The 112751-nt window shown below is 52.7% G+C and carries 115 protein-coding genes, 29 pseudogenes and 1 other annotated feature (1 of these 145 running past the window's edge); of the genes and pseudogenes, 30 read left to right on the top strand and 114 right to left on the bottom strand.

Annotation, left to right across the window (positions count from 1 at the left end; genetic code table 11):
* On the top strand, positions 1-978 hold the full coding sequence (locus tag SK33_RS25400) for a RepB family plasmid replication initiator protein (RefSeq protein ID WP_000361612.1): 978 nt from the start codon (positions 1-3) through the stop codon (positions 976-978).
* Between the two features lie 284 nt (positions 979-1262).
* Here SK33_RS25400 and SK33_RS25405 read toward each other — a convergent pair whose 3' ends face one another.
* The 4 genes and pseudogenes from SK33_RS25405 to SK33_RS25415 all read right to left on the bottom strand — a co-directional run bounded on the left by SK33_RS25405 (position 1263) and on the right by SK33_RS25415 (position 2917).
* Positions 1263-2003, bottom strand: coding sequence for a tyrosine-type recombinase/integrase (locus SK33_RS25405; RefSeq protein WP_001066953.1), 741 nt, complete (start codon positions 2001-2003; stop codon positions 1263-1265).
* Positions 2004-2123: 120 nt separating this feature from the next.
* Entirely contained in the window at positions 2124-2306 is a 183-nt protein-coding gene (locus SK33_RS25410) for a hypothetical protein (RefSeq protein ID WP_042344623.1), read from the bottom strand.
* Positions 2307-2372: 66 nt separating this feature from the next.
* Positions 2373-2662, bottom strand: a pseudogene (locus tag SK33_RS26560) (type II toxin-antitoxin system RelE/ParE family toxin).
* A pseudogene (locus tag SK33_RS25415) lies at positions 2649-2917 on the bottom strand (type II toxin-antitoxin system ParD family antitoxin). The pseudogenes SK33_RS26560 and SK33_RS25415 overlap by 14 nt, the downstream one beginning before the upstream one ends.
* Before the next feature lie 531 nt (positions 2918-3448).
* Between SK33_RS25415 and SK33_RS25420 the strand changes: the two are divergent.
* Positions 3449-4618 (top strand): hypothetical protein, encoded by a 1170-nt coding sequence (locus SK33_RS25420; RefSeq protein ID WP_001072355.1) that lies wholly within the window; start codon positions 3449-3451, stop codon positions 4616-4618.
* A 32-nt stretch (positions 4619-4650) separates the two neighbouring features.
* Positions 4651-4779, top strand: a pseudogene (locus SK33_RS25425) (IS481 family transposase); the annotation flags it as partial.
* 34 nt (positions 4780-4813) lie between these two features.
* On the opposite strand, the gene SK33_RS25430 reads toward SK33_RS25425, so the two are convergent.
* The 3 genes from SK33_RS25430 to SK33_RS25440 form a co-directional block, all read right to left on the bottom strand.
* A complete protein-coding gene (locus tag SK33_RS25430; RefSeq protein ID WP_001105060.1) occupies positions 4814-5107 on the bottom strand; it encodes a hypothetical protein in 294 nt (97 codons plus the stop codon).
* Positions 5108-5212: 105 nt separating this feature from the next.
* A complete protein-coding gene (locus tag SK33_RS25435; RefSeq protein WP_000421272.1) occupies positions 5213-5488 on the bottom strand; it encodes a type II toxin-antitoxin system RelE/ParE family toxin in 276 nt (91 codons plus the stop codon).
* Entirely contained in the window at positions 5488-5772 is a 285-nt protein-coding gene (locus tag SK33_RS25440) for a CopG family ribbon-helix-helix protein (protein WP_001387467.1), read from the bottom strand. The genes SK33_RS25435 and SK33_RS25440 overlap by 1 nt, the downstream gene beginning before the upstream one ends.
* Before the next feature lie 604 nt (positions 5773-6376).
* On the opposite strand from SK33_RS25440, the gene SK33_RS25445 reads away from it, so the two are divergent.
* Entirely contained in the window at positions 6377-7129 is a 753-nt protein-coding gene (locus SK33_RS25445) for an IclR family transcriptional regulator (protein ID WP_000562172.1), read from the top strand.
* A 45-nt stretch (positions 7130-7174) separates the two neighbouring features.
* On the opposite strand, the gene kdgT is transcribed toward SK33_RS25445, so the two are convergent.
* From kdgT to SK33_RS26825, 4 genes and pseudogenes are all read right to left on the bottom strand, one after another.
* Positions 7175-8140 carry a 2-keto-3-deoxygluconate transporter gene (kdgT, locus tag SK33_RS25450; RefSeq protein ID WP_001022265.1) on the bottom strand — a complete coding sequence of 322 codons (966 nt, stop codon included), beginning with the start codon at positions 8138-8140 and terminating at the stop codon, positions 7175-7177.
* A 32-nt stretch (positions 8141-8172) separates the two neighbouring features.
* The gene (locus SK33_RS25455; protein WP_000710783.1) at positions 8173-8553 is read right to left on the bottom strand and encodes a Rid family detoxifying hydrolase; all 381 of its coding nucleotides are present in this window, start codon (positions 8551-8553) and stop codon (positions 8173-8175) included.
* 24 nt (positions 8554-8577) lie between these two features.
* Positions 8578-9468, bottom strand: coding sequence for a dihydrodipicolinate synthase family protein (locus SK33_RS25460; RefSeq protein WP_001077068.1), 891 nt, complete (start codon positions 9466-9468; stop codon positions 8578-8580).
* Between the two features lie 256 nt (positions 9469-9724).
* Positions 9725-9834: pseudogene (locus tag SK33_RS26825) on the bottom strand (hypothetical protein); the annotation flags it as partial.
* On the opposite strand from SK33_RS26825, the pseudogene SK33_RS25470 reads away from it, so the two are divergent.
* The 6 genes and pseudogenes from SK33_RS25470 to SK33_RS25495 all read left to right on the top strand — a co-directional run.
* Positions 9830-10309 (top strand): annotated as a pseudogene (locus SK33_RS25470) (zinc-binding dehydrogenase); the annotation flags it as partial. The pseudogenes SK33_RS26825 and SK33_RS25470 sit on opposite strands and share 5 nt — an antisense overlap.
* Before the next feature lie 130 nt (positions 10310-10439).
* Positions 10440-11318, top strand: a complete 879-nt coding sequence (locus tag SK33_RS25475) for a carbohydrate ABC transporter permease (protein WP_000338039.1) — start codon at positions 10440-10442, stop codon at positions 11316-11318.
* Positions 11308-12195, top strand: a complete 888-nt coding sequence (locus SK33_RS25480) for a carbohydrate ABC transporter permease (protein WP_001271561.1) — start codon at positions 11308-11310, stop codon at positions 12193-12195. Before SK33_RS25475 ends, SK33_RS25480 begins: the two co-directional genes overlap by 11 nt.
* A 10-nt stretch (positions 12196-12205) precedes the next feature.
* Positions 12206-13030 (top strand): phosphodiesterase, encoded by an 825-nt coding sequence (locus SK33_RS25485; RefSeq protein WP_000922702.1) that lies wholly within the window; start codon positions 12206-12208, stop codon positions 13028-13030.
* A 5-nt stretch (positions 13031-13035) separates the two neighbouring features.
* The gene (locus SK33_RS25490) at positions 13036-14109 is read left to right on the top strand and encodes an ABC transporter ATP-binding protein (protein WP_000950177.1); all 1074 of its coding nucleotides are present in this window, start codon (positions 13036-13038) and stop codon (positions 14107-14109) included.
* Positions 14102-15412 carry an ABC transporter substrate-binding protein gene (locus tag SK33_RS25495; protein ID WP_000476108.1) on the top strand — a complete coding sequence of 437 codons (1311 nt, stop codon included), beginning with the start codon at positions 14102-14104 and terminating at the stop codon, positions 15410-15412. Before SK33_RS25490 ends, SK33_RS25495 begins: the two co-directional genes overlap by 8 nt.
* 58 nt (positions 15413-15470) lie before the next feature.
* Here the strand turns inward: SK33_RS25495 and SK33_RS25500 are convergent.
* The 5 genes and pseudogenes from SK33_RS25500 to SK33_RS25520 form a co-directional block, all read right to left on the bottom strand.
* Positions 15471-15779 (bottom strand): annotated as a pseudogene (locus SK33_RS25500) (IS4 family transposase); the annotation flags it as partial.
* A gap of 76 nt (positions 15780-15855) precedes the next feature.
* Positions 15856-16089, bottom strand: a pseudogene (locus SK33_RS25505) (Tn3 family transposase); the annotation flags it as partial.
* Positions 16090-16110: 21 nt separating this feature from the next.
* Positions 16111-16591: pseudogene (locus tag SK33_RS25510) on the bottom strand (IS3 family transposase); the annotation flags it as partial.
* 83 nt (positions 16592-16674) lie between these two features.
* The gene (gene ltrA / locus SK33_RS25515; protein WP_001189123.1) at positions 16675-18183 is read right to left on the bottom strand and encodes a group II intron reverse transcriptase/maturase; all 1509 of its coding nucleotides are present in this window, start codon (positions 18181-18183) and stop codon (positions 16675-16677) included.
* A 672-nt stretch (positions 18184-18855) separates the two neighbouring features.
* Positions 18856-19577, bottom strand: a pseudogene (locus tag SK33_RS25520) (IS3 family transposase); the annotation flags it as partial.
* Positions 19198-19314, bottom strand: a sequence feature (AL1L pseudoknot). It overlaps the preceding pseudogene by 117 nt.
* Before the next feature lie 24 nt (positions 19578-19601).
* Between SK33_RS25520 and SK33_RS25525 the strand changes: the two are divergent.
* The gene (locus tag SK33_RS25525) at positions 19602-20306 is read left to right on the top strand and encodes an IS6-like element IS26 family transposase (RefSeq protein WP_001067834.1); all 705 of its coding nucleotides are present in this window, start codon (positions 19602-19604) and stop codon (positions 20304-20306) included.
* A gap of 48 nt (positions 20307-20354) precedes the next feature.
* On the opposite strand, the pseudogene SK33_RS25530 reads toward SK33_RS25525, so the two are convergent.
* From SK33_RS25530 to SK33_RS25590, 13 genes and pseudogenes are all read right to left on the bottom strand, one after another.
* Positions 20355-20894: pseudogene (locus SK33_RS25530) on the bottom strand (histidine-type phosphatase); the annotation flags it as partial.
* A 121-nt stretch (positions 20895-21015) separates the two neighbouring features.
* Positions 21016-21501, bottom strand: a complete 486-nt coding sequence (locus SK33_RS25535) for a hypothetical protein (protein ID WP_000874189.1) — start codon at positions 21499-21501, stop codon at positions 21016-21018.
* A 24-nt stretch (positions 21502-21525) separates the two neighbouring features.
* Positions 21526-22011, bottom strand: a complete 486-nt coding sequence (locus SK33_RS25540) for a TlpA family protein disulfide reductase (protein WP_001267177.1) — start codon at positions 22009-22011, stop codon at positions 21526-21528.
* Positions 21998-22693 (bottom strand): ABC transporter ATP-binding protein, encoded by a 696-nt coding sequence (locus SK33_RS25545; protein WP_000117262.1) that lies wholly within the window; start codon positions 22691-22693, stop codon positions 21998-22000. The genes SK33_RS25540 and SK33_RS25545 overlap by 14 nt, the downstream gene beginning before the upstream one ends.
* Before the next feature lie 4 nt (positions 22694-22697).
* Entirely contained in the window at positions 22698-23828 is a 1131-nt protein-coding gene (locus tag SK33_RS25550; RefSeq protein ID WP_000729220.1) for an ABC transporter permease, read from the bottom strand.
* Positions 23818-25101, bottom strand: coding sequence for an ABC transporter permease (locus SK33_RS25555; RefSeq protein WP_000964653.1), 1284 nt, complete (start codon positions 25099-25101; stop codon positions 23818-23820). Before SK33_RS25555 ends, SK33_RS25550 begins: the two co-directional genes overlap by 11 nt.
* 2 nt (positions 25102-25103) lie before the next feature.
* On the bottom strand, positions 25104-26483 hold the full coding sequence (locus SK33_RS25560; RefSeq protein WP_000119836.1) for a Fe-S-containing protein: 1380 nt from the start codon (positions 26481-26483) through the stop codon (positions 25104-25106).
* Positions 26484-26586: 103 nt separating this feature from the next.
* Positions 26587-27114: an iron transporter gene (locus SK33_RS25565; RefSeq protein WP_000178050.1), complete on the bottom strand. Its 528-nt coding sequence runs from the start codon at positions 27112-27114 to the stop codon at positions 26587-26589.
* A 40-nt stretch (positions 27115-27154) separates the two neighbouring features.
* On the bottom strand, positions 27155-29041 hold the full coding sequence (locus SK33_RS25570) for an FTR1 family iron permease (RefSeq protein ID WP_000118029.1): 1887 nt from the start codon (positions 29039-29041) through the stop codon (positions 27155-27157).
* A 346-nt stretch (positions 29042-29387) separates the two neighbouring features.
* Positions 29388-30149, bottom strand: a complete 762-nt coding sequence (locus SK33_RS25575; RefSeq protein ID WP_001225378.1) for a Na(+)-translocating NADH-quinone reductase subunit C — start codon at positions 30147-30149, stop codon at positions 29388-29390.
* A 236-nt stretch (positions 30150-30385) separates the two neighbouring features.
* On the bottom strand, positions 30386-30892 hold the full coding sequence (locus tag SK33_RS25580) for a protein disulfide oxidoreductase (RefSeq protein WP_000949452.1): 507 nt from the start codon (positions 30890-30892) through the stop codon (positions 30386-30388).
* Positions 30882-31052, bottom strand: a pseudogene (locus SK33_RS25585) (DsbA family protein); the annotation flags it as partial. The pseudogene SK33_RS25585 and the gene SK33_RS25580, both read right to left, overlap by 11 nt.
* A gap of 137 nt (positions 31053-31189) precedes the next feature.
* Positions 31190-31291 (bottom strand): annotated as a pseudogene (locus SK33_RS25590) (IS6 family transposase); the annotation flags it as partial.
* A 211-nt stretch (positions 31292-31502) separates the two neighbouring features.
* Between SK33_RS25590 and SK33_RS25595 the strand changes: the two are divergent.
* A protein-coding gene (locus SK33_RS25595) for an IS1 family transposase (RefSeq protein WP_151884388.1) occupies positions 31503-32200 on the top strand; the annotation gives its coding sequence in 2 pieces (ribosomal slippage) (positions 31503-31752 and positions 31752-32200; 699 coding nt in all).
* A 14-nt stretch (positions 32201-32214) separates the two neighbouring features.
* A pseudogene (locus tag SK33_RS25600) lies at positions 32215-33378 on the top strand (IS4-like element ISVsa5 family transposase); the annotation flags it as partial.
* A 30-nt stretch (positions 33379-33408) separates the two neighbouring features.
* Here the strand turns inward: SK33_RS25600 and SK33_RS25605 are convergent.
* Positions 33409-33804: pseudogene (locus tag SK33_RS25605) on the bottom strand (helix-turn-helix domain-containing protein); the annotation flags it as partial.
* 87 nt (positions 33805-33891) lie between these two features.
* On the opposite strand from SK33_RS25605, the gene tetC reads away from it, so the two are divergent.
* Positions 33892-34485, top strand: a complete 594-nt coding sequence (gene tetC, locus SK33_RS25610; RefSeq protein WP_000428546.1) for a tetracyline resistance-associated transcriptional repressor TetC — start codon at positions 33892-33894, stop codon at positions 34483-34485.
* A gap of 112 nt (positions 34486-34597) precedes the next feature.
* On the opposite strand, the gene tet(B) is transcribed toward tetC, so the two are convergent.
* A complete protein-coding gene (gene tet(B), locus SK33_RS25615; protein WP_001089068.1) occupies positions 34598-35803 on the bottom strand; it encodes a tetracycline efflux MFS transporter Tet(B) in 1206 nt (401 codons plus the stop codon).
* Between the two features lie 81 nt (positions 35804-35884).
* Here tet(B) and tetR(B) point away from each other — a divergent pair, with 81 nt between their 5' ends.
* The gene (tetR(B), locus tag SK33_RS25620) at positions 35885-36508 is read left to right on the top strand and encodes a tetracycline resistance transcriptional repressor TetR(B) (protein WP_000088605.1); all 624 of its coding nucleotides are present in this window, start codon (positions 35885-35887) and stop codon (positions 36506-36508) included.
* On the opposite strand, the gene SK33_RS25625 is transcribed toward tetR(B), so the two are convergent.
* The 4 genes and pseudogenes from SK33_RS25625 to SK33_RS25640 form a co-directional block, all read right to left on the bottom strand.
* The gene (locus SK33_RS25625; protein ID WP_001284954.1) at positions 36486-37172 is read right to left on the bottom strand and encodes an ArsR/SmtB family transcription factor; all 687 of its coding nucleotides are present in this window, start codon (positions 37170-37172) and stop codon (positions 36486-36488) included. The two genes, tetR(B) and SK33_RS25625, sit on opposite strands and share 23 nt — an antisense overlap.
* A 7-nt stretch (positions 37173-37179) precedes the next feature.
* A complete protein-coding gene (locus SK33_RS25630) occupies positions 37180-37566 on the bottom strand; it encodes a hypothetical protein (RefSeq protein WP_000460651.1) in 387 nt (128 codons plus the stop codon).
* Positions 37559-37804: pseudogene (locus tag SK33_RS25635) on the bottom strand (antibiotic biosynthesis monooxygenase family protein); the annotation flags it as partial. The gene SK33_RS25630 and the pseudogene SK33_RS25635, both read right to left, overlap by 8 nt.
* A gap of 14 nt (positions 37805-37818) precedes the next feature.
* Positions 37819-38516, bottom strand: a protein-coding gene (locus tag SK33_RS25640) for an IS1-like element IS1B family transposase (RefSeq protein ID WP_223293341.1) whose coding sequence is annotated in 2 segments (ribosomal slippage) — positions 37819-38267 and positions 38267-38516 — 699 coding nt in all. Because the reading frame shifts where the segments join, the coding sequence is not laid out codon by codon here.
* A 141-nt stretch (positions 38517-38657) separates the two neighbouring features.
* Between SK33_RS25640 and SK33_RS25645 the strand changes: the two genes are divergently transcribed.
* The gene (locus SK33_RS25645) at positions 38658-38864 is read left to right on the top strand and encodes a hypothetical protein (protein WP_001749967.1); all 207 of its coding nucleotides are present in this window, start codon (positions 38658-38660) and stop codon (positions 38862-38864) included.
* A 10-nt stretch (positions 38865-38874) separates the two neighbouring features.
* Here SK33_RS25645 and SK33_RS25650 read toward each other — a convergent pair.
* A pseudogene (locus SK33_RS25650) lies at positions 38875-39147 on the bottom strand (IS1 family transposase); the annotation flags it as partial.
* 98 nt (positions 39148-39245) lie between these two features.
* On the opposite strand from SK33_RS25650, the gene SK33_RS25655 reads away from it, so the two are divergent.
* Positions 39246-40679, top strand: coding sequence for a DNA cytosine methyltransferase (locus SK33_RS25655; protein WP_001288432.1), 1434 nt, complete (start codon positions 39246-39248; stop codon positions 40677-40679).
* Between the two features lie 33 nt (positions 40680-40712).
* Here the strand turns inward: SK33_RS25655 and SK33_RS25660 are convergent, their stop codons facing one another.
* On the bottom strand, positions 40713-41921 hold the full coding sequence (locus SK33_RS25660; RefSeq protein ID WP_001749969.1) for a type II site-specific deoxyribonuclease: 1209 nt from the start codon (positions 41919-41921) through the stop codon (positions 40713-40715).
* A gap of 61 nt (positions 41922-41982) precedes the next feature.
* Between SK33_RS25660 and SK33_RS25665 the strand changes: the two are divergent.
* Positions 41983-42048: pseudogene (locus SK33_RS25665) on the top strand (EAL domain-containing protein); the annotation flags it as partial.
* A 139-nt stretch (positions 42049-42187) separates the two neighbouring features.
* Here the strand turns inward: SK33_RS25665 and SK33_RS25670 are convergent.
* The 4 genes and pseudogenes from SK33_RS25670 to dfrA14 form a co-directional block, all read right to left on the bottom strand.
* The gene (locus tag SK33_RS25670) at positions 42188-42952 is read right to left on the bottom strand and encodes an IS6-like element IS6100 family transposase (protein WP_001389365.1); all 765 of its coding nucleotides are present in this window, start codon (positions 42950-42952) and stop codon (positions 42188-42190) included.
* Positions 42953-43069: 117 nt separating this feature from the next.
* Positions 43070-43144: pseudogene (locus SK33_RS26565) on the bottom strand (EAL domain-containing protein); the annotation flags it as partial.
* Positions 43145-43247: 103 nt separating this feature from the next.
* Positions 43248-43361, bottom strand: a pseudogene (gene mobC, locus SK33_RS26570) (plasmid mobilization relaxosome protein MobC); the annotation flags it as partial.
* Positions 43362-43581: 220 nt separating this feature from the next.
* Positions 43582-44055: a trimethoprim-resistant dihydrofolate reductase DfrA14 gene (gene dfrA14, locus SK33_RS25680; RefSeq protein ID WP_004201280.1), complete on the bottom strand. Its 474-nt coding sequence runs from the start codon at positions 44053-44055 to the stop codon at positions 43582-43584.
* A gap of 155 nt (positions 44056-44210) precedes the next feature.
* On the opposite strand from dfrA14, the pseudogene intI1 reads away from it, so the two are divergent.
* Positions 44211-44876 (top strand): annotated as a pseudogene (gene intI1 / locus SK33_RS25685) (class 1 integron integrase IntI1); the annotation flags it as partial.
* Positions 44877-44938: 62 nt separating this feature from the next.
* On the top strand, positions 44939-45703 hold the full coding sequence (locus SK33_RS25690; protein WP_001389365.1) for an IS6-like element IS6100 family transposase: 765 nt from the start codon (positions 44939-44941) through the stop codon (positions 45701-45703).
* Between the two features lie 492 nt (positions 45704-46195).
* Here SK33_RS25690 and mphR(A) read toward each other — a convergent pair whose 3' ends face one another.
* The 4 genes from mphR(A) to SK33_RS25710 form a co-directional block, all read right to left on the bottom strand.
* A complete protein-coding gene (mphR(A), locus tag SK33_RS25695) occupies positions 46196-46780 on the bottom strand; it encodes a macrolide-binding transcriptional repressor MphR(A) (RefSeq protein ID WP_001137892.1) in 585 nt (194 codons plus the stop codon).
* Positions 46780-48018: a macrolide resistance MFS transporter Mrx(A) gene (gene mrx(A) / locus SK33_RS25700; RefSeq protein ID WP_000004159.1), complete on the bottom strand. Its 1239-nt coding sequence runs from the start codon at positions 48016-48018 to the stop codon at positions 46780-46782. Before mrx(A) ends, mphR(A) begins: the two co-directional genes overlap by 1 nt.
* Positions 48015-48920, bottom strand: a complete 906-nt coding sequence (locus SK33_RS25705) for an Mph(A) family macrolide 2'-phosphotransferase (RefSeq protein WP_000219391.1) — start codon at positions 48918-48920, stop codon at positions 48015-48017. The genes mrx(A) and SK33_RS25705 overlap by 4 nt, the downstream gene beginning before the upstream one ends.
* A 121-nt stretch (positions 48921-49041) precedes the next feature.
* Positions 49042-49746, bottom strand: a complete 705-nt coding sequence (locus tag SK33_RS25710; RefSeq protein WP_001067834.1) for an IS6-like element IS26 family transposase — start codon at positions 49744-49746, stop codon at positions 49042-49044.
* Here SK33_RS25710 and SK33_RS25715 point away from each other — a divergent pair.
* Complete coding sequence (locus SK33_RS25715; RefSeq protein WP_072256398.1) at positions 49723-50883, top strand: methyl-accepting chemotaxis protein; 1161 nt, start codon at positions 49723-49725, stop codon at positions 50881-50883. The two genes, SK33_RS25710 and SK33_RS25715, sit on opposite strands and share 24 nt — an antisense overlap.
* A gap of 166 nt (positions 50884-51049) precedes the next feature.
* Here SK33_RS25715 and SK33_RS26830 read toward each other — a convergent pair.
* Together SK33_RS26830 and SK33_RS25720 are read right to left on the bottom strand one after the other, a co-directional pair.
* Positions 51050-51130, bottom strand: a pseudogene (locus SK33_RS26830) (transcriptional regulator); the annotation flags it as partial.
* Between the two features lie 45 nt (positions 51131-51175).
* Positions 51176-51637, bottom strand: a complete 462-nt coding sequence (locus SK33_RS25720) for a thermonuclease family protein (RefSeq protein ID WP_000978817.1) — start codon at positions 51635-51637, stop codon at positions 51176-51178.
* A gap of 370 nt (positions 51638-52007) precedes the next feature.
* Between SK33_RS25720 and SK33_RS25725 the strand changes: the two genes are divergently transcribed.
* The 3 genes and pseudogenes from SK33_RS25725 to SK33_RS25735 all read left to right on the top strand — a co-directional run bounded on the left by SK33_RS25725 (position 52008) and on the right by SK33_RS25735 (position 55613).
* Complete coding sequence (locus SK33_RS25725; protein ID WP_001067855.1) at positions 52008-52712, top strand: IS6-like element IS26 family transposase; 705 nt, start codon at positions 52008-52010, stop codon at positions 52710-52712.
* A gap of 51 nt (positions 52713-52763) precedes the next feature.
* Positions 52764-54530, top strand: a pseudogene (locus SK33_RS25730) (Tn3 family transposase); the annotation flags it as partial.
* Between the two features lie 78 nt (positions 54531-54608).
* Entirely contained in the window at positions 54609-55613 is a 1005-nt protein-coding gene (locus tag SK33_RS25735) for an IS110-like element IS5075 family transposase (RefSeq protein ID WP_000427619.1), read from the top strand.
* A 253-nt stretch (positions 55614-55866) separates the two neighbouring features.
* Here SK33_RS25735 and SK33_RS26575 read toward each other — a convergent pair.
* A pseudogene (locus SK33_RS26575) lies at positions 55867-55971 on the bottom strand (Arm DNA-binding domain-containing protein); the annotation flags it as partial.
* Positions 55972-56300: 329 nt separating this feature from the next.
* On the opposite strand from SK33_RS26575, the gene sul2 reads away from it, so the two are divergent.
* The 3 genes from sul2 to SK33_RS25755 are packed head-to-tail and all read left to right on the top strand — an operon-like array spanning position 56301 to position 58816.
* Positions 56301-57116, top strand: a complete 816-nt coding sequence (gene sul2 / locus SK33_RS25745) for a sulfonamide-resistant dihydropteroate synthase Sul2 (protein ID WP_001043260.1) — start codon at positions 56301-56303, stop codon at positions 57114-57116.
* Between the two features lie 60 nt (positions 57117-57176).
* Positions 57177-57980: an aminoglycoside O-phosphotransferase APH(3'')-Ib gene (gene aph(3'')-Ib / locus SK33_RS25750; RefSeq protein WP_001082319.1), complete on the top strand. Its 804-nt coding sequence runs from the start codon at positions 57177-57179 to the stop codon at positions 57978-57980.
* A complete protein-coding gene (locus SK33_RS25755; RefSeq protein WP_000480968.1) occupies positions 57980-58816 on the top strand; it encodes an aminoglycoside O-phosphotransferase APH(6)-Id in 837 nt (278 codons plus the stop codon). Before aph(3'')-Ib ends, SK33_RS25755 begins: the two co-directional genes overlap by 1 nt.
* Positions 58817-58922: 106 nt before the next feature.
* On the opposite strand, the pseudogene SK33_RS25760 reads toward SK33_RS25755, so the two are convergent.
* From SK33_RS25760 to SK33_RS25810, 11 genes and pseudogenes are all read right to left on the bottom strand, one after another.
* Positions 58923-59327 (bottom strand): annotated as a pseudogene (locus SK33_RS25760) (IS91 family transposase); the annotation flags it as partial.
* Positions 59328-59536: 209 nt separating this feature from the next.
* On the bottom strand, positions 59537-60397 hold the full coding sequence (locus SK33_RS25765) for a broad-spectrum class A beta-lactamase TEM-1 (protein ID WP_000027057.1): 861 nt from the start codon (positions 60395-60397) through the stop codon (positions 59537-59539).
* Positions 60398-60523: 126 nt separating this feature from the next.
* Positions 60524-61228: an IS6-like element IS26 family transposase gene (locus SK33_RS25770; RefSeq protein ID WP_001067855.1), complete on the bottom strand. Its 705-nt coding sequence runs from the start codon at positions 61226-61228 to the stop codon at positions 60524-60526.
* A gap of 64 nt (positions 61229-61292) precedes the next feature.
* A pseudogene (locus SK33_RS25775) lies at positions 61293-62543 on the bottom strand (transposase); the annotation flags it as partial.
* Positions 62544-62617: 74 nt separating this feature from the next.
* Positions 62618-63286 carry an EAL domain-containing protein gene (locus SK33_RS25780; protein WP_001300294.1) on the bottom strand — a complete coding sequence of 223 codons (669 nt, stop codon included), beginning with the start codon at positions 63284-63286 and terminating at the stop codon, positions 62618-62620.
* Between the two features lie 35 nt (positions 63287-63321).
* On the bottom strand, positions 63322-63558 hold the full coding sequence (gene merE, locus SK33_RS25785) for a broad-spectrum mercury transporter MerE (RefSeq protein ID WP_000993386.1): 237 nt from the start codon (positions 63556-63558) through the stop codon (positions 63322-63324).
* Positions 63555-63917 (bottom strand): mercury resistance co-regulator MerD, encoded by a 363-nt coding sequence (merD, locus tag SK33_RS25790; protein WP_001277456.1) that lies wholly within the window; start codon positions 63915-63917, stop codon positions 63555-63557. Before merD ends, merE begins: the two co-directional genes overlap by 4 nt.
* 17 nt (positions 63918-63934) lie before the next feature.
* Entirely contained in the window at positions 63935-65629 is a 1695-nt protein-coding gene (gene merA, locus SK33_RS25795) for a mercury(II) reductase (protein ID WP_032193845.1), read from the bottom strand.
* A 51-nt stretch (positions 65630-65680) separates the two neighbouring features.
* Positions 65681-66103 (bottom strand): organomercurial transporter MerC, encoded by a 423-nt coding sequence (gene merC / locus SK33_RS25800; protein ID WP_001340589.1) that lies wholly within the window; start codon positions 66101-66103, stop codon positions 65681-65683.
* Positions 66104-66138: 35 nt separating this feature from the next.
* Positions 66139-66414, bottom strand: coding sequence for a mercury resistance system periplasmic binding protein MerP (merP, locus tag SK33_RS25805; RefSeq protein WP_000732292.1), 276 nt, complete (start codon positions 66412-66414; stop codon positions 66139-66141).
* 13 nt (positions 66415-66427) lie between these two features.
* A complete protein-coding gene (locus SK33_RS25810; RefSeq protein ID WP_001294663.1) occupies positions 66428-66778 on the bottom strand; it encodes a mercuric transport protein MerT in 351 nt (116 codons plus the stop codon).
* Between the two features lie 71 nt (positions 66779-66849).
* Here SK33_RS25810 and merR point away from each other — a divergent pair, with 71 nt between their 5' ends.
* Positions 66850-67284, top strand: a complete 435-nt coding sequence (merR, locus tag SK33_RS25815) for an Hg(II)-responsive transcriptional regulator (RefSeq protein WP_000429836.1) — start codon at positions 66850-66852, stop codon at positions 67282-67284.
* A 106-nt stretch (positions 67285-67390) separates the two neighbouring features.
* On the opposite strand, the gene SK33_RS25820 is transcribed toward merR, so the two are convergent.
* The 48 genes and pseudogenes from SK33_RS25820 to traM all read right to left on the bottom strand — a co-directional run bounded on the left by SK33_RS25820 (position 67391) and on the right by traM (position 108458).
* Positions 67391-68088 (bottom strand): IS1-like element IS1B family transposase gene (locus SK33_RS25820; protein ID WP_095033700.1). Its coding sequence is split into 2 segments (ribosomal slippage): positions 67391-67839 and positions 67839-68088, totalling 699 coding nucleotides; the frame shifts between segments, so codons are not numbered across the junction.
* Between the two features lie 55 nt (positions 68089-68143).
* Positions 68144-68284: pseudogene (locus SK33_RS25825) on the bottom strand (GmrSD restriction endonuclease domain-containing protein); the annotation flags it as partial.
* 284 nt (positions 68285-68568) lie between these two features.
* The gene (pemK-mt, locus tag SK33_RS25830) at positions 68569-68901 is read right to left on the bottom strand and encodes a type II toxin-antitoxin system toxin endoribonuclease PemK-mt (protein WP_000439434.1); all 333 of its coding nucleotides are present in this window, start codon (positions 68899-68901) and stop codon (positions 68569-68571) included.
* Position 68902: 1 nt separating this feature from the next.
* Positions 68903-69160, bottom strand: a complete 258-nt coding sequence (gene pemI, locus SK33_RS25835) for a type II toxin-antitoxin system antitoxin PemI (protein WP_000557619.1) — start codon at positions 69158-69160, stop codon at positions 68903-68905.
* A gap of 92 nt (positions 69161-69252) precedes the next feature.
* A complete protein-coding gene (locus SK33_RS25840; protein ID WP_000616807.1) occupies positions 69253-69906 on the bottom strand; it encodes a CPBP family intramembrane glutamic endopeptidase in 654 nt (217 codons plus the stop codon).
* A 939-nt stretch (positions 69907-70845) separates the two neighbouring features.
* Complete coding sequence (gene repA, locus SK33_RS25845) at positions 70846-71703, bottom strand: incFII family plasmid replication initiator RepA (protein WP_000130640.1); 858 nt, start codon at positions 71701-71703, stop codon at positions 70846-70848.
* Positions 71696-71770 (bottom strand): RepA leader peptide Tap, encoded by a 75-nt coding sequence (gene tap, locus SK33_RS25850; RefSeq protein WP_031943482.1) that lies wholly within the window; start codon positions 71768-71770, stop codon positions 71696-71698. The genes repA and tap overlap by 8 nt, the downstream gene beginning before the upstream one ends.
* Positions 71771-72006: 236 nt before the next feature.
* Positions 72007-72261, bottom strand: a complete 255-nt coding sequence (locus SK33_RS25860) for a replication regulatory protein RepA (protein WP_000083850.1) — start codon at positions 72259-72261, stop codon at positions 72007-72009.
* 296 nt (positions 72262-72557) lie between these two features.
* Positions 72558-72749 carry a Hok/Gef family protein gene (locus tag SK33_RS25865; RefSeq protein ID WP_001348769.1) on the bottom strand — a complete coding sequence of 64 codons (192 nt, stop codon included), beginning with the start codon at positions 72747-72749 and terminating at the stop codon, positions 72558-72560.
* 14 nt (positions 72750-72763) lie between these two features.
* Positions 72764-73050: pseudogene (locus SK33_RS25870) on the bottom strand (DUF2726 domain-containing protein); the annotation flags it as partial.
* A gap of 512 nt (positions 73051-73562) precedes the next feature.
* Positions 73563-73775: a hypothetical protein gene (locus SK33_RS25875; RefSeq protein ID WP_013023861.1), complete on the bottom strand. Its 213-nt coding sequence runs from the start codon at positions 73773-73775 to the stop codon at positions 73563-73565.
* A gap of 130 nt (positions 73776-73905) precedes the next feature.
* Complete coding sequence (locus tag SK33_RS25880; RefSeq protein WP_000139341.1) at positions 73906-74466, bottom strand: fertility inhibition protein FinO; 561 nt, start codon at positions 74464-74466, stop codon at positions 73906-73908.
* A gap of 54 nt (positions 74467-74520) precedes the next feature.
* Positions 74521-75267: a conjugal transfer pilus acetylase TraX gene (gene traX, locus SK33_RS25885; RefSeq protein ID WP_000205718.1), complete on the bottom strand. Its 747-nt coding sequence runs from the start codon at positions 75265-75267 to the stop codon at positions 74521-74523.
* 19 nt (positions 75268-75286) lie between these two features.
* Entirely contained in the window at positions 75287-80557 is a 5271-nt protein-coding gene (traI, locus tag SK33_RS25890) for a conjugative transfer relaxase/helicase TraI (RefSeq protein ID WP_001617867.1), read from the bottom strand.
* Positions 80557-82764, bottom strand: a complete 2208-nt coding sequence (gene traD / locus SK33_RS25895; RefSeq protein WP_021547900.1) for a type IV conjugative transfer system coupling protein TraD — start codon at positions 82762-82764, stop codon at positions 80557-80559. The genes traI and traD overlap by 1 nt, the downstream gene beginning before the upstream one ends.
* Entirely contained in the window at positions 82761-83540 is a 780-nt protein-coding gene (locus SK33_RS25900) for a hypothetical protein (protein ID WP_000199914.1), read from the bottom strand. Before SK33_RS25900 ends, traD begins: the two co-directional genes overlap by 4 nt.
* Before the next feature lie 202 nt (positions 83541-83742).
* The gene (gene traT / locus SK33_RS25905) at positions 83743-84474 is read right to left on the bottom strand and encodes a conjugal transfer complement resistance protein TraT (protein ID WP_000850429.1); all 732 of its coding nucleotides are present in this window, start codon (positions 84472-84474) and stop codon (positions 83743-83745) included.
* Between the two features lie 31 nt (positions 84475-84505).
* Positions 84506-85003, bottom strand: coding sequence for an entry exclusion protein (locus SK33_RS25910; protein ID WP_000605862.1), 498 nt, complete (start codon positions 85001-85003; stop codon positions 84506-84508).
* A gap of 18 nt (positions 85004-85021) precedes the next feature.
* Positions 85022-87841, bottom strand: coding sequence for a conjugal transfer mating-pair stabilization protein TraG (gene traG / locus SK33_RS25915; protein ID WP_001007062.1), 2820 nt, complete (start codon positions 87839-87841; stop codon positions 85022-85024).
* Positions 87838-89211, bottom strand: coding sequence for a conjugal transfer pilus assembly protein TraH (gene traH, locus SK33_RS25920; protein ID WP_000944328.1), 1374 nt, complete (start codon positions 89209-89211; stop codon positions 87838-87840). Before traH ends, traG begins: the two co-directional genes overlap by 4 nt.
* Positions 89198-89590: an F-type conjugal transfer protein TrbF gene (trbF, locus tag SK33_RS25925; protein WP_000659962.1), complete on the bottom strand. Its 393-nt coding sequence runs from the start codon at positions 89588-89590 to the stop codon at positions 89198-89200. Before trbF ends, traH begins: the two co-directional genes overlap by 14 nt.
* Positions 89571-89918, bottom strand: a complete 348-nt coding sequence (gene trbJ / locus SK33_RS25930; protein ID WP_071571857.1) for a P-type conjugative transfer protein TrbJ — start codon at positions 89916-89918, stop codon at positions 89571-89573. Before trbJ ends, trbF begins: the two co-directional genes overlap by 20 nt.
* On the bottom strand, positions 89848-90393 hold the full coding sequence (gene trbB, locus SK33_RS25935; RefSeq protein ID WP_000059829.1) for a type-F conjugative transfer system pilin assembly thiol-disulfide isomerase TrbB: 546 nt from the start codon (positions 90391-90393) through the stop codon (positions 89848-89850). The genes trbJ and trbB overlap by 71 nt, the downstream gene beginning before the upstream one ends.
* Complete coding sequence (traQ, locus tag SK33_RS25940; RefSeq protein WP_001617873.1) at positions 90380-90664, bottom strand: type-F conjugative transfer system pilin chaperone TraQ; 285 nt, start codon at positions 90662-90664, stop codon at positions 90380-90382. The genes trbB and traQ overlap by 14 nt, the downstream gene beginning before the upstream one ends.
* A 126-nt stretch (positions 90665-90790) precedes the next feature.
* Positions 90791-91111 carry a conjugal transfer protein TrbA gene (gene trbA, locus SK33_RS25945; protein WP_001348757.1) on the bottom strand — a complete coding sequence of 107 codons (321 nt, stop codon included), beginning with the start codon at positions 91109-91111 and terminating at the stop codon, positions 90791-90793.
* Between the two features lie 47 nt (positions 91112-91158).
* A protein-coding gene (locus SK33_RS25950; protein WP_223216367.1) for an IS1 family transposase occupies positions 91159-91856 on the bottom strand; the annotation gives its coding sequence in 2 pieces (ribosomal slippage) (positions 91159-91607 and positions 91607-91856; 699 coding nt in all).
* Positions 91857-92010: 154 nt separating this feature from the next.
* Positions 92011-92991 (bottom strand): IS5-like element ISKpn26 family transposase, encoded by a 981-nt coding sequence (locus tag SK33_RS25955; RefSeq protein WP_000019450.1) that lies wholly within the window; start codon positions 92989-92991, stop codon positions 92011-92013.
* A 129-nt stretch (positions 92992-93120) separates the two neighbouring features.
* Positions 93121-93864: a type-F conjugative transfer system pilin assembly protein TraF gene (traF, locus tag SK33_RS25960; protein WP_001030401.1), complete on the bottom strand. Its 744-nt coding sequence runs from the start codon at positions 93862-93864 to the stop codon at positions 93121-93123.
* Complete coding sequence (locus tag SK33_RS25965) at positions 93857-94114, bottom strand: conjugal transfer protein TrbE (RefSeq protein WP_000864347.1); 258 nt, start codon at positions 94112-94114, stop codon at positions 93857-93859. The genes traF and SK33_RS25965 overlap by 8 nt, the downstream gene beginning before the upstream one ends.
* A 26-nt stretch (positions 94115-94140) precedes the next feature.
* Entirely contained in the window at positions 94141-95991 is a 1851-nt protein-coding gene (gene traN / locus SK33_RS25970) for a type-F conjugative transfer system mating-pair stabilization protein TraN (RefSeq protein ID WP_000821866.1), read from the bottom strand.
* A complete protein-coding gene (gene trbC, locus SK33_RS25975; RefSeq protein WP_001080259.1) occupies positions 95988-96626 on the bottom strand; it encodes a type-F conjugative transfer system pilin assembly protein TrbC in 639 nt (212 codons plus the stop codon). The genes traN and trbC overlap by 4 nt, the downstream gene beginning before the upstream one ends.
* An 8-nt stretch (positions 96627-96634) precedes the next feature.
* The gene (locus tag SK33_RS25980) at positions 96635-96940 is read right to left on the bottom strand and encodes a hypothetical protein (RefSeq protein WP_000224413.1); all 306 of its coding nucleotides are present in this window, start codon (positions 96938-96940) and stop codon (positions 96635-96637) included.
* Between the two features lie 29 nt (positions 96941-96969).
* Entirely contained in the window at positions 96970-97962 is a 993-nt protein-coding gene (gene traU / locus SK33_RS25985) for a conjugal transfer pilus assembly protein TraU (RefSeq protein ID WP_000830190.1), read from the bottom strand.
* A complete protein-coding gene (traW, locus tag SK33_RS25990; protein ID WP_001203727.1) occupies positions 97959-98591 on the bottom strand; it encodes a type-F conjugative transfer system protein TraW in 633 nt (210 codons plus the stop codon). Before traW ends, traU begins: the two co-directional genes overlap by 4 nt.
* Complete coding sequence (gene trbI / locus SK33_RS25995; protein WP_000214084.1) at positions 98588-98974, bottom strand: type-F conjugative transfer system protein TrbI; 387 nt, start codon at positions 98972-98974, stop codon at positions 98588-98590. Before trbI ends, traW begins: the two co-directional genes overlap by 4 nt.
* The gene (gene traC / locus SK33_RS26000; RefSeq protein WP_001064258.1) at positions 98971-101598 is read right to left on the bottom strand and encodes a type IV secretion system protein TraC; all 2628 of its coding nucleotides are present in this window, start codon (positions 101596-101598) and stop codon (positions 98971-98973) included. The genes trbI and traC overlap by 4 nt, the downstream gene beginning before the upstream one ends.
* Before the next feature lie 159 nt (positions 101599-101757).
* A complete protein-coding gene (gene traR, locus SK33_RS26005; RefSeq protein ID WP_001278694.1) occupies positions 101758-101979 on the bottom strand; it encodes a conjugal transfer protein TraR in 222 nt (73 codons plus the stop codon).
* 134 nt (positions 101980-102113) lie between these two features.
* Complete coding sequence (traV, locus tag SK33_RS26010) at positions 102114-102629, bottom strand: type IV conjugative transfer system lipoprotein TraV (protein WP_000809886.1); 516 nt, start codon at positions 102627-102629, stop codon at positions 102114-102116.
* Positions 102629-102940 carry a conjugal transfer protein TrbD gene (locus tag SK33_RS26015; RefSeq protein WP_001057272.1) on the bottom strand — a complete coding sequence of 104 codons (312 nt, stop codon included), beginning with the start codon at positions 102938-102940 and terminating at the stop codon, positions 102629-102631. Before SK33_RS26015 ends, traV begins: the two co-directional genes overlap by 1 nt.
* Positions 102927-103493, bottom strand: coding sequence for a conjugal transfer pilus-stabilizing protein TraP (traP, locus tag SK33_RS26020; RefSeq protein ID WP_001617877.1), 567 nt, complete (start codon positions 103491-103493; stop codon positions 102927-102929). Before traP ends, SK33_RS26015 begins: the two co-directional genes overlap by 14 nt.
* Entirely contained in the window at positions 103483-104934 is a 1452-nt protein-coding gene (traB, locus tag SK33_RS26025) for an F-type conjugal transfer pilus assembly protein TraB (RefSeq protein ID WP_000146687.1), read from the bottom strand. The genes traP and traB overlap by 11 nt, the downstream gene beginning before the upstream one ends.
* The gene (traK, locus tag SK33_RS26030; RefSeq protein ID WP_001230808.1) at positions 104934-105662 is read right to left on the bottom strand and encodes a type-F conjugative transfer system secretin TraK; all 729 of its coding nucleotides are present in this window, start codon (positions 105660-105662) and stop codon (positions 104934-104936) included. The genes traB and traK overlap by 1 nt, the downstream gene beginning before the upstream one ends.
* The gene (gene traE, locus SK33_RS26035; RefSeq protein ID WP_000399791.1) at positions 105649-106215 is read right to left on the bottom strand and encodes a type IV conjugative transfer system protein TraE; all 567 of its coding nucleotides are present in this window, start codon (positions 106213-106215) and stop codon (positions 105649-105651) included. Before traE ends, traK begins: the two co-directional genes overlap by 14 nt.
* Before the next feature lie 21 nt (positions 106216-106236).
* Positions 106237-106548 (bottom strand): type IV conjugative transfer system protein TraL, encoded by a 312-nt coding sequence (gene traL / locus SK33_RS26040; protein WP_000012107.1) that lies wholly within the window; start codon positions 106546-106548, stop codon positions 106237-106239.
* A 4-nt stretch (positions 106549-106552) separates the two neighbouring features.
* Positions 106553-106915 (bottom strand): type IV conjugative transfer system pilin TraA, encoded by a 363-nt coding sequence (traA, locus tag SK33_RS26045; RefSeq protein WP_000338606.1) that lies wholly within the window; start codon positions 106913-106915, stop codon positions 106553-106555.
* 33 nt (positions 106916-106948) lie between these two features.
* On the bottom strand, positions 106949-107176 hold the full coding sequence (gene traY, locus SK33_RS26050) for a conjugal transfer relaxosome protein TraY (RefSeq protein ID WP_001254388.1): 228 nt from the start codon (positions 107174-107176) through the stop codon (positions 106949-106951).
* Positions 107177-107263: 87 nt separating this feature from the next.
* Complete coding sequence (locus tag SK33_RS26055) at positions 107264-107941, bottom strand: PAS domain-containing protein (protein WP_001348626.1); 678 nt, start codon at positions 107939-107941, stop codon at positions 107264-107266.
* Between the two features lie 133 nt (positions 107942-108074).
* Complete coding sequence (traM, locus tag SK33_RS26060; RefSeq protein WP_001151566.1) at positions 108075-108458, bottom strand: conjugal transfer relaxosome DNA-binding protein TraM; 384 nt, start codon at positions 108456-108458, stop codon at positions 108075-108077.
* A gap of 330 nt (positions 108459-108788) precedes the next feature.
* Here traM and SK33_RS26065 point away from each other — a divergent pair, with 330 nt between their 5' ends.
* Positions 108789-109391 carry a transglycosylase SLT domain-containing protein gene (locus tag SK33_RS26065; RefSeq protein WP_000243712.1) on the top strand — a complete coding sequence of 201 codons (603 nt, stop codon included), beginning with the start codon at positions 108789-108791 and terminating at the stop codon, positions 109389-109391.
* A 296-nt stretch (positions 109392-109687) separates the two neighbouring features.
* Here the strand turns inward: SK33_RS26065 and SK33_RS26070 are convergent, their stop codons facing one another.
* From SK33_RS26070 to SK33_RS26080, 3 genes are all read right to left on the bottom strand, one after another.
* Positions 109688-110509 (bottom strand): DUF932 domain-containing protein, encoded by an 822-nt coding sequence (locus SK33_RS26070; RefSeq protein WP_001234469.1) that lies wholly within the window; start codon positions 110507-110509, stop codon positions 109688-109690.
* A gap of 118 nt (positions 110510-110627) precedes the next feature.
* Positions 110628-110915, bottom strand: a complete 288-nt coding sequence (locus tag SK33_RS26075) for a hypothetical protein (RefSeq protein ID WP_000107535.1) — start codon at positions 110913-110915, stop codon at positions 110628-110630.
* A gap of 24 nt (positions 110916-110939) precedes the next feature.
* Entirely contained in the window at positions 110940-111146 is a 207-nt protein-coding gene (locus tag SK33_RS26080) for a hypothetical protein (protein ID WP_000275859.1), read from the bottom strand.
* A 69-nt stretch (positions 111147-111215) separates the two neighbouring features.
* Between SK33_RS26080 and SK33_RS26580 the strand changes: the two are divergent.
* Positions 111216-111389, top strand: a pseudogene (locus SK33_RS26580) (hypothetical protein); the annotation flags it as partial.
* On the opposite strand, the gene SK33_RS26585 reads toward SK33_RS26580, so the two are convergent.
* From SK33_RS26585 to SK33_RS26090, 4 genes and pseudogenes are all read right to left on the bottom strand, one after another.
* Positions 111387-111617: a hypothetical protein gene (locus tag SK33_RS26585; protein ID WP_001426396.1), complete on the bottom strand. Its 231-nt coding sequence runs from the start codon at positions 111615-111617 to the stop codon at positions 111387-111389. The pseudogene SK33_RS26580 and the gene SK33_RS26585 overlap by 3 nt on opposite strands.
* A 219-nt stretch (positions 111618-111836) precedes the next feature.
* Positions 111837-111962 (bottom strand): type I toxin-antitoxin system Hok family toxin, encoded by a 126-nt coding sequence (locus SK33_RS26085; protein WP_001372321.1) that lies wholly within the window; start codon positions 111960-111962, stop codon positions 111837-111839.
* Positions 111904-112053: pseudogene (mok, locus tag SK33_RS26590) on the bottom strand (plasmid maintenance protein Mok); the annotation flags it as partial. The gene SK33_RS26085 and the pseudogene mok, both read right to left, overlap by 59 nt.
* Positions 112054-112274: 221 nt before the next feature.
* Positions 112275-112751, bottom strand: partial view of a plasmid SOS inhibition protein A gene (locus SK33_RS26090; protein WP_001276232.1) — the 3' portion only. Its footprint extends 243 nt past the window's final position; 477 of the gene's 720 nt are visible here — the last part of the coding sequence; its start codon lies off the right edge, out of view; it ends in the stop codon at positions 112275-112277.

Here is a 112751-nt window from a genome sequence, read left to right on the forward strand (position 1 = left end):
GTGGATAAGTCGTCCGGTGAGCTGGTGACACTGACACCAAACAATAACAACACCGTACAACCTGTGGCGCTGATGCGTCTGGGCGTCTTTGTACCGACCCTTAAGTCACTGAAGAACAGTAAAAAAAATACACTGTCACGCACCGATGCCACGGAAGAACTGACGCGTCTTTCTCTGGCCCGTGCTGAGGGATTCGATAAGGTTGAGATCACCGGCCCCCGGCTGGATATGGATAACGATTTCAAGACCTGGGTGGGGATCATTCATTCCTTTGCCCGCCATAACGTGATTGGTGACAAAGTTGAACTGCCTTTTGTTGAGTTTGCAAAACTGTGTGGTATACCTTCAAGCCAGTCATCCCGCAGGCTGCGTGAGCGCATCAGCCCTTCCCTGAAGCGCATTGCCGGTACCGTGATCTCGTTTTCCCGTACCGATGAGAAGCACACCCGGGAATACATCACCCATCTGGTACAGTCAGCCTACTACGATACTGAACGGGATATTGTTCAGTTACAGGCTGATCCCCGCCTGTTTGAACTGTACCAGTTTGACAGAAAGGTCCTTCTTCAGCTTAAGGCGATTAATGCCCTGAAGCGACGGGAGTCCGCCCAGGCACTCTACACCTTTATAGAGAGCCTGCCCCGGGATCCGGCACCGATATCGCTGGCGCGGCTGCGTGCACGCCTCAATCTGAAGTCTCCTGTATTTTCCCAGAACCAGACGGTCAGACGGGCAATGGAGCAGCTGCGCGAGATTGGATATCTTGATTACACGGAGATCCAGCGGGGGCGGACAAAACTCTTCTGCATTCACTACCGGCGTCCCCGGTTAAAAGCACCGAATGATGAGAGTAAGGAAAATCCGTTGCCACCTTCACCTGCGGAAAAAGTCAGTCCGGAGATGGCGGAGAAACTTGCCCTGCTTGAAAAACTGGGCATCACGCTGGATGACCTGGAAAAACTCTTCAAATCCCGCTGAACATAAACTGTAGTCAGTGAAGAGCGCTCCTTTACTGACTACAGCTTATATTAACCGGTGCAGTGAGTGGTCTGCTCACTGCAGTTTATATTCTGTTTCCTGCAGTGCTGCCTGTGGCTGAGCTGCCATCTGCCTGTCCCTTACGTAAGTGATCCCGTAACCTGCTGCTGAGGCATTGCTCCCTTCATAAAACATGACTTACTCACTACAGCTTATATACATGCTCCAGCTTATGTTATGTCTGTTCTGCTGACCACAGCTTATATAAGGAAGCGCGTATGCCGTCACCTCAGGGGAGGCAGTGTACGCAGGATCTCCGCAGCATCCCGCCCGTCACCTGTGAAAGGCACTGCCAGCGTGGCAGCCATATCCAGTGCAAACACTCTGGTATAAACCTCCATCGAACGTGGATCCCTGTGACCAGCCAGTGCCTGGATGACTTTCCGGGGCTGGCGGTGATAGAGCATGTGCATGATATAGCTGTGCCGGAAGGTGTGTGGTGTGACCGGAATCGAAAAGTGTACCCCGTCTGCTTCGGCCCGTCTGACAGCCTGCTTCAGCCAGTTGCGCATGGTTTCGTCGGTCACAGCCCATAATGGTTCACGACGACGGGGCCGGGTGGTGATCATCCAGCTTTCCATCTGCCTGACATAGCTTATATCTGTCAGCGGAACCAGGCGGACTTCATCTTTTGGCGGGCGTCCGCGTCGCGCACGCACTTTTTCGGACAGGATCCGCACAAACGGTCTTACTCCATTCAGGTCAAATGATTCCGGCGTCAGCATCCGGGCTTCGCCAATACGCATTCCGGTATTCCAGAGGGTGGCGAACAGCATATGGTGACGCTGATCCGGCATATAGAAGAGAAGGGCACTCACTTCCGGGGCCAGCAGGTAGGCCGGTGTGGCCCCCGTGGAAGTGGCCATTCTTCTCAGGGAGAGCGCTGTTGCAAAATCCACCCCCGGCGCAATGGGTAACAGGGAGACGCGTTCTGGTGAATTCTGCAGGGGAATGACATTGTTCATGAGTTATTTTTCACGTAGCACACGCACTGTTTATGGATACAGGTATTCTGACCTGAACGCCCGGATCCTTCCACGACAATAAATCGCAGCGCGCGGATCCTTTTGTTTGCTTATCACGCATTATTGCGGGTAAAACCAAATACGTAAAGGTATGTTTTGCAGCAGGGATCCCGTATTAAGCCAGTCGTGGCGCGGGCTGAGGGCTGGTTTGCCGTTTTTGGGAGAAATGGGGTAATGCCAGGGCAAAGATGATCGCAAGGAAAGGAGAAAAATACACAGAGAGGGGAGTTGCGCTACGTGAATTCTGGCTAGGTACACCCCTGTAACCCTGCCAGTTTTCACGCAACGCAATGTGGTGGCTGATTACTGTCAGTTGAAATGACGGCTGGCATCCTGATGCTGACTTAATATACGAATAATAACAATTTCAGTATCAGTCTGCAGAAAATAAACCATATGCCGTTCAACGGGTAGTGCGAATGTGTATTCCCCAGTTCAGGAGGGGGAGTACCGATATTATGATTACTCATAACCTGAAAAATGTCGGATATCTGATTAATATATTTATCAGCCTACTCTTCACCGAAATGGTGGTACCCGTAATGCTAGATATCCTCCAGATCCTGACTGGCTTTAGGTGTGAGTTTAACGGTTTTCACCGGAAGCCCTCGCGCCAGCTTTCACTTTTTTCAGAAACGCATTTTTTTCCCACGACACAGGTTCACCGCTGCTCAAGCCTTCTGCCAGTAAATCCCGCAGGACACCTGGAGACGTGACTCTGCCTGTTTCTCTCGAAGGAGACGAAGTGACTCGCGGATTACCTCACTCTGTGTACGATAATCACCTGATTCTATGAGAGATTCTATGTACTCCCAGAGTTCATCTCCGAGAGCAACTGTCATTGTTCTGGCCATATCAAGCCTCGTGATTGTAAGTTTAAATTTTACATGCAGTTTATTCGATACTCAAAGGTGCTTCCAGTACAGAACATTTGGGAGAATTGGGGTAATGCCTGGAACAGACAGATACGGAGAAAAACCCTGCAGATAACCTTATACGACAACTGAAGGTGTCTGATGCCATATTCTTAGCTACTTCTCTGTCTTCAGGCGGCTTAGTCACAACATAAGACCGATGCATAATAAGCATATTTTTTCATGTTATGGTCTTGTTCATGCATGAACTATTATCTATTCAGTCACTTTTAAAGTTTTATATCATACTGCATATGATATATATCATCTCCTATATTCAGACTAAAAATATTATGACGATGGTCAAATGAATTTAGTGAAAACGCTACCTAAAACAATATGCTTATGATATAACTTATCAAGAATATGCGACAATCTTCTTGAAAGGTTACGGAGAAGAGTCAGATAATGAAGTGTTATAACTCATTCAGCTTTTTTATGTTCTCTTTATAGTAAAACCAGGAGATTAAGATGAATCAGAAGTGGAAGACGTTAATTATTTCATTATTAACACCATCAAGTATTATATCAGGGATTGCGTTGATAGTTCTCTGGGGATATTTCAGTCGCCTGGGCCGACTAGATATTTTCTTTGATGTAATGAATATTAAAAGCATCTTGGTATTGGTTTGTTGTGCAACTATACTATCATTGGCTATGATAGTATTTATCTTTTTTATAACCTCTTTTTTTATACCCGTAGTTATTCCTCAGGATATAAATAATCTTCCTGCTTACAATAAGATTCAGGGTAATTTTTTATCTGTGATGATGTTATCTGGCATGTTCCCCATGGCCTTTATATATGTGTTATACTGTGCATTTGATTTTGATCAGAATGTTAAAGATAACTCTGGCTGGTTATCTATTGCAAGTATGGGTGTACTGATAGCTGTTATTTTAGCCATAGTAAATAAGAGGTATCTTGAATATGACTTATCGTTTAAAAACAATAGAATGAAACTGTTGAGACGTGTTCAGATCTATCTTGTCATTCCGTTGTCTATTGCTTTACTGGTGCATCTTCAGTTAATTCCTCTGGAGATAGTTTTTAGTAATATTGCAACTTCAGATAAGAGTGTTAATTTCAAAGTGATAGCTGAACTGGCTTTCATGTCATATTTTATCTTTCTTCTGACAATGCTTCCTGGAGTCATTTATCTGAAAATGAATCCACAGCATAAATTTTCAAAAAGAATTAGCTATTCATTTATCGCATCCTTGATGTTATTATTAATAATATCGACTCAAATAACCGTGTTACCAGTGATTTTTACCCATTCCGTTATTAAGCTATCAGGTATAAGTGACTTCAAAATACATAGCTACATTATTAAAACAAGTGAATATCCTGAAGAGTTTTTTTCCAATGCAGCATGGGATAAAAAAAATATAAAACCGGGGGATTATTACTCTGTGCAGGCTGTTTCTATGTTTACGACAAACCAGTTTATTCTCCTTTGTCCTAAGGATATTATAAAGTTTTATCGGGAAAGCTGGAAGTTCGAGTTGCTTAATGTAGACTTCGATATAAATACCAGGAAGAAACTCCAGGAAGAAGCTGCATATTGCGTACCAATTTCTGCAATATCTGTAAAACGATGGGATATGCCTCTTCAGGGCTCGAAACCCTCAAGTTAGAAGGCAACTAGGGCGACTGTATTCTGTGACGAAATGAATGGCTGGCTCACTATAATAATGAGCGAACCCATCAGGGAAAAATGTGCAATGGGCGGACGCCAATGGAAACGTTACTCGATGGAAAACGCATCTGGGCCGAGAAAAATTTAAGCCAGATGTAATCTGACAGATACCTGTATAAATAACCGATAACTGTCAGATCAGGTCTGAGCTAATACATTTCAATAAAGGTACTTGCTCGCGCTCTGTCATTTTCTGAAACTCTTCATGCTGCATTTCGATTTTCCTTCTAAGATCATAACTCGCATACCTGTTCTTTTTATGTATATCTATATCTATTTTTGTGACGAGTTCAAACCACAATGTTCGCGCTCCCCATGCAGCGTTATGAAACATTTCCGCAACGGCTATAGAGTCTGTATTAACTGCTTCAGTCATGTAGTCGCTAATACGTTCAGCGGTAATTTTCGTTATTTCATCGTAATTCATTTTATCTCCTACAAGATTATTTAATGGAATGCAAAATATCTGGTCTGATAATAATGTTCCAGAATTAATATCTGCAGGCTATGTTAAGTTGTCCCCACACACAATCTACCTGTTTTCTCGTGTGTGCCACAGACGCAATACATAAATAGTCTGGCCATTAATTTCGTAACGGATTTCGTACTCGCCAGCAAAAATCCGTCTGACCTCCCTGGGTTCAAACTGAAACAACTGTTCTCCCATACGTGGATGAGTTAACAGAATGACCGGTGCCTGTGTCAGGGACTGTACCGTTCTGGCGGCAGCAGGTTTACTGGCCAGCACCAGAAAATCAAATAACCGCGACAAATCAGAAAGCGCCTTACTGGTCCACTTCAGTTCCATCAGCGTGGCACCGGTAACGGATTGTCAGTACTGAGGCTGTCCGACCAGGCCTGTACAGCCTGATGGTCGATAACCTGTCCGGATGTCACATCGTCCAGGGCTTCCAGCGTCAGGCGATTACGCTCCTCCTCCTGGGCAAGCCATGCAGAAAGCGCCTGTTTGATAACCCAGCCCCGGGAACGTTCCAGTCTGGCGGCCATCTGGTCGACTTTATCAGCCATAGGTAATGGCACATGCGCGGTAATTACTTTTGTTGCTTGTGCGGCATTGTTTTTCATTTGCATATCCGATTAGTTGTTAATCATATTTAATCATAGTGATTACTTTCAGACGGAACAAGGCAAATAATGCGCGTCAGCGCATGTAAGGCGGCATACGGAGGTTACATGTAGCACAGGTGTAAAACCGCCGAAGCCCGGCGTAAGCCGGTACTGATTGATAGATTTCACCTTACCCTTTTCCATCCTGCTAAGCCACACCCGCTTTCAGCTATGAGAGAGCCTTTGTGCGCAGTCGGGGCGTATCTCCGCGTTAGCGGGCCGTGAGGGACGCTTACGAGCGTGGATGAGAGACGTACAGTGGTTTCTTCTAGCTTTTATTTCCTCTCAGGTCCCGAATTGTCAACTTCTGAATCGTGGGGGCCCCTTTGGGGTGACGATTCAGTGGTTGACAACTGCACATAAAACACCCTGTGTGTGGGGTGATGGTTCACGTAGTGGTCCATCGCCCTGCCAGGGGTCAGTCGCCACTACACCATCACTTGAGAAAGAGAAGGGACTTGCTGTTATGTCAGTGAAACTTTGGTAAATTATCGTATCCTGTGGCAGGATGATGGTTTGTTACAGCATTGCAATTCATTAAAAAGGGGGCTTACGAAGAACAGTGGATATGATCGCAACTAAAACGCCTGCCATTGATAAAGCTGCCCGAATATTTCATTTTATTGCCGGGAAAGGCTCTGCCACCTACAGTGAAATTCACCAGAATGTCGGATTGCCTCAAAGCACCACCTCGGCCCTGCTTGCCAGCCTGACCACGCATGCCTTTCTGAGACAAAAAAATGGCCGGTATTATCTGGGGCTAATCTTTTACGAGCTTGGTAATAAAGCCATTCAGGATTTTGATTTTCGTGAACTGGCTGAAGAGTCACTCGTTTTTCTCCGTGACCAGACCCGTCTTGCCTGCCATCTGGGCGTTCTGGATGGTTCCACCGGCATCTATCTGGCGAAAAAAGAAAGCCAGAATGCGATTATCGTTCGCAGCTGGACGGGAAAACGACTTTCCCTGCACAGTTCCTCCCTTGGGAAAGTGTTGTTGGCCTGGCTTCCGGAAGACCACATTGATGCTCTTTTACCCACAGAACACCTTCCTGCGTTTACTGCCCGGACAATTACAACACGTAAAGCGTTGAAAGCTGAGCTGGAGGTGGTCCGCCTGCAGGGATGGGCGTTTGATAATCAGGAAGATGTCGACGATGTCACCTGTATTGCCGCGCCGGTATTTAACAGTGATCAGGCCGTTGTTGCCGCAATAAGTATTTCCGGGGTTCGTTTTCAGATGCCTGAGGAAAAAATACCTGAGTATGCGAACGCGGTGATGAAAGCCGCTGGCATGATGTCTGAAAAGTTATGCGGTATATGACTGGTCCGCTCACAGGTCATGATAACCCGTGAGCGGCGTTCGGCCTTACGTTGCTCTGACGCGGGAGGCTCCGTGTTTTGCCCACAACGCAGTGATCACCGGCACGACAATGGCGGTGATCACCACACAGGATGCCACCAGAGTGGTGGCTGCCGGTGCGGCCTCAGCGAAGTCCGGCGCGATCTCGGCTACCAGCAACGGAGTGGCCACGGCAGCGCCAGCAGTACTCGATGCGGCAATTCCAGCCGTGCCACGGCCCTTACCCAGCATGATATCCATGATTATCAGTGGTACGCCTGTGATAACAATGACTGCCAGAGCCATAAGAATACCCAGCAGTCCGGTGTCGATGATGACGCCAAGATTAATGGTATTCCCCAACGCAAATGCAAAGAATGGGATCAGACTTTTGGTGGCCCTGGAAAACAATTCCCGAAGTTCGGGATCAAGATTACCCAGCAAAAACCCCACCAGAAAGGGGATCAGGACGCCGGCGAGGTGTTCAGGTTCGAACGTTGCCTGCCCGGCGGACCCCAGAATAATCATCGTCATCAGGGGGCCGGACTCAAGCGAGATAAGTACAGAAGCACCGGCTTCTTCTTTTGTGCCGTACTCCTGCATCAGGGAAGCATAAAGCCCGGCATTGGTCATATCCATCGCCGCAACAATCGCCAGAACAGATAAACCGGCAAAGAAACCTGTTTTTACCATTCCCCCTTCCGGTAGGAGCTGGGCAAAAACAAAGGCACAGACCCAGGCAGTGGCGATTTTTGTGGCTACCAGTGTGCCAGACTTTTTGAGAACGGTCCCGGTTGCACTGATTTTAATGGAGGCGCCCATACAGAACAGCCAGACAGCGAGGATGGGGACCACGCCGGTGATCATGCCATTAGTAAATGAACCAAAGTATTTGCCGGTACCTGGCCAGAAGGTATGCAGTACCGCCCCCAGAAACAGGGGGGCCAGCATCATTCCTCCCGGAATTTTTTCAACTGTTTTTTTGATATTCATTATCGTCCCTTTTTAATGTCAGATACGGCCAGTCAGAGCACCATGATGGCTTCAATTTCAATAACAGCCCCCTGCGGCAGGGCGGCGATACCCAACGTAGCCCTGGCGGGGTACGGTGGCGAAAAGTATTCCGACATAATGGCGTTAAATCGCGGGAACATGTTCACGTCGGTCAGATAGGCATTCAGCTTCACAATATCCCTATCACTCCCTCCTGCGGCCTCTGCCACCGACAGCAAATTTTTAAACGCCTGACGGGCCTGTTCATCGAAATCTGTTGAGACCACTTGCATGGTATGCGGGTCAAAACCGACCTGACCGGCGAGATAAATGGTTTCCCCGGCTTTCACCGCCTGAGATAATGCCCCACCGGGGGCAGGAGCCCCGGTGGTATAAATGATGTCTTTTTTCATGATGTGCCTCCTGTCCTTTTGCGGTTACAGACCGAACAATTTGTCTAGGCAGTCTGCCTGGTCGGCTGTTAACTGGCCGTTATGATTCCGTGAGACCGGCGTCATGTAGCCATACTTTCTGGAAATGGCGGTTTTGATCGTACTGACAAAATCATCACCAATGGCATATATCCCGGAAAGTCGCCCAATTTCTTTGTGTAATCCGGCGACTTCATTGAGGTCGCCGGCCCGATAGGCCCGCATAATTTGGGCAAAAAGCTCCGGCACCACATTATTCAGTCCGGAAAGAACTCCGGCGCCTCCGTTCATCAGATTGGGTACAAAGTACTCATCAAAACCGGCGAATACGGCAAAATCTTTTCTCAGCGGTGTGACCGCGTTGACGATGGCCCGGGTGTGAGACGCACAGTCCACAGTATCTTTGATGCCAATAAACCGCGGGCAGCTTTCCGCCAGCATTCTGACAAGGTGAGCATCCACATCACATCCGGTTCTGGCCGGGAAGTTATAGATAAACCAGTCACCGGCAAGTTTACGGTCAAGACTGCGGAAATAGCTAAGTAACTGACGGGATGTCTGGGCGTAGTAATACTGTGGCAGTACCATTACTGCGTCATAGCCACTGTCATAGGCGGCATCAGCCAGATAAAGCATGTCCTCTTCAACGGTAGATGAAATATGGGCAATCAAAGGGAGGTCACTCATTTTCCGGGCTTCCAGGATGAGCATTGCCCGTTCGCGGACGCTCATTGTGGCAAATTCCCCGATGGTACCTGATAGCAGAATGCCGTTGATGCCGGAATCAGAAAGGCGTGCCATATGTTTTTCCAGCCCCGTGAGGTCTATCTGACCGCTGTCATCCAGAGGAATGACGGAAGGGCAGACTGCCCCTGAAAACTTCATTGTCTGATTCATATTATTTGTTCCTTTTGCGTGGTATCAGCGTCATGCCTGCTGATACCCGCCCCGGCCTTTACGGAAGAAGGATGGATATCAGTAGCCCAAACACCAATATAGTGATTTAGTAATCACTATATTGGTGTTTGGGCTGACTGGGAAATCATCTTTATAAGAACTGTGCGTGAGTTCAAGAATTCATTCGTGTCGTTCCGGTGAACTCATATTGACAGGTCAATTGGCAACTGCGTCAGGTTACCAAGGGAAGCGGTTGAGCGTCTTTATAGCGACGATCGGCACGCAAGGTCATCATAAATGCCAGGGCGGATGCTCTGCCGGATGGCGTTAGCAGGACATTTTTTTCAGCCAAGCGCGCTGCGGCGGCTTCGCCAATAAGCTGCGTGCCGACTGGCAGTGGGTGATCGGCATCGGCGGCCTCGGCCATATCGCCATTAAGCTGCTGCGGGCGATGGGCGCCGATCGCGTAGTCAATAGCCGCGATCCTGAAGCCTTAAAAGTGCTGGCCGGGCAGTTTGACCTGAGCATCAACACCGTGGCGGTGGATCTTGACTGGCAGCCGTACTTCGAAGCCCTGTCCTAGGGCGGCAACTTCCACACCGTCGACGCGGTGATGAAGCCGTTCCCGGTACCGGCCTTTACCCTTATCGGCGACGACTGCAGCATCTCCGGCTCGGCGATCGGTAACCCATCCGAACTGCGCACGCTGAGGAAGTTCGCCGGACGCAGCAAAGTGGCTCCGACCACCGAGCTGTTCCCTATGTCGCAAATTAACGAAGCGTTGAAACACGTTCGCGAAGGCAAAGCCCGCTACCGCGCGGTGCTGAAAGCCGACTTATGATGGTTCTCCTCCACCGGGCGGCCCGCTCGCCCGGCGTTTTCCCCGTTGCTTCATCAAACCATCGTTTCCCCGTCATACCTCTGTAATCATAGCTTCCCACAATTAGGGCTTCGATAAATGGCTGAACGAGATGTGCGTAACCATGAGAAAGACCTGGCTTCCCTGGCTGATCCTGTCGCCTTCCCTGCTGTTTTTACTGCTGTTTACCTGGTTTCCGCTGGGGCGTTCGGTGTATGACAGCCTGTTTGATACCCGCATGGCCAACGCGCAATACGTCGGGCTGGATAACTTTGCCCGCCTGTTTGCCGATAACGTCTTCTGGCAGTCGCTGGGCAATAACCTACTCTATATCCTGCTGACGGTGATGCCCGGGGTGACGCTCGCCCTGCTGCTGGCGGTCGCCCTGAGCGAGAACCATCGCGTCAACCGTTGGCTGCGCACCGCCTTCTTCTTCCCGATGATTATCCCGATGGTCAGCGCCGCTGCACTGTGGCTGTTTATCTTTATGCCCGGCCTCGGCCTGCTCGACCACTATCTGGCAAAGCTGTTCGGGCCGATGAACAACAACTGGCTGGGGCGCAGCAACAGCGCGCTGCTGGCCCTGGCGCTGATCGGCGTGTGGAAGTTCGCCGGCTACTACATGCTGTTTTTCCTCGCCGGGTTGCAGAGCATTCCGGCCTCGACGCGGGAAGCGGCGCTGATGGAGGGGGCTACCCGCACGCAGGTCTTTTTTAAGGTCACGCTACCGCTGCTGCGCCCGACGCTGAGCTTTGTGATCACCACCGCGCTGATCTACTCCATCACCCAGATTGACCACGTGGCGGTGATGACTCGCGGCGGGCCGGATAACGCCACCACCGTGCTGCTCTATTACATCCAGAATCTCACCTGGGATACCCACGACCTTGGTAAAGCCTCCGCAGCCACCTTCCTGACCCTGGCCGGACTGTTCGCCTTCTCGCTGATTAACCTGAAACTGCTGGAGAAAGGAGCCCACTATGAGCGCTGACATCTCGCCGCTGCTGGTCCACACACCCGCCGCTGCGCGTCCGCTGTGGCTGCGCCTGCGTCGCTCGTCGCCCTTTACGCTCACAGTATTAATGTGCTGCCTGGCGCTGCTGTGGGTCAGCCCGTTTATCTGGATGCTGACCACCTCATTCAGCGCAACTACCTTCGGCGACGATATGGCCTCGCTGCTGCCGCGCCTGCCGCTGACTCTCGATAACTTCCGCGACGCCTGGAACAGCGCCGACTGGCTGAGCCTGTACGCCAACACAATTATCTTCACCTTCGGCACCTTCTTCGTGCAGCTGTTGACCATCACCACCGCCGGCTACGTCTTTGCCTGTCACGAGTTTCGCGGCAAGCAGACGCTGTTTCTCCTGTTCCTGGTGCAGCTGATGATCATGCCGGTAGTGATGATGGTGCCGAACATGCTGACCCTGAAAACCTTCGGTCTGCTCAACACCCTCATCGGGGTGATGATGCCCTACTTCACCTCGGCGTTCGGCGTATTCCTAATGCGTAAGGCGTTCCTCGCCATTCCGAAAGAGCTGGAGGAGGCGGCGCTGATGGAGGGCTGCAGCTGGTGGCAGGTGCTGTTCCGCGTGCTGCTGCCGATGTCCTGGCCGTCGGTGCTGGCCTTCGCTACCGTCAGCATTACCTACCACTGGAACGAGTACCTGTGGCCGCTGATGATGCTCAACGATCCCGATAAGCAGGTGCTGACCGTCGGGCTGGTCTCTTTCGCCATGGGCGCCGAATCCGGTGGCCAGTGGGGCACCATCGGCGCCGGGACGCTGATGGTCTGCCTGCCGCTGATGCTGGCGTTTATCCTTTTTCAGAAACAGTTCCTGCGGAGCTTCGGCTTCTCCGGGATCAAATAAGGAGTGATTCATGCTGTTAGCACACATTTCCGATACCCATTTTCGCAGCCGCGGCGAGAAGCTGTATGGCTTTATCGACGTCAATGCCGCCAACGCCGACGTGGTCTCCCAGCTTAACGCACTGCGCGAGCGCCCGGACGCGGTGGTGGTGAGCGGGGATATCGTCAACTGCGGCCGCCCGGAGGAGTATCAGGTGGCCCGCCAGATCCTCGGCAGCCTGAACTATCCGCTGTATCTGATCCCCGGCAACCACGACGACAAAGCCCATTTTCTCGAACATCTTCACCCGCTGTGCCCGCAGCTGGGCAACGATCCGCAAAATATGCGCTATGTGGTGGATGACTTCGCCACCCGCCTGCTGTTTATCGACTCCAGTCATGCCGGCACGTCAAAAGGCTGGCTGACCGACGAGACCATCGGCTGGCTGGAAGCCCAGCTGTTCGAGGGCGGCGACAAACCGGCAACGATCTTTATGCACCACCCGCCGCTGCCGCTGGGCAATGCGCAGATGGATCCTATTGCCTGCGAAAATGGCCACCGTCTGCTGGAGTTGGTGGAGCGTTTTCCGTCGCTGACGCGCATCTTCTGCGGCCATAACCACAGCCTGACCATAACCCAGTATCTCCAGGCGCTGATCTCCACCATTCCTGGCACCGTCCATCAGGTGCCGTACTGCCACGAAGATACCCGGTCCTATTACGATCTCTCCCCGGCCTCGTGCCTGATGCACCGTCAGGTCGGCGAGCAGTGGGTGAGCTACCAGCACTCGCTGGCCCACCACGCCGGACCGTGGCTGTACGACGAAAACATCAGTTGCCCAACGGAAGAGCGCTAACTGCCATGCTCAGTCTGCAAAACATCAGTAAACGTTTCGACGGCAAACCGGCGCTCAGCGCCCTGTCGCTGGATATCCACGAAGGCGAATTCGTGGTGCTGGTCGGCCCGTCGGGCTGCGGGAAAAGCACCCTGCTACGCCTGCTCGCCGGGCTGGAACCGGTCAGCGAAGGCCAAATCTGGCTGCATGATGAGAACATCACCGCCACCACGCCGCGCGATCGCAACTTCGCGATGATCTTCCAGAACTATGCCCTGTTTCCGCATCTGTCGGTGCGCGACAACATCACCTTCGGCATGAAGGTGCGCAAGGAAGAGAAAAGCAGCTGGCAGCCGCGAGTGGATAAAGTGGCGCAGATGCTGCAGCTGGAGGCGCTGCTCGACTGCAAACCGGCGAAGCTCTCCGGCGGCCAGCGCCAGCGGGTGGCGATGGCCCGGGCGATTGTGCGTAATCCGCGGCTGTTCCTGATGGACGAGCCGCTCTGCAACCTCGACGCCCGCCTGCGCAGCGAAGTGCGCGACAGCATTATGGCCCTCCATCAGCAGCTGAAAACCAGCACCATCTATGTGACCCACGATCAGACCGAGGCGATGTCGATGGCCGACCGCATCGTGGTGATGAACGGCGGCCACGTGCAGCAGGTCGGGCACCCGGAGTATCTGTACGCCAACCCGGCCAACCTGTTCGTCGCTGGGTTTATCGGTTCGCCGGCGATGAACCTCCTGTCGCTGCCCTGCGCCAACGGTGAAGTACTGTTGGGAGAACAGCGCCATCCGCTGCCGCCGCGCCACCGGGATCAGACCCGCGTCTGGCTGGGCGTTCGCCCGGAACATATTACCGACCACGTGGAGGAGGACCATCTGCGCCTGCCGGCCACCGTTCTGCAACGAGAACTGATGGGAGCCGATTATCTGCTCCACGTCAGCACCCCGATCGGCACCCTGCGCTTTAGCCGCCGCAACCGCGGCAAGGTGCCGGAGAAAGACGAGTCGCTACCGATCGGCTTCTCGCCTGCCGATGTGCATCTTTTTCATGCTGAGACCCAGCATAATTTACAGATGGAGACAGATCATGTTTAAACCCCTCACCGCCCTGACGGTTGGGCTCAGCCTTGCCCTGAGCGGCGCGGCGCTGGCGAAAGAGAAAATAGACTTTATGTTCCCGGCGCCGGTGGACGGCAAGCTGACCATGGAGATGACCCGCGTCATTAAGCAATTCAACGACTCGCAGCAGGATGTCGAAGTGCGCGGAATCTTCACCGGCAACTACGACACCACCAAGATCAAAGCCGAATCGGCGCAGAAGGCCGGCCAGCCACCGGCGCTGGTGATCATGTCCGCCAACTTCACCACCGATCTGGCGCTGAAGGATGAGATCCTGCCGATGGATGAGCTGTTTAAATATGGCGATCAAAAGGCCGGCAATTTTCTGCAAACGGAATTCTGGCCCGCGATGCATAAGAACGCCCAGGTGATGGGCACCACCTATGCGATCCCGTTCCATAACTCGACGCCGCTCCTCTACTACAACAAGACGATGTTCGATCGGGCCGGGATCCAACAGCCGCCGCAGACCTGGGCCGAGTTGCTGGCCGATGCCAAAAAGCTGACCGACGAGAGCACAGGCCAGTGGGGGATCATGCTGCCGTCGACCAACGACGACTTCGGCGGCTGGATCTTCTCGGCGCTGGTGCGCGCCAACGGCGGAAAATACTTTAACGAAGACTATCCGGGCGAGGTCTATTACAACTCGCCGACCACAATCGGCGCCCTGCGCTTCTGGCAGGATCTGATCTACAAAGACAAGGTGATGCCGTCCGGGGTGCTGAACTCGAAACAGATCAGCGCCGCGTTCTTCTCCGGCAAGCTCGGGATGGCGATGCTCAGCACCGGCGCGCTGGGCTTTATGCGTGAGAACAGCAAAGACTTTGAGCTTGGGGTAGCTATGCTGCCAGCCAAAGAGCAGCGCGCAGTGCCGATCGGCGGCGCCAGCCTCGTAAGTTTTAAAGGCATCAGCGAGGCGCAGAAGAAAGCAGCGTATCGGTTCCTGACCTATCTGGTGAGCCCCGAGGTGAACGGCGCATGGAGCCGCTTCACCGGCTACTTCTCGCCGCGCAAGGCGTCATACGATACGCCAGAGATGAAGGCCTATCTGCAGCAGGATCCGCGGGCGGCGATTGCGCTTGAGCAACTGAAGTACGCCCATCCATGGTACTCCACCTGGGAGACCGTCGCCGTGCGTAAGGCGATGGAGAACCAGCTGGCGGCGGTGGTCAACGATGCCAAAGTAAGGCCGGAAGCCGCGGTACAGGCGGCGCAGAAGGAAGCTGACGCGCTAATGAAACCCTATGTGGATAAGACCGCGTTGTCGGAAGTGAAGTGACGCGTTACCCGTCATCGTCACCCTCATCCTGGCCCTCTCCCTGAGGGCTGTCTCTTGATCAGATCTCCTGATCAAGAGACTTCATCACCAGGTAACCCTCAACCATATCCTGAAGTCTGAACCAGCCATCCCACATAACTACCCAACCGGGGCGGCCTGTGCGTTTGCTGTCATACCATCGCCCCAGTTTCGCCAGTTTCAGACAGGCCCATTTCAGTGTCGGCGTCTGTGACGGAAGCGGTTTTCCTTCCAGCTTAACCCACAGCAATTTCCACTCTGTCGGCGCCAGTATTTTCTCACAGCTGTCATTTTGTGTTTCTTCACTGATACCTCCCTGCCGCAGGCCCAGCACCCGTACCGCTATAAAGGGGTTTGGGGAGCAATGGAACAGTAACGCCGTTAAGAGGTTAATTAAAATAGCCAATTATCTATTAATCAATAAATCATACATCTTCATTGAACGCCCTCAGCTCACCCTTACTGACTGATTCCGGCACTATAAATGAATAGCGCCCTTGCATATTAATATGCCCGCACTGTAATGGTGACAGTTTCTCAACGTCTGAATCCAGGACCGGGTACTCCTCACGCCTGAGATGCTGAATTGCTGCATCCATGTAAATAGTGTTCCACAGAACAATAATATTGAGCGCCAGTGAACCGCCCCGGTTTTCCTGGAGAGTGTTTTATCTGTGAACTCAGGTTGCCAGCTCATCATTTCCGATGGAAGCATAATACGCTTTTTCTGCTTCTGCCGGAGGAGTATGCCTCAGCCTTCCCAGCAATCGTCGATTGTTATACCAGTCCACCCACGTGAGTGTGGCCAGTTCCACTTCTGCACGTTTTTTCCAGCTCTTACGGTGTATTACCTCCGCTTTGTAAAGACCATTAATGCTCTCCGCCATCGCGTTGTCATACGAGTCGCCTGTACTCCCTGTTGATGCCAGCAGTTTTGCTTCTTTTAGTCGCTCCGTATAGGCCAGTGACACATACTGAGAGCCTTTATCGCTGTGATGGATGGTGCCGGACGGACGACGGGCCCACAACGCCTGCTCCAGTGCATCCAGCACGAATGTCGTTTCCATGGACGATGATACCCACCATCCCACGATATATCCGGCAAATACATCAATGATGAACGCCACTATAGACGAAGCCCTGCCATGTGCTGAGTAGAGTAAGAGGCAGGGCGTAGTCGGACTATTTCCCTGCCTCTCCTCCCCGAACCGGACGTGCACCTTTCAGCGCATCCGGCTCTCCATTTAAATGCTGGCGAACGCCATTGCCACTTCTGTAAAGCGCGATGTATACGTGTTTCTGGTCTCCGTCCTCAGATAGGGATTACCTTCGGGTAGCCGCCAGCGGAACAGCTTCTTGCCTTGCCCCACCAACCGGTACAGTATTTCGCCGCTGAGCTTGCCGTGATTGGTTTTACCAAATAAAACCCACGTTTTGCTCTGACCCGGTTTCGGTGATTTACACCACCACCTCATCAGGGAAGCGATACCTGTACGGTATTTGCGGGCCAGCCAGTGAGCCAGCTTCCAGAACACGACACGGTCGATATAACTGAAGACTTTGGCCTTAAAATCAACGAACTGATAGAACATGGCCCAGCCTTTCAGTTTTCGGTTGAGTTGTTCAGCCATATCGACTTTGCTTTCACTGTAGTTGCCTGATAACAGTGCTGTCAGCGATGCGGCGAAGTTTCTGGCTTTCTCCTGCGGGATCGTTGAGACCACTCGCATCTCGCCATAACGACTGCGTTTGCGAATGATCCTGTGCCCCAGAAAGATAAAGCCGTCATTAACATGGGTGATTTTAGTCTTATCCATGTTCAGCCTGAGTTTCAGACTGCCTTCGAGCACACCCCGACACTCCTCCCTGATGGCTTCCGCCTGTGCTTTGGTGCCTTTGACGATGAGGACAAAATCATCGGCATAGCGGCAGTACGCCACCGCGGGTTTCCACTGCCAGTTTTCTCTGACCGCCGTACTTCGGCCCCGTTGGATACTGTTATTCCAGTACCACCGATCTTTTCTGGCTTTCCCGCTCAGGTAGCGCTCATGCAGGTATTGATCGAACTCATTCAGCATGATGTTCGATAATAGCGGCGATATAACACCGCCCTGTGGCACACCTTCACTGGCCGCCCGAAAGAGACCGACATCGATATGTCCCGCCTTGATGGTTTTCCACAGCAGAGTCATGAAACGTGCGTCACTGATCCTGCGGCGTACAGCCTTCATCAGCAGTCGATGATGTACGGTGTCGAAGTAACTGGACAGGTCGCCTTCAATCACCCAGCGTCCCCGGGTTTCACCACAGTCTGTGAGCTGTAATTTCACCGTGCGGATCGCGTGGTGGACACTGCGCTCAGGCCGGAAGCCATATGAGAGCGTATGAAAATCACTCTCCCATATCGGCTCCATCGCCATCAGCATGGCCCGCTGAACAATACGATCCCGCAACGCGGGGATACCCAGTGGTCGCAGTTTGCCGTTGCTTTTAGGGATGTAAACCCGTCTGGCGGGCAAGGGCTGGTAGTGGCCTGAGAGTAATTCATCCCTGAGGATTTGCAGCTCAACAGCCAGTCTGGCCTGTAGCATTGTTTTGTTCACGCCATCAACGCCGGGGGTATGGGCCCCCTTTGATGAAAGCGTGATCCGCGCCGCTTCAGCCAGCCATTCTGGTTGTGTTATCAGACGCAGCAGCCGTTGAATCCGTAGGGACGGATCGGTGACTGCCCATGTGGCAAGCTTGCGTTGCATTTCGCTGATTATCAAAGGTCTTCACCTCGTTAGGTCAGTTAATTCACGTCGCAAACACATTCAAACTGCTTCCCTTCGCCATGTAATGGGCTTTCCCCATCGCGGACTACTACGGAAGCTCCGCCAGCCAGCGCGTCATCGGAGCCATGCCCCCTTAACATCCGTCGCTGACCTTCCCCGGTTTACCTGCCTGGACTCAGGCATACTGAGGAGGCTGCCCGTCGCACTCTTTATCCTTGCTTGCCGCAAGTTGGCAGAAGTCAGCAACGCAAGCGTGATAGACGCTGCTGCCCCGGTGTTTCGCATACATGTCAAAACACCTTCGACCGGCAGTGCTTACGTATCACTGCCAGTTCCTCCTGCACGGCCTGTCAGATCACGTAGGCCGTGGTGACGTTTTCAACCCACAGAGGCGGATTAACGGGTTCATGTTCTTCAGCCTTTCAGTACTTAACCTTGAGGATCATCTCGGCTTAGTGATCTCGCCTCAATCCCCGTTGTCAGCGGGTTACATCACCCTGCGGGCATGCCGCAGGTCACTGCCGCTCAGGTTCTCCACCGTCACACCCGGTGGGATTGTTGGGTTTCTCATCGTGAGTTACCGGCTCAATATTCCAGACAGACTCGCGGTTCATTTAAGCATCCATGCCCGCCCTGAACTCCGGGCACACCGTAAGTAAAATCAGCCACCCACAGCTGGTCAGGACGTTCTGCCACGAACTGACGGTTTACGCGGTCACCTGCGGCAACGGTTTTCCGGCTGACGGTAGTGCGGACCTTTTTACCCCGGAGAACACCGGCAAGTCCCATAACCGCCATGAGGCGCGCCACTGTACATCTGGCCACCCTGATTCCTTCCCGTAACAACTGACGCCAGACTTTACGCACACCGTACACCTGATGATTTTCATCGTATACGCGCTGTATCTCTCTCTTCAGCCAGTCATCGCGCTGTGCATGTGCACTGCGTTTATCAGGATGATGTCGCTGTTGCTGACAGTGGTAATACGTTGACGGGGCAATATGCAGTTCACTGCATACCGGTCTGACCCCGTACTGCTCACGCAGCTTATCCAGCAGTGCCATCACTTTTTCCAGAGGCGGTCGAACTCCGCCTTCGCAAAATAAGCGGAAGCCTGGCGAAGGATATTGTTGCTGCGGCGCAGTTCACGATTTTCACGTTCCAGCTCTTTCAGACGCTGACGTTCAGCACTGGTGAGCCCTCCATCTCCGCCCCCGGTATCCCGCTCATACTGGCGAACCCAGACACGCAGAGTCTCCGGCGTACAGCCAGTCTTTGGAGCAATGGAACAAATTGCCGCCCATTGTGAGTCATATTCGCCCTGACTTTCCAGGGCACTGTTGCAAATAGTCGGTGGTGATAAACTTATCATCCCTTTTTGCTGATGGAGCTGCACATGAACCCATTCAAAGGCCGGCATTTTCAGCGTGACATCATTCTGTGGGCCGTACGCTGGTACTGCAAATACGGCATCAGTTACCGTGAGCTGCAGGAGATGCTGGCTGAACGCGGAGTGAATGTCGATCACTCCACGATTTACCGCTGGGTTCAGCGTTATGCGCCTGAAATGGAAAAACGGCTGCGCTGGTACTGGCGTAACCCTTCCGATCTTTGCCCGTGGCACATGGATGAAACCTACGTGAAGGTCAATGGCCGCTGGGCGTATCTGTACCGGGCCGTCGACAGCCGGGGCCGCACTGTCGATTTTTATATCTCCTCCCGTCGTAACAGCAAAGCTGCATACCGGTTTCTGGGTAAAATCCTCAACAACGTGAAGAAGTGGCAGATCCCGCGATTCATCAACACGGATAAAGCGCCCGCCTATGGTCGCGCGCTTGCTCTGCTCAAACGCGAAGGCCGGTGCCCGTCTGACGTTGAACACCGACAGATTAAGTACCGGAACAACGTGATTGAATGCGATCATGGCAAACTGAAACGGATAATCGGCGCCACGCTGGGATTTAAATCCATGAAGACGGCTTACGCCACCATCAAAGGTATTGAGGTGATGCGTGCACTACGCAAAGGCCAGGCCTCAGCATTTTATTATGGTGATCCCCTGGGCGAAATGCGCCTGGTAAGCAGAGTTTTTGAAATGTAAGGCCTTTGAATAAGACAAAAGGCTGCCTCATCGCTAACTTTGCAACAGTGCCTCGTCAAGCTGCATCTGGCTGCGCTCTTTTTCCATCGCCTGCACCGCTTTCTGGCTAAACGCCGCAGAGTCATCGGTGATCACCGGATTAAACGTTGGGTCCATCGTGCCCATTTTTTCCTGATGATGTACCGGAATGTCGCACCCAGGGAAAGCGCCGGTGATAAAGAATTGTGCCGTCGCAACGGTGCGTTGCAGACTGTTGGCATAGGTATATACCGTGTCCGGCGTCGGGCATTCGCCTGACGTGACCATCCCCAGCTCCGCCAGCCATTCTCGCATGTAGTGGCCCATATAAATTTCCAGCACACCGCCTTTCGTGGTGAGCTGCCCGCCGGGCACATCCCACTCCGACCACTGATTCGGCGTGGACTGCTCCAGCACGCTGCCATTATTGGCCAACGGCGCGCGCAAGTTGTGTCGGCTCATCATCAACACTTGTTGCAGTTGATAACCTTCCGGCGTTGTCTGCGCTTGCGCGGCGGACGACAATAAAACAGCCCCTGCCACAGCGGCGGCGAGTATCAATTTTTTCATCCCTACAACCTCTTGTTGTTATCAATCCTCATAGAGTGTGACAGAAATATGACATTTTTCCGGGAACGGTTTCGCAAAACGGGAGATTCCAGAAGATAACCGGCAGGTCAGCGTGTTCCGGTTACTCCGAGATAAAAACCTCATACTTAATATTGCGGGCGCAATAAAAAGTGCCGTCCGTCAGATACAGTTCACGAAATCGCGTGTTATCAGAGATGTTGTCCAGCAGGGAACGTTCCGTATCGACAAATTCTTTTTGCACGCGGTAATGAACGGCGTTCTCCGTTTCAAAAGAGACATATTCCGTGGTGGCGTAGGGCTTATTTTTTGATTTCACGTACACGATATATTGCACGGTACTGGCCGTCAGCCCCGTTTTCGCCGCGATCTCTTTGAGACTCAACGTCTCAGAGGCATAAAGCGCCTGAACCTGCGCTATGCGTCGGTGATTATACGCCGTCACCCGAAGGCTCAGTTTCAGCCGATAGGCCATATTCCGCACGGCGGTAATATTAGTGTGAAGCAGTTGCGCTATCTGCTCTGTCGTGAGGATGCCCGCGTTTTCCCGCAGAATCGCAAGGCTTTCGTCGTTCCAGATAAATGCCATTGGGTATCTCTCCGTACGCGTCGTTCATCGCGCCGCCAGGCGCGCAAACGTGGCCTCTAACTCAGGCGGCTTACGCATACCCTGGTGTAGCTCCAGAACGCGTCCTTCGGAGTCAATCAGTACGGAGGTCGGCGTGCCGATCACCTGATAACGTTCCTGGGTAATGTTGAGCTGATCGCGCACCACCGGATAGGTTATCTGATGTTTTGCCAGCAGATCGTTGATCCTGACCGTTTCAGGGTCGGTATTGACCGCCACAACCACCACTTTATCGCCCCATTTTTTGCTCAGCGCTTCCAGCGTGTCCATTTCCGCCAGGCACCCCCCGCATCCCGCAGACCAAAAATTCAGGTACACCGCCTTTCCTTGCCAGCGTTCAAGGCCTGACTCCTGGCCTTGCAGATCAAACACCGCCAGCGCCGGGGCCGGTGCCCCGACCGCCAGCTTTTCTTCTTTACACCCGCTTATCAGGATCGCCGCCGCGAGTAACAGCACATTATGCCAGCGCATGTTGATTGGCCTCCTCACCCAGATATTTACCGTGTTGCAGCCGCAGAATACGGTCGGCAAACTGCCCAAGCGCAGGGTTGTGCGTCACCATCACAATCGTGCGCCCCTGACGATGCAGATCGGTGAGCAGATCCAGCACCCGCTGCTCATTCTCTTCATCCAGGTTGCCCGTCGGTTCATCCGCGAAAATAACCGGCGGTTCGTTGACCAGCGCCCGGGCGATACACACACGCTGCTGCTCACCACCGGAAAGCTGGCTCGGCAGGTGCGTCACACGATGCCCAAGCCCTACCTGTTCCAGCACCTTCCTCGCCGCCGCTTCATCCACCACGCTGTGGTAATGCTGGGCGAGCATGATGTTTTCCAGCGCAGTTAAGAACGGGATCAAATGGAACTGCTGAAATACCAGGCCGATTTTCTCGGCGCGAAAGCGACGGCGCCCCTCTTCATCCAGCGCGGCGGCATCGGTGCCATCAAGAAACACCTGCCCTTCCGTCGCCGTATCAAGGCACGTCAGAATATTCATCAGCGTGGTTTTACCAGAACCAGAAGCGCCCATAATGGCGACAAATTCACCCTGCGCAATGCGCAGATTAATGTCATCCAGGGCGGTAACGTCACCGAACCGTTTGTATAAGTGGCGGGTTTCGATCGCCACCTGAGGGATATGCGTAACGGACATGGCGCTACTCTCCTTTCAGCACTTTAGCAGGCTCGACGCTTACCGCGCGTCGCACCGGAACAATCGCCGCCAGAATGGCGACCAGTAAAGACAACACCAGAGTAATGGGCAACACCGGCAGACGCAGTGATATGGCGGCATTAAACACCGTTAATCCCAACAGTTGCGCCAGCAAATATCCCAGCACCCAGCCGCACGCCACCGCCGCCAGCGCGATGATGCTGGTTTCCAGCAGAATTTGCCGCACGATATCGCCGTTGCTGGAACCAAGCGCTTTTTGCAGCGCAAACTCGCGCGCCCGCTCGCCGACAATCGCCATCAGCGTGGTATTCACGCACAGCGAAGAGAGCGCCAGAATCACGATCGAGACCAGTCCCATCAGACCTTTAATTTTATCCAGCACCTGCCCTTCGGAAGCAGAGACCTTACGCACCGGACGAATCTCCAGGTCAGGATACTGCGCCTGCAACCGGCTGGCATAGTTCTCCACCTGGCCGACATCGTTACTGACGCTCAGCAAGCCGTGGCTGATTTTGCCCGGCTGATGCAGCCAGGCCTGCGCCACGTCGAGGCTGACGATCAGCATGTTGTCCGTCGCATCGCCAGACTCCACAATGCCTTTAATCTGCAAATTCTTACGCTGATTGTGATCCACCAGCGTGATGCTGTCGCCCGGCTGCACGTTGAGGCGTTCCGCCAGTTTGACGCCGATCATCGCATTACGGTCGTCAAAACTGACGCCAATCCAGCTACCGGTGACCTGCCAGTACGGCACCATTTTTTGCAGCGACTCGAACCACACGCCAACCATCACCACTTTTTCCAGCTCGGTACGCGCCATGCCGTACAACCACGGACTGGCGCCATGCACCAGCCCCTGCGGCGCCTGATCGAGAATGCTCTGCAACTCCTGCTGCGGCATACTGGAACCGTGCCCCGGCCCGATGTAAAAATTCGCGCCGAAGGTGCGCAGTTCTTCGCTCATTTTGGTGTTAATGTCGAACCAGACGGCAGAAAGCGCCGTCACGATGGTCGCCCCCACCATCAGCGCGGCAAACACCACGCTGACCCGCTGAAAACGCAGACGCAGCGCCCGCCACACCAGCAGCCAGAGCATGGTACGTTTAGCGGCCATACAGCACCTCCACAGGATACAGCCGGGCAATCCGCCGGGCCGGGAACCAGGTGCCGATCAACGCAATCAGTACCGCAATCACCAGTACGCACGGCACCACAATCCAGGCAAAATTAAGCGGCGCGTCGAAGAGCATGACGCCAATCGCTTTCGCCAGCCCCCACCCGGCAATACATCCCAGCGCACCGCCAGCCAGCCCGCTGGACGCCGCTTCCAGGTAGAACAGCAGCATAATTTGCCACTGTCGCGCACCCAGCGCTTTCATCAAACCGATCTCTTTGGCGCGTTCCATAATGGTGCTGGTCATCAGCGAGGCGATCCCCATTGCGGAAGCCACCAGCGCCGCGACGGTAACGACCGCCATCAGCAACTGAATTTTATCGATCACCACCCCTTCGGACGCCGCGACCTGCCATACCGGGCGCACTTCCGCACCGGAAATCGCCTCTTCCAGCTGATGCGCGATCGACGACACATAGGCCGTGCAATACCAGAGGTCGTACTCTTCGGCATTGAGCGCGTCCAGGTTTTCCCGCGCGCGGCGGGACAGTTCGTTTTCCGGCACCGTCAGCGCCGAGACGCGAATCGCCTGCACTTTTCCGGGGAGCCCCAGCAGGTGCTGTACCGTGCTTAGCGGCATCACCAGTTGGTTATCTTCATCGCCGCCGCTGGAGAGGATACCGCTGACGGTGACCTGCACTGCTTCGCCTTCGGTACGTAATGTCAGCTTATCACCGGGTTTCCAGCCCATTTGCCGCGCCAGCGCGTGCCCGACTAAGGTCTGCGGCTCTGCGCCTGCGGGTTCCTGCGGCCAGTCGCCGGTCACCTGCCAGTATGGGCTGACCGTTTTCTGCCCCGTCTCATATCCCTCTTCATCAGGAATATCCACTGGCTGACTGAAGAAAGTGCCCAGAATCCGCACTGGTTCTCCCTCCACGCTGGCTTCGCCGCCGAGCATCGGCGCAAACCCGACAATGTTGTTTCGCCAGAAGATATCTTTGATGTTCGGCAGCTCGGCTTCATCAAGAAAATCCTGACCGGAAAGCGGATTACTGCTCTCACTAAACAGCGCGGGCAGCGCAGCCTGTCCGGCGGGTTCAATCAAAATGTTCGCACCATAAGACTTCAGCTCTCTGGACATTTTGTCGCCGATATCAATGGACACCGCCAGCAGCGCCGAGATCAGGCTGGAGGCCAGAAAAACGGTGATTATCGCCAGCACTTTGCGGCGTAAATTGCGCCCCCAGGATTGTCGTAACATCCGCCACAGCATGATTATTCCTCCCTCATGTCGGCAGGAACAAACTGCTCCGGCGTTTCACGGAAGCGTTCATAGTTAGCCTCTGACGAGAAGAACCAGGTCTTGCCGCCATAGCTGTATTTGTAATCGGCTGAGGTATTGGTCAACGTTGAACCATCGACCGGATCGGTCACTTTAATAGTCATGACCGTCGAGAAGTAGTTCACCCCTGTCGCCAGTTCTTTACCGGGGATCACCAGCTCTTTTTCATCATTGTGCCAGTTTTCAATCGGCACCGGGTTACAGCCACCGGCCTTGCCGATAGACGGAATAAAAATATGCACTCCGCAGGCGACGCAGATAACCTGATTGCCCTCCATGACATAACCCTGATCGCCGCACAGCAGGCAGGCGTCGAACACCACGCCAAAACGCAGCTTGTCGGGATAGCGGTTAATCACGAAGAAGCGCACCGCTTTGCCATCGTCCGCCACCCAGACGAAACGATGCAGTTTACCGTCACGAAGCTGTTCAACCGGCAGGCGCACCATGCCATCGCTCCCCAGCGTTACGGGCACGGCTTCAGAGAGTTGCGGCGGCTGCGAGGCCACTTTATCCCACCACAGTTGGCCTGCGATAACGACCACCGCGCAGCCGATTGTGACCAACCACAGCCGCAAAGCGTTGCGACGCTGCGCCAGCGCCAGACGGTGAGCAATCGGTTCTTCGGTTTCCCGCGTCTGTCGAAAAGCCCGCAACAGCGCCGGAAGCCAGCACAGCGCCAGGGCCAGCAGCAGCGCGGCTCCCGCCCAGTTATACAGCGCCGTGTTATTTGTGACTTTCGCCACGAAGCTCAGCAGTGATTTTCCCAGCGGAACAACCTGTAATTTCATCAGCAACAACAGCAGGTTGCCGCTCAGCGGCAGCCAGATCATCACCAGCAGAATCAGCGTTAACGGCCAGTACAGGCCGCGAATACGCCGCAGCAGCATCGCGCAGAGTACGCCCGCCAGACAGAGGATCGCAAAAGCGAGAACGACGGCCGTCAGGTTTAACAGCAGGTCAGTATTCAGCACATGCGTACTGGTCAGCCCGCCCAGATTAGGGTCCAGCGCCCAATGGCGGGCAGCGCCGAAAATCAGAATCCCCTGCCACAGATAGCGGATACGCGTTGAAGCCCACCAGAAACTGAGGACAAACAGCAGCGATACCATGACCTCCGCCCCAACCAGCAGCAGTTGTACCGGTTGGCTGCCGTGAATAAACAGTCCCGCCAGCACGCCGGCAATCAGCCCGGTCAGCAGCGTCCAGGTCAGCGGACGTAAAGAGGGAGGATCGTTTCGACTCCAGAGAACACCGGAAAGAAGCGCAATGCAGAAAAAGACCTGTAGCGTCGTGACGAAAAAGTAACTCATAACTTCGACTCTGTACGGCGGGTTGAATTAAGCGACGGGCATATGATCGGTCTGACCAACGCGCCAGAAGGGGGAATCCTCCTGGCGCGTTGGTTAGTCGGTTTTAGTTCAGACCGACATATTTAAACTCGTAGCTCACATCAAACGGTTTCCACCAGCGGCCTACGCCTGTTTCGCTGTCAGTATGGCGATGCATCCCGGCTTTTGACGGCGGTTCAATGTGGTAGGTCACTTTATAGTTGCCCACGCCCATCATTTTGATGTTCGCGCCATAGTGCGGGCCATCGCTGGCAACCATCGGCATGAAGGTGCCTTCCTGTTTTTCGCCCGTGTCGTTGTTGACCAGGGTGTAGCTGATGGTCAGGTACGGGATCCATTCCCCTGCGCCAAAGCCGTTTTTATTGCCTTCTACAGCGTGGATATCCGCTTCAAGGTGAACATCGGCTTTTGCTGCCGGTAAGCCCATGCCGCGCGGTTCCATATCAATCGGTTGCAGGTAAACGGCCGCCAGCTCCATTTCATTCATGGTGACAGGCTCGCCTGCCGGGTACTCTTTAAAAGCAAACGCGGCTGGCGCAATGAAAATGCTGGCCATCACTGCGCTGGCAATCAGGGTTTTCTTCATGGTCATCAAACGTATCCTCTCGTCTAAAACAACGGCTATACAACGATTATGGGTTATTTTTTATCGTCTCCCCGGGAACCGCGCTTTTGCGCCGCATCACCCACAGCGCCACCAGCGCCGCGAGCAGCAATACGACCTGCGGTAACAACGTTTCCACGTAGGGATAAATCCCCAGCCAGCTGATTTCAGGGAAGCCGTTAATCAACGTAGGCTGGAACAGTTTGCCTTCCACCAGTTCCAGAACGCCTTTGCCCGCAAAGACGAAGGCCATCAGATACATGAAACTGCCGGTAAACATAAAGAAGGGTTTCAGCGGCAGGCGCACCACTGAGTAACGCATCACCAGCCAGGCGAGCAGCAGCACCACGCAGCCAATCACAAAACCGGCGCCAATCGCCATATGGCCGGATACCGTGTTTGCATCGCCAATCAGAGCGTAATAGAACAGCACCGTTTCCGCCCCTTCGCGGTACACCGCCAGGAAGCTGGTCAGCCATAGTCCGACCAGGGAGCCTCGCGACAGGGAATGAGACAGTTTGCCTTCCAGCCAGGCTTTCCAGTGGCGCGCTTCCACTTTGGACAGCAGCCAGTAACTCATAAAGAACAGCATCACGACGGCAATCAGCATCGTTATGCCTTCCAGCAGTTCACGGCTGGCGCCGGAGTTAGTAAACAGCATCTGGAAGATAGCGGCGGTGATGACGCTGGCGATCAGCGCCACAATTACCGACTGACGAATAAGCGGCAGCTTATCCTGATGGTTGTTTTTCACCATGTAGGCCACGATTGCCGCAACAATCAGCAGCGCTTCCAGCCCCTCGCGCACGATGATCATCAGACTATAGAGCAGCAGACTCCACTGGGTTTCTTCGCCTTCGCCCAGCATCGTCACGGCTTTTTGCAGATCCTGCGTCAGCGCGCTGGCCTCTGCATTCAGGCGCTCAACCGGCTGACCGGCCTTCATCAGACTGACCAGGCGGGTAAAATACGCCTCCAGCGTGGTTTTAAATGCCGAATCGCGAGAGCCGATTTTGTTTTCCATGCCGCTGGCTTCGAAGCGGTCGAAGTAGGTATCCTGGATATCCAGAATCGCATTCTTCGCATCGCCGCCCTGATAGCGCGCTATCGCGTCCTGAATGCTCTGGTTAATTCCCGTCGTCACCTCAGCCCAGTCGGTGCGGTTATTTCCCTCGTCCGCCGCCGGAATGTTGTCTGCGCTTTGCGCTGCGGCAACCTGCTGATCGTCACGGGTGGTTGGCAAGCCGGGTAAGATATCCTCGATATCCTGTAGCAGCGTAGTGACCTGATAGGAGACATCGTTGAGATGGTCAGGTTGCGCGGTCAGCGCAATCAGGGATGAGAATTGTTGGTTAATGGAGGCGGCATCTTTTGCAGAACGGTTTTGTCTGAGGGACATCTCCATCTCAGAGTTTTTAAAGCCCTGATAGTGCGCCTGTTGAACGTGCTGACTGGCAACGCTGTAATTCCCGGCCTGATATTCAGTGACCGCCTGCGCCAGCAGATCGTCGATCGTCCTGAAACTCTCCTGCCAGTGAACGGCAATGTCGTCCCTGGACAGCGCGTTGTGCTGCTCTTCGGCCACCAGACGATGTCCGCCATCCAGCACCGGTTCCACTTCGCGCAGTGCGGCTTTCAGCCAGTCAATGCGCGCCTGGACGTCAGCGAGCGGTTTTTTCTCGCCAATCATTCGACGGATCTCGCCGAATGCGCTCTCCATCTCGTAACTTTTGCGCGCGGAAATGTTGATGCGGATCGGCCCTTCCAGGTTCTCGAACACCTCAAAATAGGCCATTTGTACCGTGCGGCGCGCCTCGTCGGCATGCTGTTGCTGATAAAGTTCCGCTGTTTTATCAAGACGTTGCTCGATATCTTCAATCAAAGGCGCATAATTCGTCGACGCCCAGACACTCATGCTTATAAACAAGCCAAAGAGAGTAACCAACAAAGAGTTACGGAAGTTACGCACGTGCACACCGCCAAAGAATACAAATGATAATTATTATCATATCTTTTTGTCGCGTTATACATGACCTGGATCATAAAAATGTCAGCAGACGACAAGTTATGTAAACTTATTTCATCAAATCGTGATGAACACACACATTATGCGTTGATAAAAGGGACGTTATCTCCCTGTTTTTCTCATGGAATTAACGGCAAGGCAGGCGCGGTAACAGAGGAATAAATCCCCCTGCCGACAGTGATATTATTCATTATCGGCAGGCAGAAATAAAACGCGTTATTGCGTACAGCAATATTCAAAGATTAAGGTTATTTCGATCGCTGGCAAGACGCTGTAAGAATTGACCATATCCCTGCGGCCCCATCCAGTAGTTAATACTTTTCTCAACGCCGGTTGATGTCAACGTCGCACCGGAAATACCGTCAACGGTATATTCATCGGCATGTTCAGGTTTATCCTGTACTATTTTCAATGCAGGATGTCCGCTGTTATCTAATAATCGTTTCCCTGGCCACTGTTTGCGCCAGTTGGCGTCTTCCACCCTAGCCCCCAGAAACGGCGTTTCCCGTTGCTGATAATAATACAGATTTCTCACCGTACGACCGTCCAGCCCCAGAGCAAGAAACGCATGCATCATGGATTTCGCACCCTTACCGGTAACTGGAATGATAACCTGCTGAATTTCATTATTTTTATCTTTCACAAAGAACACATCCGCCACCGTACAGCGCTGACGAACCTGCGCTGGGTCGCGTTCAGGGGCAAGTTTTTCACACTTCTGCCGCGCGGTGTCCGCGCTGCTGCCAGCCACCAGTTCGCCGGAATCTAAATTAACATGGCGTTGAATAATATAACGATGATAGAGCGTTTCGACTGATTTTTTATCCTGGGTCTCTGATTTCATCAGGCCCGCAGCGTGTAAAATTGCCGCCTGTTTTTCCTCCTCTGTCGGCTCCGTCATTTCTCCCTGGAACAGCATAAACCATGCCGCCGCCGCAACAAAAATAAGGACACAAAGCACCATCATTGATGCAACAATAATTTTACCCTTGCGCATTGAATTGTTATCCCTGTCAAAATGGAAATCGAAAAAATCGCCTGAACGTATCACAGACTTTCATTCAATTAAAACAGATATGCCATTATCAATTCAGGTTTGCAACGTCAGGCAGCGGTAAAAAATAATAACTGGCGTCGGTAAAAAAGCAGCAAAAATAACAGAAAACACGCTCTCCGCTCGTTTTACACATCCTTACAATGGGTTAAAAAATGCCGGGTTTCCCCGGCACGCTATCAAAACATGGCTGCCCGCCACAGACGTAACTTCATGCCCCAGTAGCTGGTCCAGCCGCTGGTCGTAGTTACCACCTGCCCCTTCGACACCACCACCAGCGTTGGCGTGACGCTGATTTCCCAGTTTCGTGATATCTCACCGCCGCTATCATTCACGACGGGGAACGTCACCCTTTTACGCGATAACCAGCGGGAAACCTCCCCGTCATTACCGGAACGCAGCGCGATGGTCATGACGCTCTCCCCTTCCGACTGCAAACGGGCGACATCCGGCGTGGTGAAACGGCAGATACCGCACCAGCTCGCCCAGAAGTAGAGCAGCACCGGGCGTTCTTCACTGATCGACGCCAGCGTTACGGTTTCCCCGTCCAGCGTATGCAGCGGCGTGCTGTCAAACATGGCCGGCATCTGCGGAGAACGCCAGACATCCAGCAGGATTATCACGCCAGCCAGCACAACCAGTAAGATCGCGCCTTCACGCAGCCAGCGGCGCAGTTTACTGAGCATGGGCCACCGCCAGTTTTTCTTTCACCACCGCCTCAAGGGTCTCCCACGATACCGCGCCGGGGATCATCTCGTCGCCAATGATGGTTGCCGGCGTCCCCTGAACGCCAACCAGCCGGGCGAGTTGCAGATTGGTGCTCAACGTCTCCATGCTTTTCTCATCGGGGTCAGTTTGGATATAGAGAATTATTGTACTATAAGGGCTTCCCCGGCATGTCAATGCCGGTGTTTACGGTTTCTGTCTGCACGGCACTGTTGCAAAGTTAGCGATGAGGCAGCCTTTTGTCTTATTCAAAGGCCTTACATTTCAAAAACTCTGCTTACCAGGCGCATTTCGCCCAGGGGATCACCATAATAAAATGCTGAGGCCTGGCCTTTGCGTAGTGCACGCATCACCCTGATGAATCCCCTAATGATTTTGGTAAAAATCATTAAGTTAAGGTGGATACACATCTTGTCATATGATCAAATGGTTTCGCGAAAAATCAATAATCAGACAACAAGATGTGCGAACTCGATATTTTACACGACTCTCTTTACCAATTCTGCCCCGAATTAGGTGATGCTGCCAACTTACTGATTTAGTGTATGATGGTGTTTTTGAGGTGCTCCAGTGGCTTCTGTTTCTATCAGCTGTCCCTCCTGTTCAGCTACTGACGGGGTGGTGCGTAACGGCAAAAGCACCGCCGGACATCAGCGCTATCTCTGCTCTCACTGCCGTAAAACATGGCAACTGCAGTTCACTTACACCGCTTCTCAACCCGGTACGCACCAGAAAATCATTGATATGGCCATGAATGGCGTTGGATGCCGGGCAACCGCCCGCATTATGGGCGTTGGCCTCAACACGATTTTCCGCCATTTAAAAAACTCAGGCCGCAGTCGGTAACCTCGCGCATACAGCCGGGCAGTGACGTCATCGTCTGCGCGGAAATGGACGAACAGTGGGGATACGTCGGGGCTAAATCGCGCCAGCGCTGGCTGTTTTACGCGTATGACAGGCTCCGGAAGACGGTTGTTGCGCACGTATTCGGTGAACGCACTCTGGCCACACTGGAGCGTCTTCTAAGCCTGCTGTCGGCCTTTGAGGTCGTGGTATGGATGACGGATGGCTGGCCGCTGTATGAATCCCGCCTGAAGGGAAAGCTGCACGTAATCAGCAAGCGTTACACTCAGCGAATTGAGCGGCATAACCTGAATCTGAGACAACATCTGGCAAGGCTGGGACGGAAGTCACTGTCGTTCTCAAAATCGGTGGAGCTGCATGACAAGGTCATCGGGCATTATCTGAACATAAAACACTATCAGTAAGTTGGAGTCATTACCCCGAATTACACTTAAAACGACTCAACAGCTTAACGTTGGCTTGCCACGCATTACTTGACTGTAAAACTCTCACTCTTACCGAACTTGGCCGTAACCTGCCAACCAAAGCGAGAACAAAACATAACATCAAACGAATCGACCGATTGTTAGGTAATCGTCACCTCCACAAAGAGCGACTCGCTGTATACCGTTGGCATGCTAGCTTTATCTGTTCGGGCAATACGATGCCCATTGTACTTGTTGACTGGTCTGATATTCGTGAGCAAAAACGACTTATGGTATTGCGAGCTTCAGTCGCACTACACGGTCGTTCTGTTACTCTTTATGAGAAAGCGTTCCCGCTTTCAGAGCAATGTTCAAAGAAAGCTCATGACCAATTTCTAGCCGACCTTGCGAGCATTCTACCGAGTAACACCACACCGCTCATTGTCAGTGATGCTGGCTTTAAAGTGCCATGGTATAAATCCGTTGAGAAGCTGGGTTGGTACTGGTTAAGTCGAGTAAGAGGAAAAGTACAATATGCAGACCTAGGAGCGGAAAACTGGAAACCTATCAGCAACTTACATGATATGTCATCTAGTCACTCAAAGACTTTAGGCTATAAGAGGCTGACTAAAAGCAATCCAATCTCATGCCAAATTCTATTGTATAAATCTCGCTCTAAAGGCCGAAAAAATCAGCGCTCGACACGGACTCATTGTCACCACCCGTCACCTAAAATCTACTCAGCGTCGGCAAAGGAGCCATGGGTTCTAGCAACTAACTTACCTGTTGAAATTCGAACACCCAAACAACTTGTTAATATCTATTCGAAGCGAATGCAGATTGAAGAAACCTTCCGAGACTTGAAAAGTCCTGCCTACGGACTAGGCCTACGCCATAGCCGAACGAGCAGCTCAGAGCGTTTTGATATCATGCTGCTAATCGCCCTGATGCTTCAACTAACATGTTGGCTTGCGGGCGTTCATGCTCAGAAACAAGGTTGGGACAAGCACTTCCAGGCTAACACAGTCAGAAATCGAAACGTACTCTCAACAGTTCGCTTAGGCATGGAAGTTTTGCGGCATTCTGGCTACACAATAACAAGGGAAGACTTACTCGTGGCTGCAACCCTACTAGCTCAAAATTTATTCACACATGGTTACGCTTTGGGGAAATTATGAGGGGATCTCTCAGTGCATTGCCTCCAATTCCCATAATTTATTACGCCGATAATAACTTGGTGTAACCTTAAAAATGTACTTAAATCGACGTGTAAAAGATTGTTGGGAATCAAATTGATATTTTAATGCGATCTCAAGGATAGTTTTTTTCGTCAACCTCAACTCAACAGCCGCTTTCGTCAAACGACGAGCACGAATATAGCTAGCCAGTGTGACCCCTGTTACTTTTTTGAACAGCCGCTGAAAATACCACTTGGTATAACCCGCTTTATTCGCCACATCATCAAGCAGTAAAGACTGATCTAAATTATGTTCAATCCATAATAGAACATCTTTGATAACCGTTGTATGAAACTGCTTATCATCATATCTTAATTGGATGTTATTAGCTTTATTTTGATAGCGAGAATGCTGTTCAATATACATAAAATAACCTAAATGTTCTTAAGATTGTCACGACCACATCATCATGATACCATAAACATACTGACGGTATGTTATTTTAAATCTATCATGGAAAATAAAAATCATCAACAAGAAAATTTTAAGAGTACCTATCAATCACTGGTTAACTCAGCACGAATATTGTTTGTTGAAAAAGGCTATCAAGCTGTTTCAATAGATGAGATCTCGGGAAAAGCGTTGGTGACCAAAGGTGCCTTTTATCATCACTTTAAAAATAAAAAACAATTACTCAGTGCCTGTTATAAGCAGCAATTAATTATGATTGATGCCTACATCACAACAAAAACTGATTTAACAAATGGTTGGTCTGCCTTAGAAAGTATATTTGAACATTATCTTGATTATATTATTGATAATAATAAAAACCTTATCCCTATCCAAGAAGTGATGCCTATCATTGGTTGGAATGAACTTGAAAAAATTAGCCTTGAATACATTACTGGTAAGGTAAACGCCATTGTCAGCAAATTGATCCAAGAGAACCAACTTAAAGCTTATGATGATGATGTGCTTAAAAACTTACTCAATGGCTGGTTTATGCATATCGCAATACATGCGAAAAACCTAAAAGAGCTTGCCGATAAAAAAGGCCAATTTATTGCTATTTACCGCGGCTTTTTATTGAGCTTGAAAGATAAATAAAATAGATAGGTTTTATTTGAAGCTAAATCTTCTTTATCGTAAAAAATGCCCTCTTGGGTTATCAAGAGGGTCATTATATTTCGCGGAATAACATCATTTGGTGACGAAATAACTAAGCACTTGTCTCCTGTTTACTCCCCTGAGCTTGAGGGGTTAACATGAAGGTCATCGATAGCAGGATAATAATACAGTAAAACGCTAAACCAATAATCCAAATCCAGCCATCCCAAATTGGTAGTGAATGATTATAAATAACAGCAAACAGTAATGGGCCAATAACACCGGTTGCATTGGTAAGGCTCACCAATAATCCCTGTAAAGCACCTTGCTGATGACTCTTTGTTTGGATAGACATCACTCCCTGTAATGCAGGTAAAGCGATCCCACCACCAGCCAATAAAATTAAAACAGGGAAAACTAACCAACCTTCAGATATAAACGCTAAAAAGGCAAATGCACTACTATCTGCAATAAATCCGAGCAGTACTGCCGTTTTTTCGCCCCATTTAGTGGCTATTCTTCCTGCCACAAAGGCTTGGAATACTGAGTGTAAAAGACCAAGACCCGCTAATGAAAAGCCAACCATCATGCTATTCCATCCAAAACGATTTTCGGTAAATAGCACCCACACCGTTGCGGGAATTTGGCCTATCAATTGCGCTGAAAAATAAATAATCAACAAAATGGGCATCGTTTTAAATAAAGTGATGTATACCGAATTCGATTGCGTCTCAACCCCTACTTCGGTATCTGTATTATCACGTGTATTTTTGGTTTCACGGAACCAAAACATAACCACAAGGAAAGCGACAATATTTAGCAACGCAGCGATAAAAAAGGGACTATGCGGTGAAATCTCTCCTGCAAAACCACCAATAATAGGCCCCGCTATTAAACCAAGCCCAAAACTTGCCCCTAACCAACCGAACCACTTCACGCGTTGAGAAGCTGAGGTGGTATCGGCAATGACCGATGCCGCGACAGCCCCAGTAGCTCCTGTGATCCCTGAAAGCAAACGGCCTAAATACAGCATCCAAAGCGCACTTGAAAAAGCCAGCAATAAGTAATCCAGCGATGCGCCTATTAATGACAACAACAGCACTGGGCGCCGACCAAATCGGTCAGACATTTTTCCAAGCCAAGGAGCAAAGATAACCTGCATTAACGCATAAAGTGCAAGCAATACGCCAAAGTGGTTAGCGATATCTTCCGAAGCAATAAATTCACGTAATAACGTTGGCAAGACTGGCATGATAAGGCCAATCCCCATGGCATCGAGTAACGTAATTACCAATGCGATCTTTGTCGAACTATTCATTTCACTTTTCTCTATCACTGATAGGGAGTGGTAAAATAACTCTATCAATGATAGAGTGTCAACAAAAATTAGGAATTAATGATGTCTAGATTAGATAAAAGTAAAGTGATTAACAGCGCATTAGAGCTGCTTAATGAGGTCGGAATCGAAGGTTTAACAACCCGTAAACTCGCCCAGAAGCTAGGTGTAGAGCAGCCTACATTGTATTGGCATGTAAAAAATAAGCGGGCTTTGCTCGACGCCTTAGCCATTGAGATGTTAGATAGGCACCATACTCACTTTTGCCCTTTAGAAGGGGAAAGCTGGCAAGATTTTTTACGTAATAACGCTAAAAGTTTTAGATGTGCTTTACTAAGTCATCGCGATGGAGCAAAAGTACATTTAGGTACACGGCCTACAGAAAAACAGTATGAAACTCTCGAAAATCAATTAGCCTTTTTATGCCAACAAGGTTTTTCACTAGAGAATGCATTATATGCACTCAGCGCTGTGGGGCATTTTACTTTAGGTTGCGTATTGGAAGATCAAGAGCATCAAGTCGCTAAAGAAGAAAGGGAAACACCTACTACTGATAGTATGCCGCCATTATTACGACAAGCTATCGAATTATTTGATCACCAAGGTGCAGAGCCAGCCTTCTTATTCGGCCTTGAATTGATCATATGCGGATTAGAAAAACAACTTAAATGTGAAAGTGGGTCTTAAAAGCAGCATAACCTTTTTCCGTGATGGTAACTTCACGGTAACCAAGATGTCGAGTTAACCACCCTTTAGATTCATAAAGCGAAAATAATGCGGCTCCAACGTACCCACCTAAATGGAAACGGCGTTCACTCCAATCTAAACACGCACAACAGATTTTACGTGAATGTTTGGAAGGAACGTCAATTCCCATTTCATGAAAATATTGAATACCACTTAATGTGATCATTGAACCATTTTCAGTGATCCATTGCTGTTGACAAAGGGAATCATAGATCTTAACGGCAACTTCGCCAGCTAAATGATCATAGCAAGTACGTGCTTTTCGTAAATGCACTGGCGTGGAAACTTTGGCATGTACGCCATGGTTTAAGGAGATCCCCATCATACTTTCCATCAATTCAGCAATATCTTTTCCTGCTAGCCGAAAATAACGATGCTTGCCTTGAGCTACTACTGTGATTAGCTGGCAATCTAATAATTTAGATAAATGACTGCTCGCCGTTGAAGCTGATATATTCGCCACAGAACTTAGCTCAGTGGCCGTCCAAGCTCGCCCATCCATCAAAGCACTGAGTATTTTAACTCGTGAAATGTCAGACATAGCCGCCCCTATCGCGGCTATTGAGGACTCAAAGGTAACCTCTTTTCGTATTAAATTAGCCATCGCAAGTTCACTTTATTGCCCAAGGGAGCGTAACAGATGCAGCCATACTATCATTGTCCGTTATTAATATCAGTTGGTTAGCATGGTCACTGTATTGCACTAAAATATTAATGTTATTCTCCGCCAATACTCGTGCTATTTCGCCAAGTTCCCCCGGTTTTTCCTGTTTTAACTTACGAATTAATGGTGTCCGGATCGCAAGTACTAACAGTCCAGCTTGCTCTAGCGCTATTTTAGCTTCCTTTCCTTGTTCAACAAGAAAATGAGCATGGCATTCATCACCAACCGTAAATATCCCTCCCCCTTCCAATCCAATACCTTTATTACCTAATGTTTTTCCTAGTAATGCTAATTGTCCTATTTGATTATCTAAAACAACGTGAACATCAAACATTATCCTTGTCCTTTTTAAATGAATATTCGCGAGTAATATGAGCAATACTAATTTTGTAAAAATCAAATATTGACTCTCGCCCTTCTTGTTGAGCTTTCGCATGTAAAACATGATTTTTCCATTGCAGAACTGCGTATTCGTTTTCCCACCAAGATAGCGATAACATTTTTCCTTCTGTAGCTAGACTTTGAAAACGTTCAATTGAAATAAAACCAGCTACATGACTTAATAGTGGTCGGTAATGACTCCAACTTATTGATAGTGTTTTATGTTCAGATAATGCCCGATGACTTTGTCATGCTGCTCCACCGATTTTGAGAACGACAGCGACTTCCGTCCCAGCCGTGCCAGGTGCTGCCTCAGATTCAGGTTATGCCGCTCAATTCGCTGCGTATATCGCTTGCTGATTACGTGCAGCTTTCCCTTCAGGCGGGATTCATACAGCGGCCAGCCATCCGTCATCCATATCACCACGTCAAAGGGTGACAGCAGGCTCATAAGACGCCCCAGCGTCGCCATAGTGCGTTCACCGAATACGTGCGCAACAACCGTCTTCCGGAGCCTGTCATACGCGTAAAACAGCCAGCGCTGGCGCGATTTAGCCCCGACGTATCCCCACTGTTCGTCCATTTCCGCGCAGACGATGACGTCACTGCCCGGCTGTATGCGCGAGGTTACCGACTGCGGCCTGAGTTTTTTAAATGGCGGAAAATCGTGTTGAGGCCAACGCCCATAATGCGGGCGGTTGCCCGGCATCCAACGCCATTCATGGCCATATCAATGATTTTCTGGTGCGTACCGGGTTGAGAAGCGGTGTAAGTGAACTGCAGTTGCCATGTTTTACGGCAGTGAGAGCAGAGATAGCGCTGATGTCCGGCGGTGCTTTTGCCGTTACGCACCACCCCGTCAGTAGCTGAACAGGAGGGACAGCTGATAGAAACAGAAGCCACTGGAGCACCTCAAAAACACCATCATACACTAAATCAGTAAGTTGGCAGCATCACCGATGAAGCGTACCGCAGCAACACTAGAAACGAGCACCATTGTTAAAGATGCCGGTAAAGAAAATCGATACCATGAGAGTTAATTAAATGAAGTCAGTAACTATAGAAGCAAAAACATTTGCTGAAATGTTAGGAATAACAGAAGGTGAGTTAATCTTTGCCATTAAGAAAACTGGCACATTCAAAAACAAGACCATCCCACAACCTCATGAGCCACATAAATCAAATAATAGATTTTTATATTCAGACGTAATGAGGTTTATAGAATCACTAAAAGACAAAGAGAACCGGTAATGACTCCAACTTACTGATAGTGTTTTATGTTCAGATAATGCCCGATGACCTTGTCATGCAGCTCCACCGATTTTGAGAACGACAGTGACTTCCGTCCCAGCCTTGCCAGATGTTGTCTCAGATTCAGGTTATGTCGCTCAATGCGCTGAGTGTAACGCTTGCTGATAACGTGCAGCTTTCCCTTCAGGCGGGGTTCATACAGCGGCCAGCCATCCGTCATCCATACCACGACCTCAAAGGCCGACAGCAGGCCCAGAAGACGCTCCAGCGTGGCCAACGTGCGTTACCTAACAATAAACCTGTTTAAATATCCAGATAAAAACATTCAATCTGGGTCAAATGAGTGATACAGTTTCACCCATAAGACCCAATGGAGGCAATATGTCTGAATTTGAATTACTGGCGCAGGATCTGCTTGAGAAAGCAGAAGCGGAAGAACAACTGCGACAGGAAAATGATAAAAAGCTGCTCGGGCAGGTGCTGGAAATCTATGACCAGAAGTACGTGGCTGAACTGCTTAGAAAAGTTGGTAAAAATGAGTGGAGTCGCGAGACTCTTAATCGCTGGATTAATGGTAAGTGCTCACCTAAGACGCTGACGTTAGCCGAAGAGGAACTTCTACGAAAAATGCTTCCGGAAGCGCCTGCACATCACCCTGACTATGCCTTCCGGTTTATTGACCTGTTTGCTGGGATTGGAGGTATACGGAAGGGCTTCGAAACCATCGGTGGCCAGTGCGTTTTTACCAGTGAATGGAATAAAGAGGCTGTGCGCACATATAAAGCTAACTGGTTTAACGATGCTCAGGAACACACTTTCAATCTCGATATTCGTGAAGTCACGCTCAGTGATAAACCTGAAGTACCTGAAAACGATGCCTATGCTTACATTAATGAGCATGTGCCGGATCATGATGTACTTCTAGCAGGTTTCCCCTGTCAACCGTTTAGCCTTGCGGGCGTAAGCAAGAAAAACTCGCTCGGGCGCGCGCATGGTTTCGAATGTGAGGCTCAGGGAACGCTTTTCTTCGATGTGGCGCGTATTATCCGCGCAAAAAAACCTGCCATCTTTGTTCTTGAAAACGTTAAAAACCTGAAGAGCCATGACAAGGGTAAAACCTTTAAAGTCATCATGGATACCCTCGACGAACTGGGCTATGAAGTTGCGGATGCAGCTGAGATGGGCAAAAACGATCCTAAAGTTATCGACGGAAAGCACTTTTTACCTCAGCACCGAGAACGTATCGTTTTGGTCGGTTTCCGCCGTGATCTGAACATTCACCAGGGCTTTACCCTGCGCGATATTAGTCGTTTTTATCCGGAACAGCGTCCGTCATTTGGCGAACTGCTGGAACCCGTGGTTGACAGCAAATATATACTGACGCCGAAACTCTGGGAGTATCTCTATAACTACGCCAAAAAGCACGCAGCTAAGGGTAACGGATTCGGTTTTGGCCTCGTTAATCCTGAAAATAAAGAAAGCATTGCCCGTACGCTTTCTGCTCGCTATCACAAAGACGGGTCTGAAATTCTGATAGACCGTGGCTGGGATATGGCCACAGGTGAAACAGACTTCGCGAACGAAGAAAATCAGGCGCATCGGCCCCGCAGGCTGACTCCGCGAGAGTGCGCGCGCCTTATGGGTTTTGAAAAAGTAGATGGCAGGCCTTTTCGCATTCCTGTGTCAGACACTCAGTCGTACAGGCAGTTCGGTAACTCCGTAGTGGTGCCCGTGTTTGAAGCCGTAGCCAAACTGCTTGAACCTTATATCCTGAAAGCGGTTAATGCCGATTCGTGCAAGGTTGAACGAATCTGATCGCTCCTCCCGGTATTTATGCCGGGAGATAATCTATGGAATATCTGCGTAAAGCCCTGTCAGCTCAGCAATAAACGCACCTAGCGTCATTAGCTCAGCTCTCACCGCCTCCGGGTATTTTTTGTGCAGAGATGATGGCACGACCAATCTGACACCCGACTCCCGCATCTCCCGATATTGAGCCAGAGAAACTCCCTCCTGGAGTGTAAACAGATGCACCTGATGAATTTTATCGGCCTCATTCAGTATCTGACGCCAGCGATCCTTACAGGTAGTCTTGACTGCCAGCATGCGCAGATTTTCTACGGGAAACTCAGTATCGTGGTAAGCCCCTGCGGAAGGGAAAAGGAAATCGGGTTTTTTATTACCTTCTGTGATGGCCTGCGTCGCAAAGTGTCGCAGGCCGTGCTCAATGAATAGATGCTCCAGGTGCAGTTCCAGCGACTTCCCGGCTCTGGATTTACGGCGATTGCTGACAGAATTGGCCAGCGCAATAAATTCATCCACAGAGCCAAATCCTTTCCGGATGATATCCAGAACATGCAGTTCCTCAACCAATAGAAATATGTCGTACTCCACGCGCCGGCGGTCAAGAAGTTGCTCATCCGGATCAAGGGAATTTTTCACATAATGGCTGGCTGCATACTGAATAATTTCACTTCCCGACGGAAAGCGCAGGTGCCAGTCTTCAGGTAGAATATATTTATGATTTACTGGCGCTTGCTGTAGAGATAGTCCGCCTAGAATCTGTCCTGCGGGGCCGGATATAAGCGCTCCGGGTATAACTTCACCAATAGCGGTCTCAATGACGTCCTCTTCATCAGTGCTGGCGCATACCCAAATATTTACTTCCTTACAGTCCCCCCCTTGCTCATCAAGCTTGAAAGCCAGGAGCGTCAGAGCCCCTGTATTTTCAGGATCCTGAAGTGGGCTGCCTCTACCCCAGCGGGTAATCCTTTTTTCATTCCGGGTTTTACCAAAATGACGGCTGTTATAATAAATTGCCCTGGCTTCGCTGTCAGGGCAATCATGCGATGACACATGTGCGGTGAGAAAAACCGAAGGGTTCAGTTCACGGGTATGGTTGATAGACGGAAAGAGTTTTTCAACGATACCTGAAGGGATATAAAGCCCTACCTGGTGACCACCTGTTGCGCCGGTATCGTTGGCGGAAAGGCGTTTGATGTAGACGAAGTAATTCTCACATGCGATCTCAAGTAGCCAGTTGTGGAAAACCGACATAAGCATCCCCTGTTACCCTGAAACTCTACTCACCATTTTTTCATGATTATATACAAACAGTGTCATTTTCAGAAGACGACTGCACCAGTTGATTGGGCGTAATGGCTGTTGTGCAGCCAGCTCCTGACAGTTCAATATCAGAAGTGATCTGCACCAATCTCGACTATGCTCAATACTCGTGTGCACCAAAGCGAGGTGAGCATGGCGACGGAGGCTCTGTTGCAAAGATTGGCGGCAGTCAGAGGTAGGCTGTCGCTCTGCGCCGATCAGGCGGCTGCTGCGAAATGGTGGTTGAGCATGCCCATGGCCTCCGTCAGCGCCGAGGGCCCAATGCCAAAAGCTCTCTCCACAAGGCGCACCTCGCCCCTGATGCCGGGCTGCAGGCACCAGGGGCGAGCCTGTCCTTTGCGCAGGGCTCGCATGACTTCGAATCCCTTGATCGTGGCATAGGCCGTGGGGATCGATTTGAAACCGCGCACCGGCTTGATCAGTATCTTGAGCTTTCCGTGATCGGCCTCGATCACGTTATTGAGATACTTCACCTGCCGGTGGGCCGTCTCCCGGTCCAGCTTTCCTTCGCGCTTCAATTCGGTGATCGCTGCACCATAGCTCGGCGCTTTGTCGGTATTGAGCGTGGCAGGCTTTTCCCAGTGCTTCAGGCCTCGCAGGGCCTTGCCCAGGAACCGCTTCGCTGCCTTGGCGCTGCGGGTCGGCGACAGGTAGAAATCGATCGTGTCGCCCCGCTTGTCGACTGCCCGGTACAGGTAGGTCCACTTGCCCCGCACCTTGACGTAGGTTTCATCCAGGCGCCAGCTCGGATCAAAGCCACGCCGCCAGAACCAGCGCAGCCGCTTCTCCATCTCCGGGGCGTAGCACTGGACCCAGCGATAGATCGTCGTATGGTCGACCGAAATGCCGCGTTCCGCCAGCATTTCCTCAAGGTCGCGATAGCTGATCGGATAGCGACAATACCAGCGCACCGCCCACAGGATCACATCACCCTGGAAATGGCGCCACTTGAAATCCGTCATCGTTCCGTCCGTCCAATCTCCGCCAAGCATGCTCAAGCTTCACGATTTTTGCAACAGAGCCCACACGAGTATTGAGCATAGTCGAGATTGGTGCAGATCACTTCTGATATTGAACTGTCAGGAGCTGGCTGCACAACAGCCATTACGCCCAATCAACTGGTGCAGTCGTCTTCTGAAAATGACAATCGTGCCACCGGCTCCAGGTCTTATCGAACAGCTCAGACACATGGTCCAAATGCTGGTCGATCCGTTCGGCCAGTTTTTCGATGGCCTCTTGCTTGAGCTTGTCACTTTCCCTGAACTCGATGTTCAAGGCCCTGGCCACCTGGTTGAGGTTCCGGCCGATAGCTCCAAGCTGCCGGCACGATTCCCGTACGGTGTTCACTTCTTCATCAGTGAGGACCGGCATCCGGTTCAACGACCGCAGTCATTTCTGTACCTAAACAGTCCTGCGAATATGTGAGTTTTGACCTAATGAGCCACAAAAACTCATTTTCGCCCACGATAATTTTTCTACTTCCTTTCTTTGGAATGCTCATTTCAATATTCACATAACGTCGCTATCAATCGCGGAAAAGGCGTAGTGCGCGAAGCGAACGAAGCTTTTTGCCGTCGATTGCATAGCTTTGTTAACCCTTTTTCCAAATTTGATAGCAATAGTTAATGTTTGAAGTAAAGTGTTGCTCAAAAACAACTTCGAAGGTATTTGGAATACTCGGGAAGAAAACATCCCCCTCTGGCTCGATGTCGATCGTCGATAAGTGGAGCGTAGAGGCCATGGGTAATGTTTCTCGGTAAATTTCTCCGCCACCAGACACTATAACGTGACCGGTGAATTCAGCTAGCCTGTCCATGGCCTCTTCGATTGACTGAAATACAACTACATTGTCATCATTTGATGTCCAACCTGAGCGGGTAACGACCGCGTATTTCCTATTGGGGAGTGCGCCCATAGATTCAAACGTCTTGCGACCCACCAGAAGCCACTGATTGTAGGTCAATGCTTTAAAAAGTAGCTGCTCCCCTTTCGCGGACCAGGGTATGTCTGGACCGCAACCAATCACGCCGTTTTTCGCTTTCGCAGCCATCAATGATACTTTCAAGGTTCTCATCCTGGGTTAACTTTGTTTTAGGGCGACTGCCCTGCTGCGTAACATCGTTGCTGCTCCATAACATCAAACATCGACCCACGGCGTAACGCGCTTGCTGCTTGGATGCCCGAGGCATAGACTGTACAAAAAAACAGTCATAACAAGCCATGAAAACCGCCACTGCGCCGTTACCACCGCTGCGTTCGGTCAAGGTTCTGGACCAGTTGCGTGAGCGCATACGCTACTTGCATTACAGTTTACGAACCGAACAGGCTTATGTCCACTGGGTTCGTGCCTTCATCCGTTTCCACGGTGTGCGTCACCCGGCAACCTTGGGCAGCAGCGAAGTCGAGGCATTTCTGTCCTGGCTGGCGAACGAGCGCAAGGTTTCGGTCTCCACGCATCGTCAGGCATTGGCGGCCTTGCTGTTCTTCTACGGCAAGGTGCTGTGCACGGATCTGCCCTGGCTTCAGGAGATCGGAAGACCTCGGCCGTCGCGGCGCTTGCCGGTGGTGCTGACCCCGGATGAAGTGGTTCGCATCCTCGGTTTTCTGGAAGGCGAGCATCGTTTGTTCGCCCAGCTTCTGTATGGAACGGGCATGCGGATCAGTGAGGGTTTGCAACTGCGGGTCAAGGATCTGGATTTCGATCACGGCACGATCATCGTGCGGGAGGGCAAGGGCTCCAAGGATCGGGCCTTGATGTTACCCGAGAGCTTGGCACCCAGCCTGCGCGAGCAGCTGTCGCGTGCACGGGCATGGTGGCTGAAGGACCAGGCCGAGGGCCGCAGCGGCGTTGCGCTTCCCGACGCCCTTGAGCGGAAGTATCCGCGCGGGCTCTGTTGCAAAAATCGTGAAGCTTGAGCATGCTTGGCGGAGATTGGACGGACGGAACGATGACGGATTTCAAGTGGCGCCATTTCCAGGGTGATGTGATCCTGTGGGCGGTGCGCTGGTATTGTCGCTATCCGATCAGCTATCGCGACCTTGAGGAAATGCTGGCGGAACGCGGCATTTCGGTCGACCATACGACGATCTATCGCTGGGTCCAGTGCTACGCCCCGGAGATGGAGAAGCGGCTGCGCTGGTTCTGGCGGCGTGGCTTTGATCCGAGCTGGCGCCTGGATGAAACCTACGTCAAGGTGCGGGGCAAGTGGACCTACCTGTACCGGGCAGTCGACAAGCGGGGCGACACGATCGATTTCTACCTGTCGCCGACCCGCAGCGCCAAGGCAGCGAAGCGGTTCCTGGGCAAGGCCCTGCGAGGCCTGAAGCACTGGGAAAAGCCTGCCACGCTCAATACCGACAAAGCGCCGAGCTATGGTGCAGCGATCACCGAATTGAAGCGCGAAGGAAAGCTGGACCGGGAGACGGCCCACCGGCAGGTGAAGTATCTCAATAACGTGATCGAGGCCGATCACGGAAAGCTCAAGATACTGATCAAGCCGGTGCGCGGTTTCAAATCGATCCCCACGGCCTATGCCACGATCAAGGGATTCGAAGTCATGCGAGCCCTGCGCAAAGGACAGGCTCGCCCCTGGTGCCTGCAGCCCGGCATCAGGGGCGAGGTGCGCCTTGTGGAGAGAGCTTTTGGCATTGGGCCCTCGGCGCTGACGGAGGCCATGGGCATGCTCAACCACCATTTCGCAGCAGCCGCCTGATCGGCGCAGAGCGACAGCCTACCTCTGACTGCCGCCAATCTTTGCAACAGAGCCCGCCGTGCTAGTCTGCTCGGTGATGGTGGAGTGAAGCCAACCCGCAATCGGGTTATGAATCTGCATCGCGATTCGCAATCAGCTGTCTCTTGAGCATGTCGAACTCCTGCGATGTTATCTCGCCGTGCTCGTGCTGCTACACCAACTTGTCCAACTCATCCGCCACACCGCTCCCCACCACCTGCGATGGCCAGGTTGTTTGCTGGGCGCATTGGCGGAGTATCGTCTCGACCCGGGACACCCACACCGGCACAACCTTACGGGAGTGATTCACTGTCAAAGAATCGGCCCGGTGCTCTGACGCAAGTATCGGGATGGTCACCATTTGTAAGCCGTAGACCTGAGTGGTGATCAAGACTTCGATACCACCGACCGTACCGGTACTAATCGACGACGGTCGTGTTCGTCGCCTGCCGCAGGGACTCTGCACACCTCCGTTTACGCATGTGCCTGGAGGAGTTGGAAATCGTCGTGTTCGGGAAACATTAAACACAGGATGGCAGCGATCTGAGCCAGCACATGATCAGCTAGCTCACCATCCGGATCGACGGCCCACTGCATCGTCGCGCCAGCGATGACCGAGTGCAGGAGCAACTCAGCTGCCGCAGGAGCACCTGGGGGCAGTCGCTTGCGGATCCCCTCCACCACCGCGCGGTTCCGCTGGATCGCAAGCGTGCGTAGCTCCGGCACCTGGAGCTCGTACCAGGAGATGAGATAGTTCACCGAGAAGTCGTTGCGAGTGTTCATGCTCCGAACGAGCACCTGCAAAAATTCCCAGAGCCCTTGCGGCCCTGCGCCTATCGGTATCGCATTCAGGTAATGCCGCACCTGCTCGACGCCGCGCTCCATCATCCTCACCAGCAGCGTATCGCGGTTGGTGAAGCGCTGGATTAACGCTGCGCGGGAGAGCCCCACCTCCTTTGCTACTCCGCTGAGCGTGAACTCTATGGGACCGCAACGCTTCAGCACTACGGTGGCGGCCTCGAGTACCTCGTCATCGGACTTGAGCTTGGGGCGGGGCATCAGTGTTCACCTTCTGTATGGGTTGGGGCGGAGGCTGTGGCTGCCGCCGCCATTGTAGCAAATTGAAGACGGAGCGAGAGTAGAGCCACGAGCCCCGCAAACACGGCCGATACAACGAGGCCAGGGAGCGGACCAGCAAGGTCGACAAACGCGCCGGCCGCAAGCATAACCATGGGCGAGGCTGACAGCATCACCGCCGAGACCGTGCCGAGTACCCGGCCGAGAAGTTCTGGCGGCGTGCGGTTGTAGATGGCAGCGTTGAGAATGGGAGAGACTGAGCCGGTCAGCAGTCCCACGAGCGCGCCCAACAACATCAGCACCGGCACGCCTGGCAACTGTGAAAGCAGAAGCGAGCCCACCGCAGAGCCACAAAATGCCACCGCCAGCCAGTTCTGCGCTGATATCCGGGCGCCGACCGACGCATGAATGGCAATGCCAAGGAGACCACCAGCCCCCATCATTGAGGAGAACAGCCCGAGCTCTGCTACTTGGCGTCCTGCATCTACAAACAGCGCAGGCATGATGACGCTGCCGTTGGCGCCAACGATGCCCACGAAGATCATCACTATACCAAAGAGAGGGCGCAGCAGGGGTTCGCTCCAGAGAAAAGCGACGCCGGCGCGCATGGAGAGAGTCGCCGTCGTGGTCATCGTCCGAGCGGCACGCGCGGGAAGCACCCACGCGCCGAGCAGACCTGCAAGGACGGAGCAGAACGCCGTCAGCCCGAGCGTTGGCGCAGCGCCAAGCAGGCCGATTGCGGCCCCCCCAAGGGCCGGGCCACCTAGAATCGCGACGTTCCCGATCACCGCTTTCAGTGACGAGACGCGCTCAACGGAGAGCCCGGCGACGTGGCCGAGTTTGGGCAGCTCACTGTCCTGCGCGGCCATACCGGGTGCGTCGAACGCGGCACCGAGCACCACGCAAGCGATCAGCCCAGTGTTCGAGAGGGCGCCAACGGCATCGAGCAGTGGGATGCTCGCCATGGCCACGCCGCCCACCACACCCGAGATCAATGCGACGGGCGCGCGCCCGAACCGATCGACGAGGCCACCACCAACCCACGCGCCGATGATGGTCGCGATGACGCTGCTAGCGGCCGTGGCGCCCGCCCAGGCCGCGCTCTTTGTATGAGACAGGACGAACCATGGAAGCGCGAGGGCCGCCACCGCGTTGCCGATCCGGAAGAGAAAGGTCGCCGCGAACAGCGTCGCGAGCGGGCTATATCGACGTTCGCTCATTCCGCTGCGGCGAGCTGCGCCTTCGCCGCAGCGAGGTACTCTTCGTTACCCGAGTCGAGGGCGAAGAGTGCGTAGGTGACCGCCCCGAACGCAAGGCGCTCCGCGATGTGGTGGGCGAGCCGCGGCCACACCCGGCCACCGGCCGCTTCATACGTGAGGAGGAGCTTCGCGAGCCCCTCTTCACCAAAGACCATAAGGTGCGCGGCCATGTCGATGGCAGGGTCATCAACGCGGGCCTCGCTCCAGTCGATCATCCCGCTGACGCGCTCCGTGTTGTCGATGAGCACATGGCCCACGTAGAGATCGCCATGCACCACCACGGAGAAATCTGGCCACGACGAATCGTCGTCGAGCCAGCGCTGCCACCGGTGGAGGCGCTTGTCGTTCACCACGAACTCGCGTCGGACGCGGTCAACGTCGTCGGCCACCTTCTGACGGGCCTGCGTCGGTGTACGGATGAGCATCCCCGCATCCACGGCGGCGGAAATGGGGACGGCATGCAGGGCGGCGAGCGCGGTCGCGAAGCTCTCCGCGAAGACCTCCGAGTCCTGCGGCACGACCCAGTCGGGCGTGGACGAACCAGGCTGGATGACCATCGCAGTCGAGTCTTCGAGCATGGGATAGGCAACGAGCTCGGCGTTGGCCACGCGCCAGTCCGGCACCGCGAACGGCAGGCGATTCTTGAGCATTGCCAGCACCCGCGCCTCTGGTTCGACCTTCGCGCTTACCTCGGCTCGGCGCGGGATGCGCAGCACCCACCGACGTCCATCGTCGACGGTGGCGATCACGATCCTATAGTCGAGCCCAAGCTCATTGACAGTCAGCGGGCCATGGAGCTTGAGCCCATGTCGGGCTGCAAGTGCGTACAGTTGGGAGGTATCGGCGGTCGTGACTACGGTCATGATTCACTCCTGAGGGCTTGACGGGTTTAGCCACCTAAATGTAACAGTCACGTCGGTTATATTCAATCCGGCACTGTTGCAAAGTTAGCGATGAGGCAGCCTTTTGTCTTATTCAAAGGCCTTACATTTCAAAAACTCTGCTTACCAGGCGCATTTCGCCCAGGGGATCACCATAATAAAATGCTGAGGCCTGGCCTTTGCGTAGTGCACGCATCACCTCAATACCTTTGATGGTGGCGTAAGCCGTCTTCATGGATTTAAATCCCAGCGTGGCGCCGATTATCCGTTTCAGTTTGCCATGATCGCATTCAATCACGTTGTTCCGGTACTTAATCTGTCGGTGTTCAACGTCAGACGGGCACCGGCCTTCGCGTTTGAGCAGAGCAAGCGCGCGACCATAGGCGGGCGCTTTATCCGTGTTGATGAATCGCGGGATCTGCCACTTCTTCACGTTGTTGAGGATTTTACCCAGAAACCGGTATGCAGCTTTGCTGTTACGACGGGAGGAGATATAAAAATCGACAGTGCGGCCCCGGCTGTCGACGGCCCGGTACAGATACGCCCAGCGGCCATTGACCTTCACGTAGGTTTCATCCATGTGCCACGGGCAAAGATCGGAAGGGTTACGCCAGTACCAGCGCAGCCGTTTTTCCATTTCAGGCGCATAACGCTGAACCCAGCGGTAAATCGTGGAGTGATCGACATTCACTCCGCGTTCAGCCAGCATCTCCTGCAGCTCACGGTAACTGATGCCGTATTTGCAGTACCAGCGTACGGCCCACAGAATGATGTCACGCTGAAAATGCCGGCCTTTGAATGGGTTCATGTGCAGCTCCATCAGCAAAAGGGGATGATAAGTTTATCACCACCGACTATTTGCAACAGTGCCCTTACTGATACATCAATAAGCAGCTTATTGTTAGCCACTTTAATGTCAGGAAGCTTAAGCTCTGTTAGTGTTTTGGCTATTCTCTCTCCTCTTGGAAGACTGGTTGAAAGAGCCAGGAATATTTCCAATAACCCATTAAGTCAATCCCTCTACACTGGGCGCACCGATGAGTTTGGCCAAATAGAGTTTGCTTTACGAATGATGCAAGCTGAAACAGGCGCCATAGTAGGTCGCATAGGTGATGCATCAAATCGGCTTAGCGAACACACCCGAGGCCTACTAAAGGATATTGAGTCAAGCAATGTACTTACAGTTGAGCAGCAGGCAGAGACAGATCAAATAGCAACGGCAGTAAACCAAATGGTGGCAAGCATTCAAGAGGTTGCGAGCAATGCACAGCATGCTGCAGATGCGGCCGGAAGAGCAGACACTGAGACGGCATCTGGCCAGCGTCTGGTAGCCCACACAAGCCAGTCAATCACTGCCCTTGAAGGTGAAATTAGGCAAGCCACTCAGGTTATTCATGAGCTTGAAGGTCAAAGTAACGAGATATCAAAAGTTCTTGACGTTATACGAGGGATCGCCGAGCAAACGAATTTGTTGGCACTCAACGCAGCAATTGAGGCCGCGCGTGCTGGTGAGCAGGGGCGTGGTTTTGCTGTTGTCGCCGATGAGGTTCGCAGTCTTGCTGCTCGCACACAGCAATCGACAACGGATATTCAAAGCATGATCAGCGCTCTACAAGAGCGAGCGCAATCCGCTGTTACAGTCATGGAGCAAAGTAGTCGGCAAGCGCACACGAGTGTAGCTCACGCAGAGGAAGCAGCTACAGCTCTTGATGGAATTGGCCAACGCGTTAACGAAATTACCGACATGAACGCGCAAATAGCGACTGCGGTCGAGCAGCAGGGAGCAGTAAGTGAAGACATAAACCGCAGTATTATCAATATACGCGATGCTGCTGATACCAATGTACAGACCGGGCAGAATAATTTGCAAAGTGCGAAATCTGTCGCTCAGTTAACTAGCGCTCTGAGCGAACTGGCAAAACAGTTTTGGGAAAAACGAGGATAACGCTTTTCAGTATCTCGACAGGGATAACTTACTTTACCATCGGTTATCCCTTTTAGCCGCACAAATTTTAGCCATGGCTTTTCAGGAAGTCAGGGCTATCAGAATGGCCTTAGAAAGCCTAGTCAAAGAGCTGTCACGAGAACACCGTTAGCTTAGCGTACGATTTTTTCCGAATTCTGCGGTTCCCCCTATTGACTGATGAACATCGCCGTAACTGATACAGCCATTCCTGTTTTGTTTTTGCCATTTTTATTCCCGCTGAGAACAAATGAATGATAGGATTGCCATCGCTTTATTTACGGTGCCTCCATATCCAGGGGGGAACCGGATCAGCATCTGACCAGAGCCCACGTTTTTGTTGTCTGGCTTCGTTCTGAAGGACAGGCAGCACGGGATCTGAGTTGTACTGCTCATATACCCAGGCAGCCCCGGCCCGGACCATAAACTGATTAATATTCATTCCGTCTGGTGCATAAACCTGCCCGAGAATACGACCATAACGATCTCGCTGAAAATATGTGACGGTAACCGTTTTTCCTGCGACCAGTGATTTCATCATGTCTGTTGACCACCGGCCATAATCCTGTTTCTTTTCCGGTGCATCAATATTTACCAACCTGATCCGCACCGCCTTCTGTGAGTCCATGACCTCGATGGTATCACCGTCCAGTACACGAACAACCCGTCCATGAATATCTGCAGACAATACCGGCCATGAAAAGATAAATAATACCAGTGGAATATATTTCATCATGTTATTCTCCATATCAGATAAATGGCACCTGTATTTCAGGCATCCTGAATATTGCAGCACACAATGAATAACGCCTTATTTTGTGAAATAAATCACAAAATATAAAATCACGACTTAATACGGAAAAAACTCTGTGCTACTCAGAACTGTCCGGTCATACTGCCCGACCGGATATTAAAAAAAGCAAATCTCATAAACTCCTTTCAGCCTTCTGACTTCTGGTGTAATGAAGGCTGCTTTTTTCGTTACACCCTTCCCCGGCAGCGCCGGTGGCAGTGTTCAGCCCTTTTCCGGGCAAACTGCTGCCGGCACTGTTGCAAATAGTCGGTGGTGATAAACTTATCATCCCCTTTTGCTGATGGAGCTGCACATGAACCCATTCAAAGGCCGGCATTTTCAGCGTGACATCATTCTGTGGGCCGTACGCTGGTACTGCAAATACGGCATCAGTTACCGTGAGCTGCAGGAGATGCTGGCTGAACGCGGAGTGAATGTCGATCACTCCACGATTTACCGCTGGGTTCAGCGTTATGCGCCTGAAATGGAAAAACGGCTGCGCTGGTACTGGCGTAACCCTTCCGATCTTTGCCCGTGGCACATGGATGAAACCTACGTGAAGGTCAATGGCCGCTGGGCGTATCTGTACCGGGCCGTCGACAGCCGGGGCCGCACTGTCGATTTTTATCTCTCCTCCCGTCGTAACAGCAAAGCTGCATACCGGTTTCTGGGTAAAATCCTCAACAACGTGAAGAAGTGGCAGATCCCGCGATTCATCAACACGGATAAAGCGCCCGCCTATGGTCGCGCGCTTGCTCTGCTCAAACGCGAAGGCCGGTGCCCGTCTGACGTTGAACACCGACAGATTAAGTACCGGAACAACGTGATTGAATGCGATCATGGCAAACTGAAACGGATAATCGGCGCCACGCTGGGATTTAAATCCATGAAGACGGCTTACGCCACCATCAAAGGTATTGAGGTGATGCGTGCACTACGCAAAGGCCAGGCCTCAGCATTTTATTATGGTGATCCCCTGGGCGAAATGCGCCTGGTAAGCAGAGTTTTTGAAATGTAAGGCCTTTGAATAAGACAAAAGGCTGCCTCATCGCTAACTTTGCAACAGTGCCAGCTGCGGGCCGCTCCCGCCGCGAAGGACGTGCTCGACGCCATCGAGGTGCTGCGCGGCATGAACAGCGACAACGCCCGCAAGGTGCCCGCCGACGCGCCGACCGAGTTCATCAAGCCGCGCTGGCAGAAGCTGGTCATGACCGACACCGGCATCGACCGGCGCTACTACGAACTGTGCGCGCTGTCGGAGATGAAGAACGCGTTGCGTTCCGGCGACATCTGGGTGCAGGGGTCGCGCCAGTTCAAGGACTTCGAGGACTACCTGGTGCCGCCCGCGAAATTCGCCAGCCTCAAGCAGGCCAGCGAATTGCCGCTGGCCGTGGCCACCGACTGCAACCGGTACCTGAACGACCGGCTGACGCTGCTGGAAACACAGCTTGCCACCGTCAACCGTATGGCGACGGCCAACGAGCTGCCGGACGCCATCATCACCGAGTCAGGCTTGAAGATCACGCCGCTCGACGCGGCGGTACCCGACACCGCCCAAGCGCTGATCGACCAGACGGCAATGATCCTGCCGCACGTCAAGATCACCGAACTGCTGCTGGAGGTGGACGAATGGACGGGCTTCACTCGGCATTTCGCGCATCTGAAATCGGGCGACCCGGCCAAAGACAAGAACCTGTTGCTGACCACGATCCTCGCCGACGCGATCAACCTGGGCCTGACCAAGATGGCGGAGTCTTGCCCCGGCACGACCTACGCCAAGCTGGCTTGGCTGCAAGCCTGGCACATCCGCGACGAAACCTACGGGGCGGCGCTGGCCGATCTGGTCAACGCACAGTTCCGCCATCCCTTCGCCGAGCACTGGGGCGACGGCACCACCTCATCGTCGGACGGCCAGAACTTCCGCACCGGCAGCAAGGCCGAGAGCACCGGCCACATCAACCCGAAATACGGGAGCAGCCCAGGGCGGACGTTCTACACCCACATTTCTGACCAGTACGCGCCATTTCACACCAAGGTCGTGAACGTCGGCGTGCGCGATTCGACCTACGTGCTCGACGGCCTGCTGTACCACGAGTCCGACTTGCGGATCGAGGAGCATTACACCGACACGGCGGGCTTCACCGATCACGTCTTCGCCCTGATGCACCTCCTGGGCTTCCGCTTCGCGCCGCGCATCCGCGACCTGGGCGACACCAAGCTCTACATCCCGAAGGGCGACGCCGCCTATGACGCGCTGAAACCCATGATCGGCGGCACGCTCAACATCAAGCACGTCCGCGCCCATTGGGACGAAATCCTGCGGCTGGCCACCTCGATCAAGCAGGGCACGGTGACGGCCTCCCTGATGCTCCGAAAGCTCGGCAGCTACCCACGCCAGAACGGCCTGGCCGTGGCGCTCCGCGAGCTGGGCCGCATCGAGCGCACGCTGTTCATCCTGGACTGGCTGCAAAGCGTGGAACTGCGCCGCCGCGTGCATGCCGGCCTGAACAAGGGCGAGGCGCGCAATGCGCTGGCCAGGGCAGTGTTTTTCAACCGCCTGGGTGAAATCCGCGACCGCAGTTTCGAGCAGCAGCGCTACCGGGCTAGCGGCCTCAATCTGGTAACGGCTGCCGTCGTGTTGTGGAACACGGTCTATCTGGAACGGGCTGCGCACGCGCTGCGTGGCAACGGCCATGCCGTTGATGACGCGCTGTTGCAGTACCTGTCGCCGCTCGGTTGGGAGCACATCAACCTCACCGGCGATTACCTCTGGCGCAGCAGCGCCAAGATCGGCGCGGGCAAGTTCAGGCCGCTACGACCGCTGCAACCGGCTTAGCGTGCTTTATTTAATGAGATGGTCACTCCCTCCTTCCCAGTACTATGCTGAGGACAGGCTTTCATTCGGAGAACCATCATGGAAAACATTGCGCTTATTGGTATCGATCTGGGTAAGAACTCTTTCCATATTCATTGTCAGGATCATCGTGGGAAGGCCGTTTACCGTAAAAAATTCACCCGACCAAAGCTAATCGAATTTCTGGCGACATGCCCGGCAACAACCATCGCGATGGAAGCCTGTGGCGGTTCTCACTTTATGGCACGCAAGCTGGAAGAGTTAGGGCATTTTCCAAAGCTGATATCACCGCAATTTGTCCGCCCATTCGTTAAAAGCAACAAAAATGACTTCGTTGATGCTGAAGCTATCTGTGAAGCAGCATCACGTCCATCTATGCGTTTCGTGCAGCCCAGAACCGAATCTCAGCAGGCAATGCGAGCTCTGCATCGTGTCCGTGAATCCCTGGTTCAGGATAAGGTGAAAACAACTAATCAGATGCATGCTTTTCTGCTGGAATTTGGTATCAGCGTTCCGCGAGGTGCTGCCGTTATTAGTCGACTGAGTACCCTTCTTGAGGACAGTAGTTTGCCTCTTTATCTCAGCCAGTTACTGCTGAAATTACAACAGCATTATCACTATCTTGTTGAGCAGATTAAAGATCTGGAATCTCAGTTGAAACGAAAGTTGGACGAAGATGAGGTTGGACAGCGCTTGCTGAGTATTCCCTGCGTTGGAACGCTGACTGCCAGTACTATTTCAACTGAGATTGGCGACGGGAAGCAGTACGCCAGCAGCCGTGACTTTGCGGCGGCAACAGGGCTGGTACCCCGACAGTACAGCACGGGAGGTCGGACGACATTGTTAGGGATTAGCAAGCGGGGCAACAAAAAGATCCGAACTTTGTTGGTTCAGTGTGCCAGGGTATTCATACAAAAACTGGAACACCAGTCTGGCAAGTTGGCCGACTGGGTCAGGGAGTTGTTGTGTCGGAAAAGCAACTTTGTCGTCACCTGTGCTCTGGCAAACAAGCTGGCCAGAATAGCCTGGGCACTGACGGCGCGACAGCAAACTTACGAAGCATAAAGGCAGAAATACACCAGTTTAAACAATCATTCATCTGGTTTTGCGAATACTGATATTGATGATACTAACGGCCCACCGGCCTGTTGAGGAACCTGTAAAACGGAAAGGCTCATTGAAGCCGTATATTTTCTGGAGGTTCATCAGGCGCGGAACTCATCGAGGCGCGGGAATAAAATCCCATTCAGACGCCGGATAGATTCAAGCAAGCCAACTTGTCGTCAAAATCGGTGTTGCAAAAACGGGAGTGACCATAGATTCCGTTTTCTGAGGCGACCCCCACATAGAGACCTTCCCGGTCATTCACTTTGTAGAGTTTGTCCCTGGGCTTGAGATTGCGCAGCTTGGTATCGGTCAGCATGTACCTTGTCCTTCTTCGTCTCCGATACCCACTCTATTGTAAACAAGACATTTTTATCTTTTATATTCAATGGCTTATTTTCCTGCTAATTGGTAATACCATGAAAAATACCATGCTCAGAAAAGGCTTAACAATATTTTGAAAAATTGCCTACTGAGCGCTGCCGCACAGCTCCATAGGCCGCTTTCCTGGCTTTGCTTCCAGATGTATGCTATTCTGCTCCTGCAGCTAATGGAGCACCGCAAACAGGTTACTCGCCTGGGGATTCCCTTTCGACCCGAGCATCCGTATGAGACTCATGCTCGATTATTATTATTATAGAAGCCCCCATGAATAAATCGCTCATCATTTTCGGCATCGTCAACATAACCTCGGACAGTTTCTCCGATGGAGGCCGGTATCTGGCGCCAGACGCAGCCATTGCGCAGGCGCGTAAGCTGATGGCCGAGGGGGCAGATGTGATCGACCTCGGTCCGGCATCCAGCAATCCCGACGCCGCGCCTGTTTCGTCCGACACAGAAATCGCGCGTATCGCGCCGGTGCTGGACGCGCTCAAGGCAGATGGCATTCCCGTCTCGCTCGACAGTTATCAACCCGCGACGCAAGCCTATGCCTTGTCGCGTGGTGTGGCCTATCTCAATGATATTCGCGGTTTTCCAGACGCTGCGTTCTATCCGCAATTGGCGAAATCATCTGCCAAACTCGTCGTTATGCATTCGGTGCAAGACGGGCAGGCAGATCGGCGCGAGGCACCCGCTGGCGACATCATGGATCACATTGCGGCGTTCTTTGACGCGCGCATCGCGGCGCTGACGGGTGCCGGTATCAAACGCAACCGCCTTGTCCTTGATCCCGGCATGGGGTTTTTTCTGGGGGCTGCTCCCGAAACCTCGCTCTCGGTGCTGGCGCGGTTCGATGAATTGCGGCTGCGCTTCGATTTGCCGGTGCTTCTGTCTGTTTCGCGCAAATCCTTTCTGCGCGCGCTCACAGGCCGTGGTCCGGGGGATGTCGGGGCCGCGACACTCGCTGCAGAGCTTGCCGCCGCCGCAGGTGGAGCTGACTTCATCCGCACACACGAGCCGCGCCCCTTGCGCGACGGGCTGGCGGTATTGGCGGCGCTGAAAGAAACCGCAAGAATTCGTTAACTGCACATTCGGGATATTTCTCTATATTCGCGCTTCATCAGAAAACTGAAGGAACCTCCATTGAATCGAACTAATATTTTTTTTGGTGAATCGCATTCTGACTGGTTGCCTGTCAGAGGCGGAGAATCTGGTGATTTTGTTTTTCGACGTGGTGACGGGCATGCCTTCGCGAAAATCGCACCTGCTTCCCGCCGCGGTGAGCTCGCTGGAGAGCGTGACCGCCTCATTTGGCTCAAAGGTCGAGGTGTGGCTTGCCCCGAGGTCATCAACTGGCAGGAGGAACAGGAGGGTGCATGCTTGGTGATAACGGCAATTCCGGGAGTACCGGCGGCTGATCTGTCTGGAGCGGATTTGCTCAAAGCGTGGCCGTCAATGGGGCAGCAACTTGGCGCTGTTCACAGCCTATCGGTTGATCAATGTCCGTTTGAGCGCAGGCTGTCGCGAATGTTCGGACGCGCCGTTGATGTGGTGTCCCGCAATGCCGTCAATCCCGACTTCTTACCGGACGAGGACAAGAGTACGCCGCAGCTCGATCTTTTGGCTCGTGTCGAACGAGAGCTACCGGTGCGGCTCGACCAAGAGCGCACCGATATGGTTGTTTGCCATGGTGATCCCTGCATGCCGAACTTCATGGTGGACCCTAAAACTCTTCAATGCACGGGTCTGATCGACCTTGGGCGGCTCGGAACAGCAGATCGCTATGCCGATTTGGCACTCATGATTGCTAACGCCGAAGAGAACTGGGCAGCGCCAGATGAAGCAGAGCGCGCCTTCGCTGTCCTATTCAATGTATTGGGGATCGAAGCCCCCGACCGCGAACGCCTTGCCTTCTATCTGCGATTGGACCCTCTGACTTGGGGTTGATGTTCATGCCGCCTGTTTTTCCTGCTCATTGGCACGTTTCGCAACCTGTTCTCATTGCGGACACCTTTTCCAGCCTCGTTTGGAAAGTTTCATTGCCAGACGGGACTCCTGCAATCGTCAAGGGATTGAAACCTATAGAAGACATTGCTGATGAACTGCGCGGGGCCGACTATCTGGTATGGCGCAATGGGAGGGGAGCAGTCCGGTTGCTCGGTCGTGAGAACAATCTGATGTTGCTCGAATATGCCGGGGAGCGAATGCTCTCTCACATCGTTGCCGAGCACGGCGACTACCAGGCGACCGAAATTGCAGCGGAACTAATGGCGAAGCTGTATGCCGCATCTGAGGAACCCCTGCCTTCTGCCCTTCTCCCGATCCGGGATCGCTTTGCAGCTTTGTTTCAGCGGGCGCGCGATGATCAAAACGCAGGTTGTCAAACTGACTACGTCCACGCGGCGATTATAGCCGATCAAATGATGAGCAATGCCTCGGAACTGCGTGGGCTACATGGCGATCTGCATCATGAAAACATCATGTTCTCCAGTCGCGGCTGGCTGGTGATAGATCCCGTCGGTCTGGTCGGTGAAGTGGGCTTTGGCGCCGCCAATATGTTCTACGATCCGGCTGACAGAGACGACCTTTGTCTCGATCCTAGACGCATTGCACAGATGGCGGACGCATTCTCTCGTGCGCTGGACGTCGATCCGCGTCGCCTGCTCGACCAGGCGTACGCTTATGGGTGCCTTTCCGCAGCTTGGAACGCGGATGGAGAAGAGGAGCAACGCGATCTAGCTATCGCGGCCGCGATCAAGCAGGTGCGACAGACGTCATACTAGATATCAAGCGACTTCTCCTATCCCCTGGGAACACATCAATCTCACCGGAGAATATCGCTGGCCAAAGCCTTAGCGTAGGATTCCGCCCCTTCCCGCAAACGACCCCAAACAGGAAACGCAGCTGAAACGGGAAGCTCAACACCCACTGACGCATGGGTTGTTCAGGCAGTACTTCATCAACCAGCAAGGCGGCACTTTCGGCCATCCGCCGCGCCCCACAGCTCGGGCAGAAACCGCGACGCTTACAGCTGAAAGCGACCAGGTGCTCGGCGTGGCAAGACTCGCAGCGAACCCGTAGAAAGCCATGCTCCAGCCGCCCGCATTGGAGAAATTCTTCAAATTCCCGTTGCACATAGCCCGGCAATTCCTTTCCCTGCTCTGCCATAAGCGCAGCGAATGCCGGGTAATACTCGTCAACGATCTGATAGAGAAGGGTTTGCTCGGGTCGGTGGCTCTGGTAACGACCAGTATCCCGATCCCGGCTGGCCGTCCTGGCCGCCACATGAGGCATGTTCCGCGTCCTTGCAATACTGTGTTTACATACAGTCTATCGCTTAGCGGAAAGTTCTTTTAGGGGTCTGACGCTCAGTGGAACGAAAACTCACGTTAAGGGATTTTGGTCATGAGATTATCAAAAAGGATCTTCACCTAGATCCTTTTAAATTAAAAATGAAGTTTTAAATCAATCTAAAGTATATATGAGTAAACTTGGTCTGACAGTTACCAATGCTTAATCAGTGAGGCACCTATCTCAGCGATCTGTCTATTTCGTTCATCCATAGTTGCCTGACTCCCCGTCGTGTAGATAACTACGATACGGGAGGGCTTACCATCTGGCCCCAGTGCTGCAATGATACCGCGAGACCCACGCTCACCGGCTCCAGATTTATCAGCAATAAACCAGCCAGCCGGAAGGGCCGAGCGCAGAAGTGGTCCTGCAACTTTATCCGCCTCCATCCAGTCTATTAATTGTTGCCGGGAAGCTAGAGTAAGTAGTTCGCCAGTTAATAGTTTGCGCAACGTTGTTGCCATTGCTGCAGGCATCGTGGTGTCACGCTCGTCGTTTGGTATGGCTTCATTCAGCTCCGGTTCCCAACGATCAAGGCGAGTTACATGATCCCCCATGTTGTGCAAAAAAGCGGTTAGCTCCTTCGGTCCTCCGATCGTTGTCAGAAGTAAGTTGGCAGCAGTGTTATCACTCATGGTTATGGCAGCACTGCATAATTCTCTTACTGTCATGCCATCCGTAAGATGCTTTTCTGTGACTGGTGAGTACTCAACCAAGTCATTCTGAGAATAGTGTATGCGGCGACCGAGTTGCTCTTGCCCGGCGTCAACACGGGATAATACCGCACCACATAGCAGAACTTTAAAAGTGCTCATCATTGGAAAACGTTCTTCGGGGCGAAAACTCTCAAGGATCTTACCGCTGTTGAGATCCAGTTCGATGTAACCCACTCGTGCACCCAACTGATCTTCAGCATCTTTTACTTTCACCAGCGTTTCTGGGTGAGCAAAAACAGGAAGGCAAAATGCCGCAAAAAAGGGAATAAGGGCGACACGAAAATGTTGAATACTCATACTCTTCCTTTTTCAATATTATTGAAGCATTTACCAGGGTTATTGTCTCATGAGCGGATACATATTTGAATGTAGGCACTGTTGCAAAGTTAGCGATGAGGCAGCCTTTTGTCTTATTCAAAGGCCTTACATTTCAAAAACTCTGCTTACCAGGCGCATTTCGCCCAGGGGATCACCATAATAAAATGCTGAGGCCTGGCCTTTGCGTAGTGCACGCATCACCTCAATACCTTTGATGGTGGCGTAAGCCGTCTTCATGGATTTAAATCCCAGCGTGGCGCCGATTATCCGTTTCAGTTTGCCATGATCGCATTCAATCACGTTGTTCCGGTACTTAATCTGTCGGTGTTCAACGTCAGACGGGCACCGGCCTTCGCGTTTGAGCAGAGCAAGCGCGCGACCATAGGCGGGCGCTTTATCCGTGTTGATGAATCGCGGGATCTGCCACTTCTTCACGTTGTTGAGGATTTTACCCAGAAACCGGTATGCAGCTTTGCTGTTACGACGGGAGGAGAGATAAAAATCGACAGTGCGGCCCCGGCTGTCGACGGCCCGGTACAGATACGCCCAGCGGCCATTGACCTTCACGTAGGTTTCATCCATGTGCCACGGGCAAAGATCGGAAGGGTTACGCCAGTACCAGCGCAGCCGTTTTTCCATTTCAGGCGCATAACGCTGAACCCAGCGGTAAATCGTGGAGTGATCGACATTCACTCCGCGTTCAGCCAGCATCTCCTGCAGCTCACGGTAACTGATGCCGTATTTGCAGTACCAGCGTACGGCCCACAGAATGATGTCACGCTGAAAATGCCGGCCTTTGAATGGGTTCATGTGCAGCTCCATCAGCAAAAGGGGATGATAAGTTTATCACCACCGACTATTTGCAACAGTGCCCATCGGCGTAGTAGTGGATGTGGTCGATGACAAAGCCGGTGCGGGTCAGCGTGCGCCGGAGGATCGGCAGAAAATCGACCAGGAACGAAGTAGCGCGTGTGACGACGGCCGGTACGCCGACACGCGCCACGGCCTCGGCCCAGCGCGCGGCCGGCGGTTGGAGCAGGCCGTTGTGCACCGAACCGTGGTAGGTGCCGACCGCCAATGTGAGCCAGCGCTCTAGCTCGCGCAGCGTCAGGGCGGCCTTGTTTTCGGAATCGTAGTCGCCGCGCTGGTCAGGGTTGGAGAAGGTCGTTCCCGGCAGTTCGTCGTGAATCATCTGCATCGCCGTGCCGATGATCCGTTCCACGATGCCGCCATAGTGCGGCTGTCCCAGCGGGCGATAGTCCAGCCGGATGCCATGCTGCTCGCAACCCCGGCGCAGGGCCTCGCTCTTGAACTCGGCCGCGTTGTCTAGGTAGAGCAGCAAGGGCTTGCCGCTCATCTGCCAATCCATTTCCACGTTCAGTCCTTCCAGCCAAGGGCGCTTGTCGCAGGCGACATGCACGAGGCACAGGCCAACCGAAACGGCAGACGGCGCTTCCAGCGTGACGACCATGCCGAGCACGCAGCGGGTGAACACGTCGATGGCGAGGGTCAGGTACGGGCGGCCAATAGGTTGCCGGTCGCGGTCATCGACCACGATCAGGTCGATGACCGTATGGTCTATCTGCACCTGCTCCAGCGGCGCGGTCACGGCAGGAGGCTCGCCGCCCACACCTTGTAGGTCACGAGCGGCATCCTGGCCTTCCCGCCGGCGGATGACCTTGCGCGGGTCAAGGCTAGCGATCCGTAAGGCCACGGTATTGCGCGCCGGCACTCGCAGTTTTTGAGCCTTGCACACCTGAGTGACTTCGCGGTGAAAGGCCGCTAGGCTGCGCTTCTGCTTGGTCAGGAACCGCTTTTGCAGTAGCTCGTGGATGACGCGCTCGACCGGTTCCGGCAAGCGCCCCTTACCTTTACCTCCACCGGACTGGCCGGGCACCAGATCCGTCACGAGGCCGCTGCCTTGCCGGGCACGCCGGATCAGAACGTATACCTGGCGCCGAGACAAGCCCAGCGCCTGAGCCGCCATATCGGCCGCTTCGTGCCCGACCGTCTCCGACTGCGCCAACGGACTGATGATCTCCGCACGACGGCGCGCACGCTCCCAAGCCTCATCAGGCAGAGTGGCCACGCCTTGTTCTGGAATCCGTGGGGTGTCCGTCGCCATGCTCACCTCGCTTTGGTGCACACGAGTATTGAGCATAGTCGAGATTGGTGCAGATCACTTCTGATATTGAACTGTCAGGAGCTGGCTGCACAACAGCCATTACGCCCAATCAACTGGTGCAGTCGTCTTCTGAAAATGACATCCATGCCCAGCCCGTGCGCGAGCTGGATCACCGCCCGCACGATAGTTTGGTCACGGGCATCATCCGGGAGCCTGGCGACAAAGGATTGGTCGATTTTCAATGTGGTGATGGGGCAGCATTTCAGATGTTGCAGGCAGGAATAGCCGGTGCCGAAGTCGTCGGCGGCGAAGCGCACGCCGATGGCGCGCAAGGCGTCGAAACTGGCGAACAGGGCTGGATTGCCGAATGCGACCGATTCGGTCAGTTCGATCTCCAGAAGCTCGGCGGGCAGGGCCATATCGGCCAGCACCCGCTTTACCTCGTCGTCGAACGTTGGCCCAACCTGGCTGGCGGACACATTGATGGCAAGACGGAACGGTTGCCATGCCGGTCCTTGCCACTTGTGCATCTGGCGACAGGCCTCGCCCAGCACCCACGCGCCTATTTCCGGCATCAGGCCGAACGACTCGGCCAGCGGCAGGAACTGGCCGGGCGGCAACAGGCCAAGCCTCGGATGCCGCCAGCGCATCAACGCTTCCGCGCCAGCGATCCGGTGATCGCGCAGATCGACCAGCGGCTGGTAATGCAGGTCAAGCTGTCCGCGCGCCGCCGCCTGCGCCAACTCGGCCGCCGTCCATCCGGCGGGCTGCGAACTCGTCATGATCCGCCCCGGAAGGCGCGCAGCAGCCGCGTTACGGCCAGAACGAACAAGCCGGTCAGCGCGAGCGCGGCAACACCCCAATGCTCGCCAAGGAAGGCACCGGCGGTCGTCCCGGCCAGCACGGCGGCGAGAATCGGCAGATGGCAGGGGCAGGTCAACACGGCCAGCGCACCCCACAGGTAGCCGGAAACGGGTTGGCGCGTCTCGGGCGGCAGTTTGTCAGGGGCGTTCACGGCAATGCCTCCTCGTGCGCCCGCTCGGCTGGCATGGAGGCCAGTTGCGCGTCCAGATGGGCCAACGCCGCGCGCCGCCGCTCGACCAACTGGCGCAGCACGGCAAGCTGCGCTGCGGCTTGTGCGCCGTCCGCTGCGTCGAGCGCACGGCACAGCCGCGCCAGGGCATCCAGGCCGATACCCGCCTCGAAGGCCGCGCGCACGAAGCACAGCCGTTGCAAGGCCGCATCGTCGAACACGCCGTAGCCGCCCGTGGTGCAGGCCACCGGCCGTAACAAGCCGCGCACCAGGTAGTCGCGCACGATATGTACGCTCACCCCAGCGTTATGGGCCAGTTGCGATACCGTGTAGGCGCTCATCGCACACCTCCTTGTCCTCACCCGGCGCAGCAGGAAAGCTGCTTCACATCCTTGTTGAAGGTCTGCGCCGCGAGCTTCAACCCTTCGACCATCGTCAGGTAGGGGAACAACTGGTCGGCCAGTTCCTGCACCGTCATCCGGTTGCGAATCGCCAGTGCGGCCGTCTGGATCAGTTCGCCCGCTTCCGGGGCCACTGCCTGCACGCCGATCAGTCGTCCGCTGCCTTCTTCAACCACCAGTTTGATGAAGCCGCGCGTGTCGAAGTTGGCGAGCGCGCGCGGCACGTTGTCCAGCGTTAGCGTGCGACTATCAGTTTTGATGCCGTCATGGTGCGCTTCCGCCTCGCTGTAGCCTATGGTCGCCACTTGCGGGTCGGTGAACACCACGGCCGGCATCGCGGTCAGGTTCAGGGCCGCGTCACCGCCGGTCATGTTGATCGCGGCGCGAGTGCCGGCCGCTGCCGCCACATAGACGAACTGCGGCTGGTCGGTGCAGTCGCCTGCGGCGTAGATGTGTTCCACGCTTGTACGCATGCCGGGGTCGATGACGATAGCGCCTTGCGGGGTGAGCGTGACGCCCGTCGCATCCAGTGCCAGCTTGCGTGTGTTGGGCGCGCGGCCGGTGGCGACCAGCAGCTTGTCGGCGCGCAGTTCGCCGTGCGCCGTGGTGAGCACGAATTCGCCGTCCCCTTCACCATTGATATACGCGACCTGGCTGGCCTGGGTGTGTTCCCTCACCTCGATGCCCTCCATGCGGAATGCGGCCGTGACGGCTTCGCCTATAGCTGGGTCTTCGCGGAAGAACAGCGTGCTGCGAGCCAGGATCGTCACCTTCGCTCCGAGTCGGGCGAACGCCTGCGCCAGCTCCAGCGCCACCACTGATGAGCCAATCACGGCCAGGCGCTTAGGAATCGTCTCGCTGACCAGCGCTTCAGTGGAAGTCCAGTACGGAGTGTCTTTCAGGCCGGGAATCGGCGGCACGGCCGGGCTCGCGCCGGTGGCGATCAGGCAGCGGTCGAATGCCACCACGCGCTCGCCGCCGTCGTTGAGTTGCACGATCAGGTTGCGATTGTCCTTAAAGCGGGCGGAGCCGTGCAGCACAGTGATCGCCGGATTGCCCTCCAAGATGCCTTCGTACTTGGCGTGGCGCAGTTCATCGACGCGGGCCTGCTGCTGGGCCAGCAGCGCCGTGCGCTGGATGGTCGGCGTGGTAGCGGCGATGCCGCCATCGAACGGGCTTTCCCGGCGCAGATGGGCGATATGGGCGGCGCGGATCATGATCTTGGACGGCACACAACCGACATTGACGCAGGTGCCGCCGATGGTGCCGCGCTCGATCAGCGTGACACGTGCGCCTTGCTCGACGGCCTTCAGCGCCGCTGCCATCGCGGCCCCGCCGCTGCCGATGACGGCGATATGCAATGCGCCGCTGCTACCCGTCTTGTCGTTTCTGCCCAGCAGATCGCGCATCTTGTCGAGCAATCCGCCCGGCGTCGAAACTGAGGGGGCATCGGCCAGCGTGGCCCGATAACCGAGTCCAGCTACAGCGGCCGTCAGCGCGTCGGGTGACGTGCCGACCTCAATGGCGAGCTTGGCGCTGCCCTTGGCGTAGGAGACATCCGCTGATTGCACGCCGGGCACTTTCTCCAGGGCGTCCTTGACATGCACTGCGCACGAGTCGCAAGTCATGCCGGTGATTTTGAGAGTGCTCATACCATCGTTCCTTATTCGTGTGGGCCGCCGTGTCGCACGGTCAGCCGTCTTTCACAAGCGCTTGGCGGGGAGTTCGCAGCCGTCCGGTCCGCAACGGCGATGCGCCGGCGACACGAAGTCCCAGATCGACACCCCAATCATCAAGGCCAGGCCGACGTACATCAGGTTCGCCGTCCACCAGTTGCCGAGCAGCCAGACCGTGGCCGCAAACACGATGGCCGGGCCGATCATGCCGAGCAGACTGCGCAGCCATTGCCGATGACTGAACCAACCCAGCGCGTTCGCCAGGAAGGCCAGCGCGGCAAACAGCGGCAGCAGGCGGCTGATGAACAGTCCCTCGTACTGGCTCAAGAAGCCCAGCCCGATGGCCGCGCCGAAGCTGGCGAGGGCTGGAAAGCAGGCGGCGCAGCCCATCGCGGAAACGACGCTGCCGAGCGCGCCGGTTTTATCGGCAATGCGTGTCATCAGTCCCATGAAGCGGCTCTCGCTGTTGTCGTTGGCTTGCTGGCTCACTGCTTGACGCTGGACGGATAGCCGGCGTCTGCGGTGGCCTTGGTCAGCTTCTGTACGCTGGCCTTGGTGTCGTCAAAAGTGACGACGGCCTCGCGCTTCTCGAAGCCCACATCGACCTTGCTCACGCCTTCGACCTTGGAGAGCGCTTTCTTGACTGTGATCGGGCAGGCGGCGCAAGTCATGCCGGGAACCGCTAGCGTGACGGTCTGGGTAGCGGCCCACACCGGGGCAACAGCGGCGGCGAGGGCAAGGGAGGCAAACAGTTTCTTCATGATGAACTCCTGGTTAATAGAAAAATGGAACGACATAGGGAAATCCAAGCGCGACCAGGACCAGCACGGCCACGATCCAGAAAATCAGCTTGTAGGTGGCGCGCACCTGCGGAATCGCGCAGACCTCACCTGGCTTGCATGCCTGCACGGGCCGGTAAATCCGCTTCCAGGCGAAGAACAGCGCCACTAGCGCCGCGCCGATGAACAACGGTCGATAGGGTTCCAGCACCGTCAGGTTGCCGATCCAAGCACCGGAGAAGCCCAGGGCGACCAGTACTAGCGGCCCCAGGCAGCAGGTCGATGCAAGAATGGCGGCCAGCCCGCCGGCGAAGAGCGCACCGCGCCCGTTTTGTGGTTCAGACATACGTTGGCCCTTTTGAATTTGGATTGGATAGCGTAACCTTACTTCCGTACTCATGTACGGAGTCAAGCGATATGGAAAATAATTTGGAAAACCTGACCATTGGCGTTTTTGCCAAGGCGGCCGGGGTCAACGTGGAGACAATCCGCTTCTATCAGCGCAAGGGCCTGTTGCGGGAACCGGACAAGCCTTACGGCAGCATCCGCCGCTATGGGGAGGCGGACGTGGTTCGGGTGAAATTCGTGAAATCGGCACAGCGGCTGGGGTTCAGTCTGGACGAGATTGCCGAGCTGTTGCGGCTCGACGATGGCACCCACTGCGAGGAGGCCAGCAGCCTGGCCGAACACAAGCTCAAGGACGTGCGCGAGAAGATGGCCGACTTGGCGCGCATGGAAACCGTGCTGTCTGAACTCGTGTGCGCCTGCCATGCACGAAAGGGGAATGTTTCCTGCCCGTTGATCGCGTCACTACAGGGCGAAGCAGGCCTGGCAAGGTCAGCTATGCCTTAGCGTGCTTTATTTTCCGTTTTCTGAGGTGCCCCCTAATAGTGTTCTTCCATTTCGGTAAAAATCCCTACCATGGATTCCCACTCGTCCGGGGGGTAATGACTCCAACTTATTGATAGTGTTTTATGTTCAGATAATGCCCGATGACTTTGTCATGCAGCTCCACCGATTTTGAGAACGACAGCGACTTCCGTCCCAGCCGTGCCAGGTGCTGCCTCAGATTCAGGTTATGCCGCTCAATTCGCTGCGTATATCGCTTGCTGATTACGTGCAGCTTTCCCTTCAGGCGGGATTCATACAGCGGCCAGCCATCCGTCATCCATATCACCACGTCAAAGGGTGACAGCAGGCTCATAAGACGCCCCAGCGTCGCCATAGTGCGTTCACCGAATACGTGCGCAACAACCGTCTTCCGGAGCCTGTCATACGCGTAAAACAGCCAGCGCTGGCGCGATTTAGCCCCGACGTATCCCCACTGTTCGTCCATTTCCGCGCAGACGATGACGTCACTGCCCGGCTGTATGCGCGAGGTTACCGACTGCGGCCTGAGTTTTTTAAATGGCGGAAAATCGTGTTGAGGCCAACGCCCATAATGCGGGCGGTTGCCCGGCATCCAACGCCATTCATGGCCATATCAATGATTTTCTGGTGCGTACCGGGTTGAGAAGCGGTGTAAGTGAACTGCAGTTGCCATGTTTTACGGCAGTGAGAGCAGAGATAGCGCTGATGTCCGGCGGTGCTTTTGCCGTTACGCACCACCCCGTCAGTAGCTGAACAGGAGGGACAGCTGATAGAAACAGAAGCCACTGGAGCACCTCAAAAACACCATCATACACTAAATCAGTAAGTTGGCAGCATCACCTGAAATCAGTGCTGTTTTCTCTTCGAGGGACCATACTAATTTTCTTTGGTATCTTCGATTTATAATTAATTTATCATCCAGATACCACTCGTATAATTCTTCTGCTGTCTTGGAGTCAATATCTAAGTTTTCATTAGCCATTAGATGTATCTCGAGTATTTAGTTAAGAAACTGATAGGTCAGTATTTGCATCAATGTTCATTGAATTTGTATCCGAAGTCAATCTGATGTAGGAACTTCAAAACTGCGCAAAACACGCAAATACGCACAAGAAAGTAGGGCTGCGCTTGGAATTCGGAAAATAAACCACATCAAAACTACTTTTTAGCCAAATAACGTTTGGGAATCACCAGAATGGTGGGACAACAGCGGTTTTAGTGCCCTAAATCGTACGTTTTCATCCAGTTGCCCCTCAAACCCCATGTTCAAGTCAGAATAGTGGACAGGCGGCCAAGAACTTCGTTCATGATAGTCTCCGGAACCCGTTCGAGTCGTTTTCCGCCCCGTGCTTTCATATCAATTGTCCGGGGTTGATCGCAACGTACAACACCTGTGGTACGTATGCCAACACCATCCAACGACACCGCAAAGCCGGCAGTGCGGGCAAAATTGCCTCCGCTGGTTACGGGCACAACAACAGGCAGGCGGGTCACGCGATTAAAGGCCGCCGGTGTGACAATCAGCACCGGCCGCGTTCCCTGCTGCTCATGACCTGCGGTAGGATCAAGCGAGACAAGCCAGATTTCCCCTCTTTCCATGTCAGATTTCCTCCTGACCAGTCGCCGGTGCATCCAGCCATTCTCGTTCTTCAGCTGATATTTCAGCATTCGGATCACACTGTGCCAGTAGCTCAGCCAGTGAATATTGCGGGCGTCTGTACGGCTCAACAATCAGCCGGCCATTATCAATGACCATGCCAACTTCATTATCTGTGCCCAGAGACAGCGCATTCAGCAGTGCCGGTGGGACGGTCAGCATAACTGAGCCGCCAACCCTCTTCAGTCGGGTGGTATGCATTCTTCACCTCCATAAAAGTTATATTTAAATATAACATCCACTAAAAAAACACACCAGGCTTTAACGCACAATGTTTAATAAAAATATAACTTTCAACCAAACAGTAAACCCAGCGTGGTTGCTTCCATATGCAGCAATACCGGCAGCAGCAGGCCACCACTTCTGATCCTGGCCACTGATGTAATCAACCCCACCAGGAACAGTTCTGCCAGTGTCAGCAGGTTCTGATACTGGCTGTGCGCGGCGACGAACAACAACGACGTTATCAGCGCCCCCAGCCACATCGTCCAGCAGTACCGTGAACGGAAGACGTTCAGCATAATCCCCCGGAACAGCGTTTCCTCATTCAACGGGGCAAGGATAAAGATGGTCAGCAACGTCAGGATCACGTCAGGTATGGACTTATCGGCAAAAAGTTTCGTCATAAATGGCTCAGCAGGCAGAGCCAGCGCCTTACCGAGCAGAAATACACCGACATACACCACGGCCATCGCACCGACCAGCCACGGTACGCCAACGTTGCGCAGCTGACCAACGACCGGTAGCGGAGCTATCCAACGGCGGTATACCAGGAAAACACACAGCAGGTACATCAGAACAGTACCATGACTGAAGAACAAATAGTTTTTTCCTGATCCATAAAGCAGAACGGCCTGCTCCATGACAAATCTGGCTCCCCAACTAATGCCCCATGCAGCCAGCATAACCAGCATAAACTGCAGATATTGATTACGTGTTTGAATCATTGCATCGCCTGTAAATTTTTAACTTGTCCTATTTTTGTCATTACCACGTATATACACATGTATAACAATTCAGATATCGTTACCAGGATATGCCGCATCAGCGGCATGGAAGGCGGCACTCTGTTGTTTCATATGATACAGGAGTAAAACCGCCGAAGCCCGGCGTAAGCCGGTACTGATTGATAGATTTCACCTTACCCATCCCCAGCCCTGCCAGACCATACCCGCTTTCAGCCATGAGAGAGCTTCTGTGCGCGGTCGGAGTGGTCCCGACGAGGGTTTACCCGAAGTCGGGGCGTATCTCCGCGTTAGCGGGCCGTGAGGGCCGCTTACGAGCGTGTACTGAGAACTTCCAGCGAGAAGACTGACAGCGATGAAGATGTAGTTACAACATTCATAATTAAAAGCGACTCTGTTCCGGCCCTTTGGGCCGGGGCGGGGCCGCTTTTCAGTTATGAGGGAGGGGCTTTGTGGTTTCGGTTCTGCGCTGGACCGGGGTTTTTCTGGAGGTTGTTTTTGTGTGTTGTAACTAAAGTGGCTCCGGTCGGGGCCCGCCGCTTGCGGTGGGAGGTGCATATCTGTCTGTCCACAGGACAGGCAGTGAATAGGTTTTCTTTTTAAATGAATGTAATTAAGTAGTTTAAAGGAGATATAAACAGGTGTTTAAAAGATACATTGCACCCTGTAAGACTGGCGGCTGGCGCTTTATGACATGAACGGTTGTAACCTTATGGGGAAGTCCCTTGCAGTTAAATGTGGATAAGCAAAATTCCCCGTCTGTGAGGCGTGTTTTGTATCGAAAACAAGGGGGACCGGATGCACCTGAAGGTGGATGATGAGGTTGTTTTTTTGTATGTGGTGCTGATTTTTTGTGCACTGGCGGGCTTCAGGCGTGCGAATGCCTCCGGCGCGTGCCGAATTATTCAGAGGAGGTCACTTTCAGGGGGAAGCTGTGGCCAGGCGGCTGTAATTGCGGTTACGTGACAGAATCATGCGCTCCTTCACACGACGCTCCACTTCGCGTTTTACCGCCTCACGATTGGCAGTGAAGCGCCCTTCCGAGATTTCACGCGTCAGCTGTCGTTTCACCAGGGTGACGATATCCTGACGTTTCCTGTTCGCATCACGACGCGCACGGGCACGCTTTATTCCCCGGGACTTAAGCTCTGTTTGGTAACTGCGGAAACGCTCACGCACAAAACGCCAGGCTTTCGCTATCAGTTCATCCATACCCAGGGTATCCAGCCCCTGCTTTTTGCGCTGTTTGTTTTCCCATACCACACGGCTGCGGCGCGCAGCTGCCACTGCATCCTCAGACACATCAAGGGCGGCAAACAGCGCCAGTGTGAACGTGATATCGGTCGGAATGTAGCACCCGATAAGCGGGTCATATTCCGTCTGGTAAGTAATCAGTCCCAGCTCTGACAGGAACGTCAGGGCCCGGGTGGCCCGGGTGATGGAGAGTTTTCCTGCACCGGACTCTGTCGCCAGTCCGCACTCAATGGCCAGCGTGGTGATGGAACACTGGACGCGGTTGGCCAGCGGGTCATAATGGAAACACAGCCCCTGCAGCAGCGCATCAATAGCCCGTCGACGCAGCACCGGTGGCATGCGTCGACGCAGACCACGCGAACGGGCATGCGCCACATGAATAGCGAAATCAAAACGGGAGCTGAAGCCCACCGCTTTTTCCATCAGTTTTTCGCAGAACTTCAACGTTCCGGCACCTTCACGGGGTGTGAACACCGGATTCGGGTTCTTTACCTGGCGGTAATACGTTTGGTGAAGATCAGTCACACCATCCTGCACTTATGTTGCACAGAAGGAGTGAGCACAGAAAGAAGTCTTGAACTTTTCCGGTCATATAACTATACTCCCCGCATAGAGCAACAGCTTCTATGCAGTTTCTTGTTAGCCCCGGTAATCTTCTCTTAGTCGCCAAACCTGGTGAAGATTATCGGGGTTTTTGCTTTTCTGGCTCCTGTAGATCCACATCAGAACCAGTTCCCTGCCACCTTACGGCGTGGCCAGCCACAAAATTCCTTAAACGATCAGTAATCTAGCACTAATCTTCTGAACACTCAGAATGTAAGCCCATCATCACATGCATCGTTTTTGCGCTTCACTTTTTATCAGTGCGGTCAGAACTTCAGCCTGGGTCAGGCCATCTTCATTACACATTTGCATGAGCATGGCCTTATACTTTGGTTCGAGAAATACTTTTACTTCCTTGAACGAAGCTCTTTTACGGGCCACTGATAATCTTTGTTTCTCTGCATCAGAAAGCGGATTCCCCTTTCTGTATGCTCGTTTTGCGCCAGATGAGGAAGTCACTGTATTTTCTGTCTGCGACATCTCGCCTCCTCAATACTTAAACAGGGATCGTTTCGCAGAGAATACTACAGTTTTTTGAAATCAGCGACTTGAAAGTTGTGACGATGATCTGTGTTGGCGCACAAATCATGTCTGATTACGACCGTTTAATGTAATTTTGATAATAAAATGACTGAAAAGTAGGAAATGCTTTAACCAGGGTACCGGCCCCGGGCGGGACCGGCAGTTTCTAGCATTTCGGGTGTCTGCCCCTGAAATACCTCACACTTCCGGAAAGCGGGGACTTCCGTCCCCGCCCGGCAGCTTACTTCCGTGCTTCAGGCCAGAGTTACCTGCACCACTGTATTTCCCCTGTGAATATTCAGTTCACATAACTGTTCCCTGAATATCAGTGAAAAACACAACACCGTGGCGCACACGGCAAGCAACCCGATAAGGGTATATTTCGTCATAAACTTTGACATCTTTGCAAAGAAGAGGCTACAATCAGTAGTGCTAAAGTGCATCATGCAGACCTCACGAGTTAATGGATTAACGAGTGGGGTCTTCGCATTTCTGAAACCTGCGTCTTATTCAGCCATTCTTCGGTCATCTGCAGCAGTTTTCTTGCATCGTGACTTCTGAGCAACGGAATGCCAGCCTGCCTCAGAACCTCTTCCAGAAGAGTATCCCAGCATCTGCGTTCCGAACGTAAATGACTGTCATCAGCCAGCTATACTGCTGCAACAATACTGAACGAACGCCGTTCAACGATAACCACATCGACATGCACTGAGATACCATCCTGAATAACAGCCACCACTGGCGCGATCAGATATTAGTTGTCTGGAGATTCAGGGGACAACCTAACTTGAGCCCGCTATAGCGCGAAGCCGAAAATTATTGTTCGTATGCTCCCGCTGGTCCAGAATGGGAATTTCCTCTGGCTGATGTTGAACTGTCATGGAGAATTGAAACTTGTTTAAGACTTTGGCAGCCTACTGTTTTTAATACACCCAATAAGGTATGAAGATGAAACTAGGGAAGTTAATACCGCCATGAAAAGATAAATAATACCCGTGGAATATATTTCCTCATGTTACTCTCCATATCAAATAAATGGCACCTGTATTTCAGACATCCTGAATATTACAGCACACATTGAACAACACCTTATTTTGTGAAATTAATCACAAAATATAAAATCTCGACTTAATACGGAAAAAAATCTGTGCTACTCAGAACTGTCCGGTCATACTTCCCGACCGGATATTAAAAAAAGCAAATCTCATAAACTTCTTTCAGCCTTCTGACTCCTGGAGTAATGAAGGCTGCTTTTTTCGTTACCCCCTTCCCCGGCAACGCCGGTGGCAGTGTGCAGCCCTTTTTCGGGCAAACTGCTGCCAGTCTGTCCGGGGCGCAACACCGGCAGCCCGTCGCCATGCTTCTGCCGCTTCCATCCTGCGTCCACTGACCTCCAGAATAACGGCCCGGCTTCCGGCACGCTGCCAGCACCAGACCTGACCGTTCCGTGAACTGTTTCTGAATCCATTCATATTTCTGTCCCCCTTTAGTTGTCAGTATTATTGTGATAAATAGCTCAGTGGAATGGCTTTCTTTCGGGTACGGAAGTTATTTCCTTTTAAGCCTTATTTCCCTGCCTCCCCTCCCTGAGGGAGGCTTTTTTTATTTCTCATCAAGCACGGCCTGAAGTTCTGCCTTTATCCGGTTCTGGCGGCGGATTTTATCCAGACGCGCTGCCGCATACGCTTCCTCCTCCTGAGAAATATGCTCCGTCACATACCCTTCCGTATCATACCGGCAGGCACCGGCTTTCATGGCACACAGATAGCTTTCTGAACGGGTGATGGCCTTCAGCGCCCTGCGCAGTTTTTTATGCGAGAGCGGGATATTCCGCTGCGCCACGTCTTCCAGTAACACGTCCCGGATACCGCAGGCCAGAAGCCGGGGCGTGTCACCGTCAAATAATCCCGGCCACCAGGGCTTCAGGGTGTTCACAGCCTCATCCAGTGTGGGCAGGTTCAGATAAATGGACAGCGCCTGTCTGGCCTGCGCTTTTTTTGCCGCCAGCTCTGCTTCCCGGGCTGCTTTCTCGGCCAGCTTCTGCTTTTTCACCTTCCACTTTGGTGGCGTGGTGACATTGATGATGGTTTTCCGGCTGCGGACAGGCGTCTCCCCTTCCGTTTTCCGCTTCAGTGTCAGTACCGGTCGCTTCTGCTCTGTCATGCTGTGTTCTGCCTCTGACGAATCATCCTCTTGCGGCCAAAGATACCACACCCGTCACAGCGCCAGAACGCCCAGCACAGCCAGATGACAGGCGTAGAATACCGGGAAAAAATCCCCGGGCCAGAAACGGGGTAATGATTTTCCTGCACACGACACCAGACCAACGGTCAGCACCGTCATCACAAGACCGGCCACCGCCGCTGCATCACTGGTGGCAAGGTTAAGCGCCGGAATAACAGCCAGCAGGCAGGCGACCAGCGCCAGACGTTCCGCTCTGTCTTCCGCCCGGTACAGCCGGTGGCTGACTGCCAGCATCAGCAGCCCGGCAATGCCGTAACTGGTGCCGGACAAAGGCCCCCACAGGGCCATCAGAAGAATGGCCGCTGCTGTACGCCACCCACTGCGCGTTTCACACCACGTCAGCACCTGTGCCGCCACTGCAAAGGCAAACAGGATATTCCCCTCATACCAGGGAAAGCCGGCCAGATAATATGCGAACTGGGCAATAATTCCCCATCCCCACAGCCGGTTAATGGCCGGTTGCCGGATATGCGCATGACGGGACAGATTCAGCCCCCACACCAGGGCAAACAGCGGAAAGGCTCCTCGCCCGGCCAGAAACATCCATTCCTGCTTCAGCTGGAATATCAGATTGATGTGGTCCAGTACCATCAGCACCAGTGCCACCGTTTTGATGATATCCCGCTGTCCGGGTGACCAGACCAGAAATGACTGCAACCAGGTATCGGTCCGTGCAGCCAGTGAATCGTTACGTGTCGTGTTCGTGTTATCCGTTGTCATCAGTGTTTGTCTTCCTGTATCAGTCTCCGCCCAGGGTTTTCTCTTTCTGCAGGTCACGAACCATATCCCGCTCCATCTGCTGCAGACGCTCCTGCAGCAGATTTTCCCGGGCAACCTCCCGGACCGCTTCCCGTTCCCGTTGTGATTCACGCAGCACACTCTCCGGCAGTGCGGTTTCCCGTTCAGAACTGGCAGTCCGGTCACGTTCCTGCCCGGCAATATCCCTGACAGCCAGCTCTGTTTTGCCGTCCGGCAGGTCAGGTTTGTTCTCTGCCATTTTACGGACAATTTCATCTGCGCGACGTTCCGTTTCACGGCGGATGGCCTCTTCAGCCTGCCGCTGTGCCAGCACCTCTGCCGTGACCGGTTCGCCATTTCCGGCCCCCGGCTGGACGCTGCTGTCCGGGATATCCCCCCACACGCGACCACCGGTGATGGCACCGGGATTCCACGGACGACCTTCACCGGCAATTCTTACCACCACACCGCTGTCGGGATTATCACGGGCAATCCGGACACCATCCTGCATATTATCAGCCAGCAGGCTCTCTCCGTTACGGCTGCCCTGCAGGGCCACGAACTGCGCATCCCCGCGGCCTTTCACCCGTCCTTCACCGCTGAATCCCCGCAGCCCGTTTCCGTCATCCGTGGTCAGTGGGTTCAGCCAGATACCGGCGGACCTGCCGTTACGGTCAAACGCCGGCAGTGCCACATACGGCTGCGGATATTTACGTCCCGGTGCAATAAACCGTGCAGGGCTGTCTCCCCCGGCCAGCCCCGCCTGACGGAGAACGGCACGGCCTGCCGCCACGTCCCGCAGTTCCCGTGCCGTACTGAACAGCCGCTGCGCATTCATGACCTCCCGGTCCGGTTTCGGCTCAAACACATCGTGGGCTGTTCCTTTCTGTACGGCATTGTTAATGGCATCCGTCCAGCCCTGACGGTTATCGGTGTACACCTGCACATGCTGCTTCATACGCGACAGGGCCACGTAGGCTGACTCAAAGCCTGCCATCAGTTTCCGGTTACCTTCCGTGCCTTCAAGCGCAATGGCAAAGGTTTCACTTGTCCCCTGCGCACCGTGGGCGGTGATGGCATAGGCCAGGTCAATATGTTGCTCTGCCCGCTCCTGACCGGGGCGAATCACCCGGGTCTGCTGTCCGTCCGACAGCGTGACACTGTCACCGGAAACCGCTGTCACCGTCCAGACGCTGTTGGCCACATAACCGCGCTCCCGGTCACTCTTCGTGAAGCGCATCCGGTCACCGGTTCCCACCCGGATTTTGTCTGGTGTGTACAGTGTGACACCTTCAGCCACCGCCTCCCGGGGCGAAATCAGCCGCGTGTTACCTTCCGCATCCTCCAGGGTTATCAGCCCGTCATCCTTGCTGATACCGGCAATCCGGTGATACACACTATCCACCAGGGCAAGGGCATCCGGGTTATTCTCCCAGGTGGAGAGACGACGCAGTTCTCCGTCACGTATATTCGCTGTGTTCAGGACAGGCACCATGACCTGCTCTTTGCCCAGCTCACCGGCCTTTTCCCGTGCATCATGAATCATGCTGTTCAGTACGCGCCGGTCCTCATTCAGGTGCGTGACAATCAGCGTCTGCTCCCGTGCTTCCGGTGTCCTGCCGGTATAGTCGCGGACAATGGCCTCATACAGTGTCATGGGGATATCCGGGAAAGCCTCGCCTTTCAGCATCGCCTTCTGCTGCGCTTCTGCCAGTTTCGCTTCCTGGCTGTGACTGAACTCCGTCACGGAGTGCTCCGGTGCCCATGCGCCCTCCTGACGGGGAACCTGAGACGGTTTCACACTCTCAAGCCCGGACAGTGCCCTTTCCACATCCCGGTTAATCAGGCTGTATACCGCCTCCCGCAGTTCCGGCGTCTGACGCACAATCTCCTTCATGATGACCACATCGGCAGCACTGCGCGTCTGCTGCAGACGGAAAGGCTGACCGGGCGCGATGGCCTGCAGCTGGTCCGTGTCACCACTGGCCACGGCACGACCGCCACCGGCCGCAATCAGGGCGTATGCCCGTGCCATATCGGTATTGCCCACCATTGAGCTCTCATCGAGCAGGAACAGCGTGTTGCTGAAATCCGGCGTTTCTCCGCTGCGCTGCTGCAGCTGCGTGTCATGCAGAAAGGACGCCAGCGTCTGTGCATCCACGCCGGCGCTGCGCATCTCACCGACCGCACGGTGCGTGGGCCCCAGCCCCACAACTCGGGGACGCTCACTCGCCGGCAGCATGTTCACGGCTGACATCACCGCCCGGAACTGTGTGGTCTTACCCACACCGGCATAACCCTGTACCACCGTGAAACGGTCGGACGTTTCCAGTATCATACGGGTGGCGGCACGCTGTCCCGACGTTAACGTCTCCATGAGTTCGCCGGGTACTCTCTCCATCAACGGCGTGACCGCCTCCTTACCTTCGAGAATATGGCGAAGAATACTTTTTTCTGCCTCATACGACGCACGGGAAACCAGCAGACCTGTGCCATAGCCTTTTGCCACATCCACATACAGTAAGTCACCGCGTTTTATCTGCGCATTGATTTCCCCTCCCAGTTCAGTAAAACCGGTTCCTTCTGCAGCAAACGACTTCGCCTCTGTCAGCAGGTCCACCATGCTGAAGGCCAGGTTTTTACTTTCCAGCACAGGAAGGGCCAGATGAATGGCCTGCTGTGCCGGCGTGTGAAGCCCGGCTTTCTGCAGACTGATAGCGGTTTCCAGCAATGTCTCACCGGCACGCGCCTTTATCTGATCAGAAACCACCGTAAAGGAGGGATGGCGGGCAAGTTTTTCCGCAGTACGGGGTTCATCCAGCGAGGAATACAGCCGGACATCACGACCACTGCGGGCCAGACCGTTCAGGGTCGCGTTGTCCATCGCCATCTGTGTGACGGAGGCAAAAACCGTCGCACTGTCGCTGACGGAATGCCCGGGCGTTTCCACCCAGCCGTTCTCCAGCTTCAGTGCCGTGAATGGTGAATCAGCCACAGGCAGGGTGGCCGGTTCAGCCCGCCCCGGCACAACAACCGTCATCGCATCTTCACTGACGGATGCCACCTGCAGGCGGTCACCGCCGGAGACGCGGAGTCCGGGAATTTTCCCTGTCACCCTCAGTCGCTCGCCGTCTGCCACCGGCATTTTTTCCGGCCGGAACAGCGACCAGCTGCTGTCCAGGGAGGAAATACGCACCACCTGCGTTTCGCCCTGCGCATCCCGCAGGGTCAGGCTGTGACTCTGCGCTGTCACCCGGTCTATCACATAGCGGTCATGACTGCGTGTCTCCGGGTTCCACTGCTCCATCACCATCCCCGGTCGGTACATATCCCGCAGATAACGGCTCCGGCTGTCCAGCCAGACCGGTGACAGTGCAGTCATGGTCACCTCAGGGTGTCCGAGCACGCCCTGCGTTTTCAGCTCACTGCGAATGGCCTCTGTCAGTATGGCCTGTTCCCGTACCCCGCTGACCTGTGCCACGCTCTCTTCTCCGGCTTTCACGCTGGCCGCAAAATCTCCGGCCAGCCGGGCATAGCGGACATTACGGTCCGGTTCACTGATGATGGTGGCCGGTCGCTGTTCTCCCCCCTGCCAGCGATATGTGTTCACCCCGGCATCCTTCATGGCCATCAGTGCACTGCCTGTACCGGTTCGCTGCCCGCTGTCGGTTATCAGGACCTGTACGTTATGACGTGCGGCACCATCCAGCAGGGTTAACGTCTCTTTCAGGGAGAGTTTTTCGCCCTGGTCGACGATAACGGTACTGCCCGGCGGGAAGGCCATGCCTTCCAGCAACTGACGACGTCCGGTTATCAGTTCACCGGACAGCCGTTCATCCTGCTTCAGGTTCATCTGCGAGCGACGGTCAGCAGCGATAATCTGCACCTCCCGCCCCTGCTCCCGGGCCATCATGACCAGTTCAGCCACCCGCTCACGCTGCCCGGCTGCACCGCCCTGCCCGGACACAATGGCCAGCGACGGGCGATCCTGTGCCAGAACACTGACGGCATCGCTGTAACCGGCCGTCCGGGGGACACTTTTCTCCGGATGTACGGTCACCCGGTTCTGTTTCATGATGTCACGACTGAGTGCCCGGACTGACAGCTCATCGAGCACATGAATCCCGGACGTGAACAGCCCCTTCTCACGATCGAGGGGGATAAGCTGCTCACGGCTGATGGCCTCATCGATACCGGCGCGTGCCCGTTCAATCACACCATTTTCCGGCGGCAGTATGCCGACCGTCCTGGCCAGCACGTCCGTATACGTGAACTGCACTTTTCGTTCACTTAATCCGGCAATGGCCTGTGTCACCGCCTGCTGCACATCCGGCCCGTCCTGTGAAGCAGGCCCGGGCGCCTGCGTGCGGATCTCCGCACGCTGATCCGCCGCGTCACGATATGCCCGGATGTCGAACCCGGTTTCCTTCAGCGTCTGCATCCATTCAGCCATTCTGACTTCAGGATCGACGTGCTGTTTGGATTTACGCGTATCCAGTGCCGCCACATCCCGGGATTTCAGCGAGGCGTCTTCACCGACGGCCTCCCGGATAGCCTGTGAGCGTCCGGAGAAGGCTTCCACCGGTACGCCCGGCATCTCCCACATACCGTGCTTACCGACCACTTCGGTTTCATAACCCAGCGCCTCAACGCGCTGACGTAACTCACTCTGATATATTTTCCCGAACGCAATCCGGTTCGCGAGCACGTTCTCGGAAAATCCGGTTTTCCCCACTTTGTCACTGCTCAGTGTCTTCCATTCGCCGTTATGCTGCGTGACATTAGCCACCACCACATGCGTGTGTAACTGTGGGTCCTGATCGCGACTGGTGTCATGGTTAAACAGTGCCATCACCAGATTACCGGTCAGCACCGTTTCTGACTGTCCGTCCGTCATCACCCGTGTGGAAGCCAGCGCCTCCACCTGACGGACAGCAAAATCCACAGCCTGGTTATGTGCATCAATAAGACGTTTATCCCCCCCGAGCATGGCCATCATGGAGACACTTTTGGGGGCGGAGAAGGTCAGGTCGTAGCCGGGACGATGCTTATTACTGCCATCCTGCATGCGGCTTAAATCCGCCCCGTCCGGCAGCCTGCCCTCCAGAAGACGGGTAAAAACATCCTTATCGACGCTGCCCTGCAGCCCAAGCTGTTCAGCCCCCTGACCGGCCCAGCGTTCTCCCATGCTGCCCAGCACATAGTAATTATCCTTGTCGGTGTAATAGTTTCCGGCACTGCCTGCCGATTTAACAACGCTGAAACTCAACATCAGAAATCATCTCCCGGCTCAACATCCTCCCCGCGCTCCCGGTGCACATTAATGTTCACCTCTTCACGACGCTGCATCTGCTGCTGGATGTCCGGATGATTTTCCTGTTGCCATGCCTCATAAGCGGCCATATCCACCACTTCACCGGATTCACTGATCCCGGGTGGCAGTTGCTGTTCCATCTCTTCTTCCGGTTTCATTTTCAGCTCCTGCTCGATCCCCCCTGCCGGAACACTCACACCTGCATCTGACTTCTTATCATTGATGACAGAAGACACTGGCTGTTGTGGCTGTTGTGGCTGTTGTGGCTGTTGTGGCTGTTGTGGCTGTTGTGGCTGTTGTGGCTGTTGTGGCTGTTCAGCCTGAGTCACGCCTTCTCCGGAGGCAACCTCCGGTTCGAAGAGGCTGGCCATCTGGCGACCTTCTGCTTCCCTTGCAGCAAGTACGGCACTCAGACGGTTCTCCATTTCCGGGTTGATGTCACGCGGAATAAACTCCGGAGCGACCTTCGGTCGTGCCTGATATTTCAGGGAGAGTTTTACTGCCGGATACGGTCCGGGCAGAGTGACATAGCAGGTCAGATCCGGCAGAGACTGAATGTCGGAATAACTGACCAGTGTCTGACGCTCCATATCCTTACCGGTCGATACCCCGTCACGTACCGGGTCAGCACCGTAGGAATACTGCTCGCTGGCTTTCAGGTGCTCTTTCTCACCAATCTCACCGGCAGCGAACTCTGCAATCTTATGGCTCGGGGAACGGAAAAAAGCACGGGTGTTCATGACGTCAAACAGCGTGGCCGCCGCTTTCTCACCGTAGATATCTTCCAGCTGGGCATAGGACTGGATACCAAACACATAACAGCCACCGAACTTACGGGCTTCCGGCAGGATCTCCACCAGGTCCGGCAGTTTGTGTAACGTGGGTAACTCATCACAGAAAAACCACACACGACGGTTACGGTTTTCTCCCATTGCCAGCAGACCACGAATGGCAATGGACAGCCACATGGAGATCACAGGCTTCAGGGAGGCATGGGTGTCGGCGTTCGACGAAATAAACAGCCAGCCGTTTTTCTGATCTTCCCGGACACCACGCATCCAGTCACGGATGGTGAAGGGCTCACCGTTATGCTCAATCCCCTGCAGGTAACGGATGGCTTTCACGTAGTTGGTCAGCACAGCACGGATGGAAATCGCCGTTTTCTCAATTTTCTCTTCCACCAGGTTGGCCGCCGGTGAATTACGCAGGAAGGTACGCAGTTTTTCAATTTTGATGGAAAGCAGTGTGTCCACCAGTTTGCTGTAGCTGCGGTTGGGGTCATTACGCATCAGGTACGCCGCTTCCGCAAAAATGGTACGTCCTGAACCCTGCCAGAACGGGTCCTCTTTTGTACCCATAGGGATCAGAGTATTTGCGGTATTATCAAAATCCGGCTGTGTCAGGCACTCCTTCCACAAATCCCATGCGGCACAGCGGGCATCCAGCGGATTCAGGATTTTATCGATGGAGGGATCATAGTAACTTTTAACAAATTCCCCTGAACGGTCATAAATCACCACCATATCACCGCGCTGACGGGCATAGTTGGCCAGACGACGGATAACCTCCGACTTACCGGCCCCGACCGTGCCGTGCAGACAGAAGTTCTGGATTTCGGAATCCCGGATAATCGGCAGGTCGCCAATCCGGATATCGGAGTCCTTGCCGTCTTTTTTCAGCATCCGGGCAACGTCTTTCGGATTGTCTGTCAGCTGACGACCACCTGTGACTTCATTTTCGCTCTGTTGTTTACCCTGACGCCCCAGAATCCAGGAGACAACAAAGAAGGTGATCAGGCAAATAACCAGGGCCACGACAGACGCCAGAACGAATGCGGACCATAGCTGCTCACCGCACCAGATCATATATTTATCATGCAGTACCTGGGCAGCGTTCATCCGGAAGGTTTTGCCGTAATACTGAATCTCATATACTGGCTGGGACTTGATTAAATCCCGCATGCCTTCCAGCGTGGTACACCACCAGTAAATACAGCCGTTCACAAACGTCTGCCAGCTTATTTTTACCCATAAAATCAGACCAACGAGTATCCAGAAAAAAATAAACAGGCAGTAAAGCATGATATTGGCGATCTGGCTGAACATGCGGATACGCATGGACGCAATCTGACCGCCCTGGGTCATATCCTTTGCGTTAAAACTCATGATGAAACTCCGGGAAAATCTGGAACAGGGCAGAAAAGGATGATGTGGGAAACAGACCAGGTGTACCCTGTATGCCGGTGGTGATACCCGCCTGCAGCCCTGCCGGAAGAGACCTTCTCTGTAACAATGTCAGTCAGGCGCAATACTTCAGACCAGTCACTCCCGTGCGGAAACTGGATCTGAATAAAAAGGCGTACCCGTTCACGGTGATCCAGAACTGTGTCCGGTTCATAAAAACGGCCACTGTCAGGAGAAACACGGGACGTTTTATTGATGAGATCATACTTATCGGCAGGAGACTGCGATGACAGAGACCAGGTAATATTTTCGCCCTGATGACCATCAATACGACTGCTCCCCGGCGTCCATGCAATTTCCTGCGCACTCGCCACGATGATCTCCCTGGAGACTTCTGCCAGCTTTCTGGGTGTACAGAGTACCGGTGCCAGCACACACAGGGACAACAAATTACAGCTGACCGCCTCCGGTTTAAGCAAATTGCTCCCGGATTTTTCAGGAAAAGATATTTTTCCCAGTATTTCAGTTAATTTCTTATGCCTGAGAGAATTAATAAAGTACATGATAAGCATCATGAGAAACAATATAACAATAAGCCCTCCGATAACCACTAAAAGGTCAGTATCAATATTATTGCTGTACAGATAGTCTTTAGTGGTCACTGTATTATCCTGTATCACCGGGGGGTATTCAGTTACAGGCTTCTCAGTAAATTGATTATTCTCACCAACATATTCAGCGATATTGTCTGATGTCATAATGACTTTCTCCGGAAGATCCCGGCTTCGCCGGCAACACTTCACGGTCGCACAAAGAATTTGCACAACCGCTCAGTGTTTTCATATTTATTTCGGAAACGCCGGGGAGAAATAAAATTTATTTTATTTCTTTCCGGGGTTGGACAACGAGCAAAGCGAGGCGTCAGTCAGGAGGCCGGTCAGACCAGCCTCCGGAAGATAATCAGAGAATATTTGCGATTGATTTGGCCAGCTGGTCTTCGAGAACAGGCTTCGCCTCTTCAAATTTCAGGTTAACCTTGTTCGCATTTGAGACCACACGGGTCTGGTATTTATGCTGGTTACCCGTTTCAGTACTGGTCTGAATTTTCGCACCGGATGTGCCCTGACGCAGGGCGGCAACATTATCCGTTGTCACCGTTGCCTTAGTACGCTCTGCAATCTGCACATCCGTGATCATGGTATAGTTCACATCTTCCACCATCGCATCTGCAGCCATACCCACCAGACCAGCAGCAAGGCCCACACCGAGTGTGGCACCGGCAGAATTTGAGTTATAGCCGGTAATACCGGCACCTAACGCTGCACCAACAGCTGCGCCTTCATAACCACGGTTCAGCCATCCCTGAGACTCCCGCAGATCCATCTTATCAGCCTTCAGCACATTCGCCTGAATCCAGTAGTAGGCTTTATCCGGAGAAGTCACCACCTGATATCCTTTTGCTTTCACAGCATCAGCAATTTTGCCCTGCAGCCCACTCATGTCTTTATCAGACGTGTTTTTGATCTGCAGAAATACCGTGCGTTCGCTGTCGGGTTTAAGCCAGATGGTCTCACTCATCTGAGTCTTCACCTCAAGGTTACGCTTCTTGATTGCTGTGCTCATCGCACCACACCCTGAAAGGGCCAGAGTGGAACTGACCAGTGCAACCATCATTAATTTTTTTGTTTTCATCAAATTACCTTTTTTACAAACTACAGTTTTCTTATTGCCTGTCATAATAATCCTGCCAACGAGTCCCAAAAGTATTTCCCGCTGAGTCAAAGCCTCCATGCATAGGATATCCGGTTGAAGGGTTATAGTAGGTCGTTGGGGGCTGTTCAATGCCCCCGAAGTCTAACTTTTCACTCCCATCATATTGGTTTTTGAGTTGATTTTGACCCCATTTTTTTATGCTTATGCAACCACTAACTCGCCTTAATTCGTATAGTGTACCAATGATAAAAACCATCAGGCTTAATAACGGAGAGAGTAAGGAAGATACTGGCATCGTTATATACCAAACGCCTTTACTGAATTTAAACTCATCCGACACATTCCGTTTTTTTCGTATTTGAGAGAACAACCATATAAACAGTCCCTGCCATAGCACTATGAAGAACAGCATAAAAACTGTTTCGGCCTTCCCCCAACCAACCAGATAGCAGGCGATAAACTGTATCACCGTTACCAGAGCAATATGGGCTAGACATCTCATTATCATCTCCCAAACACAGCATTATTACTTATACTTATCCTGATACTCCTTTGCCCTTTTCATCAGTTCCTGTGGACTGTCAGCCCCGGGCATTCTTTCCTGAACCGACTTTTCTTCATTATATTTATTATTCTGAGATAATGCCTCTGTTTTATGGTGATTCTGTAGTTCAGAATACTGTCCTCTTACAATATTTTCCTCGCCACGTATGCTGTTCTGAGTATCACCTATATTCCCTTTATATTCTGTGACCATATTATCAACCTGATGTTTTACATCATTACGGATATTACTGTCCTGCGTTCTTTGCTCAATAATGGCCTGATGTCCCTGATGGTCAGCAATAATATCCTGACTGCCACCACCCGAAGGTACGCTCTCCATTCCTTTACCAATATCGCCACGGGATTCCCGCCAGGCATTATCAACACCAGGCTGTATCTGTTCCTGCACAAAAGACCAGGCCATCGCCCGACGGCGTTCTGCAATCTCCGGTGAACTGGTATTTGTCAGAATAGCTTCTGCATCCTGTGGCGCGTGTTTCATTACATACTGTGCAAACTGTTGCGACAAGTCTTCACTCATCTGCCCACTCATGCTTTCAGTACGGGATGCCATTTCAGCATATTCATGGCTGCGAGTCATATTCGTCGTGTACTGGTCGTAACTCTGCTTCGCTGAATTCAGGGCTGCAGACAACTGATCCACACGGGAATCAGCATTATTGTCAGTATGGCTGCCGGACTCACTGACCTTGCGACTGGTAAAGTAATCGCTGGCCTCTTTAAAGTCTTGTGTAGCTCTGGCATCGATATCATGACGAGCATCATTGCTGGCCCGTGAACCACTGCTGGCCTGATGCGCATCATCATCACTCCAGTCAATGCCAGCCCGACCACCGCCTCTAACGCCTAATCCTCCACCAACACCAAGAATTTTAGGTTTAACCCCCCATTCAGCATGAGCATCGCCATACATCCCGGCAGAAGCTCTCGTACTTCTGGATGCCAGTTCCTGAGTCGCCTGCTCATTACTGATATTATGCGCCTTCGCATAGCTTTCCATTGCACTGCGCATACGGCTGGCCATCATGGAATCCTGTGCACTCATGGTGCTGTCAGCGCCACCGGTGACAGAATCACTGCTCCCCCGGTTAGAACCAAACTGACTGAGCGTGTTCCAGGCACTGGCAATACTGCTGCTGAAACCATGCAGGGCACTTTCTGCTCTGTTCGACGCCTCCCGGGCCATTTCCTGTTGTGCCGCTGCAATCTGACGCGTTGCATTGATACCAACCGGTAACCGGGACATCGCTCCGCTTGCATCCATCACCATATTACCGTCACGGGTCTGTGTGGCAGTTGCGCCACTGCCGGTCTGGTACATCATCTGACCAAACGACGTGGTGCTGTTGGTGCTCCAGCTGAAGCCGTTCACGTTTTCCGTCTGCATGTTGCCGTAGGAGTAATTACCGTCAACCACACTGCCTGCTGCACTGGCCGTCGGACTGATAGAGGAAGAGGCGAAGTGGCTGTACACGCTGGAAAAACCTGCGCCAAGGCCTTTTACCATCATCCATGACAACGGGGGGATCATGGCTGAAAGATACCCGGCAGTAGAGGCCAGGTCAGAGTATTTCAGCTGTATCTGAGAGAGTTCAGACAGCACGACCGGCGCACCATTCATCTTCGCATAGAATGTCATGGCACTGTTCAGAATGGCATACAACAACGGCCAGGTCTGCAGCCACATCAGGGCAAACACATAGCCTTTCAGGACGGACAGTGTCAGTTTGTTGAAGACAGCTGCCAGTACCAGAAGCGGGAAAATACCAATGGCAATTCCCGTCAGGATAGTCTGTACCATTGGCAGGTTTCGCATTGTCACATGACCGATAGAGACATGCGCCAGACGTTGCTTCTCCATCGATGACGTGGTGGCCAGATTCACCAGGCTGGCGGTGTCACCATTACGGGCGGCATTACTGGTGATACCCTCTTTCAGGGCATTTATTGTGACGTTCTGGCGCATAATCTGGCTGGCAGACTGACTGGAGCCGTAGAAATAACTGTAACTGTCACTGACCAGTTGTCTGAATAACAGGTCCGGGTCCGGTCTGCCGCCAAATATCTGCTGCACATAATAATGCCAGGTCTTGCCTCCCGTCTTTGTATCGAGATTCAGCCTGTCTTTCAGCGTGACCGACGCATCCTTACAGGTTATGAAATTATTATTGTTGTCATAAACGCCCCGTAGCGGGCTGGGTCGGGAAAAAATCAGCGTGTAGGGGTCAGCGGAGGCCATCAGATCTTCCAGCGTGTATTTATGATTCAGGTAAATATCACCCAGCACGCAGTTCTGGACGTAGTCCTGGAACAGATTGATGATTTCCGGATTCCGGGACAGGAAATCGGTGCTTTTCACAATCAGATTCGCCCCGAACAGCATGCCTGTCTTGCTGTAGGTGACGCTGTCCGGTTGGGTGAATATCATCTCGTAGCTGACCACCATTGCATGCCCGATACGTGTCGTCAGTGAAAGTGGCATCGCCAGACCGACCGGCACATTATCCACCCGATGGACTTTGACCAGGTCACTGTTATCAATAATCTGCACCGATGTACGGACATTAACCAGCAGGCTGATAAGCACAAACACGGCCACCCAGCCCAGCAAATCCATCACGTTGTGCCGCTGTACCCACATCACGGCCACCGCGAGAACAGACAATGTGAGCGCAATTTTTTCGATGGAATCCCAGGTCCGCGTACTCATAAATGCCGCAATGGCGTTCAGGTTATTCCGCAACCACTCACCACCGGCAATCACATAAACTTCATTCACAGTGAATTCCCTCCGAAGTGATAGTTGTTCTGGTAACGGCTGAGCATACGGGCGGAAAGCTGCTGGCGCATGTAGCTCATCTGACGTTCGACAACCAGCAGCGCATCCTGCTGGACCTGTACCTGGCTCTGGAAAATGGCAATCTGTTGCTGTGCCTGATTCAGATTCTCCAGAACATTGTCCATCACAGCCTGCGGATAGTTCCCGGTGGCAATCATGGCCCGGGCCTGCTGAAGCAGTTCCTGAATGTACTGGAGCATGATGTCGTAGCCGATATAGTCCGTCAGCTGGTAAACGACGCTGTTGGACACACCGAGCATCTGCGGGTCAATCAGATATTTAAAAACGGGAATGGTGGTGCTGGAAATAAACCCCTGTTCCCGGGCGTCAAGCGGAGTGTCACTCACTGCTTTATTCTGAATACTGGTGAGCAGTTTTGTAATCTGTGACTTCAGGGCTTTATCCCGGGCGATGGTCACATTTGCATCCGCCACCACCTTCAGACACTTGTCCGAATCGTTGCAGTGGTAAATTTTTGCCGTTCCCCCCTCCATAATCGCCCGGAGGATATCGCGGTCAGTGGTACGCGCCGGCAGGGGGGTAATCTCGCTGTCTTCCCCAAAAATCAGCGTACCGGTGAGCGTCATGATAAATTCTTTCAACTCTTTGTTGCCGTCAAACATTCTGTTTTTTTTCAGCGCCTCCCATATGATATTCTGGTTTTTCAGCACCCGCTCCTTGTCCTTGTCGCTGGCTTTGTCACGAACAGATGAGGACTGCCCTCCGACCGTGCACCCCTGACGAGATGCGGCCCAGTCGGCGAAGATATTGCTTTCACTGCCAATGTCCTGACAAACTTTCTGCTGAGATTCCTGCGTCTGAGGGAACAGCCCCCCCACAAGCCCCTGTGCCACCTGACAGGAACTGAGGTTCATACTGTTAATGTCACTTGCCATTTTCTGCAGGAAGTCTTTTGCGGTTTTTATTTCCGGCACCGTTGTCTGCAGGGCAAGGTCAAAAAAGTAACCGGCAGCATTGCTCATAATCTGCTTAACAAAACGCTGCAACTGATCGCCATTAATAAAACTGAACGAGCCGAGATAGGCGTCGATGCCGCCACATCCGGCATTGATATCCGGCAGCGTCATGGAAATCAGCTGGATATTTTTGACCTGGGTGCGGGCATACAGGGAGCCACCATAGGCATACCCGGCGGCCTGCCCCTGCCAGACGCCCGGCTGTGTGGTATTGGAGGCGAAGCCCAGCTTGTTAAAGAACTGATTCATATCGCTGTTCACATCCGCTGACGCTGCGGGTGTGAACGTCAGTAAAGCGGCACAAAGAACCAGAAGAGGTTTAATGCGAAGCATTATTGCTGCCCTCCCTTAATGTGTTCTCCCGGCGCATACGGCGTTTCAGCAGGAATATCCGGACACCCCCAAATATTATTTCGCACAACGGCGACAGAGAAGCCGCAGCAAGAAAACCAGCTGCAAGCGCATATAACATAATCGGAATGACATACATCAGGGTGTTCCACATATAACGAAAATTATTTAATTCCGGGTCAGCTTTCCACGAATCAATACCGGCACTGAAAAAATCATGCATAACGTTCCTTACAATCAATCCGGCAGCAAAGAAAACCACAAAAAGCCAGAAGTATTTTTTTGCATTATCACAACCACGTTCAATCTCCCTTTCAATTTGTTTGATTCCCGGTTCTGTATCATTTATTTTTTCTTTCATCATAAGTTCCCTCTGATATTTCTGATGATTCATGCAGACAGGTCATGCGGCTGTAATATATTTCAGACACCGAAATCCATCCCACAATTGCCCCCACAAAAAACACAACAGAAACAGAAAAGGTAAGACACAGCGAAACGACAATTTCCACAGGGCTGGCGGGATAAAAAAGCCCCTGACGGATAAAGGGGATATTCAGGCTGACGATTATTCCCGTCGCGATGCCGGATATTCCGGCAATGAGTAACACCACCTGCTTATTTCGCACCTTTTTCCTCTCCGTATATCTGCAGAACGGTATCCATCCGCGCCATAAAACTGGCGGCATCCGTTGCCCCCTGCAAAAGCGGTAATGCCTCAAGTGTGTTGACGTTGACCAGGAAGGTGGTCGGTGTGGCCACCGGGATATTCGGGAAGAAGGTCTGCATCACGTCCGGTGGCACCGGTAATGCTTCCGGAAAGGCGGTATCACCCTGACCATCCAGGGTGTAGGGAAAAACAGAAAAGCCGTACTGCTGTGCCAGCTGTTTCAGTACCGGGTCAAACTGGTGACAGTAAGGGCAATGCCCCTGCATAAACAGCACCACCTTCCAGTCGGCCAGGTTAACCTGCCTGCCGTTGCTGAGGCGGAACCAGCGGGGAGCCGGCTTTTCTGTTCTGGCTGATGTGTCTGCTGCCGGTTGTGCAGGCTGCACGGCCATACCCTGCGGATTCCAGAGTCGTTCAATTTCATCCCGGGTGGAGGCCTGCACACCTGTGGCCATCATCAACAAAATGACCGGCAGTAATTTAGTGAGAGACATGTCCGCCCTCCTGCTGCCCTTCCATCATGGCCTGTTGCCTGGCTTCCAGTGCCTCACGCTCTTCCAGGCTGACACGTGCAATCCATGCATCCAGCACCTGGTATGCGCCGAACAGCACAAGGATGGCCGCAATCAACTCCGCCAGAAAAAAAGCCATCCAGGGTTTGCTGTAAACAAGACGGGCGACGATATGAAACCAGACACCCAGAGCAAATACCCACATTCCCGTAATATCAAGCCGGGGTAAAGAGAATCTGCATTTACTTATCATGTTAAACTCCGGTTATTATTTACATGAGAATATTCATGTCTGTAATATTCGCGTTTGTGTGATATTAATCAGATCAACCTCATTATTTTGTATGGTTTTTATTACCGTTTTATATGACTTAGCCTGTCATAAGCCCCTTATAAAAAACCACATCACTCCGGACCATGCTGATGACAACATAATACAGATAAATATTCTTCTGAACCTGTCGAAGCTCGTAACGTTCGGTAATGAGCCAATAACCATTGGAACAACCATTGCTGCGCCCTGATTCATAATTGCACCACACAGAAACCAGAGACTGGCGGTAAGCACATATAAACACGCGATATTAATAACAAGGAAAACCAGTGAGCTCAGGAGAAACATTTTCCTGTCATTACGCTCAGAAAAGAAATAACCGGCAATAATGACAAATATTAAGGAAGGTGCGAATAAGCAGGTCATTTCTTCCCAAGCTGACTCGCTGATTAAAATTTGGTAATGACTCCAACTTACTGATAGTGTTTTATGTTCAGATAATGCCCGATGACTTTGTCATGCAGCTCCACCGATTTTGAGAACGACAGTGACTTCCGTCCCAGCCTTGCCAGATGTTGTCTCAGATTCAGGTTATGTCGCTCAATGCGCTGAGTGTAACGCTTGCTGATTACGTGCAGCTTTCCCTTCAGGCGGGATTCATACAGCGGCCAGCCATCCGTCATCCATACCACGACCTCAAAGGCCGACAGCAGGCTCAGAAGACGCTCCAGTGTGGCCAGAGTGCGTTCACCGAAGACGTGCGCCACAACCGTCCTCCGTATCCTGTCATACGCGTAAAACAGCCAGCGCTGACGTGATTTAGCACCGACGTAGCCCCACTGTTCGTCCATTTCAGCGCAGACAATCACATCACTGCCCGGCTGTATGCGCGAGGTTACCGACTGCGGCCTGAGTTTTTTAAGTGACGTAAAATCGTGTTGAGGCCAACGCCCATAATGCGGGCGGTTGCCCGGCATCCAACACCATTCATGGCCATATCAATGATTTTCTGGTGTGTACCGGGTTGAGAAGCGGTGTAAGTGAACTGCAGTTGCCATGTTTTACGGCAGTGAGAGCAGAGATAGCGCTGATGTCCGGCAGTACTTTTACCGTTACGCACCACGCCTTCAGTAGCTGAGCAGGAGGGACAACTGATGGAGATGGAAGCCACGGGAGCACCTCAAAAACACCATCATACACTAAATCAGTAAGTTGGCACCATTACCTAAAATTTCGCGGATCTGGGCCGATTTTTTTCCCGCAAACACATCGAATCAGCCTATTTAGGCTATTTTTTCCACCATTTCTGGCGTTATTTCCGGTTTTTACTGAGATCTCTCCCACTGACGTATCATTTGGTCCACCCGAAACAGGTTGGCCAGGGTGAATAACATCGCCAGTTGGTTATCGTTTTTCAGCAGCCCCTTGTATCTGGCTTTCACGAAGCCGAACTGCCGCTTGATGATGCGAAACGGGTGCTCCACCCTGGCACGGATGCTGGCTTTCATGTATTCGATGTTGATGGCCGTTTTGTTCTTGCGCGGATGCTGCTTCAAGGTTTTTACCCTGCCGGGACGCTCGGCGATCAGCCAGTCCACATCCACCTCGGCCAGCTCCTCGCGCTGTGGCGCTCCTTGGTAGCCGGCATCGGCTGAGACAAATTGCTCCTCTCCATGAAGCAGATTACCCAGCTGATTGAGGTCATGCTCGTTGGCCGCGGTGGTGACCAGGCTGTGGGTCAGGCCACTCTTGGCATCGACACCAATGTGGGCCTTCATGCCAAAGTGCCACTGATTGCCTTTCTTGGTCTGATGCATCTCCGGATCGCGTTGCTGCTCTTTGTTCTTGGTAGAGCTGGGTGCCTCAATGATGGTGGCATCCACCAAAGTGCCTTGGGTCATCATGACGCCTGCTTCGGCCAGCCAGCGATTGATGGTCTTGAACAATTGACGGGCCAGTTGATGCTGCTCGAGCAGGTGGCGGAAATTCATGATGGTGGTGCGATCCGGCAGGGCGCTATCCAGGGATAATCGGGCAAACAGGCGCATGGAGGCGATTTCGTACAGGGCATCTTCCATGGCACCGTCGCTCAGGTTGTACCAATGCTGCATGCAGTGAATACGCAGCATGGTCTCCAGCGGATAGGGCCGTCGGCCATTGCCCGCCTTGGGATAAAACGGCTCGATGACAGCGGTCATATTCTGCCATGGCAAAATCTGCTCCATGCGGGAGAGGAAAATCTCTTTTCGGGTCTGACGGCGCTTAGTGCTGAATTCACTATCGGCGAAGGTGAGTTGATGGCTCATGATGTCCCTCTGGGATGCGCTCCGGATGAATATGATGATCTCATATCAGGAACTTGTTCGCACCTTCCTTAACAGAACAACACCTGTAAACATTTTCAAATAATCTTCACTCATAAATCAAATCCGCGATTAAAATTTTGGTTTAAAATCTTCAGAAACGTTCAGGAATTGTTTTGCCAGGTCGTCCTGCGAAATAAAGCCGTATGATAACGGGCGAACACTGCCCTGTTTCGGGTCAACCAGCATCATGGCCGGGAAATATTTCACGCCGAGGCGCTGCGCCTGCCCCTGGTCAGTCCGGGAATCCGGCAACAGCGGATTAATCACGCCATCCACGGAAACGGGAATAACACTCAGACCATACGTATCCCGGAAGCCATTAATGACCTGCGCCAGCTGCCCGTCGATGGGGTCCTGCCCCCGGTAAAAAAACATGATGCCGTAGTATTCAGCCAGTTTCGCAATGGCCTGTCGCTGCTGCGCCTGGTCTGCCGCCAGCTGGTTCCGTACCGTGCCGTTGTAATGGCTGTACTGCAGGTTATAGTCCAGTTCGGGATGTGCCAGCATGGCCTTTTTAGCACTCATGGTGAAAAGCCCGGCCTGCTGAGTCCAGTAATTCTGCAGCCGGAAATATTTCACAAAATTATCCACGCCGGGATACAGAATGGCTTCGTACAGCGCCCGCTTTGTTGCCGTCTGCAGCGCGGCCAGTTTCTGCATAATATCCGGCTCCTGACGGGGGGCTGCAGGTACAGGTTTATTTTCTTTTTCCTTTGGACTTATTTTCTCGTTATACCACTGCCAGCCTGCATCTTTCCCTGACGCCGGAAAAATAAAGCAGCAGAGTAACAGTGGCAGTAATGCTTTATTCATCTTCATTCCTTTCATCATTTTTTCTTTCATCAGCTTTCTGCAGGCCAGTCAGGGCAGAAAAACAAAAATACAGAATAAACAGGAGCACACCGGAGTAAAGGATAACGAAAGCAGCGGCAAGCATCCCGTCTGCCGTGGTTTCTTTTACCGTATCCCACGACCAGATAATTACCGGAGAAATGACAATCGCTGTAATCAAAAGCCGGATAAGAAAATCAACAAGACGATTAGAAGTGAATATGACTTTCATCATTTCCCCCGGTTATTTTCCATTTCTTACTGTCCTGCCTGTTTCAGCTGGTCAGCAATCTGCTCTTTCACTTTCTGCGTCAGAACGCCACTGTCCGGGATTTTCTGGTTATTCATCAGGTCTTCGTAGAAGTTAGTGAAATCCAGTCTGTCGAACTGAATTTTCTGCAGCTCATCAACCGTAATCCCCCGACAGTCAGGATGCTTCGCACTGCCAAACCCGATACGCAACTGCCCGTTACGCCCCTGCTGCTGGACTATCTGCGCCAGCTTCGAATCAAACTGGCAGTAGCTGCGCTTTTTCTGCAGGCAGACCCCCAGCACCTTTTTCGAACAGAACTCACCCACACTCACCGTCAGTTTATTGTCCTTTGCCTTTCCCAGCGCCTTTTCTTCACTGTTGCACTTCGCCAGCCCCACATCCTGACCCCAGCCGCCATCCTTACAGCAGTTACTGAAGCCGGCTGCGGCCTTACGGCAGAATTTCGCCTCACCCGTGAAAGCCCTGACATCCACACCATTCAGGGCGGCAACATCCTTACCTGCGGCGGCAAGCGCAGCCAGCTGTGATACTGCTTCACCAAAATCACTGCTTTTTCCGCTCTGTGCCTTATCGCATTCACCGTCAAGGCAGAAGACATCACCACCACAGACCATCACTTTTCCTGATGTTTTTGACTCGCAGGAGTACGTGGCGTACTCATGCAGACAGGTTCCCTCATCGGAATAAAACGCGCACTGACGTGAGGCCAGCGTACAGGCCGGATTATCGACATATTTCTGACAGGTGCCGTTATCTGCGGACTGAGTGACATATTTATCCCGGTATGCCCAGCATGCCTGTGTGATGCTCCAGGGTTTACCTTCCATCACACCCGTTTTCGTACCACCCGGCTCTGAACACTCAGTGCCTTTCAGCACGCCATCCGCTTTATTAAACGGACAACTCTCCACCCACTCCACCCGGGGAACCCATTCTTTATCACGGACCTTCATCCTGAGTTTCAGCGTAAAGGTGGAAGCACCACTGACAAGCGATTCATAGACTTTCCTGTCACCATTCCCGTGCGGGAGGCAATTACCGTTTGCAGTACAGCCACTACCGGTCAGAACCTGCCCCTGTGTGACAGAAAACCCGGAGGGCACAGGTATGGTGAAAGTCCCGCTCTGTCCTGTAACCAGTTGCACATTAAAGGTTGTGTTCATAAAGTCGTAACGGGAGTTAAGGAAATATAGCCCTGCATGAACCGATAGCGAGGCACTTTCCACTGTCCCGGCAACAGGTACGGTAACGCTGAACACCAGTTTCAGACCGTTCATACTGAACCGGAACTGTGAGTGCGGTATCGTCACCTCACGATATTCATCCGTGTACTTCCAGTCTCCGGTGATACTGGCAGTCCGGGAGCAGTATTCCTCCACCATCGTGTCCCGCTCACAGGTATAGTTTGTGAACTCACTGCGGTTTATCTGCTGCGCACTGCACTGCTGCCCGGTGTTTCCCACAATGCTGTCAGCCCGGTTCACCACATCCCTGCCGGTCTGGATAAACGGCGCATCCGGTGAAAGAATGTCTTTCGGCTTGTTCATGAATGACTCTGTGATAGTTTTTCCGGTTTCACCGGTCGCCCATTCCGTGGTGCCGTCATTTTTCAGGCCGCCATCCCCGCCGGCAGTCACGCCACCGTAATATTTTGTCTCGTCCGGATTCGCGTTATAGCCGGGGATACTCTCCTGTGGCTTAAAGCCCTGAATACTGCTGCTTCCCTGCCCTTTGATCTGGTGAGCAAAATCAGAACCGGCCCGGTAATCACTGTTGCTGTCAGCCTGTGCCATACCGGTAACCAGAGCCAGTATCAGAGGTAAAATACGTTTCATTTCCCGGAATCTCCTTTCCCTGCCAGTAAATCATGAGCCACCTGCCGGCAGTCACCCGTGGCGGCCACTTTCTCCAGCGCCTGGCCGACCCGCAGATTTCCCCGGATGATGTCGTATCCCTGACTGCAGAACACCACCAGTGCCGGTACGCTGCGAATGCCGTACTGTGAAAACAGCGTCGGGTCGATCTGAACACCATCAGTTGCGCCGTCTTTCACCAGGGACAACACGGCTTCAGCGGTGGTCTTCAGGTCATTGTTCACCATGCCCCGCAGTGTGGCCGGAATACCGTAGTGCCGGGTTTCGCCCAGCATCCGTTTCAGCCCCTCTTCGGGAATGGAGAAGGACACAAAGTACACGGCGCCCTGCTGTGGTTTATCCTTCTGAGCAGCCTGCTGTTTACGGACCAGTTCATCGAGAAACTGGTTATCGGAATGCTGAAGGGGATTCGCCCTGACCTGCTGCTCTGCCCATGCCTGCAACTGTATGTCCGGCTTTTCACGTAACTGCTGACTCAGTGTTTCCTGCTGCTTCAGGAACTGGCGGTTTTCAGTTGTGTTCACATTTTCTGAAGCATGAACAGCAAGATGCATCCCTGCTGTCAGAGCAAAAAGTGCAAATATTTTCCGGTTCATGATATTTCTCACTTTCTGCTATTTACAGGCATGAACTCATCAGAAAAAAGATAATTGAGAAAAACAGCCATAAACACACATGTAAATGTCACCTTCAGATATAATCTGACAAGTGTCACTTGTTCTGATATATCTGCCTTCTTCCATTCATGAATAATTTCAGCGAGAAAACTGTCAGGTGCAAAATAAAATAATATAACAGGCACCATTACAAGACCAAAAGGAAATAAATTTAATGTTCTGCTTATCAGCCTGAGCAGCACAGCACCTATTTTCCTGAGGTGCTGAATATATTTACTGTCCATTGTTGCCATTTTCATTTCCTCTTATTCATTAAAATGATTTACAGGAATACACAGTTACGTTTACGCCACATCAGGTAGCCGAAGTTTTTCTTTGTGTTGGGCGGATTTTTTCCCGTCTCCCAGCGCATCACACTGCGCCCGAACGGATGGCACTGTCCGCTGTCCGGATACATATTCACCATCTGATAACGCCAGCGTTCTTTGGGCAGGATTGGGGACGGATATTCATTACAGACGGCGTTATTTTTCCCGATGGTTTCCATAATCATGCCCTGACGGTGCAGCTTGAATGCCATGCGTTCACTGACCAGCAGGGAGGACTGCAACGGACTGGACTCATTACTCACCCAGCCATTGAACGGGTACATACTGCCCTGCGAACCGGCACACCAGAACAGAACATCGAGAGGCATATTAAAGGCACTGGCAATGGCATCTGCTGCGCAGGCCCCCTGTGCTATCGGATTGGCAAAAATGACGGCTTCCGGGTTGAGAATGGTGGTCAGGCTGCTGTCCGTCCAGGTGGGGTCGATTTCAGAAAGATAAGCGATATCCAGGTCACCACCTTCCAGACAGCCCAGCGATGTGATGATGTTCAGCCAGTACGTCAGCGGGTATTTGTACCAGTGAACGTGATAGAACGCCCCGTTCACCTGCTTCTCATCCTTTTTCGCCGTTCCCTGTGCCGTTTTACCAAAAGCCGGCAGGCTGAAGCCCAGGTTCACCATGCATCCCGGTGACCGGGTGACGTCCGTCAGCGCCATCGGCTCCCAGTAACCAATGGCCAGCCCGATACGCCTGAACAGCGGCGGCGGTGCCGGACAAATCTGAATAGGCATCGACGGGTTCGCCGTGTCGGGGACCTTACCCTGGCTGACTTTGATACTGCCCAGCGAGAGCGGGAAAATACAGCTCCAGCAGATATCCGTGATCGGGTTTACAAAACGCCCCTCACAGGCAGAATCCGCAGACGCCGCAGGGACATGACCGGCGAGAAGGAATAACATCAGCAGCCACAGTCTTCGCTTCATTTTCTGCCCTCCTCTGCCGGAATAAATTCCACCTTCAGGAAGCGATCGCCGGGAACGGCGCTCACCCGTGCCGGGACCTGATCAATGCCGAGGCGCTGGCAGAGCACACCGTTCTGGTCAAAGTAAATACGGCTGTCCAGCGCTTTCTGCATCTCCGGGATACTGCCCTGCACGAGGATAATTTTGCTCTCCAGTGTGGGCGGCGTCTGGCGTTTCATCCAGGCCACCTGCGCCGGATCATCGCCATTGATGAAATACAGCGTCTGGTTAAAAGGAACATACTGCAGCGGATTCATCACTTCACCCTGACGGGCAAACACCCGCCCTTCGTTATCCCGGATATCCGCAGCCAGTCTGACGGACGGGTCAAACAACCGGCTGCTGTATTTCTCCGTGCGTCCGATACCGGGCACGGCAGGGGGCCGCAGACTGTTACGGATCACCCGCTCCTTAAAGGCATCCATTTTCCGGCCCATCTCACCGGACTGCTCCAGTGCCGTCAGGCGCTGCATGATCACCGTCAGCATGTCCGGCTCCTTTACCGGCCACAGATCGCCCCAGGTGCCAAGATCGGCGGCGGCCACACTCTGCCCCCATATCAGCAGGGCAATCAGCCCCCGGCATCTCATGGTTCCGCTCTCATTCGCCGGGCAATATCCTGCTGGATTTCCCGGGTGATATCCGGAGCCCCCTGTACCACGGCAGGCGACACCAGAATGACCGCGTGGTGTTTCTGCTGCCACGCCTGCAGGCTGGCTTCCAGTGCCGTGTTAAAACGCGCTGAAAGGGCTTTTGACTGTGCTTCTGACAGTTGTTTCTGACTGGCGCTGTCAAAAAATGCATCCACAGTCTGTTTCATGTTGAAGGCGGCAGTCACCGGTGCGTTCAGTCTGACAATGCCGTAACTGACGGCTGCGTTCAGTAACACCATTGCCAGGCATCCCGGCACCGTCCACCACCAGTGGCTGCGTCGGGGGGCTGTAACATCAGTCGTTTTTTGCGTTGTGGTCATGCAACACTCCTGTATTTCTCATGTTCTTCCAGCCAGGCTTCCAGCGAAGCCATCTCCGGCCCTGACTTCTTCCACGCCAGCTGCCACACCGCCTCATGAATACTCAGCCCCTCTTTACGTTTCTGCTGCACAAACTCAAAATCCGGGCCGTCAGAGCTGTACATGGCGCGACTTAACGGGTCCACAAACAGGCGGTGCCAGGAGGAATGGTTTTCCACCTGCAGCAGGAAGGAACTGAACCACTGGTCTCTGGCCGCACCAAACTTACCAATCATGTCGCGCTGCAGTGGCTGGAACTGGTCCGGATACAGCTGGTTGTATTTTGCGAACTCCTTCGCACTCTGTTTGAGGATAATTTTGTAGGAGGAGTTACCCCATGCCGCACGGGCCGCACTGGAGGCCTTGTCAGAGTCAAAGTCGACGATGTTCTGTGTGATGGTGATATAAGCACCGGTATGACGACGGGCGGTACGGTAACCTTTCTCAATAAACTCACCGACCTTGTAATTTTTGAAGTCCAGCAGACGCCAGCCTTCATCAATGACGTTCAGTTTCTTGAGGTTACGCGGCGTGCGGTACATCCTGTTCTCGATGTAGATAATCAGGGAGAACATCACCGCAACCAGCAGTGACGGACGGTCTTCCAGTCCGCCCAGCTCCAGCACCACCATTTTTGCGTCATCCCGCAGGGACGGCTCATCAGAGTTAAAATACTGACCGTAAGTGCCGTTGGCAGTGTACTGGTCAAGCAGCACAATCATTTCGTCCAGACGGCTGCGGATAGTCGGTGACCCGGCATACTGCTCGCTGTCACTGGCGTTTTTCAGGAAATCCACCACGTCATCAATACGTGCCCTGTTCTCTTTGGCCAGCCAGGAGGCCCTGACCGCCTGCAGCAGCAGACCTTCATGCACTTCATCCAGGTTACCGTTGGGGCTGGCCATCACTGACAACTGGTCACGGACACGCTCCGCTGACTGGTCGATATCGGTGATATTCGCAAACGGGTTAAAACGCAGGGTTTCACCGTCCAGATATACGCCACCCATGTTCTCACACAGGGACTTGTAGCCATCCCCCATGTCGAACACCACGGCAAAGCCCCCGGAGTCCAGCACGCTGCGGATAAGGGGCTGTATCAGTCCGGTTTTACCGGCCCCGGAGGTGCCACAGACCGCCATGTTGTAGTTGGTGTTATTCATCCCCCGGAAGAAAATATCGATAAACGCCAGCTGGTTACGGTAGGTGGGTGCCAGCAGACCTGCCGGTGTCAGGGGGTTATCCGCCACTAACGGCATCAGGTTGGCAACATTAAAGCTCTCTGCGCGCTGAACCACACCGGCCTCTTTCAGCTGTTTAAACAGCCCTTTCCCGGCCATAAAGGGCAGGCAGGTCAGGAAATTGCGCATGTGGTTAAAGCGCGGTGAAATCAGCTCAAAACCGTTTTTACGGAAGCTGTTCAGGATGTCCTGCTCCACTTCCAGTGCCGTTTCATTATTGTCCTTGCAGAAGGCTGTGATGTTGAGGAAGTAGGACACGACAGAAGACTGACCGGAGCCCAGCCGCTGACGCAGTTCCCCCCACTCCTTCGCCTCTTTCTCCACGGACGGAAACCATTTGGCATAGGAGGTCTTCGACTTTTTCTCCAGGTCCATGTACTTCAGGTTGGCTTCGCTGTGGGTTTTCACCTGGTCTTCCACCACCAGAGTCAGCGTCAGGATGAACGGACAGGAGATGGACAGTTCCGGGTTCAGCAGGTTGCTGTAGTTGTCGGCCATATTCCACAGGAAGGCGATTTCCGGGTTACGGGCCAGATGGAAATTCAGGATGCGGGCCGTGCTGTTCCTGCCGTTCTCACGCAGGCCCAGCGTCAGGTAATCAGCCCGGACTTTCAGGTCAAAACTGTCCTCCACACACTGATAATTCAGATCAGAATACGGGTCCAGCTGACGTCTTTTCGGGTACAGGGAGTCCGGGTTATGATTAATCATCTCCCCGACAATATCGATAAAGGCCTGTGCATCCACCGTCTGTGTGGCGATACTGGCCCCCTGTAACGACGCCCGGATGATTTTCACCAGGTTTTCCATTTCCAGAATGTCAGCCCGGCTTTTTTTCTTCGAGGGAGAACAGTACGAGAAGAATACCCGGTAATGGCGCAGGGTCAGGGGCAGATTCATCCCCTCCGGCAGCGGAAACTGTGTCGCTGCCGCGTTCATATAATAGGCACGGGTAATGGCGTTAAACCGTTCAGCCTGTTCACCGGACCAGGAGAACTCACGCAGCCCGTATTCAATTCTGTCACCAACAAGCTGGCTGGACTTCAGATGGATGCAGAACGGCACTCCGCGTGGCAGTTTGGTGCGCAGCATGTGGTCGAGCGCCTCCACAATGGACTCATTCGCCCCATTGATGGGAATGGCTTCCAGCATAAAGCCCATCGTGGTGTCATTCATGAACAGACCGGACTCCTGGTTGTAATCACGGTACGGCAGCAGACGGCTGAACTGCGGGAAGCTCATTTCGCCCAGAACTTCATTGGCCTTTGCGGATTCGTCAGGCAGTTTCAGTGCTGTGACGAGGGAGTTAACCGCCTGAGTGACGGCCTCAAGTGGGTTATTCACATGAATTCCTTAGTTGAAAAATAAAGCGAGAAATGCGGTAGCCATGAAGGGAATACCTGTAATTAACGCGCCATTTCCCGGCGCATATACAAAGATTTCGGTTTTCTGAATATCAACTCATGTTCATCCGGAATTAAATCAATATGTTCTGCGACTGACTTATGCATAATGTTTTCTCTGCTTTTCCTGATACGCCTGACATTCAACGCACAACGTCACACCGGGAAATATTTTCCGCCGGGCTTCCGGAATAGGATTTCCGCATGCTTCACAGAGATAAACAGGAATACCATGAACATTTATTTTCTGGCGTATCCGGTTTATTCCTGTCATGGTCAGTTGTTCTGTCACTGAATATGCTTCATCGGCTTCATCACTCACGGAATATTCCTCCCGACATGTTCTGACACGCTACCGCCCATCCCTTTTCACGCACAGGGCACTCGTTTTACAGGCAGATTTTGAATACAGAAAGCCCGCCGGCATTGCCGGCTGATATACAACTTCAGGGCCAGTTAATTAATACGTGGTTTTCCCCACGCAGACGGTTTAATAACAAAAAACACACTGGATGGCTGATGATAAACATCCTGATTATCAATATAAGGCGCTATCCATAATGCAGCCGTCTGCTCACCCGTTCTTAGCGGGCGGGGAGGTGTTACCGGCGCAACTGAACTGACCGGAACAATCGTTTTCACTTCCCGGGCAGCCGTAAACAACGGACGTGGTGCCAGCAGTTTCTGCTCCGGAAGTGCCGTCACCGCAGGTCTGCTGCCGGACGGAGGGGTCGCGGTGACGGTCTGCACCGGCATTGTCCGGAAGTTCCCTTCAGCCAGGCGCGGCAGTGATGCCGCAACCGGCTTTGCTTCTGAGGACTGCTCCAGTTCTTTGGCCTTCTCATTGGCCTGCTCCATCGTCATACAGGTATCGGATGTGGTGGCGTTACACTCAAATTCCGTACTGGTTCCGGCACAGCCGGAAAGTAATAACGTTCCCAGCAGAGGAATAAATAAAGAAATCTGTTTCATTACCCTTCTCCTTTTTTATTACTCTCCACAACAGCAGAAATTAACTCTACTGTCAGATTTGTTTTTCCTGCACAGGGTTGTCCGGAGACTACTGTATTTCCCGGAGAAGAAAATAAGCTCATCGACATACCCTTCTTCATCACACCGACAGCTGCCATATTAAAATTGTGCGGCAATGATTCAGAACCGAATTCCTTCAGTGCAGGAAGTACGATTCTTGTGGTGCAGTTACTGAGAACAGCATTCATAAAATCATCTGATACGCTTTTATCCGGTACAGAGCGTGCAGTAATAATATTACGCATGTTCATTTTTATCTCCGTTGTTTCTGTTTGCCCTGTCATCAGGGAAATAAACATGGCATTTCCTGATTTTTTCCGACAGAGAAGTATCTTCCGTATAAACTTCCTTCAGATGTTCATCTGCGGTTCCCACCCGGACACATTTCATTTTTCCGGGTCGCACCGGATATTTCCCGGTGATCGCTGCCAGCGAGACATACATCAGTGCCAGTGTTGCCCAGAATGCGGTGACCAGTTGCATCAGTGACCGGTCAGTCTCCCTGACATAATCTGCAGCATCAGCCGCGCGGTAATGGCAGATATCCTGTATTTCTGATCTGCCTGAAGAATCAGAGGAAGAAAACCAGCATTCACTGACCGGGAACTGTCCGGCAGGTGCTGTTTGTCTTACGAAGTTAATCTCCTTAACCAGTAATTTCCCCAGCGTGGTGTTGTCCTTCCATAAAACAAACAGAGCCATCAGGGCCATTGTGGCCAGCGGCCAGATAACCACAAACCTGACGACCCACAGCAGCCAGCGAACGACAAACGCCACACGGAATGTCAGTGCATCACCCGCCATTTCCGCCCTCCTTGCCGGCATCCCCGCCCTGCGGGTTCTTGTCTCCGGACATAAACTGCTGCGGATTCAGATTGCCCAGCTGCTTCAGCATCTGGTCGGTGTTAAAACCGTTCAGGTGGCTTTCTGCCGAGGGAGGATTCGGCACAGGGCTTTCCGGGTTACCCTCTTCCGCTGTACTCTGTGACTGCTCCAGCGCCATTTCCTCCACGGTTTTCAGCTGGAAGCCGTCCTGGAACACCACTGTCACTTCGTTGCCCGCACCAATCGGTATCACCGGGTGATACTGTTCGGCACGTTTGATGTAGTAGTCACTGAGCGTCTGTGCGGCTTTCGATGCGCCGCCACCGATACCCATTTTAAGGACATCGCCGGCCCCGTAAGCGGCTGTGGCACCCAGCCCGACAGCCGGCTGGGAGGCGCGCTCCATTCCCTGACCGATACCGTCAACAAATCCCGCGCCCCATGCCCAGCCGAGGATTTTGCCGTTACGCATCACCACTTCGCCCTTGATACCGTTTTTACCCCGGAAGCTGACATGCCCCTTAATCGGCATATCAATGGTTTTGCCATTCTTCAGGCAGCTGATATTACGGGTGCGAACAATAGCACGTTCACTGGAGACATCCCCCCAGGCTTCCAGCCCCACAAAACATCCCGTTGCGTCATACGTCTTGCTGTTCGGCATTTCCACCAGACCGGTGATACGCAGCTGCATCGGCACCGTGGATTCATTACCGGTGACTGAGGCATTGGCATCCGCCCCTTCAATCAGCATGGCTTTCGCAAAACTTCCTGACGGAATGTACGGCAGCGATGGTCCCTGTTTTCCCTCATTACGGGTAAACACCTTACGCTGTATCCGGTTAGGCACCGGCACAGACTGGTACATCACCTGTGGTGGTGGCGTGACACCATTCCCGGGATAAAACGCCGTCGGCGGTGGAACAGCAACGCTGCCCTGCGGCGGGAAGGATACGGGGGTGTTTCCCGGCTGTGGTTCGCCTTCCGGCCCGGGCGGTGAGGCTGGCGTCTGCGGTACAGGCTCACCGGTCGCCGTGACGGGATTAGCACCCAGGGCTTTTACCTGCTCTGCCAGGGCGGCATTGTCCTGTCCCAGTTTTTCAATACGACGCTGGTCATCACCGCGCTGTTTGTTCAGGACATCCAGTTCACGACGGATTTCCTCATACTGCTTCTGCATCTGCGCTGCCGTCACCTGCATCTCTGTGGTGGCATGCTGACGCACCTTGTCATCAAAGGTCGTATCCACCACACCGGTCATATCCGGCACAGGCTCCTGTTCAGCCACGGTTTCCCCGTTACCGGACATGTCCACATCAGACAGATACAGTGCCCCACCAATCGCGGAGGCTGTACCGACAACCACAATCCCCAGCCACAGGTACTGCTTGCGTTTCACAATGGTGTTGATACTGGCCATCAGTTGCCCTCCCCGTCACGGATGACATACACATCCATGCACGCACCTGCCAGTAACTGGCTGGCAGGCTGGCTGAACATCACGGCACGGGTTCCCGGCTGCCAGAAGTCACTTTCCCGGATATTCAGGGCAGACAGCGTTTTATTTTCCACGGCAAAGCGGACCATCTTCAGGTGATTCCCCGTCCATACGGCATCTGCCACTGAAGACAGCCCCGCCGGGGCCTGCAGGGTTTCCTTTGTCACAGGAACCTGATACCAGCCTGCAGGTAATTTTCCGCCACGGACAGCCTGGCTGATGGTCACAAGCAGGGATTCGTAAGGCGTGGACGTTTCCCACGCACCGGCTTCTTCTCCGGTTCCGCGCAGGTCACTGACCAGCTGAATGGTACGCCCCGCGCCTTCACGGGGAACGGCCTGAATGGAAAGATTCAGACCACGTTCTGTTTCCAGAATGAACGTAAAGGGCTTTTTGTTGACGGTGGCAACCACCACACCGCCGGAGGCGGTCTGCTCATTATTGGTCAGGGCACCATCCAGACTGTTCACGGCGATAATCCGGTCACCGGGAACGGTAAACAGATTCGGGCTGGTATTGCTGATGGCAATACTGGCCTGACCACCGTTCACCATTGGCACCACGGTGGGGGACAGCGTACCGTTTGCGGCCATCACGCTGCAGGAAAAAAACAGGCTGCCGAATATTATTGCCGTATTATTTTTTCTCATCGTCTGTTTCCCCGAAATTATCCAGCCAGGTCACCCCGTTTTCCCGCTTCAGAATAAGGATGTAATGTTTGATATCAGTGAAAGGTTTTGAATCACCAATCCAGGTTTTAAGCACACCACGAATTTCCACACGGCCATACTGAGGCCAGACACGAACACTGGTCTGGAAAAAGGCTGAGTTCACGTTATCGTTTTTAATACGCTTCGCTTCTTCAGCCAGAATAACTTTCATCTGGTTCTGTGCGCCCGGGCGGATATATTTCAGAAGCGCCTGATGTGAGGCATCGACGGTTTCTGATGAAACATTCAGACGGAGGGCAATAAATGACAGCGCCATCTGCTGTAAATAAGAGGCGTCGGCACTGTTCTGTGACACGGCAAAGGGGGCATTAAATGCCATTGGCGTCACGGCAGTGCGTTGCTCATTCTGAAGACGGTAGTTATTCACCCCCTGAATGACGTTAACAGAGAGGCTGAGAACAATAAGCACTGACATAAATATAAAGGCGATGGCCATTACACGACTGGTACTTAAACGGGCACCGTGTTCCATATAACAATCCTGGTATCAGTTCTATTTAACCCACTGCCGGAAACACGAATCGGGAACATTATGAAAAATACCGCGCAGCAGGGCTGTTGGCATATACCAGTAAATCAGGTCTCGTAACCAGGAACTGCCCCGCCCTTTTTTCAGTTTTTTAATCCCGAAATAAACCAGAACCGCTGCACCAATACCGAACAGATATTTTGATGTTGTGATACCCCAGCCAATACAGATTGCGGCGGGGATCAGTTCATCCAGTGGCAGGCCAAACCAGCGGCTCTGGTTGGTCAGTGTTTCCGGGAAACGATATTTCTTAAGTTTATTCTCGTCTCCCGACATCGTTTTATTTCAGGCCAACGACGGCCATACCCACAGCAATAAATACAGAGATGATGGCAAAACCGGCCAGGAACTTGACGTTTTTGGTCATCATGTACATGACCGCACCGACCAGAACTTCAGCCAGAACAACCCATTTAACAACACTGGAGTCCTTACCGAAGGTCGCCTTAACCGTGGTGTTACCGCTTGCCATCAGGTCCTGGCCCTGTGCTGCCATTGCCAGTTGCGGGAAGAACATCATCAGAACAGCAGCAGGGATCACAGCGCGAGCCAGGCGAAGCATATTCAGACGAGTGAATTTAGAAAAAAACGATTTCTTTTTGACGGGCGCAGAAGCACCCTGAACACTTAAAAAGGCGTCCATATGATTCCTCTGTTTAATATTGATAGATAAAAACTAAAGTTCTTTAAATGTTGACTCGTTCTCTTCGATCACCTCCCTGAATATTTCTTCATTATAGAAATCAGGAAACCGTTTCAGATGATCTCTGAGACGGATCTGAACCTCTATAGTTTTACTTCTACCGCTACGATCTTTGGCCCGAATAAGTCGGTTATTTGTATCTTCATCGAGATACACTGAGACTGTTCTGCTTATCCCGCCTCTCGCGTTACGCCTCCTCACTCAATTCACCTCTGTTTCCTGACCAATAAAATCATGATTGCACAGAAATGGCCTGTCGAAAATGGGCCCAAAACGAGCCCTGCTTTATTACATTTTTTTAACACCCATATATTCACTCAAAACATTTAATATTTCGTACATTACACCTGTCTTAATACATTTATTCCTGAACAAATCGAAGGAACCCAATCTTTTATTGATATCCGCATTAATCTTTTTAATCCTTTTTTTAGAAGCCACTTCTGTGATTTTTAATTCTTTAGCTATATTTATATGTTTATACCCTAATGCATAGAAACAAAAAACAACCAATGATTTTGCTGTCATATTCGATATAACAGACTGTACATAGCTATCACGATGATAATAATTTTCTTTTTCCACACGAAAGAATGGATAGTCAGGAAATATATTAATTTGCCATAGAACAACAGATTCTTCATTATAAAATGAAACATTTTCCATCCTTATTTGATAGATTTCTCCATGAAAATTAAAACGACGACAAAATGCGGAACCATGCCCAAGAGACTGGCATTCAAGCTCAAGTGATGAAAGAAAAATTTCAACCTGCAGACGTACATAACTTTCACCAGAGAAGGGTTTATCTTCTTTGGAAAAGAGTTCAATAAAGGCCCCATTGGCATAAAGGATTTTCCTTTTTTTGTTACGGACACAAACAGGAACAGGAGAATTCCTGTAGATATTTTGAACGTTAAGAATGTATTTATTTACAGATTGACTGTTAAGTGGCCTTTCTCTCATCGGCGATTTTTAATATCAAGTTTTAACGTGGCATTAACCACATAATTAATATAACCTTTATGCGGTTAATTGTCATCAAATTGAACCAGATCAAAATCCTGTTATTTGAAGCAAATCAACTTTTAATTCTTTTTTAACCCTCATCATTTTCTGGAAAGAACCTCTCCATCTCAGATGACACCTTCTCCCTGATATCTTCGACCATATTCGCATATTCAAACTTTGGATTTCCGGAGACATGAGGACTGAGAGACTCAATACCCAAAATTTTCGCTACTGATGATTGTGTTTTTACAACGCATTCAAGAAGCAATTTATTAAACTCAGTCTGATTAAATGCAGACTCTTTACGCTCCATCTGAGTCTCATATACACGAAGCCCTAATTCGAGAAGCATAGTGGATATGCTTGAGAAACTTACATCTGTACTTTTAGCTCCTTCTGCACGTCTTCTTTCCACAATTTTATTTATTTTATAGACAATTTCGTCACTGACATAAGCCTGCACTTTCGCCATATGTATACCTCTTTATTTTCTTATCGCATCAAATTTATTTCACATATAAAAAAAAGACAATTCATCGATGAATCGAATCGTGACGCAAGTTACGAAAATTACGATTCATGCAGCAAATCACATCACGAATTGAATCTAGAGTCAATTCGCTTTAACTCGTTGTTTTATTATTACTGATTCATCTATGAGTTGTGTTAAATTCATTGGTGAATCATATGCGATTCACCAATGAATCCTTTTTATAATGTAAAATAAATTAAAATACATTATTTAAAACATAAGTTAATGATTCAAGTAGCAAATCAGCAAAAACTTGTTTTTGCGTAGTGTGTGGTGCTTTTGGTGGTGAGAACCACCAACCTGTTGAGCCTTTTTGTGGAGTGGGTTAAATTATTTACGGATAAAGTCACCAGAGGTGGAAAAATGAAAAAATGGATGTTAGCCATCTGCCTGATGTTTATAAATGAGATCTGCCAAGCCACTGATTGCTTTGATCTTGCAGGCCGGGATTACAAAATAGATCCTGATTTACTGAGAGCAATATCATGGCAAGAATCCCGTTACCGGGTTAATGCCATCGGTATTAATCCGGTAACGGGATATGGCAGCGGACTGATGCAGGTAGATTCCCAGCATTTTAACGAACTGGCCCGCTACGGAATTAAGCCAGAACATCTGACAACAGATCCCTGCATGAACATTTATACCGGTGCTTATTATCTGGCAATAGCATTTAAAAAATGGGGCGTCACCTGGGAGGCCGTTGGTGCATACAATGCCGGATTCAGGAAAACCGAACGCCAGAACCAGAGACGTCTTGCCTACGCATCAGATGTTTACCGGATTTATACCGGGATAAAAAGCAGTAAAGGTATCCGGCTTCCGGCCACGAAGAAATCACTTCCGGAAATTAACAGCGTGCAGAACAATTAATCTTACAGACATTGTCAGATACCGGTTATGCCGCAAAAGCGGCATGGAAGGCCACACACAAAAATATCATATGAGTGACAATACTGACTGGCCGAAGCCCCGCGAAGCGGGAACCCATCTTATATATACCCGGTAACTGCGCAGCCTCCTGCCAGACCATTTTTCGCAGGCACAATATTTACAGACAACCGGAAAGCCGGTTGATGAAATTGAGGTATATCAGACGACACAGCAATGCCGAAAAATGATAATATAAGTAAAGCCCCGAAAATTTTTTCGGGGCTTTACTTATATTATCATGACTTCCACTTTCTGAACTGTTCGGCAATCACCCATAACGCCTTGTTGATTCTTATATCACCATCAATACCTGTAATGGCTCTTGTCCTGGTATTTTTCCCGGAGGCACTTCGCCCCGATAATCCACCTTTTATCATATTCTCCTGAACCCGCTGCCAGGTTGTCCAGAGATCGTTCTGTTTGTCTTCCCGACGACGGGGAGTAATTATCTGTTCAGGTGTCACTGGCGTTTTATTTTCATCTTCATACCTGACCATCAGTGCAGCTCTGCCAAATAAATGTTGCTCGTCACTGTTAAGATGAATTTCTTTCATCGCCTCCATATTATCAGTGACCTTATCAAAGACACCGAGCACTTCATACGCTCCCTCGATAACCTGCCCGACAATATCACCTTTATGTGGAACGCGGATTTCGCCAAAATTATTTCCGCACACCAGGCCATTTGTGCAGACAAAACGAAAAATTCCGGGGATCATCTGATAACTGGATGAACCATCATGTGAATTAAGCAGGATAATTTCAGGAACTTCCTGTCCGTTAATATGCCCTTCCCTGCGAAGACGTAACATATGTTTACTGTATTCGCGACGTCCCAAATCACGAACCCGACTCTGACAGGCAAAGAATGGCTGGAAACCTTCATCACGTAACTTATTGATGATATTGATTGTTGGAATATACGTATAACGTTCACTCCGGGACTCATGTTTATCACCGGAAAATACCGAAGGCACGAACTGCATTAATTCATCATCCGTTAAAGGACGTTCACGGCGGATGGAATTATACCGACCAAAACGGGAAGCTAATCGCATAACAGCTACTCCTTTATGAAAGAATAAATTTAATAAAAAATTTTTCCGCTTAATATCATCCCCCCCGATCTCCATTAACAAGATTGCAACAATCAGGAGGGGTATTCATCACATCCGGTCAGCAGATCGCCCGGATATCGAGGCCGGCACGCTTAATCTGACGCAGGAACTGTTTGAAGTGATCGGCTTCCGCAATGTTGATATGGCGGAACTGCTTATCCACACCCTGACTGAGCGCGTAGCTATAACTGAAGGCCATCTTTTCCGGGTGGCTTTTGCGATATTTTTTCAGCTCAGTCAGGCTGCTGAATTCCAGGACGTCCCACTCTTCCCCGGTGTTTTTTTTCTTCCCGGCAACAAGAAGCGTGTACGACGCGGTGTTAACGTGGATATTTCGGGTACTCATCCTGCTTTCTCCTCTCTCTGGTTTTCAGCCCCCATCATCTGTTGAGTTTCGGGAGCCGCGGTTTTGACGTTTTGCGGGGACCTGCCTTTTGTTCCCTCCGGTATTCACCATCACCTTTTTGAGAACCTTCGCCGCAAGGGGCATCACTGCCACGGACGGAAACGACTGTCCGGGGGCAGACCGCAAAAGTTTTTGCCTGCTTCTGGGCAAAAAGTTTTGCGGGATGTACATTTCACCCCTGGACTGGCGGAGACGGTTGTGGCTGTCTTTGCCCCCGGCGACAGGGGCTTAAACAGGTGAATGGCACCGGACAGAACAACGGGCAGGGACCCGCCGCAACGACGTGAAGCGCGGTTTGCGAAACGGCGTTGCCCCTTACATCCCGGCGGTCTTTTGCCGGGATGCCAGGAGCGCAGGCCACGGCGCGACAGAGGCGGCGCGACCGGAACGGTCGCTGCAAGCCCGGGGTTTTCACGCATCGGACCGTAGCGACAGCCCGAAACCGCGCCAGCGGGTTCGGCGGAGACTGGCAGGTGCGCCAGCAGCTGCCTGTCGGAGTCGGGCCTGACGACCGGATGCCGCCAGGCAGCCGGGAGCCGAAGGTGCGCCCGGCAGACAGGACAACACTGCAGTAGTCAGAATCAGAGCAGGAAGAAAAAGAGAATAATCACAGGGAAGGTGATGTGATTTCTGACAGGCCATAACCAGAGAAGGCGGGGGAAAAGAACGGGCGCCGCAGGCGCGCGTTCATCCCCGTTCCTGAAGGGAAACGACCTTCCTGAAGTCAGGTTGTTCATGCCCGTACAACATCAGCAAGGAGAAAGGGGCTACCGGCGAACCAGCAGCCCCTTTATAAAGGCGCTTCAGTAGTCAGACCAGCATCAGTCCTGAAAAGGCGGGCCTGCGCCCGCCTCCAGGTTGCTACTTACCGGATTCGTAAGCCATGAAAGCCGCCACCTCCCTGTGTCCGTCTCTGTAACGAATCTCGCACAGCGATTTTCGTGTCAGATAAGTGAATATCAACAGTGTGAGACACACGATCAACACACACCAGACAAGGGAACTTCGTGGTAGTTTCATGGCCTTCTTCTCCTTGCGCAAAGCGCGGTAAGAGGCTATCCTGATGTGGACTAGACATAGGGATGCCTCGTGGTGGTTAATGAAAATTAACTTACTACGGGGCTATCTTCTTTCTGCCACACAACACGGCAACAAACCACCTTCACGTCATGAGGCAGAAAGCCTCAAGCGCCGGGCACATCATAGCCCATATACCTGCACGCTGACCACACTCACTTTCCCTGAAAATAATCCGCTCATTCAGACCGTTCACGGGAAATCCGTGTGATTGTTGCCGCATCACGCTGCCTCCCGGAGTTTGTTCGGCACCATCCACCGCTCCATCTCACGAACAGCATGACCGACCACCCTTGCCGCCATACCAGCCTCTGCGATGACCTGCCAGAATGGCATATCCTGCCACTGCCAGCGTTCCATTCCGGCCAGTGACGGAAAACGCTCGCCCCACTGCCAGAACAGGGTTTCCAGGTCATGCTCTGCCACCCGGTCACTCCAGCGTGCATGCCAGCTTCCGACTGTTTCCGGCGAATGGAATGCCAGTTCGATTTCAGCCTGAGCGACCAGCGCCTGGTACGCACGGGCTTTCTGCTCTGCCTCCCTCGCCTGCTGGCGGCTGTACTTCTGCATGACCAGCGCGGATTTATGGCGACTGCGTTCCCTGACACGAAACCGCACCGACGGGAACAAGCGCTCTGCTGCATCACCGGGAAGGGGAAGGAGGCAGACCTCGCCCTGTGTTTCAATCAGCACATCGAT

Source organism: Citrobacter sp. MGH103 (assembly GCF_001034475.2).
Classification (GTDB): Bacteria; Pseudomonadota; Gammaproteobacteria; order Enterobacterales; family Enterobacteriaceae; genus Citrobacter; species Citrobacter freundii.

Excerpts from the sequence above, each read along its gene's own strand:
- SK33_RS25770 (WP_001067855.1), bottom strand. The coding sequence starts at position 61,228 with ATGAACCCATTCAAAGGCCGGCATTTTCAGCGTGACATCATTCTGTGG.
- SK33_RS25720 (WP_000978817.1), bottom strand. The coding sequence starts at position 51,637 with ATGATGAAATATATTCCACTGGTATTATTTATCTTTTCATGGCCGGTA.
- kdgT (WP_001022265.1), bottom strand. The coding sequence starts at position 8,140 with ATGAATATCAAAAAAACAGTTGAAAAAATTCCGGGAGGAATGATGCTG.
- pemI (WP_000557619.1), bottom strand. The coding sequence starts at position 69,160 with ATGCATACCACCCGACTGAAGAGGGTTGGCGGCTCAGTTATGCTGACC.
- SK33_RS25880 (WP_000139341.1), bottom strand. The coding sequence starts at position 74,466 with ATGACAGAGCAGAAGCGACCGGTACTGACACTGAAGCGGAAAACGGAA.
- SK33_RS25860 (WP_000083850.1), bottom strand. The coding sequence starts at position 72,261 with ATGTCGCAGACAGAAAATACAGTGACTTCCTCATCTGGCGCAAAACGA.
- trbI (WP_000214084.1), bottom strand. The coding sequence starts at position 98,974 with ATGACCACAACGCAAAAAACGACTGATGTTACAGCCCCCCGACGCAGC.
- SK33_RS25765 (WP_000027057.1), bottom strand. The coding sequence starts at position 60,397 with ATGAGTATTCAACATTTTCGTGTCGCCCTTATTCCCTTTTTTGCGGCA.
- traT (WP_000850429.1), bottom strand. The coding sequence starts at position 84,474 with ATGAAAACAAAAAAATTAATGATGGTTGCACTGGTCAGTTCCACTCTG.
- SK33_RS25755 (WP_000480968.1), top strand. The coding sequence starts at position 57,980 with ATGTTCATGCCGCCTGTTTTTCCTGCTCATTGGCACGTTTCGCAACCT.
- traP (WP_001617877.1), bottom strand. The coding sequence starts at position 103,493 with ATGGCGGGTGATGCACTGACATTCCGTGTGGCGTTTGTCGTTCGCTGG.
- ltrA (WP_001189123.1), bottom strand. The coding sequence starts at position 18,183 with ATGCAACGCAAGCTTGCCACATGGGCAGTCACCGATCCGTCCCTACGG.
- pemK-mt (WP_000439434.1), bottom strand. The coding sequence starts at position 68,901 with ATGGAAAGAGGGGAAATCTGGCTTGTCTCGCTTGATCCTACCGCAGGT.
- SK33_RS26055 (WP_001348626.1), bottom strand. The coding sequence starts at position 107,941 with ATGAGAGAAAGGCCACTTAACAGTCAATCTGTAAATAAATACATTCTT.
- traX (WP_000205718.1), bottom strand. The coding sequence starts at position 75,267 with ATGACAACGGATAACACGAACACGACACGTAACGATTCACTGGCTGCA.
- SK33_RS25435 (WP_000421272.1), bottom strand. The coding sequence starts at position 5,488 with ATGGAACTGAAGTGGACCAGTAAGGCGCTTTCTGATTTGTCGCGGTTA.
- SK33_RS25535 (WP_000874189.1), bottom strand. The coding sequence starts at position 21,501 with ATGGCATTTATCTGGAACGACGAAAGCCTTGCGATTCTGCGGGAAAAC.
- SK33_RS26585 (WP_001426396.1), bottom strand. The coding sequence starts at position 111,617 with ATGGCCTGTCAGAAATCACATCACCTTCCCTGTGATTATTCTCTTTTT.
- traL (WP_000012107.1), bottom strand. The coding sequence starts at position 106,548 with ATGTCGGGAGACGAGAATAAACTTAAGAAATATCGTTTCCCGGAAACA.
- SK33_RS25555 (WP_000964653.1), bottom strand. The coding sequence starts at position 25,101 with ATGCTGTGGCGGATGTTACGACAATCCTGGGGGCGCAATTTACGCCGC.
- SK33_RS25910 (WP_000605862.1), bottom strand. The coding sequence starts at position 85,003 with ATGATAATGAGATGTCTAGCCCATATTGCTCTGGTAACGGTGATACAG.
- sul2 (WP_001043260.1), top strand. The coding sequence starts at position 56,301 with ATGAATAAATCGCTCATCATTTTCGGCATCGTCAACATAACCTCGGAC.
- traA (WP_000338606.1), bottom strand. The coding sequence starts at position 106,915 with ATGGACGCCTTTTTAAGTGTTCAGGGTGCTTCTGCGCCCGTCAAAAAG.
- traI (WP_001617867.1), bottom strand. The coding sequence starts at position 80,557 with ATGTTGAGTTTCAGCGTTGTTAAATCGGCAGGCAGTGCCGGAAACTAT.
- SK33_RS25560 (WP_000119836.1), bottom strand. The coding sequence starts at position 26,483 with ATGAGTTACTTTTTCGTCACGACGCTACAGGTCTTTTTCTGCATTGCG.
- traK (WP_001230808.1), bottom strand. The coding sequence starts at position 105,662 with ATGAGAAAAAATAATACGGCAATAATATTCGGCAGCCTGTTTTTTTCC.
- traU (WP_000830190.1), bottom strand. The coding sequence starts at position 97,962 with ATGAAGCGAAGACTGTGGCTGCTGATGTTATTCCTTCTCGCCGGTCAT.
- traV (WP_000809886.1), bottom strand. The coding sequence starts at position 102,629 with ATGAAACAGATTTCTTTATTTATTCCTCTGCTGGGAACGTTATTACTT.
- SK33_RS25480 (WP_001271561.1), top strand. The coding sequence starts at position 11,308 with ATGAGCGCTGACATCTCGCCGCTGCTGGTCCACACACCCGCCGCTGCG.
- SK33_RS25460 (WP_001077068.1), bottom strand. The coding sequence starts at position 9,468 with ATGAATCAGACAATGAAGTTTTCAGGGGCAGTCTGCCCTTCCGTCATT.
- trbB (WP_000059829.1), bottom strand. The coding sequence starts at position 90,393 with ATGTCTCTCACTAAATTACTGCCGGTCATTTTGTTGATGATGGCCACA.
- SK33_RS26070 (WP_001234469.1), bottom strand. The coding sequence starts at position 110,509 with ATGCGATTAGCTTCCCGTTTTGGTCGGTATAATTCCATCCGCCGTGAA.
- SK33_RS25545 (WP_000117262.1), bottom strand. The coding sequence starts at position 22,693 with ATGTCCGTTACGCATATCCCTCAGGTGGCGATCGAAACCCGCCACTTA.
- SK33_RS25725 (WP_001067855.1), top strand. The coding sequence starts at position 52,008 with ATGAACCCATTCAAAGGCCGGCATTTTCAGCGTGACATCATTCTGTGG.
- trbF (WP_000659962.1), bottom strand. The coding sequence starts at position 89,590 with ATGAAAGAAAAAATAAATGATACAGAACCGGGAATCAAACAAATTGAA.
- traE (WP_000399791.1), bottom strand. The coding sequence starts at position 106,215 with ATGGAACACGGTGCCCGTTTAAGTACCAGTCGTGTAATGGCCATCGCC.
- SK33_RS25670 (WP_001389365.1), bottom strand. The coding sequence starts at position 42,952 with ATGACGGATTTCAAGTGGCGCCATTTCCAGGGTGATGTGATCCTGTGG.
- merR (WP_000429836.1), top strand. The coding sequence starts at position 66,850 with ATGGAAAATAATTTGGAAAACCTGACCATTGGCGTTTTTGCCAAGGCG.
- SK33_RS25865 (WP_001348769.1), bottom strand. The coding sequence starts at position 72,749 with ATGATGCACTTTAGCACTACTGATTGTAGCCTCTTCTTTGCAAAGATG.
- traW (WP_001203727.1), bottom strand. The coding sequence starts at position 98,591 with ATGAGATGCCGGGGGCTGATTGCCCTGCTGATATGGGGGCAGAGTGTG.
- SK33_RS25570 (WP_000118029.1), bottom strand. The coding sequence starts at position 29,041 with ATGAGTGTCTGGGCGTCGACGAATTATGCGCCTTTGATTGAAGATATC.
- SK33_RS25690 (WP_001389365.1), top strand. The coding sequence starts at position 44,939 with ATGACGGATTTCAAGTGGCGCCATTTCCAGGGTGATGTGATCCTGTGG.
- traN (WP_000821866.1), bottom strand. The coding sequence starts at position 95,991 with ATGAAACGTATTTTACCTCTGATACTGGCTCTGGTTACCGGTATGGCA.
- SK33_RS25540 (WP_001267177.1), bottom strand. The coding sequence starts at position 22,011 with ATGCGCTGGCATAATGTGCTGTTACTCGCGGCGGCGATCCTGATAAGC.
- SK33_RS25420 (WP_001072355.1), top strand. The coding sequence starts at position 3,449 with ATGAATCAGAAGTGGAAGACGTTAATTATTTCATTATTAACACCATCA.
- SK33_RS25430 (WP_001105060.1), bottom strand. The coding sequence starts at position 5,107 with ATGAATTACGATGAAATAACGAAAATTACCGCTGAACGTATTAGCGAC.
- SK33_RS25475 (WP_000338039.1), top strand. The coding sequence starts at position 10,440 with ATGTGCGTAACCATGAGAAAGACCTGGCTTCCCTGGCTGATCCTGTCG.
- SK33_RS25550 (WP_000729220.1), bottom strand. The coding sequence starts at position 23,828 with ATGGCCGCTAAACGTACCATGCTCTGGCTGCTGGTGTGGCGGGCGCTG.
- SK33_RS25575 (WP_001225378.1), bottom strand. The coding sequence starts at position 30,149 with ATGCGCAAGGGTAAAATTATTGTTGCATCAATGATGGTGCTTTGTGTC.
- SK33_RS25900 (WP_000199914.1), bottom strand. The coding sequence starts at position 83,540 with ATGACATCAGACAATATCGCTGAATATGTTGGTGAGAATAATCAATTT.
- SK33_RS25525 (WP_001067834.1), top strand. The coding sequence starts at position 19,602 with ATGAACCCATTCAAAGGCCGGCATTTTCAGCGTGACATCATTCTGTGG.
- merA (WP_032193845.1), bottom strand. The coding sequence starts at position 65,629 with ATGAGCACTCTCAAAATCACCGGCATGACTTGCGACTCGTGCGCAGTG.
- traF (WP_001030401.1), bottom strand. The coding sequence starts at position 93,864 with ATGAATAAAGCATTACTGCCACTGTTACTCTGCTGCTTTATTTTTCCG.
- traH (WP_000944328.1), bottom strand. The coding sequence starts at position 89,211 with ATGCTTCGCATTAAACCTCTTCTGGTTCTTTGTGCCGCTTTACTGACG.
- SK33_RS25875 (WP_013023861.1), bottom strand. The coding sequence starts at position 73,775 with ATGAATGGATTCAGAAACAGTTCACGGAACGGTCAGGTCTGGTGCTGG.
- SK33_RS25810 (WP_001294663.1), bottom strand. The coding sequence starts at position 66,778 with ATGTCTGAACCACAAAACGGGCGCGGTGCGCTCTTCGCCGGCGGGCTG.
- SK33_RS25565 (WP_000178050.1), bottom strand. The coding sequence starts at position 27,114 with ATGACCATGAAGAAAACCCTGATTGCCAGCGCAGTGATGGCCAGCATT.
- SK33_RS25705 (WP_000219391.1), bottom strand. The coding sequence starts at position 48,920 with ATGACCGTAGTCACGACCGCCGATACCTCCCAACTGTACGCACTTGCA.
- trbA (WP_001348757.1), bottom strand. The coding sequence starts at position 91,111 with ATGACCTGCTTATTCGCACCTTCCTTAATATTTGTCATTATTGCCGGT.
- SK33_RS25955 (WP_000019450.1), bottom strand. The coding sequence starts at position 92,991 with ATGAGCCATCAACTCACCTTCGCCGATAGTGAATTCAGCACTAAGCGC.
- SK33_RS25655 (WP_001288432.1), top strand. The coding sequence starts at position 39,246 with ATGTCTGAATTTGAATTACTGGCGCAGGATCTGCTTGAGAAAGCAGAA.
- merC (WP_001340589.1), bottom strand. The coding sequence starts at position 66,103 with ATGGGACTGATGACACGCATTGCCGATAAAACCGGCGCGCTCGGCAGC.
- SK33_RS25495 (WP_000476108.1), top strand. The coding sequence starts at position 14,102 with ATGTTTAAACCCCTCACCGCCCTGACGGTTGGGCTCAGCCTTGCCCTG.
- trbJ (WP_071571857.1), bottom strand. The coding sequence starts at position 89,918 with ATGCCGCCAGTTTTATGGCGCGGATGGATACCGTTCTGCAGATATACG.
- SK33_RS25735 (WP_000427619.1), top strand. The coding sequence starts at position 54,609 with ATGGAAAACATTGCGCTTATTGGTATCGATCTGGGTAAGAACTCTTTC.
- SK33_RS25485 (WP_000922702.1), top strand. The coding sequence starts at position 12,206 with ATGCTGTTAGCACACATTTCCGATACCCATTTTCGCAGCCGCGGCGAG.
- SK33_RS25840 (WP_000616807.1), bottom strand. The coding sequence starts at position 69,906 with ATGATTCAAACACGTAATCAATATCTGCAGTTTATGCTGGTTATGCTG.
- traQ (WP_001617873.1), bottom strand. The coding sequence starts at position 90,664 with ATGATAAGTAAATGCAGATTCTCTTTACCCCGGCTTGATATTACGGGA.
- tetC (WP_000428546.1), top strand. The coding sequence starts at position 33,892 with ATGGAAAATAAAAATCATCAACAAGAAAATTTTAAGAGTACCTATCAA.
- SK33_RS25980 (WP_000224413.1), bottom strand. The coding sequence starts at position 96,940 with ATGGCAACAATGGACAGTAAATATATTCAGCACCTCAGGAAAATAGGT.
- SK33_RS25455 (WP_000710783.1), bottom strand. The coding sequence starts at position 8,553 with ATGAAAAAAGACATCATTTATACCACCGGGGCTCCTGCCCCCGGTGGG.
- SK33_RS25660 (WP_001749969.1), bottom strand. The coding sequence starts at position 41,921 with ATGTCGGTTTTCCACAACTGGCTACTTGAGATCGCATGTGAGAATTAC.
- SK33_RS25645 (WP_001749967.1), top strand. The coding sequence starts at position 38,658 with ATGAAGTCAGTAACTATAGAAGCAAAAACATTTGCTGAAATGTTAGGA.
- SK33_RS25440 (WP_001387467.1), bottom strand. The coding sequence starts at position 5,772 with ATGCAAATGAAAAACAATGCCGCACAAGCAACAAAAGTAATTACCGCG.
- merP (WP_000732292.1), bottom strand. The coding sequence starts at position 66,414 with ATGAAGAAACTGTTTGCCTCCCTTGCCCTCGCCGCCGCTGTTGCCCCG.
- SK33_RS25580 (WP_000949452.1), bottom strand. The coding sequence starts at position 30,892 with ATGCTCAGTAAACTGCGCCGCTGGCTGCGTGAAGGCGCGATCTTACTG.
- SK33_RS25405 (WP_001066953.1), bottom strand. The coding sequence starts at position 2,003 with ATGAACAATGTCATTCCCCTGCAGAATTCACCAGAACGCGTCTCCCTG.
- SK33_RS26080 (WP_000275859.1), bottom strand. The coding sequence starts at position 111,146 with ATGTACATCCCGCAAAACTTTTTGCCCAGAAGCAGGCAAAAACTTTTG.
- SK33_RS25965 (WP_000864347.1), bottom strand. The coding sequence starts at position 94,114 with ATGAAAGTCATATTCACTTCTAATCGTCTTGTTGATTTTCTTATCCGG.
- SK33_RS25710 (WP_001067834.1), bottom strand. The coding sequence starts at position 49,746 with ATGAACCCATTCAAAGGCCGGCATTTTCAGCGTGACATCATTCTGTGG.
- trbC (WP_001080259.1), bottom strand. The coding sequence starts at position 96,626 with ATGAACCGGAAAATATTTGCACTTTTTGCTCTGACAGCAGGGATGCAT.
- merD (WP_001277456.1), bottom strand. The coding sequence starts at position 63,917 with ATGAGCGCCTACACGGTATCGCAACTGGCCCATAACGCTGGGGTGAGC.
- SK33_RS25625 (WP_001284954.1), bottom strand. The coding sequence starts at position 37,172 with ATGGCTAATTTAATACGAAAAGAGGTTACCTTTGAGTCCTCAATAGCC.
- traM (WP_001151566.1), bottom strand. The coding sequence starts at position 108,458 with ATGGCGAAAGTGCAGGCTTATGTCAGTGACGAAATTGTCTATAAAATA.
- traD (WP_021547900.1), bottom strand. The coding sequence starts at position 82,764 with ATGAGTTTTAACGCAAAGGATATGACCCAGGGCGGTCAGATTGCGTCC.
- SK33_RS25490 (WP_000950177.1), top strand. The coding sequence starts at position 13,036 with ATGCTCAGTCTGCAAAACATCAGTAAACGTTTCGACGGCAAACCGGCG.
- SK33_RS25445 (WP_000562172.1), top strand. The coding sequence starts at position 6,377 with ATGATCGCAACTAAAACGCCTGCCATTGATAAAGCTGCCCGAATATTT.
- SK33_RS25715 (WP_072256398.1), top strand. The coding sequence starts at position 49,723 with ATGCCGGCCTTTGAATGGGTTCATGTGCAGCTCCATCAGCAAAAGGGG.
- SK33_RS26015 (WP_001057272.1), bottom strand. The coding sequence starts at position 102,940 with ATGAACATGCGTAATATTATTACTGCACGCTCTGTACCGGATAAAAGC.
- traB (WP_000146687.1), bottom strand. The coding sequence starts at position 104,934 with ATGGCCAGTATCAACACCATTGTGAAACGCAAGCAGTACCTGTGGCTG.
- SK33_RS25630 (WP_000460651.1), bottom strand. The coding sequence starts at position 37,566 with ATGTTTGATGTTCACGTTGTTTTAGATAATCAAATAGGACAATTAGCA.
- SK33_RS26075 (WP_000107535.1), bottom strand. The coding sequence starts at position 110,915 with ATGAGTACCCGAAATATCCACGTTAACACCGCGTCGTACACGCTTCTT.